At 64.2% G+C, this 115,343-nt stretch carries 94 protein-coding genes and 7 pseudogenes (2 of these 101 cut by a window edge); 57 read left to right on the forward strand and 44 right to left on the reverse strand.

The features are described from left to right. Window positions 1-466: the end of an endo-1,4-beta-xylanase gene (locus GV027_RS06445; RefSeq protein WP_236559069.1), read on the forward strand. It extends 677 nt beyond the left edge of the window; the window shows 466 of its 1,143 coding nt (coding positions 678-1,143); the start codon falls outside the window, past its left edge; the stop codon is at window positions 464-466. 102 nt (window positions 467-568) lie between these two features. Here GV027_RS06445 and GV027_RS06450 read toward each other — a convergent pair whose 3' ends face one another. Then, the gene (locus GV027_RS06450; protein ID WP_159511326.1) at window positions 569-3,958 is read right to left on the reverse strand and encodes a TonB-dependent receptor; all 3,390 of its coding nucleotides are present in this window, start codon (window positions 3,956-3,958) and stop codon (window positions 569-571) included. Window positions 3,959-4,116: 158 nt separating this feature from the next. Here GV027_RS06450 and GV027_RS06455 point away from each other — a divergent pair, with 158 nt between their 5' ends. The 5 genes from GV027_RS06455 to GV027_RS06475 are packed head-to-tail and all read left to right on the forward strand — an operon-like array spanning window position 4,117 to window position 11,798. After that, window positions 4,117-5,643 (forward strand): tryptophan halogenase family protein, encoded by a 1,527-nt coding sequence (locus GV027_RS06455; RefSeq protein ID WP_443029521.1) that lies wholly within the window; start codon window positions 4,117-4,119, stop codon window positions 5,641-5,643. Further along, the gene (locus tag GV027_RS06460) at window positions 5,640-7,043 is read left to right on the forward strand and encodes a tryptophan 7-halogenase (protein ID WP_159511328.1); all 1,404 of its coding nucleotides are present in this window, start codon (window positions 5,640-5,642) and stop codon (window positions 7,041-7,043) included. The genes GV027_RS06455 and GV027_RS06460 overlap by 4 nt, the downstream gene beginning before the upstream one ends. Next, on the forward strand, window positions 7,040-8,557 hold the full coding sequence (locus tag GV027_RS06465; protein ID WP_159511329.1) for a tryptophan halogenase family protein: 1,518 nt from the start codon (window positions 7,040-7,042) through the stop codon (window positions 8,555-8,557). Before GV027_RS06460 ends, GV027_RS06465 begins: the two co-directional genes overlap by 4 nt. Next, complete coding sequence (locus GV027_RS06470; RefSeq protein ID WP_159511330.1) at window positions 8,554-10,056, forward strand: tryptophan halogenase family protein; 1,503 nt, start codon at window positions 8,554-8,556, stop codon at window positions 10,054-10,056. The genes GV027_RS06465 and GV027_RS06470 overlap by 4 nt, the downstream gene beginning before the upstream one ends. After that, window positions 10,056-11,798, forward strand: coding sequence for a glycoside hydrolase family 9 protein (locus tag GV027_RS06475; protein WP_159511331.1), 1,743 nt, complete (start codon window positions 10,056-10,058; stop codon window positions 11,796-11,798). The genes GV027_RS06470 and GV027_RS06475 overlap by 1 nt, the downstream gene beginning before the upstream one ends. A 3-nt stretch (window positions 11,799-11,801) precedes the next feature. On the opposite strand, the gene GV027_RS06480 is transcribed toward GV027_RS06475, so the two are convergent. Then, the gene (locus tag GV027_RS06480; protein ID WP_159511332.1) at window positions 11,802-12,842 is read right to left on the reverse strand and encodes a cupin-like domain-containing protein; all 1,041 of its coding nucleotides are present in this window, start codon (window positions 12,840-12,842) and stop codon (window positions 11,802-11,804) included. Window positions 12,843-12,914: 72 nt separating this feature from the next. Then, the gene (locus tag GV027_RS06485; protein ID WP_236559070.1) at window positions 12,915-14,033 is read right to left on the reverse strand and encodes an SGNH/GDSL hydrolase family protein; all 1,119 of its coding nucleotides are present in this window, start codon (window positions 14,031-14,033) and stop codon (window positions 12,915-12,917) included. Between the two features lie 227 nt (window positions 14,034-14,260). On the opposite strand from GV027_RS06485, the gene GV027_RS06495 reads away from it, so the two are divergent. Next, the gene (locus tag GV027_RS06495; protein ID WP_159511334.1) at window positions 14,261-15,235 is read left to right on the forward strand and encodes a glutathione S-transferase family protein; all 975 of its coding nucleotides are present in this window, start codon (window positions 14,261-14,263) and stop codon (window positions 15,233-15,235) included. Between the two features lie 12 nt (window positions 15,236-15,247). Here the strand turns inward: GV027_RS06495 and GV027_RS06500 are convergent. Next, window positions 15,248-15,466, reverse strand: a pseudogene (locus tag GV027_RS06500) (formate/nitrite transporter family protein); the annotation flags it as partial. A 648-nt stretch (window positions 15,467-16,114) separates the two neighbouring features. Here GV027_RS06500 and GV027_RS06505 point away from each other — a divergent pair. Next, the gene (locus GV027_RS06505; RefSeq protein WP_159511335.1) at window positions 16,115-19,003 is read left to right on the forward strand and encodes a PAS domain S-box protein; all 2,889 of its coding nucleotides are present in this window, start codon (window positions 16,115-16,117) and stop codon (window positions 19,001-19,003) included. A gap of 105 nt (window positions 19,004-19,108) precedes the next feature. On the opposite strand, the gene GV027_RS06510 is transcribed toward GV027_RS06505, so the two are convergent. Next, window positions 19,109-19,254: transposase (locus GV027_RS06510; protein ID WP_159512771.1), on the reverse strand; the 146-nt coding region annotated here is incomplete at its 5' end. 369 nt (window positions 19,255-19,623) lie between these two features. Then, window positions 19,624-20,745: a site-specific integrase gene (locus tag GV027_RS06515; protein WP_236559071.1), complete on the reverse strand. Its 1,122-nt coding sequence runs from the start codon at window positions 20,743-20,745 to the stop codon at window positions 19,624-19,626. A 243-nt stretch (window positions 20,746-20,988) separates the two neighbouring features. Here GV027_RS06515 and GV027_RS06520 point away from each other — a divergent pair, with 243 nt between their 5' ends. The 10 genes and pseudogenes from GV027_RS06520 (at window position 20,989) to GV027_RS06565 (ending at window position 29,818) form a co-directional block, all read left to right on the forward strand. Then, complete coding sequence (locus GV027_RS06520) at window positions 20,989-21,231, forward strand: AbrB/MazE/SpoVT family DNA-binding domain-containing protein (protein WP_159511336.1); 243 nt, start codon at window positions 20,989-20,991, stop codon at window positions 21,229-21,231. Beyond that, window positions 21,228-21,617 carry a type II toxin-antitoxin system VapC family toxin gene (locus GV027_RS06525; protein ID WP_159511337.1) on the forward strand — a complete coding sequence of 130 codons (390 nt, stop codon included), beginning with the start codon at window positions 21,228-21,230 and terminating at the stop codon, window positions 21,615-21,617. The genes GV027_RS06520 and GV027_RS06525 overlap by 4 nt, the downstream gene beginning before the upstream one ends. Before the next feature lie 6 nt (window positions 21,618-21,623). Next, window positions 21,624-22,730 carry a major royal jelly family protein gene (locus GV027_RS06530; protein ID WP_236559072.1) on the forward strand — a complete coding sequence of 369 codons (1,107 nt, stop codon included), beginning with the start codon at window positions 21,624-21,626 and terminating at the stop codon, window positions 22,728-22,730. A gap of 6 nt (window positions 22,731-22,736) precedes the next feature. Beyond that, window positions 22,737-23,750: pseudogene (locus GV027_RS21870) on the forward strand (NAD(P)-dependent alcohol dehydrogenase). A 58-nt stretch (window positions 23,751-23,808) separates the two neighbouring features. Then, window positions 23,809-24,815: pseudogene (locus GV027_RS06540) on the forward strand (zinc-dependent alcohol dehydrogenase family protein). Window positions 24,816-24,889: 74 nt separating this feature from the next. After that, window positions 24,890-26,068, forward strand: a complete 1,179-nt coding sequence (locus GV027_RS06545) for a zinc-dependent alcohol dehydrogenase (protein WP_159511338.1) — start codon at window positions 24,890-24,892, stop codon at window positions 26,066-26,068. A 161-nt stretch (window positions 26,069-26,229) separates the two neighbouring features. Continuing rightward, window positions 26,230-26,841 (forward strand): annotated as a pseudogene (locus GV027_RS21875) (aldehyde dehydrogenase family protein); the annotation flags it as partial. A gap of 67 nt (window positions 26,842-26,908) precedes the next feature. After that, window positions 26,909-28,333: an aldo/keto reductase gene (locus tag GV027_RS06555; RefSeq protein ID WP_201302584.1), complete on the forward strand. Its 1,425-nt coding sequence runs from the start codon at window positions 26,909-26,911 to the stop codon at window positions 28,331-28,333. A gap of 195 nt (window positions 28,334-28,528) precedes the next feature. Further along, window positions 28,529-29,443 carry a sensor histidine kinase gene (locus GV027_RS06560; RefSeq protein WP_236559073.1) on the forward strand — a complete coding sequence of 305 codons (915 nt, stop codon included), beginning with the start codon at window positions 28,529-28,531 and terminating at the stop codon, window positions 29,441-29,443. A gap of 3 nt (window positions 29,444-29,446) precedes the next feature. Further along, window positions 29,447-29,818, forward strand: a complete 372-nt coding sequence (locus tag GV027_RS06565) for a response regulator (protein ID WP_159511339.1) — start codon at window positions 29,447-29,449, stop codon at window positions 29,816-29,818. 98 nt (window positions 29,819-29,916) lie between these two features. Here GV027_RS06565 and GV027_RS06570 read toward each other — a convergent pair whose 3' ends face one another. After that, window positions 29,917-31,695 (reverse strand): sensor domain-containing phosphodiesterase, encoded by a 1,779-nt coding sequence (locus GV027_RS06570; protein WP_159511340.1) that lies wholly within the window; start codon window positions 31,693-31,695, stop codon window positions 29,917-29,919. Window positions 31,696-31,762: 67 nt separating this feature from the next. Here GV027_RS06570 and GV027_RS06575 point away from each other — a divergent pair, with 67 nt between their 5' ends. The 3 genes and pseudogenes from GV027_RS06575 (at window position 31,763) to GV027_RS21880 (ending at window position 33,737) form a co-directional block, all read left to right on the forward strand. Beyond that, the gene (locus GV027_RS06575) at window positions 31,763-32,014 is read left to right on the forward strand and encodes a hypothetical protein (RefSeq protein WP_159511341.1); all 252 of its coding nucleotides are present in this window, start codon (window positions 31,763-31,765) and stop codon (window positions 32,012-32,014) included. Between the two features lie 131 nt (window positions 32,015-32,145). Continuing rightward, the gene (locus GV027_RS06580; RefSeq protein ID WP_236559074.1) at window positions 32,146-32,589 is read left to right on the forward strand and encodes a transposase; all 444 of its coding nucleotides are present in this window, start codon (window positions 32,146-32,148) and stop codon (window positions 32,587-32,589) included. 172 nt (window positions 32,590-32,761) lie between these two features. Beyond that, window positions 32,762-33,737 (forward strand): annotated as a pseudogene (locus tag GV027_RS21880) (IS110 family transposase). Between the two features lie 402 nt (window positions 33,738-34,139). On the opposite strand, the gene mgrA reads toward GV027_RS21880, so the two are convergent. The 3 genes from mgrA to GV027_RS06600 all read right to left on the reverse strand — a co-directional run bounded on the left by mgrA (window position 34,140) and on the right by GV027_RS06600 (window position 37,451). After that, window positions 34,140-35,198, reverse strand: a complete 1,059-nt coding sequence (mgrA, locus tag GV027_RS06590; RefSeq protein WP_443029522.1) for an L-glyceraldehyde 3-phosphate reductase — start codon at window positions 35,196-35,198, stop codon at window positions 34,140-34,142. A 115-nt stretch (window positions 35,199-35,313) separates the two neighbouring features. Beyond that, window positions 35,314-36,234: a VOC family protein gene (locus GV027_RS06595; RefSeq protein ID WP_159511343.1), complete on the reverse strand. Its 921-nt coding sequence runs from the start codon at window positions 36,232-36,234 to the stop codon at window positions 35,314-35,316. 11 nt (window positions 36,235-36,245) lie between these two features. After that, a complete protein-coding gene (locus GV027_RS06600) occupies window positions 36,246-37,451 on the reverse strand; it encodes a sugar phosphate isomerase/epimerase family protein (protein ID WP_236559317.1) in 1,206 nt (401 codons plus the stop codon). 155 nt (window positions 37,452-37,606) lie between these two features. On the opposite strand from GV027_RS06600, the gene GV027_RS06605 reads away from it, so the two are divergent. The 3 genes from GV027_RS06605 to GV027_RS06615 are packed head-to-tail and all read left to right on the forward strand — an operon-like array spanning window position 37,607 to window position 41,565. Continuing rightward, window positions 37,607-38,620 carry a glycoside hydrolase family 5 protein gene (locus GV027_RS06605; RefSeq protein ID WP_159511345.1) on the forward strand — a complete coding sequence of 338 codons (1,014 nt, stop codon included), beginning with the start codon at window positions 37,607-37,609 and terminating at the stop codon, window positions 38,618-38,620. A gap of 10 nt (window positions 38,621-38,630) precedes the next feature. Beyond that, window positions 38,631-41,132 carry a glycoside hydrolase family 3 protein gene (locus GV027_RS06610; protein WP_159511346.1) on the forward strand — a complete coding sequence of 834 codons (2,502 nt, stop codon included), beginning with the start codon at window positions 38,631-38,633 and terminating at the stop codon, window positions 41,130-41,132. Window positions 41,133-41,142: 10 nt separating this feature from the next. Beyond that, window positions 41,143-41,565, forward strand: coding sequence for a GlcG/HbpS family heme-binding protein (locus GV027_RS06615; RefSeq protein ID WP_159511347.1), 423 nt, complete (start codon window positions 41,143-41,145; stop codon window positions 41,563-41,565). A 222-nt stretch (window positions 41,566-41,787) separates the two neighbouring features. Here GV027_RS06615 and GV027_RS06620 read toward each other — a convergent pair whose 3' ends face one another. The 6 genes from GV027_RS06620 to GV027_RS21205 all read right to left on the reverse strand — a co-directional run bounded on the left by GV027_RS06620 (window position 41,788) and on the right by GV027_RS21205 (window position 46,774). Further along, a complete protein-coding gene (locus GV027_RS06620) occupies window positions 41,788-42,300 on the reverse strand; it encodes an ATP-binding protein (protein ID WP_236559075.1) in 513 nt (170 codons plus the stop codon). 231 nt (window positions 42,301-42,531) lie between these two features. Beyond that, on the reverse strand, window positions 42,532-43,224 hold the full coding sequence (locus tag GV027_RS06625) for an EAL domain-containing protein (protein WP_201302664.1): 693 nt from the start codon (window positions 43,222-43,224) through the stop codon (window positions 42,532-42,534). A gap of 107 nt (window positions 43,225-43,331) precedes the next feature. After that, window positions 43,332-44,498, reverse strand: a complete 1,167-nt coding sequence (locus GV027_RS06630; RefSeq protein WP_159511350.1) for an AMP-binding protein — start codon at window positions 44,496-44,498, stop codon at window positions 43,332-43,334. Beyond that, window positions 44,495-45,784: a sensor domain-containing diguanylate cyclase gene (locus GV027_RS06635; RefSeq protein ID WP_159511351.1), complete on the reverse strand. Its 1,290-nt coding sequence runs from the start codon at window positions 45,782-45,784 to the stop codon at window positions 44,495-44,497. The genes GV027_RS06630 and GV027_RS06635 overlap by 4 nt, the downstream gene beginning before the upstream one ends. A 10-nt stretch (window positions 45,785-45,794) precedes the next feature. Further along, complete coding sequence (locus GV027_RS06640; RefSeq protein ID WP_159511352.1) at window positions 45,795-46,175, reverse strand: phosphonate transporter; 381 nt, start codon at window positions 46,173-46,175, stop codon at window positions 45,795-45,797. A gap of 221 nt (window positions 46,176-46,396) precedes the next feature. Further along, complete coding sequence (locus tag GV027_RS21205; RefSeq protein WP_201302586.1) at window positions 46,397-46,774, reverse strand: hypothetical protein; 378 nt, start codon at window positions 46,772-46,774, stop codon at window positions 46,397-46,399. On the opposite strand from GV027_RS21205, the gene GV027_RS21210 reads away from it, so the two are divergent. Further along, window positions 46,773-47,072 (forward strand): hypothetical protein, encoded by a 300-nt coding sequence (locus GV027_RS21210; protein WP_236559076.1) that lies wholly within the window; start codon window positions 46,773-46,775, stop codon window positions 47,070-47,072. The two genes, GV027_RS21205 and GV027_RS21210, sit on opposite strands and share 2 nt — an antisense overlap. Before the next feature lie 74 nt (window positions 47,073-47,146). After that, window positions 47,147-47,485: a transposase gene (locus tag GV027_RS21215; protein WP_236559077.1), complete on the forward strand. Its 339-nt coding sequence runs from the start codon at window positions 47,147-47,149 to the stop codon at window positions 47,483-47,485. A 213-nt stretch (window positions 47,486-47,698) separates the two neighbouring features. Here the strand turns inward: GV027_RS21215 and GV027_RS06650 are convergent, their stop codons facing one another. Continuing rightward, on the reverse strand, window positions 47,699-48,361 hold the full coding sequence (locus GV027_RS06650) for a Crp/Fnr family transcriptional regulator (RefSeq protein WP_159511353.1): 663 nt from the start codon (window positions 48,359-48,361) through the stop codon (window positions 47,699-47,701). Window positions 48,362-48,709: 348 nt separating this feature from the next. On the opposite strand from GV027_RS06650, the pseudogene GV027_RS06655 reads away from it, so the two are divergent. Next, a pseudogene (locus GV027_RS06655) lies at window positions 48,710-49,624 on the forward strand (IS110 family transposase). Between the two features lie 262 nt (window positions 49,625-49,886). On the opposite strand, the pseudogene GV027_RS06660 reads toward GV027_RS06655, so the two are convergent. The 5 genes and pseudogenes from GV027_RS06660 to GV027_RS06680 form a co-directional block, all read right to left on the reverse strand. Continuing rightward, window positions 49,887-50,042: pseudogene (locus GV027_RS06660) on the reverse strand (bifunctional D-altronate/D-mannonate dehydratase); the annotation flags it as partial. Next, complete coding sequence (locus GV027_RS06665; protein WP_268893553.1) at window positions 50,033-50,233, reverse strand: hypothetical protein; 201 nt, start codon at window positions 50,231-50,233, stop codon at window positions 50,033-50,035. The gene GV027_RS06665 and the pseudogene GV027_RS06660, both read right to left, overlap by 10 nt. Window positions 50,234-50,359: 126 nt before the next feature. Beyond that, on the reverse strand, window positions 50,360-51,670 hold the full coding sequence (locus tag GV027_RS06670) for a sugar MFS transporter (protein WP_159511354.1): 1,311 nt from the start codon (window positions 51,668-51,670) through the stop codon (window positions 50,360-50,362). A gap of 739 nt (window positions 51,671-52,409) precedes the next feature. Continuing rightward, window positions 52,410-53,411, reverse strand: a complete 1,002-nt coding sequence (locus GV027_RS06675) for a glycosyl hydrolase (RefSeq protein ID WP_236559079.1) — start codon at window positions 53,409-53,411, stop codon at window positions 52,410-52,412. Window positions 53,412-53,437: 26 nt separating this feature from the next. Next, window positions 53,438-55,912, reverse strand: coding sequence for a glycoside hydrolase family 3 protein (locus GV027_RS06680; RefSeq protein ID WP_201302589.1), 2,475 nt, complete (start codon window positions 55,910-55,912; stop codon window positions 53,438-53,440). A 147-nt stretch (window positions 55,913-56,059) separates the two neighbouring features. On the opposite strand from GV027_RS06680, the gene GV027_RS06685 reads away from it, so the two are divergent. The 3 genes from GV027_RS06685 to GV027_RS06695 are packed head-to-tail and all read left to right on the forward strand — an operon-like array spanning window position 56,060 to window position 60,347. Continuing rightward, entirely contained in the window at window positions 56,060-58,069 is a 2,010-nt protein-coding gene (locus GV027_RS06685) for a glycoside hydrolase family 97 protein (RefSeq protein ID WP_159511355.1), read from the forward strand. Window positions 58,070-58,110: 41 nt separating this feature from the next. Continuing rightward, entirely contained in the window at window positions 58,111-58,824 is a 714-nt protein-coding gene (locus tag GV027_RS06690; protein WP_236559319.1) for an SGNH/GDSL hydrolase family protein, read from the forward strand. Beyond that, complete coding sequence (locus GV027_RS06695) at window positions 58,821-60,347, forward strand: carboxylesterase/lipase family protein (RefSeq protein WP_236559080.1); 1,527 nt, start codon at window positions 58,821-58,823, stop codon at window positions 60,345-60,347. Before GV027_RS06690 ends, GV027_RS06695 begins: the two co-directional genes overlap by 4 nt. Window positions 60,348-60,375: 28 nt before the next feature. Here GV027_RS06695 and GV027_RS06700 read toward each other — a convergent pair whose 3' ends face one another. After that, window positions 60,376-60,909 (reverse strand): hypothetical protein, encoded by a 534-nt coding sequence (locus GV027_RS06700; RefSeq protein WP_159511356.1) that lies wholly within the window; start codon window positions 60,907-60,909, stop codon window positions 60,376-60,378. A 328-nt stretch (window positions 60,910-61,237) separates the two neighbouring features. Here GV027_RS06700 and GV027_RS06705 point away from each other — a divergent pair, with 328 nt between their 5' ends. Further along, window positions 61,238-62,473, forward strand: a complete 1,236-nt coding sequence (locus tag GV027_RS06705) for an ROK family transcriptional regulator (RefSeq protein WP_159511357.1) — start codon at window positions 61,238-61,240, stop codon at window positions 62,471-62,473. Window positions 62,474-62,712: 239 nt separating this feature from the next. Then, the gene (locus GV027_RS06710; protein WP_159511358.1) at window positions 62,713-63,087 is read left to right on the forward strand and encodes a hypothetical protein; all 375 of its coding nucleotides are present in this window, start codon (window positions 62,713-62,715) and stop codon (window positions 63,085-63,087) included. Here the strand turns inward: GV027_RS06710 and GV027_RS06715 are convergent. After that, window positions 63,084-64,244: a cupin-like domain-containing protein gene (locus GV027_RS06715; RefSeq protein ID WP_236559081.1), complete on the reverse strand. Its 1,161-nt coding sequence runs from the start codon at window positions 64,242-64,244 to the stop codon at window positions 63,084-63,086. The genes GV027_RS06710 and GV027_RS06715 overlap by 4 nt on opposite strands. Before the next feature lie 36 nt (window positions 64,245-64,280). Continuing rightward, window positions 64,281-67,787: a TonB-dependent receptor gene (locus GV027_RS06720; RefSeq protein WP_159511360.1), complete on the reverse strand. Its 3,507-nt coding sequence runs from the start codon at window positions 67,785-67,787 to the stop codon at window positions 64,281-64,283. A gap of 217 nt (window positions 67,788-68,004) precedes the next feature. On the opposite strand from GV027_RS06720, the gene GV027_RS06725 reads away from it, so the two are divergent. From GV027_RS06725 to GV027_RS06735, 3 genes are read left to right on the forward strand one after another with little or no spacing between them, the layout of a single operon-like run. Beyond that, window positions 68,005-69,495 (forward strand): tryptophan halogenase family protein, encoded by a 1,491-nt coding sequence (locus tag GV027_RS06725; protein ID WP_268893575.1) that lies wholly within the window; start codon window positions 68,005-68,007, stop codon window positions 69,493-69,495. Further along, entirely contained in the window at window positions 69,492-70,958 is a 1,467-nt protein-coding gene (locus GV027_RS06730) for a tryptophan 7-halogenase (RefSeq protein ID WP_159511362.1), read from the forward strand. Before GV027_RS06725 ends, GV027_RS06730 begins: the two co-directional genes overlap by 4 nt. Then, window positions 70,955-72,466 carry a tryptophan halogenase family protein gene (locus GV027_RS06735; RefSeq protein WP_159511363.1) on the forward strand — a complete coding sequence of 504 codons (1,512 nt, stop codon included), beginning with the start codon at window positions 70,955-70,957 and terminating at the stop codon, window positions 72,464-72,466. Before GV027_RS06730 ends, GV027_RS06735 begins: the two co-directional genes overlap by 4 nt. 12 nt (window positions 72,467-72,478) lie before the next feature. Here GV027_RS06735 and GV027_RS06740 read toward each other — a convergent pair whose 3' ends face one another. From GV027_RS06740 to GV027_RS06755, 4 genes are all read right to left on the reverse strand, one after another. Then, entirely contained in the window at window positions 72,479-73,822 is a 1,344-nt protein-coding gene (locus tag GV027_RS06740) for a glycoside hydrolase 5 family protein (RefSeq protein ID WP_159511364.1), read from the reverse strand. Between the two features lie 424 nt (window positions 73,823-74,246). Then, window positions 74,247-75,554: an ROK family transcriptional regulator gene (locus tag GV027_RS06745; protein ID WP_159511365.1), complete on the reverse strand. Its 1,308-nt coding sequence runs from the start codon at window positions 75,552-75,554 to the stop codon at window positions 74,247-74,249. After that, a complete protein-coding gene (locus tag GV027_RS06750) occupies window positions 75,547-77,118 on the reverse strand; it encodes a tryptophan halogenase family protein (RefSeq protein WP_268893555.1) in 1,572 nt (523 codons plus the stop codon). Before GV027_RS06750 ends, GV027_RS06745 begins: the two co-directional genes overlap by 8 nt. 87 nt (window positions 77,119-77,205) lie before the next feature. Continuing rightward, window positions 77,206-80,385 (reverse strand): TonB-dependent receptor, encoded by a 3,180-nt coding sequence (locus GV027_RS06755; RefSeq protein WP_236559082.1) that lies wholly within the window; start codon window positions 80,383-80,385, stop codon window positions 77,206-77,208. 259 nt (window positions 80,386-80,644) lie between these two features. On the opposite strand from GV027_RS06755, the gene GV027_RS06760 reads away from it, so the two are divergent. Then, window positions 80,645-81,580, forward strand: a complete 936-nt coding sequence (locus GV027_RS06760; RefSeq protein ID WP_236559083.1) for an ROK family protein — start codon at window positions 80,645-80,647, stop codon at window positions 81,578-81,580. 97 nt (window positions 81,581-81,677) lie between these two features. Continuing rightward, the gene (locus GV027_RS06765) at window positions 81,678-85,160 is read left to right on the forward strand and encodes a glycosyl hydrolase 2 galactose-binding domain-containing protein (protein ID WP_159511367.1); all 3,483 of its coding nucleotides are present in this window, start codon (window positions 81,678-81,680) and stop codon (window positions 85,158-85,160) included. A gap of 78 nt (window positions 85,161-85,238) precedes the next feature. Here GV027_RS06765 and GV027_RS06770 read toward each other — a convergent pair whose 3' ends face one another. Further along, window positions 85,239-86,276, reverse strand: coding sequence for a cupin-like domain-containing protein (locus tag GV027_RS06770; RefSeq protein ID WP_159511368.1), 1,038 nt, complete (start codon window positions 86,274-86,276; stop codon window positions 85,239-85,241). Window positions 86,277-86,500: 224 nt separating this feature from the next. Here GV027_RS06770 and GV027_RS06775 point away from each other — a divergent pair, with 224 nt between their 5' ends. Beyond that, window positions 86,501-86,662 carry a hypothetical protein gene (locus tag GV027_RS06775; protein ID WP_201302590.1) on the forward strand — a complete coding sequence of 54 codons (162 nt, stop codon included), beginning with the start codon at window positions 86,501-86,503 and terminating at the stop codon, window positions 86,660-86,662. Between the two features lie 158 nt (window positions 86,663-86,820). Here the strand turns inward: GV027_RS06775 and GV027_RS06780 are convergent, their stop codons facing one another. After that, entirely contained in the window at window positions 86,821-87,087 is a 267-nt protein-coding gene (locus GV027_RS06780; RefSeq protein WP_159511370.1) for a hypothetical protein, read from the reverse strand. A 317-nt stretch (window positions 87,088-87,404) separates the two neighbouring features. Here GV027_RS06780 and GV027_RS06785 point away from each other — a divergent pair, with 317 nt between their 5' ends. Continuing rightward, window positions 87,405-87,593, forward strand: coding sequence for a hypothetical protein (locus GV027_RS06785; protein WP_159511371.1), 189 nt, complete (start codon window positions 87,405-87,407; stop codon window positions 87,591-87,593). Between the two features lie 206 nt (window positions 87,594-87,799). Here the strand turns inward: GV027_RS06785 and GV027_RS06790 are convergent, their stop codons facing one another. Continuing rightward, complete coding sequence (locus GV027_RS06790) at window positions 87,800-88,645, reverse strand: LysR family transcriptional regulator (protein WP_159511372.1); 846 nt, start codon at window positions 88,643-88,645, stop codon at window positions 87,800-87,802. A 93-nt stretch (window positions 88,646-88,738) separates the two neighbouring features. Between GV027_RS06790 and GV027_RS06795 the strand changes: the two genes are divergently transcribed. From GV027_RS06795 to GV027_RS06805, 3 genes are read left to right on the forward strand one after another with little or no spacing between them, the layout of a single operon-like run. Then, window positions 88,739-89,977, forward strand: coding sequence for an amidohydrolase family protein (locus GV027_RS06795; protein WP_236559084.1), 1,239 nt, complete (start codon window positions 88,739-88,741; stop codon window positions 89,975-89,977). Further along, window positions 89,974-90,366, forward strand: coding sequence for a hydroxyisourate hydrolase (uraH, locus tag GV027_RS06800; protein WP_159511373.1), 393 nt, complete (start codon window positions 89,974-89,976; stop codon window positions 90,364-90,366). Before GV027_RS06795 ends, uraH begins: the two co-directional genes overlap by 4 nt. Window positions 90,367-90,368: 2 nt before the next feature. After that, a complete protein-coding gene (locus tag GV027_RS06805) occupies window positions 90,369-90,866 on the forward strand; it encodes a GlcG/HbpS family heme-binding protein (RefSeq protein WP_159512782.1) in 498 nt (165 codons plus the stop codon). Between the two features lie 119 nt (window positions 90,867-90,985). Here the strand turns inward: GV027_RS06805 and GV027_RS21690 are convergent, their stop codons facing one another. The 4 genes from GV027_RS21690 to GV027_RS06820 all read right to left on the reverse strand — a co-directional run bounded on the left by GV027_RS21690 (window position 90,986) and on the right by GV027_RS06820 (window position 93,479). Next, window positions 90,986-91,120, reverse strand: a complete 135-nt coding sequence (locus GV027_RS21690) for a hypothetical protein (protein WP_268893556.1) — start codon at window positions 91,118-91,120, stop codon at window positions 90,986-90,988. Between the two features lie 115 nt (window positions 91,121-91,235). Next, window positions 91,236-91,934: a DUF2306 domain-containing protein gene (locus GV027_RS06810; RefSeq protein ID WP_236559085.1), complete on the reverse strand. Its 699-nt coding sequence runs from the start codon at window positions 91,932-91,934 to the stop codon at window positions 91,236-91,238. Between the two features lies 1 nt (window position 91,935). After that, entirely contained in the window at window positions 91,936-92,364 is a 429-nt protein-coding gene (locus tag GV027_RS06815; protein WP_236559086.1) for a DUF3291 domain-containing protein, read from the reverse strand. Continuing rightward, on the reverse strand, window positions 92,361-93,479 hold the full coding sequence (locus GV027_RS06820) for a zinc-binding alcohol dehydrogenase family protein (protein ID WP_159511374.1): 1,119 nt from the start codon (window positions 93,477-93,479) through the stop codon (window positions 92,361-92,363). The genes GV027_RS06815 and GV027_RS06820 overlap by 4 nt, the downstream gene beginning before the upstream one ends. A 117-nt stretch (window positions 93,480-93,596) precedes the next feature. Between GV027_RS06820 and GV027_RS06825 the strand changes: the two genes are divergently transcribed. After that, window positions 93,597-94,508: an AraC family transcriptional regulator gene (locus GV027_RS06825; protein ID WP_159511375.1), complete on the forward strand. Its 912-nt coding sequence runs from the start codon at window positions 93,597-93,599 to the stop codon at window positions 94,506-94,508. Between the two features lie 99 nt (window positions 94,509-94,607). After that, window positions 94,608-95,156, forward strand: a complete 549-nt coding sequence (locus GV027_RS06830; protein WP_159511376.1) for a hypothetical protein — start codon at window positions 94,608-94,610, stop codon at window positions 95,154-95,156. Between the two features lie 87 nt (window positions 95,157-95,243). Here GV027_RS06830 and GV027_RS06835 read toward each other — a convergent pair whose 3' ends face one another. Further along, window positions 95,244-96,146 (reverse strand): LysR family transcriptional regulator, encoded by a 903-nt coding sequence (locus GV027_RS06835; RefSeq protein WP_159511377.1) that lies wholly within the window; start codon window positions 96,144-96,146, stop codon window positions 95,244-95,246. A gap of 97 nt (window positions 96,147-96,243) precedes the next feature. Between GV027_RS06835 and GV027_RS06840 the strand changes: the two genes are divergently transcribed. After that, window positions 96,244-97,353: an aldo/keto reductase gene (locus GV027_RS06840; RefSeq protein WP_159511378.1), complete on the forward strand. Its 1,110-nt coding sequence runs from the start codon at window positions 96,244-96,246 to the stop codon at window positions 97,351-97,353. 23 nt (window positions 97,354-97,376) lie between these two features. On the opposite strand, the gene GV027_RS06845 is transcribed toward GV027_RS06840, so the two are convergent. Next, window positions 97,377-98,318: a LysR family transcriptional regulator gene (locus GV027_RS06845; protein ID WP_236559087.1), complete on the reverse strand. Its 942-nt coding sequence runs from the start codon at window positions 98,316-98,318 to the stop codon at window positions 97,377-97,379. 117 nt (window positions 98,319-98,435) lie between these two features. Here GV027_RS06845 and GV027_RS06850 point away from each other — a divergent pair, with 117 nt between their 5' ends. Continuing rightward, entirely contained in the window at window positions 98,436-99,158 is a 723-nt protein-coding gene (locus GV027_RS06850; protein ID WP_159511380.1) for an SDR family oxidoreductase, read from the forward strand. Between the two features lie 134 nt (window positions 99,159-99,292). Next, on the forward strand, window positions 99,293-99,937 hold the full coding sequence (locus GV027_RS06855) for a dienelactone hydrolase family protein (protein WP_236559088.1): 645 nt from the start codon (window positions 99,293-99,295) through the stop codon (window positions 99,935-99,937). Here the strand turns inward: GV027_RS06855 and GV027_RS06860 are convergent. Genes GV027_RS06860 through GV027_RS06870 form a run of 3 tightly spaced genes read right to left on the reverse strand, consistent with a single transcriptional unit; the run spans window position 99,934 to window position 102,256 of the window. Beyond that, a complete protein-coding gene (locus GV027_RS06860; protein WP_159511381.1) occupies window positions 99,934-100,851 on the reverse strand; it encodes an NmrA family NAD(P)-binding protein in 918 nt (305 codons plus the stop codon). The two genes, GV027_RS06855 and GV027_RS06860, sit on opposite strands and share 4 nt — an antisense overlap. Window positions 100,852-100,898: 47 nt before the next feature. Further along, entirely contained in the window at window positions 100,899-101,429 is a 531-nt protein-coding gene (locus tag GV027_RS06865) for a cupin domain-containing protein (protein ID WP_159511382.1), read from the reverse strand. Continuing rightward, window positions 101,402-102,256, reverse strand: a complete 855-nt coding sequence (locus tag GV027_RS06870) for an NmrA/HSCARG family protein (protein ID WP_159511383.1) — start codon at window positions 102,254-102,256, stop codon at window positions 101,402-101,404. The genes GV027_RS06865 and GV027_RS06870 overlap by 28 nt, the downstream gene beginning before the upstream one ends. Before the next feature lie 102 nt (window positions 102,257-102,358). Between GV027_RS06870 and GV027_RS06875 the strand changes: the two genes are divergently transcribed. Further along, the gene (locus GV027_RS06875; RefSeq protein ID WP_159511384.1) at window positions 102,359-103,291 is read left to right on the forward strand and encodes a LysR family transcriptional regulator; all 933 of its coding nucleotides are present in this window, start codon (window positions 102,359-102,361) and stop codon (window positions 103,289-103,291) included. On the opposite strand, the gene GV027_RS06880 is transcribed toward GV027_RS06875, so the two are convergent. Next, window positions 103,277-104,143 carry an SDR family oxidoreductase gene (locus GV027_RS06880; protein ID WP_159511385.1) on the reverse strand — a complete coding sequence of 289 codons (867 nt, stop codon included), beginning with the start codon at window positions 104,141-104,143 and terminating at the stop codon, window positions 103,277-103,279. The genes GV027_RS06875 and GV027_RS06880 overlap by 15 nt on opposite strands. A gap of 104 nt (window positions 104,144-104,247) precedes the next feature. Between GV027_RS06880 and GV027_RS06885 the strand changes: the two genes are divergently transcribed. From GV027_RS06885 to GV027_RS06900, 4 genes are all read left to right on the forward strand, one after another. Then, entirely contained in the window at window positions 104,248-104,952 is a 705-nt protein-coding gene (locus GV027_RS06885; protein WP_159511386.1) for a TetR/AcrR family transcriptional regulator, read from the forward strand. A 238-nt stretch (window positions 104,953-105,190) separates the two neighbouring features. Continuing rightward, entirely contained in the window at window positions 105,191-105,691 is a 501-nt protein-coding gene (locus tag GV027_RS06890) for an RNA polymerase sigma factor (RefSeq protein ID WP_159511387.1), read from the forward strand. Then, complete coding sequence (locus GV027_RS06895) at window positions 105,688-106,359, forward strand: hypothetical protein (protein WP_159511388.1); 672 nt, start codon at window positions 105,688-105,690, stop codon at window positions 106,357-106,359. The genes GV027_RS06890 and GV027_RS06895 overlap by 4 nt, the downstream gene beginning before the upstream one ends. Before the next feature lie 43 nt (window positions 106,360-106,402). Continuing rightward, window positions 106,403-106,969, forward strand: a complete 567-nt coding sequence (locus GV027_RS06900; RefSeq protein WP_159511389.1) for a recombinase family protein — start codon at window positions 106,403-106,405, stop codon at window positions 106,967-106,969. A 47-nt stretch (window positions 106,970-107,016) separates the two neighbouring features. Here GV027_RS06900 and GV027_RS06905 read toward each other — a convergent pair whose 3' ends face one another. Together GV027_RS06905 and GV027_RS06910 are read right to left on the reverse strand one after the other, a co-directional pair. Then, the gene (locus GV027_RS06905; RefSeq protein WP_159511390.1) at window positions 107,017-108,180 is read right to left on the reverse strand and encodes a sensor histidine kinase; all 1,164 of its coding nucleotides are present in this window, start codon (window positions 108,178-108,180) and stop codon (window positions 107,017-107,019) included. Continuing rightward, the gene (locus tag GV027_RS06910) at window positions 108,170-109,417 is read right to left on the reverse strand and encodes a sigma-54-dependent transcriptional regulator (RefSeq protein WP_159512786.1); all 1,248 of its coding nucleotides are present in this window, start codon (window positions 109,415-109,417) and stop codon (window positions 108,170-108,172) included. Before GV027_RS06910 ends, GV027_RS06905 begins: the two co-directional genes overlap by 11 nt. A gap of 147 nt (window positions 109,418-109,564) precedes the next feature. Between GV027_RS06910 and GV027_RS06915 the strand changes: the two genes are divergently transcribed. The 5 genes in view from GV027_RS06915 to GV027_RS06935 are tightly spaced (at most 25 nt apart) and all read left to right on the forward strand, a layout consistent with a single transcriptional unit that may run on beyond the window. After that, a complete protein-coding gene (locus tag GV027_RS06915; protein WP_159512787.1) occupies window positions 109,565-110,794 on the forward strand; it encodes an efflux RND transporter periplasmic adaptor subunit in 1,230 nt (409 codons plus the stop codon). Between the two features lie 11 nt (window positions 110,795-110,805). Continuing rightward, window positions 110,806-111,483: an ABC transporter ATP-binding protein gene (locus GV027_RS06920; protein WP_159511391.1), complete on the forward strand. Its 678-nt coding sequence runs from the start codon at window positions 110,806-110,808 to the stop codon at window positions 111,481-111,483. A gap of 21 nt (window positions 111,484-111,504) precedes the next feature. Further along, entirely contained in the window at window positions 111,505-111,690 is a 186-nt protein-coding gene (locus GV027_RS06925) for a hypothetical protein (protein WP_159511392.1), read from the forward strand. Between the two features lie 25 nt (window positions 111,691-111,715). Then, window positions 111,716-114,139 carry an ABC transporter permease gene (locus GV027_RS06930; RefSeq protein WP_159511393.1) on the forward strand — a complete coding sequence of 808 codons (2,424 nt, stop codon included), beginning with the start codon at window positions 111,716-111,718 and terminating at the stop codon, window positions 114,137-114,139. Beyond that, on the forward strand, window positions 114,132-115,343 hold the 5' portion of the coding sequence (locus tag GV027_RS06935) for a TolC family outer membrane protein (RefSeq protein ID WP_159511394.1). The gene runs 39 nt beyond the window's last position; 1,212 of the gene's 1,251 nt are visible here — the first part of the coding sequence; it begins with the start codon at window positions 114,132-114,134; its stop codon lies beyond the right edge, outside the window. The genes GV027_RS06930 and GV027_RS06935 overlap by 8 nt, the downstream gene beginning before the upstream one ends.

Here is a 115,343-nt window from a genome sequence, read left to right on the forward strand (position 1 = left end):
CGCCGGCGTGCTCAAGCTGCTCGAAGGGTTTAAGGCGCGCGGCGTGCCGGTGGATGCGCTGGGGGTGCAATCTCACCTCGTCACCCAGGGAATCGACGCGCGTGCGACGATCGCAGGGCTCGAGGGCGAGTGGCGCCGCTTCCTCGATGCGGTCACCGCGATGGGCTATGGGCTGGTGATCACCGAGCTCGACGTCCGCGACAACGCACTCCCCGCCGACTTTACGGTCCGCGACCAGGCGGTGGCCGATTTCACGCGCGGCTATCTCGACGTCATGCTCGCCTATCCGCAGCTTCGCGACGTGCTGCTGTGGGGAATGACCGACCGCTATAGTTGGATCGAGGGGTTCGAGCCGCGCAAGGACAAGGCCCGCCGCCGCCCCTGCCCCTATGACGCCGCGTTCAAGCCCAAACCGATGTACACGGCGATCGCCGCCGCGCTTGCTGCCGCCCCGCCCCGCGCCTGACGCCCGGACAAAAAAAGGGCGCCGCGGTAGTCGCGCGGCGCCCAGGGGGGAGAACGGGAAAAGGATCGGGAGGGTCGGCCGGACCGGCCGACCCTCACGCGCTTATCTGAACGACGCGCGGATCGAGAAGGTGAAGCGGCGATCCGCGATGAACCAGTTGCGCGGCCGCGTCAGCAGATCATCGTTGATCACATATGACGTGCGCGTGATCGAGTTGGTCAGGTTGACGCCCTGGAACCCCATCTTGATCGCTGGCGTCACCGCGTAGAAGATCGAGGCGTCGAGCTGCCCGTATTTTTCCGCGTAGACTGGCGAGTTCGGCACGATCACGTCGCGGATCGTGAGCAGGTTCTTGGACCGCCAGTTATACGCAGCGCGTACCTCCAGCCCGTTACGCTGATAGAAGGGCGCGAAGTTGAACTGGTATTTCGACAGCCCCTGCAACGGCAGCCCGCTGGTGTCGACGTTGGAGATGATCCCGGCGGTGACGTTCGGATCGTCGGAATCGAGATTCTGCTGCGACACGCCCGACGACTTCACGTAGGTGAAGTTGGCCGCGAGACCGAACCCGCTCAGGAACCCCGGCAGGAAATCATAGGTCTGCTGATAGCCGACCTCGAACCCCTTTACGCGACCCGTCTCGGTCGAGTTCAGCGGGGTCGTGATGATCCCGTCGAATGTCGCGCCGTTGTTGGTGAAGCTCTGACGCTGCAGGCTGTTGGTCTGCACGCCGTACAGGTCCTTCTTGAACAGCGACAGCGTGAGCTGGCCGACATTCGAGAAATACCATTCCGCGGTCACATCGTAATTGTCCGCACGGACCGGCTTCAGAAACGGGTTGCCGACCTGGAAGGTCGCGACCGGCGCACCGTTGAACAGGATCGTCTGGTCGCTCGTGTTCAGATTGATGTTGTAATAGGACCGGGTCAGCCCGAAATCCGGCGGAGCGACGCTCTTGGTGAACGCCGCGCGGAACTGAAGACCACCGCCCATCGCCAGCTTCACGTTGAAGCTCGGCAGGAAATAGTCGTAACTCAGCTTGGCGTCGTTGGGTGTCGTGCTGCCGTTCTGGAACGCCGCGGCGGCATCACGTACGGCTTGCGGCAGCGCGCAGAACCGCGAGACCGGCTGCCCGTCGGTCGGCGCGACGCAGCTGAACGACTGTTGCGGGAAGGCGAAGAAGCCCGACGAGACGCGATCCGTCTTGGTGTACCGCACACCGATATTGCCGCTCAGGTTCCAGCCGTTCGACAGGTCGTTGCCAAATCGCGCCATCGCATAGACCGCGTTGTTGCGCTCGCTGACCGGGTTGATCTCACCGGGCAGGAACGGCGTCCCGGCGACGACACCGGCACGGCTTGCCAGCGGCACCCAGCCATTGGCACCCGACAGGTTGCTCGTGAAATTGCGCCATTCCTGCGCGATCTGGCTGATCGCCTGCGTCGCCGCGCCATAATCCTGGAGGAACGACCCCGGCACGAACACGCGCCCGCCGTTCGACGAGTCGTTCGCCTTGCCGCGGAAGAAGTTGTCGTAGAGGAATGCCTGCTGCGGGCCGAGATTACCCGTATCACGCGTGACGGGATTGCCGTCGATCGGGCGATCGAACCAGACCGGGCCACCCGGGCCGGTCGGCGCCGCTGCATTGTCCTGATTGTTGCCGCCGCCCCAGATCTCGCTGAGCACGCCCCAGTTATAGCCGGTTGAACGCGCTTCATTCTGGCGATCGGCGAAGCGATAGCCGACACGGACCGAGGTTAGCCAGCTATCCTCCGGGAAGGAATAATCGAGGTCGATACGCGCAGCATCCTCGTTGCCCTCGCTGTCCTCGATATGGTCCATCGCCGAGCGGTAGAAGTTGTTATATGCGTCGAGATAGCTCGGGTGCGCGGCGTTCTGGTAATTGTTCGGCGTGTTCGTCACCGGGATGAAGTTCACATAGGCCGGGTTGGTCCCGTCCAGCCGGATGTCGGCATTCTGAAAGGTCGTGCCCCAGACGGTCAGGTCGGTGACCTTCACCTGCGACCAGACATGCTGGTAGTCGAGGTTGATGCCGAGCCGGTTCGTCGCCTGCCACTTCAGGTTAAAGCTGGCGTCGTTGGTGCGGAAGCGCGACTGGTTGCCGCGCGAGATGTTGTTGCTCTGCAGGCCGTTGCTCGGCGTACGCTGATCGCCGCCGTTCGCCGGATCCTGGTCGGCGCGATAGCCGTTTGGGCCGGTGATGATCCCGCTGGTGAAGACGTTATCGTCGTCATAGGCAAAGCTGGTGCCCGGGAAGGGCTGCGTGTCGCCTGCCGCCAGCACGTTGTCGGTCGCGACCTCGATCGAATTCTCGGTCCACGCCTCGCGCGAGTCGGTCCGCAGGAACTGCGCGGTCGCGGTCATCGACTTGTCGGGACTGCGCCACTGGCCGGCGGCCGAATAGCCGTAGCGCGTGCGGTTGAACTCCTGGCTGCGGATCGCCGCGCCACGGGGCACGTAGACGGTGCGGCCGGTGTTGACCACGCCGGTGGTCGCGTCGACCGGCTGCAACAGCGACCCGTCGGCGCCGATCACGCGCTCGCCCCAGTTCGAGATCTGCACGCTGTCGGCGCGGCTGCGGACCTGCGAGCGCACGAAGCTGGCGAGGATGCCGAAGTCGCCGATGCCGGTTTCCCAGCGATTGCTGCCGAGAACCGAGACCGTGGGCGCCGACTTCTTGACGAAATCGCCGTAATTGTTCTCGAGCGTCCCGCCCAGCACCAGTCCGGTGGAATCGAACGGCAGGCGCGTGCGCAGATTGACCGAGCCGCCGATGCCGCCTTCGATCATGTCGGCGGACGGGCTCTTGAACACGTCGACGCCGCCAAGCAGCTCCGCGGGCACGTCGGCGAAGGACAGGCCGCGGCCGTTGTTCGCGCTGAACGAATCGCGGCCGTTGATCTCGGAGCGCGTGTAGCTGAGGCCGCGGACGGTGACGCCCGACCCTTCGGTGGCGAAGTGATCGGGATCGGCACCGGCCGAGAAGCGGCTGATCGACACGCCAGGCACGCGCTGCAGCGCTTCGGTGACCGACCGGTCGGGCAGCGCGCCGATGTCTTCGGACGAGATCGAATCGCCCACGACTTCGGAATTGCGCTTGATCGCCTGCGCACTCTTCAGGCTCTGGCGGATGCCGGTGACGACGATGTCCTGATCGGCGGCCTCGTCCTGCGGCGTCGCGGTCGACTGCTCGGCCTGCGTCACTTCGGCGCCGCCCGAGGGCACCTGCCCGTTGGCGGAGGGCTGTGCCGCGCCCGCCTGGGGCGCCCCGGCCTCAGTTACCGCAGCGCGATCAGAAGATGCGGTACGCGCTGCTGCGTTCGGCGTCTGCGTAGTTTGGCCGGCGGCGGCATCGGCTTGCTGAGCCAGAGCGCCGTTTGGCGCGGCTGCCAGGCACAGCGCAAGCAGGGAGGCACCACCTTTGAGGAGGTTCCCGCGACGCGCGGCGCGTGTGATCTCGAACTTGGCCATGACTCCCGGCATCCCCTCATTGTGTTAGCGCTATCATTTGTAAGCGCTTTTTTCTTACAATGTTTGGTAGCGAGAGGGATGAGTTCGGCCTAGACTGAATCGGACGGTTTTTTAGTGAATTGCTAGGCTTGTTGCATGATTGCAACATAGCCGGGGGGGTGGAATTGGACGAACGTGCTCGGCTACGCATCGTTATCGTTGGTGGCGGTACCGCAGGCTGGATGACCGCGGCGACGCTCGGTCTCACGACCGGTACGCCGTCCGCGGCACGGCTGGCCGACATCACGCTGGTCGAGTCCGAGGAGATCGGCACCGTCGGTGTCGGTGAGGCCACGGTGCCACACATCCGTTTCTTCAATCAAAGACTGGGTATCGACGAAGCCGATTTCGTCCGGCGTACCAAGGCGACGTTCAAGCTGGGCATCGAGTTCTGCGATTGGGGTCGGATCGGCGACAGCTACATCCATCCGTTCGGCGATTTCGGCCATGACATCGACGGACTGCCATTCCATCAGCATTGGCTCCACGCGACCCGGGGCAAGCCGGATGAGACGCCCGCGCTCGCCGCGTGCTCGCTCCCGATCGTCGCCGCGCGTGCCGGGCGGTTCACGCCGCCGCTCGACGATCCGCGATCGGTCGGGTCGACCTATTCCTATGCGTATCAGTTCGATGCCGGGCTCTATGCCGCGTATCTGCGCGACTATGCCGAAGCCCGCGGCGTCACGCGGATCGAAGGCCGCGTCGAGGACGTCGAACGGGGCCCGAGCGGTATCGCGGCGCTTCGCCTGGCGGACGGGCAGCGGATCGAGGGCGATCTGTTCGTCGACTGTTCGGGGTTCCGCGCCTTGCTGATCGAAGGCGCCCTGAAGGCGGGACACGAGGATTGGGCGCACTGGCTGCCCTGCGACGCGGCCTGGGCGGTCCCGACGGCGAACACCGGTCCTCTCGTCCCCTATACCCGCGCCACCGCGCGCGACGCCGGCTGGCAATGGCGGATCCCGCTGCAGCATCGCACCGGGAACGGTCATGTCTTCTCGACCCGCTTCACCGATCCGGACCGCGCGCGCGCGGTGCTGCTCGACACTCTCGAAGGCGAGGTGCTGGCCGAGCCGCGGATGCTGCGATTCCGCACCGGGCGTCGGCACCGCCAGTGGATCGACAATTGCGTGGCGATCGGCCTTTCCGCCGGGTTCCTCGAGCCGCTTGAATCGACCAGCATCCACCTGATCCAGCTGGCCATCGGCAAGCTGATCGAGCTGTTTCCGAACGACGCGGTGCTCGACCCTGCGGATGCCGCGGAATTCAACCGCGCGATGGCGCTGGAATATGACCGCGTCCGCGACTTTCTGGTTCTGCATTATTGCGCGACCGAGCGTGACGACACGCCGTTCTGGCGCCACATGCGGACGATGGACCTGCCCCCCTCGCTGGCCGGGAAGATCGCTGGCTTTCGCGATCGCGGCGTCGTCGAACAATATCGCGAGGGCATGTTCCTGCCCGCGAGCTGGCTCGCGGTCTATTATGGCCAGCGAATCATGCCCGAACGCATCCACCCCCTCGTCGCCGCACTGCCCGTCGCGGACGCGCGCGCGCGTGTCGCGGCGGTCGCCGACGCCTGCCGCCGCACCGCCGCGGGGATGCCATCGCATGCGGACTATCTTGCGCGGATCGGGGCTGCCGCGTGACAGCCACGGTCGCTGTGCTGGGCGCGAACCTGTGTGGCTGGATCGCCGCGGCAGCGCTGGCGCGGCGCTTGCCACGCGAGTCCTACCGCGTAGTGGTGATCGACGACGGCACCGGCGGCGATGGCCTGGGCGATTTTGCACCGGTGATCGCGGTGCCGCCAGCGCTCGCGGGCTTCCATGCCGATCTCGGTCTCGATGCGGCGACACTCGTTCGGATGACGGGCGGCGGCCATGCGCTGGGCGTCGCGTTCGGTGGCTGGCGGGCCGACGGCGCAGCGGCGTTCCTGTCTTATGGCGAGACCGGTGCTTCGCTCGAGGGCATCGCGTTTCACCAACTCGCCGGACGGCTGCGCGCGGCGGGGCACCCGGTCCGGCTGGCCGATCATGCGCTGTCCGCGGTCGCCGCACAGGCGGGCCGGTTCGCACCCGGGGCGCCGATCGCGCATGCGCTGCATCTGCCCGTCGCGCCCTATGAAGCGCTGTTGCGCGGGGCGGCGCTGCGGGCGGGGGCCGAACGCGCGTCCGCGGACTTCGTCGATGCCGAGATCGCAGCGAACGGCATCGTCGAGAGGCTGACTCTTGGGGACGGTACCGGGATCGAACCCTGGCTCGTCCTCGACTGTTCGGGAACCGACGCGCGCATCGCCAGCCGTACCAGCCCCGCGTCCGAGGACTGGTCCAGCTGGTTGCCCTGCGACCGGACGCATGCCGAGACGGTGCCCGCGCAGGGCGCCCCCCCGCCCTATACGCAGGTCGATGCGCAGGACGCGGGCTGGACGGCGACCTGGCCGCTCGACGGCGCGGATGTACGACTGACGTGCAGCGTCGGCGGCACCGGCAAGCCGTTCCACGCGGCGCGGCGCGTCGAGGCATGGCGGGGCAATTGCGTCGCGCTGGGCGCCGCTGCGGGCCTGCTCGAACCGCTGCACCCCACCGCACTGACGCTGCTGCTGCGGTCGCTCTCGCAGTTGATCCAGCTCTGGCCCGCCGGACCGCAGGCACCCGTCGAAGCCGCCGCCTTCAACCGCACCGCGGCCGGGGCGTTACAGGGCGCGCGCGACTTCCTGATCGCGCATTATGCCGTGGCCGGTTGCGCCGGCGCGCTGTGGGACGACCGCCGCGCGGCATCGCTACCGGGACCACTGGCCGCCAAACACGATCTGTTTGCGGCGCGCGGGCGGTTGCCGATGTATGACAACGAACCGTTCGAGGAAGAGGATTGGGCGGTGATGTTCGACGCGATGGGCCTCATGCCGCGCCGTTACGATGCGCGTGCGGACATAGTGCCGCTGGAGACGATCGAGCGGCATCTGGCCGAGCAGCGCGCGCGGGTCATCGCGCAGGTCCGCGCGCTTCCCCCTTATGCCCAGGCGATGGCCGCGTTGCGGACGCGCGCATGACGATCGGCGCCCCCGTCCGCCGCATCGTCATCGTCGGCGGCGGCACGGCCGGCTGGATGGCGGCGGCCGCGCTCGCACGGCTGATCCCGACCGGGGCGAGCATCACCCTGATCGAATCCGACGCGATCGGCACCGTCGGCGTCGGTGAAGCGACAATCCCGCCGATCCGCGGCTTCAACGCGATGCTGGGAATCGACGAAGCCGAATTCCTCGCCGCGACCGCGGGGAGCTTCAAGCTCGGGATCGAGTTCGTCGACTGGGGTGCGCCTGGCGAACGCTATCTGCATCCCTTTGGCGGCTTCGGTTTCGATATCGAGGGTGTGCGCTTCCACCAATATTGGCGTCGCCGCCGCGCCGCCGGGATCGTCGAGGATATCGAGGCCTATTCGCTGTGCGCGGTCGCCGCGCGCGCGGGACGGTTCATGCCCCCCTCACCCGACCCGGCGTCGGTGCTGTCGCAGATGGCGCACGCCTATCATTTCGATGCGGGGCTCTATGCACGCTTCCTGCGCGGGCGCGCCGAGCGCGACGGTGTCGTGCGCGTCGAAGGCGATGTCGTCGACGTCGCGCTCGACGGCGAGACCGGCCATGTCCGCCACGTCACGCTGGCCGGCGACCGCGTCATCGAAGGGGACCTGTTCCTCGACTGTTCGGGGTTCCGCGGCCTGCTGATCGAGCAGACGCTGGGCGCGGGCTATGAGGACTGGACGCACTGGCTTCCCTGCGATCGGGCCGTCGCGATGCCGACCGCGAACGCCGGCCCGGCGATCACCCCCTATACCCGCTCGACCGCGCGCGCGGCCGGCTGGCAATGGCGCATCCCGCTGCAGCACCGCACCGGCAACGGCTATGTCTACAGCAGCGCGCATTGTTCGGACGATGAGGCCGCGGCAACGCTGCGCGCCGGGGTCGACGGCACCCCGCTCGCCGAACCACGCCTGCTGCGCTTTACCGCGGGACGGCGGCGCAAGCAGTGGATCGGCAACGTCGTCGCGTTGGGCCTTGCCTCCGGTTTTACCGAACCGCTCGAATCGACCAGCATCCACATGGTCCAGACCGGCATCTCGAAACTGCTCGCCCTGTTTCCCGACCAGGGCTTCTCGCCGGTCGAGATCGACACCTATAATCGGCTGGCAGCGACTCAGTTCGACCAGGTCCGCGACTTCCTCATCCTCCATTACCATGCGACGAGCCGCGAGGATTCGCCGTTCTGGCGCGAGACGCGTGCGCGGGCGATCCCCGACAGCCTGAGCGAGAAACTCGCCTTGTGGCGTCGCCGCGGACGGCTGTTCCGCTGGGAGGACGATCTGTTCGCGGAGGCGAGCTGGGTCGCGGTGCTGCTGGGCCAGGGCATCGTTCCCGACGGGTGGGACCGGCTGGCCGATGCGGTCGACGCGCGCGAGGTCGATGCACGGTTCGACCGGCTGCGCGCGATGTTTGCCGATGCCGCATCGCGAATGCCCCGGCACGAGGACTATCTCGCCCGCACCTGCCCGACGCGGGTTCGCGCATGACCGCCGCGCTCCGATCGGTCGTGATCGTTGGCGGTGGTACCGCGGGCTGGATGGCTGCGGTCGCGTTCGGCCGCCTGCTGGGCCCGGCCGGGACGCGCGTGACGCTCGTGGAATCGGACGACATCGCCACGATCGGCGTCGGCGAGGCAACGATCCCGCCGATCCGCACCTTTCACGCGATGCTCGGGATCGACGAGGACGCCTTCCTCCGCGCGACCGGCGGCAGTTACAAGCTCGGGATCCGCTTCGAAGGCTGGACGCGCCCGGGCGAATCCTACGTCCATCCGTTCGGCCAGATCGGGACCGACATCGCCGGGGTGCCGTTCGCCGCACAGTGGCTGCGCGCGCGCCAGGCGGGGGCCGCCGACGCGCTCGGCGCCTATTCGCTCGAAGCCCGCGCCGCCGAAGCCGGCCGCTTCTCGCGCCCGATCGCGAACGGTGATTCACCGCTGTCGCGGATCGGCTACGCCTATCATTTCGACGCAGGCCGCTACGCCGCGTTCCTGCGCGCGCAGGCCGAAGCGCACGGCGTCGTCCGCCGCGAGGGCCGGGTCGACCGCGTCGAGCGTGGCCCCGCCGGAATTGCCGCGGTCCATCTCGCTGATGGCAGCCGTATCGAGGGCGACCTGTTCCTCGACTGCACCGGGTTTCGCGCGCTGCTGATCGAGGGCGCGCTGCAGGCCGGCTGGACCGACTGGGCACAGTGGCTGCCGTGCGATCGTGCGGTCGCGGTCCCATCGGCCGCCGACGCCGCGCCGCTCGCGCTTACGCGCGCGATCGCGGAACCCGCCGGCTGGCGCTGGCGTATCCCGCTGCAGCATCGCACCGGCAACGGGCATGTTTTTTCCAGCCGCCACTGCAGCGAGGACGAAGCGACCGCGACGCTGCTCGCAGGGCTGCACGGTGAGGCACTGGCCGACCCGCGCGTGATCCGCTTCGCCACCGGGCACCGCACCCGGTTCTGGAGCGGGAACTGCATCGCGCTCGGCCTCGCGGCGGGGTTCATGGAGCCACTGGAATCGACCAGCATTCATCTGATGCAGAGCGGGCTTCAGCATCTGTTGCGAATGCTTCCGGCGGGCGGTCCCCCTGCCCCGGCGATCGTCGACCGGTACAACCGCACGATGACCGGCGAGTTCGTCCGGATCCGCGATTTCCTCGTCGCGCATTACCACCTCAATGCCCGTACCGAACCCTTCTGGCGCGAGCGTGCGGCGGCGCCGATCCCGGATGGCCTCGCCGAAAAGCTCGCGCTGTTCCGCGCCGGCGGACGCATTTTCCGTGAAGCGGACGAGCTGTTCAACGAGGTCAGCTGGCTTGCTCTGCTGACCGGGCAGGACGCATCGGTGATCGGCCATGACCCGATCTGCGACGCGCTGCCGCTCATGGCCGCGGCGAACCGGCTCGCAGTAATCGAGCGCGTCGTCGCCACCTCGCTGACGCACATGCCCCCCCATGCCGACGCGCTGGCACGGTTGGGCCAGGACAGGACAATCTGATGCCCATCGCCCTCTTCCTTGCCGCGGCCGTCATCAACCTCAACCAGCTCGGCTTCCGCCCCGAAGACCCCAAGCTTGCGATCGTCGCCGATCACGCGACGCGGCCGCTCGACTGGGTCGTGGTCGACGACGCCGGCAAGACTGTGCTGGCGGGACGCACCAGCGTCGGCGGTGACGACGCTGCGTCGGGCGATCATGTCCATGTCGCGCGCTTCACCGCGCTCACCCGCCCGGGCAACTACCAGCTGCGCGTTGACGGGACCGAAAGCGGCCGTTTCCGCGTCGGCCGCGACGTCTACGCCCCACTCGCGCTGAACGCGCTCAACTTCTTCTACCAGCAGCGCGCCGGCACGCCGATCGACGCGCGCTGGGCAGGCAAGCGCTGGGCGCGCGCGGCCGGACACCCGCGCGAGGTCGCCGCGTGTTTTTCGGGAGCGGACGAGAAGGGCAATGTCTGGTCCGGCTGTCCCTATACGCTCGACGTCACCGGCGGCTGGTACGACGCGGGCGACCACGGCAAATATGTCGTCAACGGCGGCATCGCGGTGTGGACGCTGCAGAATCTCTACGAGACCGGGCTTGCGCGTCGCGTGTTCGCCGACGGTCAGGCGCGACTGCCGGAAGCCGGCAACCGCCGCGACGACCTGCTCGACGAAGCGCGGTGGGAGGTCGAGTGGATGCTGCGGATGCAGGTCCCCGCGGGCACCCGCGTCGCACTCCCCGTCGGCCCGCATGATCGCTCGGGCAGGCTCGCACTTACGCCGGTCGACGCGGGCGGCATGGCACATCACAAGGTTGCCGACGCGCGCTGGACGACATTGCCGACCGCACCGGCCGACGACAAGGAACCGCGGCTCCTCTACCCGCCCTCGACCGCGGCAACGCTGAATCTTGCCGCGGTTGCAGCGCAGGCCGCGCGGCTGTGGCGGCCGATCGATCCCGCCTTCGCGGCACGGTGCCTTGCCGCCGCGCGCGCCGCCTGGACCGCGGCGCAGCGCAACCCCGCGATCTTCGCGGCGCAGGGCTTCACCGGCAGCGGCGGCTATGGCGACGAGACGCTCGACGACGAACGCGCCTGGGCTGCGGTCGAGCTGTTCGCGACGACCGGCGATGCCGCTTACCGCGCGGCGCTGCCGACCGGCGCGACCGGTGAACCCGGCTGGGCCAGCGTTGCACCACTCGGCATGATCACGCTTGCGACCGCAAGCGGCGTTCCCGTGACGATCCGCGATGGCGCACGTGCGGCGATCGTCGCGGCCGCCGACGGCTTCCTCGCCGAAACCGCGCGCACCGGTTACCGCATCCCCTACGCGTCGCAGACCTATAACTGGGGGTCGAATTCCAGCATTCTCAACCGCGCGATGCTGCTTGGCCTCGCACAGCGTTTCACCGGCGAAGCGCGCTACCGCGGCGGCGTCGTCGATGCCGCCGATTATATCCTCGGCCGCAATCCGCTGGGCCAATCCTATGTCTCGGGAACCGGGTGGAAGCCGCTGACCAACCCGCATCACCGCTTCTGGGCGCATCAGCTGTCGGCATCCGCGCCACCGCCGCCGCCGGGGGTGGTATCGGGCGGCCCCAACAGCAGCGCGATGGTCGATCCGGTCGCCATGACACTGAAGGGCCGGTGCGCGCCGCAACGCTGCTGGGCGGACGACATCAACGCCTATGCGCTGAACGAGGTGGCGATCAACTGGAACGCGCCGCTCGTCTGGGTCGCCGCCTATCTCGACAGCGACTGACGCTCAGCGGCGCTGGAGCGATTTCAGCAGATAGCCGCGGATCCGCTCGGTCCGGTCCTGGCTGGCCGGCCCCAGCACGCCGCGCGCGGGCGCGGGCAGATGATCGCCCGCCGCACTCGCCTCGTCCGCGAAGACATAATGCTCGAACCACGCGCGCCAGCCGGCCTTCTCCGCCGCGGGCAGGTCGCGTACCGCCATCATCGCGTGCACCACCGCATGGAACGCCGACACGCTCGAATCATAGGCGCGCCAATAGTTGCACAGCACGTTGAGCGTCCCGAACGCCTGGACGTGGTGCCACCAGATCGCCGGGATGAAGATCGCGTCGCCCGGCCCAAGATCGGCCACCACCGCGTGGCCGAGCGCCTCGGCATAGCGCGGATACCGCTCCAGATCGGGCGCAAGCGGATCGACCATGCTCGAAGGCGGCCCCGCCAGCGTCCGGTCGAGCGGCCCCAGATAGAGATTGCCGACCTGATCGGGGGGAAACAGCGTGAACCGCCGCTCGCCAGCGACCACGCAGGCGAGATTGGTCGACCCGTCATAATGCGTCGCGGTCTGCGATCCGTTGCCGATCCACAGCCGCGGCGTCGCCCCGCCCATCGGCAGTTCGAGCGGGTTCGCCGCCGCCCATCCCGGCAGATGCTCGGGCGCGGTCGCCGCGTTCGCATAGAGGATATGCCGCTCGGCTTCGGGGACGTCCGACAGGCGCAGCAATTCGCTCAGCAACACGCCGAGCGGCGCCTTTTCGCGGTGGAAGTTGAACCCTTCCAGATTATCGCCGCGATAGAAGAATTTGCCACCGAACGCCGGGCCGCCGATCAGCACCTCCATCGGCTTGCCGCCATCGCCGAGCCCGGTCAGATACGCCGCCGTCGCGCGATCGCCACCCGCCGCAGCCCGGACGCTGGCCCAGTGCGCGACCTGACCGCGTAGCACGATCGGCACGTCGCGCACCGCGATCTCGGCGGCAAAGGTGGCGGCGTCGACCGCGGCACGTTCCTCGACACGGGCATCGGTGGGGGCAGGATGCGATATCGTCATCCCGCTGCGATAGCAGGATAATGCGCCGCGCCCTATTGCGTTTGCCGGCCCGACGAACCGGCCGTCCGTCGATCAGGAGCGTCGGGCCCATCCCGCGACGCGCGCGTCGATCACCGCCGCGATCCGGTCGGCAATCACGGTCTGATCCGCGAGCGAGGGGTGCGAGTGGCACCCGCTGAAGGAAAGGCCGTTGATCGGAACATAGGTGAGCCACGGCGCACCGGATCTGCGCAAGGTCGCGGCAACCTTGGCCACCTCCGCCTGGATCTCGCCATTGGCCATGTCCGTGGCCCACAGCACGATCTGCGCGCGTGGATCGCGCGCGTGGAGCGCTTGCACGAAGCGCACATAGCGTCGTTCGTAATCGCCGTGGAGGGCGTCGCGGCTCACCCATGTTTCGCCGGCGTGAAGCGGTGTGGTGAAATCGTTGGTGCCTAGCGAGACAACGATCACCTGCGGATGCCAGCCGGGCACGTTGGCACGGGATCGATGATCGAACAGGGTGAAGGGATAGGCTTCGGGCAGCGTGTCGGCCGCGAACCCGCCATAGTTGCGCACCACCCCGCGCCCGGAAATCGCATTCACTTCGTAATCCGCGCCGTAGCGGCGGGCGAGCAGCGCGCCAAAGCCGCGCGACGTATCTGTCGTCGCCCAGACCTCGTCCTGGGTACATTCGCGTTTGGGCGACGTCACACCATAGCCGACGCTATGCGAGTCGCCGACGAACTCGATCTGCCGCGTGCGCTGCGGCAACCTCGTTCCGACCGTCCCCCGCTCGGCAAAGAACGGCCCGATGCCGGTCGGACCGGACTGGCTTTCCGAAGCGACCTCGATGCGCAACGCGTGCCGGCCGGCGGGCATCCCGGCGACGCGGTACAGGCCCGGAACCGGCTTGACGAGCGTCGTGATCCTGCGCCCATCGACGACCACGTGAAGTGCCACCTCGCCCGGCCCCACGTCGAACGATACCGCCGAGCCCCGAAACGCCGTCTCGGCATAACTGCCCGGCCATTGGCGGACAAAGCCGGCGCCTTTCCGCTCGAAACGGCCGTGCATTGTGGCCGGCAACGGCGTCAGCGCGACAGGCCTCTGTGTCATTCGCTCGACGCGAGGCTGTGCGGCAGCCTCGACCGCCGCCGCGAGGATCATCAACCCGGCCGCCATCCCTGCCATCCGACCATGCTTCGCCATTCAAGAACCTCCTACCGCTCTTGCACCTCCTATCCCTTTCGCGACGACCCGGCGACCGGCGTGGTGGACGCGACCGTCGACCTGCGGCCGCTGTTTGCCTGGATCGGGGCGACCGGTCCCGAACCCGCCACCAAGGGCATCGCATGAGACGAAAAGAGCTGTTGGTCGTTCGTGAGGGGAAACTGTGGCGGATCTTGCTTGAGGTCCGATTTCGACGGAGGGATGACATGGGTAGAATGATCGACGGTGCGTGGCACGCGGGCAAGGTGACGGAGGACAGCAAGGGCGGCGCGTTCGAACGGCAGGATGCGGGCTTTCGCGACTGGCTGACCCCGGTGGGGCGCCCCGGCCAGGACGGACAGCCCGGCCATCCGGCGACGCCCGGTCGGTATCACCTCTATGTCAGCTATGCCTGCCCCTGGGCACACCGGACGCTGATCGTGCGCGCGCTGCACGGACTGGAGGATGCGATCGGCGTCTCGGTGGTCGATCCTGTCATGTTGGACAATGGCTGGACCTTCGGCACGAGCCGCGGCGGCAGTGGCGATCCGCTGCACGACGCCGAGTTCCTGTGGCAGTTGTACGCCCGCGCCAGGCCGGACTATTCCGGCAAGGTCACCGTACCCGTCCTGTGGGATCGCGAGACCGACTCGATCGTGTCGAACGAATCGGCGGACATCATCCGGATGCTCGCGGCGTTCGCCGGATCCGGACCGGACCTCTATCCTCAAGCCCAGCGCCAGCAGATCGATGAGGTCAACGACCGTGTCTACGACACGGTGAACAACGGCGTATACAAGGCCGGCTTCGCCACGACGCAGGACGCGTACGAGGCGGCGGTGCGCCCGCTGTTCGAATCGCTCGACTGGCTGGAAGAGAGGCTGTCCGGCAGCGACTGGCTGGTGGGCGAGGCGATGACGGAGGCCGATATCCGGCTCTTCACCACGCTGGTCCGCTTCGATGCGGTCTATCACTTCCATTTCAAGTGCAACGTGCGCCGCATCTCCGACTATCCGGCGTTGGACGCTTACGTCGCACGGATGCTGGCAGATTCGCGCATCGCCGCGACGGTGCATCTCGATCACATCAAGACGCATTACTACGCCAGCCACCGCGACCTCAACCCTTGCGGAATCGTGCCCGTCGGTCCTGCCCTCCCTTGGGCTCACCTCACCGCGGGAGGCGATCAGGCACTCACCTGACCAGCCGATTGGCAGCAGGGATATGTTGGCGATTAAATGCTCGAAGCCCGCGGCGACGAAGATGGCGACCGGGCCGATGATCACGGCGACCTTGCCCGTCAGCGTTCTGGCGAACATCGCCATACACACGGCCAGGCAGACCAGCATGTTCGCCAGGACACCCGATGTCAGCGTCGCGAGCGCAGGCTCGTCGAGCTTCGAATCCATCGTCGCGGCTGCAGCGTCGCCGATCGTTCATGCCGCGTCGGATCGACACCTATTCCGATGCGATGGGCTGGACAGCATTCGCTGCCTGATCTCGTGTTACGATTGCGTGTCCTCGGCGGGGGAACCTGGGCAGACACCGGCATCCCGTTCGGGCGGGCTCTCAGTCGCCGCATGATCAGCGCTCTTTGCGCGAGCGTCCGAGAGTTATACCGTCAAGCCTCTTCGGCTCGCATCACCGGTCGTGCGCTGCGCGAAGACGATGCCCGCCAAGAACGACCGCTTTTCCATGGGCCAGGGCCAGTTCGATATGAACATTCTTGCTGCGGTCATCGATTGCCTGGCTCGCACGCCTTCGTTCTTGCTCAGCCCGGTCGCGATGATAGGCAACTCTTCCAGTCTCAGTCATCGACCCCTCGTCTCAATCCCACGATATATTCGTTAACCAACATACGTGAGAGGCATGCCGAGGTTCCCTGTCATCGGATCTTTCAGTGATCGCAGCGGTCGCGATGCAGGAATTTCAGATCACGGAGTTATCGCCGAGGAACGGGAAAGAGCATGAGTCGCTGCGGGTGCCACAACCGGTCGGTTTTGACAGTTTAAGAACGACCGACGTTGAGCTTGGCGGTGACGATGCTACAGCACAGTGATCCGCTAAACCTTTGGAGTCCGATGACCGATCTGCCCGCGCACGAGAAGCAGAGACTGGCTGCCCTCGCAGAATATGACCTGCTGGACACTCCGCGCGAGGCGGCGTTTGACGAGATCGCCGAAATGGTGGCGGCGATCTGCGAGGCGCCAATCGCGATCGTGAATCTGATCGGGGACGGCCGCCAGTTCTTCAAGGCGGAAGTCGGGCTTGGCGTTCGTGAGACGCCGTTGGAGACGTCTTTCTGCGGGCGTGCAATCCTCGAGGATGAATTCCTGCTCGTCCCCGATGCGACAGACGACCCACGCTTCGACTGCAATCCCCTGGTCACGGGTGAGCCGCATCTGCGCTTCTATGCTGGCGCCCTGTTGAAGTCCCCTGATGGCTTTCCGATCGGCACGCTCTGCGTTCTGGACTATCGCCCCCGCGAGCTGAGCGAGGTTCAGAAGCAGACGATCCGCGTCATGGCGCGACAGGTCATGGTGCAGTTTGAGCAGCGTGTTGCAACGGGACGCCTGATTGCAGCCGAAGCGCGCCAGCGGGCGATCGTCGATAGCGCACAGGACTTCGCCATCGTAGCCTGCGATCTCGAAGGCCGTATCATCGAATGGAGCTATGGCGCGGAACGGGTGCTGGGCTGGTCGGAAGACGAGGTGATCGGTCAAAGCGTCTTCCTGTTTTTCACGGATGAAGACCGCGCGGCCGGGGTGCCGGTGCAGGAGATGGCCTGCGCCCGTGAGACAGGGCGGGCCACTGATGAGCGTTGGCACGTGCGCAAGGGGGACAAGCCTTTTTGGGCCAGCGGTGAGTTATCCCTGCTCCGGGATTCGGCCGGCCGCCATACCGGTTACGTCAAGGTTCTGCGTGATCGTACCGAAGAGCATCTTGCCGGCGAAGCGCTCCGGAAAGCGCAGCAGCGCTTCCAGACAATCTTCGACACGGTCGATGCGGCTTTCGCCATCGTCGAGGTCAAGTTCGACGAGGATGACAAAGCCGTCGATTACCGGTTTGTCGAAGCCAACCCCGCCTTTGAACGCCAGTCCGGAGTCAACTTGCGCGGCAAGTGGGTCACGGAATTCGCGCCTGACCTGGAGCAGTTCTGGTTCGAGACATACGGGCATGTTGCCAAGACCGGTGAAGCAACCAATTTCGAGAATTATGCCGAGGCATTTCAACGCTGGTTCGACGTACGGGCAGTAAGGGTTGGCGATCCCGCAGATCGACAGATCGCAATTATTTTCAACGACGTGACCGCCCGCCGAGAAGCGGAGGAACGCCTGCGTGTCAGTGAATCCGTCGCACGTCAGACCGTCGAGCGGGTGAAACTCGCGCTGGAAGCCGGCGCCATCATCGGCACCTGGCACTGGGACCTGCCGAGCGATCAGTTCACCGTAGACGAGGCATTCGCGCGTGCCTTCGGCCTTGATCCGGCGCTCGGTCGATCCGGCATCCCGCTCGCGCAGATTACAGCAACGGTGCATCCCGACGATCAGGCAGGGCTGACGGAGGCCATCAACGCGGTAATCGCCCGCAGTGGATCCTATGCGCATCAATACCGGGTCCGCCGGGCTGACGGTCGATATTACTGGATCGAGGCGAACGGTCGGGTTGACCATGCACCCGACGGAACGCCGCTGAGCTTTCCCGGCGTCCTGATCGACGTCGAGGAGCGGCGGAGCATCGCAGCGGAGCGCGACCGTGCTGTCGCCGATCTGCGCGCGCTCGCCGAAACGCTCGAGCAGCGCGTTGCCGAGCGAACCGCCGACCTCGGCCAGGCCGAGGACGCGTTGCGCCAATCGCAGAAGGTGGAGGCGATCGGGCAACTCACCGGTGGGGTGGCGCACGACTTCAACAATCTGCTGACGGTCATCCGGGGTTCTATCGACCTATTGCGCCGCCCCGGTCTCTCCGACGAACGCCGGCAGCGCTATATCGACGCGATCTCCGACACCGCCGAACGCGCGACCAAACTGACCAACCAGCTGCTCGCATTCGCGCGCCGCCAGTCGCTCAAGCCCGAAGTCTTCGATGTCTCGGAAAGCGTGCGGACGGTCAGCGACATGGTGCGGACGCTGACGGGCGCACGCATCAAGGTATCGCATCGGCTGCCGACGGAGCCTTGCTACATCGACGCGGACCGCAGCCAGTTCGACACCGCGATCGTCAACATGGCGGTCAATGCTCGCGATGCCATGAACGGCGCGGGCGAGTTGTCCATCGTGGTTGCGGCAGCCTCCGGCATGCCCGCCATACGGTCCCATCCGGCCACGCCGGGCGAGTTCGTGACGGTCTCCTTGACCGACAGCGGTCCCGGCATTCCAGCCGACAACATTGAACGGATCTTCGAACCGTTCTTCACCACCAAGGGGGTAGGCGAAGGGACAGGCCTTGGCCTCAGCCAGGTCTTCGGTTTCACAAAGCAGTCCGGCGGGGGCGTCGTCGTCACAAGCGACGAAGGCGAAGGCGCAACATTCACCATGTTCCTGCCCCGGGTCGACGGGCTGGACGGCGGAGCGGCCGAAGAAGGCGACAACTCCCTGCCGCTCGGCGAAGGCGCCTGTGTGCTGGTCGTCGAGGACAATGCCGAGGTTGGCATGTTCGCGACCGAGGCGTTGGGAGAGTTGGGCTATCATACGGTCTTGGCGATGGACGCCTCCAAGGCACTCGCCGAACTGGCGACAGATGCGGACAGGTTCGACATCGTCTTCTCCGACGTGATGATGCCGGGCATGTCCGGTATCGAGCTGGGTCAGGAGATCGGCCGCCTTTATCCTAAGCTTCCGGTCGTGTTGACCAGCGGGTACAGCGAGGTTCTGGCGCAAAGCGGTACGCACGGGTTCGAACTGGTGCATAAGCCCTATTCGATCGACACATTGTCGCGAGCTCTTAAAAAGGTGTCACGCCGTCGATGAAGCGTAAGCGGTGTCACAACCGGTCGAGACCGTTGAAAAAGGCCTGCGCGAAATCGGCGTGGCGGATGGCTGGTGACGCCGGACACCGGAGGATGCGCCGCGTTATCAGGCTGGCGCGGCCTGCCGGGCGAGCAGCTGAAGGTTGTATGCCGCGGCGGCCATGGTGAACTCCTCTGCGGCTCCTGACAGGCCCCGCAGCTTGAGCGTTCGTAGCCCCAGGTTGCGTTTCAGGTGGCCGAACACGCGCTCGANCGCGGGGGTATCGCATCAGCGGGGGCACCGCTGCGCTGTTGGGATGGCTACACGCTGCCCCCGCTGCTACCAACGGGTGTCATTTCTAATTGGCGAAGAGTGTGTCTTCTCTAACTAGCGGCAACAGTTCTTGATGCCCATCATATGAGCTGGCCGGCTCCTAGCCGGAAGAGTTTACTGATAACGCACTTTTTGAGCTTGGAATGAACTAAAGTGCGACTGCGCAAACAGATCGTTTCCCCCTGGGAGGACTGTCGAGATACCGAAAACCCGTGATTAAGTCTTGAATGCGAGATTGCCGCATAATAAAAAAATCCGTGAGCGATAAAAGAGAGCTCTATAGAGTGAATGGCGCCGTGTGGGCCGGCTTATAAGAAACCCTCGCCCGCATGCTCTCGAAACCGCTCATGGTCCCGCACATATTCCGCAACCATTTCCAATGACGAGTGCCGACTATGCTCCTTCATCTTGAAGAGGTTAGCATTTTGCCGACCGGCCTCGGTCAGGAAGCCAGCGCGCAGCGAGTGACCCGAGAACAACTCCGGCGGATAGCCCGCCGCCACCGCGGCCGCCTTCACGACCAACGCCACTCCTTGCGCGCTCATCGGCTTGTCGGTCAGCCGGCCTTGCGGCGTGAGCTTTCGAAACACTGGCCCGCTGCTTATACCAGCACTCTCGAGCCAGGCGCGATAGTGACGCACGGGCTCCAAGCGGCGTCCGTCGGGGATCGCAACGGTGTGGCCTTTGCCCTCTTGGTCGGTCTTCGATGCAGCGATCCGCACCAGGAGCCCGCGTCTGTCATGGCTCACATGGCCGACTGTGATGGCCACCAGCTCTGAGCGCCGGAACGCGCCCGCCATCCCGATCGCGAGTAGCGCGCGGTCGCGGTAGCTGCGCAAATCCTCACCAACGATTGCGCGCACCATGTCACGCAGGACGTCGCCGTCGGCAGGACGCTTCTTCCCGGGCAGTTCGCCGCGCTTGTCCTTGCGGATTCCGCGCATCGCCCGTTCGAGGCGCGCGGCGTCTGGCTGCGACGTCGGCGGCTCGACGTCCGCAGCACGGTGCGCGAAGACGATCGCAGCAAGCCGCCGACCGATCGTTGCGCGGCCGAGCGGCACAGGCTCCTTTCGCGGCAGCACCGTCCCGCGCTTCGTCCGGCGGGGTTCCTGCGGACTGAACCCGCTCTCGGCGAGCAGCGTCAGGAACGCGGCGACCGTCGCCGGCGTCGCGGGGAGCGGCCGATAACCGCTTTCTTGGCACCAGGCGCAGAACAGCCGCCAATCCGATTTGTAGGCGCGCAACGTCGCATCGGCCGATGCCCGGCGGACATAGTCGTCGACCCGTTCGCGATCGTCGGGCGCGAGCTGCGGGAGATACGGCTCGAGCGACTGAACTTGGTCGACCACCACCAGCGCGTCAGTCACGATACCAGCCAGATTCAAAGGATCGACGTGCGCCGCGTCGTCGATGCCATTATCGTCGGCCATGCCGACCTCCCGCGTTGCGTTCGTCCAATCCGAAACAGGCGCGTGAGCGGTCGTTCCGGAACCTTCGGAATCGATACGCGACTGACCAATTTGAGGCCAGCATGTAATTAGCGGGAATCAGCGTTATCGCTAATTATAAGCTGTGGCAGGTGACGTGCGGCGAGCATCATTGGCTACCGGTGTATCGGTTAAAAAAGTATGGTACAGAAGTGACACTGTGCCACAAACGAGACTACCTGCTCCATGACGCTGCAAGTGAACATTACCGCCAACGGACGCATGAGTCTGCCGGCAGCCATTCGCAAGCGCTTGGGACTAGAAAGCGGCGGCGCGGTGATGCTCGAGGAGACAGACGAAGGCGTCGTGCTGCGTACTGTCACCCAAGCCGTGGCGCGTGCGCAGGCGATCGCGAAGAAATATGCTAGTCATCCCGACGCGTCGGTCGACGCCTTTCTCGCCAACCGCCACGCGGATAGCGGCGAATGACGAGTGCGGTCCTCGACGCCTCCGCCGTCATCGCCCTGCTCAAGGGGGAGCGCGGAGGAAGTAAGGTGGCCGGGGTCGTGGCGAACGCGGCGGTCGGCGTGTTCAACCAAGCGGAGGTGGTGAGCCATTTCGTTCACTTGGGCGCGCCGATCGAGGATGTCCGGGCCATGCTTGGGGCGCTGCCCTACACCGTCGTCGCTGCGGACGAATCGCTCGGCTGGGACGCCGGCGTACTTCGGGCGGTCACGAGTTCGGCAGGGCTCTCTCTTGGCGACCGGTTCTGCCTAGCGCTTGCAAAGCGCCTGGGCGTGCCGGCTTATACCGCGGACCGCGCGTGGAAGGACGTTGCCGTCGCTTCCGGCGTGAAGGTGGTGGCGATCCGCTGAAGAGCGGTGAGTGCGCAACGTAGCTACTCGCCGAGCGGCGAGCGCGTCGCCACTTCGACCGGGGCGATGCCGACCGGGGTGACGGTCGCGCCCAATGGCCGCATCTTCGTCAATTACCCGCATTGGGGCGACAACCGGGCGTTCACCGTCGGTGAGCTCAAGGACGGGAAGGTCACCGCTTATCCCAACGCAGCGATCAACCACGCCGATCTTGCCCGCCCCGGCGACTCTCTGATCAGCGTGCAGAGTGTCGTCGCGGATGCGGCGAACCGGCTGTGGATCCTCGATACCGCTTCGCCCAAATTCCAGACGCCGATCGCAGGCGGCGCGAAGCTCGTCGCGGTCGATCTCGCGACCGACAAGGTCGTCCGTACGATCGTGTTCGGTCCCGACGTCGTCCTGCCGACGACGTATCTCAACGACGTGCGGTTCGACCTGCGGCAGGGCACCGCGGGCGTCGCCTATATCACCGACAGTTCGTTGACGGGCCCGGGCGGGATCATCCTTGTCGATCTGGCGAGTGGCCGCGTCACGCGGCGCTTGTCCAGCGATCCGACAACGATGCCAGCCAAGGGGTTCGTGCCGGTCGTCGAGGGGAAGTCGCTGATGACGCGGCCGGCAGGAGGTTCGCCTTCGCCATGGTTGGTCGCCAGCGACGGCATCGCACTCTCGCCCGATGGCGCGACCCTGTACTACTCACCGCTTTCGAGCCGCCACCTCTACGCGGTCTCGACCGCCCTGCTGCGCGATCCGGCCTCGGATAACGGAACGCTCGCGAAGGCGGTCCGTGATCTCGGCCTCAAGGGGGCCACGGCCTCGAGGCCGACGCATTGGGTCGCGTCTACGGTGGCGATTACGAGCACAATGCGATCCGCCGCCTGGCCAACGGCAAGTGGCGGACGATCGCGCAGGATCCTCGCATTCTGTGGCCCGATACTCTGTCGATCGGCACCGACGGCTACCTCTACTTCACCGCCAACCAGCTGCAGCGCCAAGCCACTTTCCATGAAGGCAGGAATCTGCGGCGCGAGCCCTACGAGCTGCTACGGATCAAGATCGGCTCCGGGCCGGTGCTGCTGCGCCGCTGCCCCCCCCTATTTGATGATCGAATGAACCACCATGTCTCACGCCCACGGCTACGCCGCCCGCTCCGCCGCCGCGCCGCTGGCCCCATTCAGCTTCGAGCGCCGCGATCTGCGGCCGAACGATGTACGCGTCGATATTCAGTTCTGCGGCGTTTACCATTCCGATCTCCATACCGCGCGCAGCGAATGGCCCAGTACCGTCTACCCGACCGTGCCCGGCCATGAGATCGTCGGTCGCGTGACCGCCGTCGGCAGCGACGTGAGCAAATTCAAGGAAGGCGAGATCGTTGGGGTCGGTTGCATGGTCGACAGCTGCTAGCATTGCCACGGCTGTAACGACGGCCTGGAGCAATATTGCGGAAACGTCTTCACCATGACCTATAACAGCCCGATCGCGTGACCGGGGACAACATGCTGGGCGGCTATGCCGATCACAGAATATTGCAGCCGTGGCGCCGCTCCTGTGCGCTGGGATCACCACCTGGTCGCCGCTGCGTCACTGGAATGTAGGGCCAAGGCATAAGTTCGGAATCGTCGGCATTGGCGGCCTGGGTCACATGGGGTGAAGCTGGCGCACGCCTTAGGCGCCCAAGTCGTCGCTTTCACAACCTCGCCGTCCAAGCGCGAGGAAGCGCTCAGGCTTGGTGCCGATGAAGTCATCGTATCACGCGATGCCGATGAGATGGCGGCGCACGCTGACAGCTTCGGCTTTATCCTGGACACCGTCGCCGCCCCGCACGACCTCGATCCCTTCATCGCGCTGTTGAAGCGCGACCGGACGATGACGCTGGTGGGCGTACCCGCCGAACCGCACCCCTCGCCCGCCGTCGCCAATCTGGTCTTCGGGCGGCGCAGCATCGCCGGCTCGCTGATCGGCGGGGTCGCCGAGACGCAGGAGATGCTCGATTTCTGTGCGGAGCACGGGATCGTCGCCGATATCGAGATAATCGCCATGCCCAAGATCGAGCGCGCCTACAGCCGCATGCTCTCCAGTGACGTCAAGTATCGGTTCGTGATCGACATGGCGCCGCTCGACACGGCAGCCTGAACGCAGGCCGACGGGAATCGCCTGGCGCGCCACGAATACACAGCGATGGGAGACGACGATGCGAGCCATGTCCCTTCAAGCCCCGGTGGGGCTGGATACGGTAAAGCTGATAGACCGACCAGATCCGGGACAGCCCGGACCGTGCCAGATCCGCGTCGCTCTGCACGGGAGCACGCTCAACTATCACGATCTGGGCGTGGCGAGCGGCCGCATGCCGACCCAGGCGGGCAGGATCCCGTTGGCGGACGGCGCCGGCATCGTCGAGGCGCTCAGCGAGGGTGTCACCGAGTTCCAGGTGGGCGATGCGGTCGTTTCCTGCTTCTTCCCGGATTGGCAGGACGGCGCGCCAACGGTCGGCGACTTCCACCGAACGCCGGGAGACGGCATTGATGGCTTACGCAGGACGTAGGCGTCCTGCCGGCCACCGCCTTCACCCATGTGCCCAAGGGATTCGACGCGGTCGAGGCCGCGGCGATTACGACGGCGGGCCTGACGGCGTGGCGCTCGCTGGTCGCCGATGGCGGCCTCAAGGCAGGCGACACCGTGCTAGCGCTCGGTACCGGCGGCGTTTCGATCTGGGCGCTCCAGATTGCCAAACTGATGGGCGCGACGGTCGCGATCACGTCGTCCTTTGACGAGAAACTGGAGCGCGCCAGTGCGCTCGGCGCAGACTTTACGATCAACTATCGCGAGCACAAGGATTGGGGATCGGCGGTTCGTCAATGGACCGGCGGCCGCGGTGTCGATCATGTCGTCGAGGTCGGCGGTCCTGGCACGCTGGCCCAATCGATCGATGCAGTGCGCGTGGGCGGCCACATCTCGCTGGTCGGCGTCCTGACCGGGATCGGCGGCGGGTTACCCACGGCCGCGCTGATGGCGAAGCAGGCCAGGCTCCAGGGCCTAATCGTCGGCAGCCGGCGCCAGCAGCAGGATTTCGTCCGCGCGCTGGATGGCGGCGCTATTCGGCCGGTGATCGACCGCCGTTTCCCGCTCGAGCAGCTTGCCGAGGCGTTCCGTTTCGACGCAAGCGGCAGCCACTTCGGCAAAGTTGGCGTTGAATGGTGATCCCGGTCCGCTGAGTTCCGGGAACGATAATCGGTCTCACCCGCTTTCCCTCAAAACTACGCAGGAGAAAACTAATGCGCGCACTATGCTGGCACGGAAAGGGCGATGTTCGCGTAGACACCGTCGCAGACCCCGAAATCAAGCATCCTCGCGATGCGATCATCAAGATCACCGCCTGCGCGATCTGTGGTTCGGATCTCCATCTGCTCGATGGCTACCAGCCGACGATGGAATCGGGCGACATCCTCGGCCACGAGAACATGGGCGAGGTCGTCGCGCTTGGTTCGGAAGTGACCAACCTCAAGATCGGCGACCGCGTCGTGGTGCCGTTCACGATCAGCTGCGGCGAATGCTGGTTCTGCAAGAAGGGCCTGTTTTCGGCATGTTGCACGACCAATCCCAATGCCGAATTGGCGATCAAAGCTATGGGCCATTCGCCCGCTGGCCTGTTCGGCTTCAGTCACATGCTGGGCGGCTATTGCGGCGGCCAGGCCGAATATTTACGGGTGCCGATGGCCGATTTCGGCCCAATCAAGGTGCCTGACAGCGTCACCGACGAGCAGGCGCTGTTCCTCTCGGACATCTTCCCGACCGGCTACATGGCTGCCGAGAATGCGCAGATCGAACCCGGCGACACGGTAGCCATCTGGGGCTGCGGTCCGGTCGGCCAATTCGCTATCCGTTCGGCGCTGATGCTCGGCGCCGGCCGAGTTATCGCGATCGACGAAGTGCCCGAGCGGCTCGCCATGGCTGAAGGCGGCGGCGCCGAGACGATCAACTTCGCCGAGATCGAGAACGTCTATGACGAGCTGCAATTCCGCACCAAGGGCCGCGGCCCCGACAGCTGCATCGACGCGGTCGGCGCAGAAGCCTCGGGGCACGGCAGCTTTGACGCGGTGCTCGACAAGACTAAGGCAGCGGTCGGCCTCGCCACCGATCGCATCCATGTGCTGCGCGAGGCGATCATGAGCTGCCGGATGGGCGGTACGGTGTCGATCCCGGGCGTCTATGTCGGGATGGGCGACAAGGTGCCGCTTGGCGCGATGATGAACAAGGGGCTGACGATCAAGACCGGTCAGACCCACGTCCAGGCCTATACCGCGCCTCTGCTGGCGCGGATCGAGGCGGGCGACATCGACCCGAGCTTCGTCGTAACCCACCCGGCGAGCCTCGAGGATGCGCCGGAAATGTACCAAAAGTTCCGCGACAAGGAAGACGGCGTCATCAAGGTCGTGATGCGCCCGCACGGCTAACGCCGCCCCCGAACGATCCCGGACCCATAGGCTGCGACGCCTGCGGGTCCGGCTATGTTGAAGCGACGGGTCATAAGGCGGACCACCGCCACGGCCGAAAAATGGGCAAATCGTCAGACCGGCCGCTTAGGGAGTGCCGGTCCAATCACCATGGAATCCCTATGTCCTCGCCCACGGCCTATACGAGTTTCGATCAGTTGTTCATCGCCGGTACTTGGCAATCCGGCAGTGCGAAGCCCAAAGCCAATATCAATCCCTGGACCGAACAATCGATTGGCGACGTGCCCCAGGCCGATGCAAACGGTCTGAACGCCGCCTACGAGGCCGCCAAGGGCGCGCGGCCCGCGTGGGCCGCCAAGCTCCCCTCCGAGCGCGCGCTCGTCTTCGCGACGGTAGCGCGGATCATGGAGGCGCGGCGCGGCGAGATCATCGGCTGGCTGGTTAAGGACGGCGGCTCGACGCAACTCAATGCCGCGCTAAAATGGAAAGCCGTCAATGGCGTCATGCTCGAAGCCGGCAGTCTGCCCTATATGGTCGAGGGGCGCATCCTGCCCAACGATACACCGGGCAGGGAAAGCCGCGTCTATCGCAAGCCGGTCGGCGTCGTCGGCGTGATCTCGCCGTGGAACTTCCCCTTCCAGCTCTCCGCCCGCTCGATCGCCCCCGCAATTGCGGTCGGCAAGGCGGTCGTGCTCAAACCCGTCTCGGATACGCCTATCGTAGGCGGGCTGCTCTTCGCTAAGATGTTCGAGGAAGCAGGTCTCCCTGCGGGCGTCCTCAACGTCATCCCCGGCCCGGGCCGCGAGGTCGGCGACGCGTTCGTCAAGCATCCGATCCCGCGTGATCTCGTTCACCGGATCGACCCCGGCCGGCCGCGGGATCGTCCGTCTCGCCTACGAATCGGACATCGTCAAGCGGCTGGAGCTGGAGCTGGAGCTTGGCGGGGACAGCCCGATCGTCGTGCTCGCCGACGCCGATCTCGATCTGGCCGTCGAGGCGGCGGTGTTCGGCAAGTTCCTCCACCAAGGGCAGATCTGCATGATCGCCAACCGGATCATCGTCGAGGCGCCGCTCTACGACGCGTTCGTCGAGAAGTTCGCCGCACGCGTGAAGGGCCTGAAGCGCAACGGGCCCGACGATCCCGAGACGTTCATCGGCCCGATCATCAAAGCGTCGGAGGCTGATCGCGAACCTCAATCTTTCGGAGATATTGCAATGCGTTATAATAAATTCGGCAAAACCGGCCTGTTCGTGTCCGAACTGTGCCTCGGCACCATGACCTTCGGCGGCGAAGGCGCGGTCTGGGACAAGATCGGCGACGTCACGCAGGAGGCGGCAGACGAACTCGTCCGCGCTGCCCTCGATGCAGGGATCAACTTCATCGATACCGCCAACGTCTATTCAGGCGGACGGTCGGAAGAAATCCTCGGCCGGTCGCTCAAGAACCTCGGCATCGCGCGCGACGAAGTCGTCATTGCGACCAAGGGGTCGGGCCAGATGGGCGAGGGGCAGAACGGGCGCGGCAATACCCGCTACCACCTGATCGATGCGTGCAAGGCCAGCCTCGATCGGCTCCAGCTCGACCATATCGATCTCTATCAGATCCATGGATTCGATCCTGCGACACCGATCGAGGAAACGCTGCGCGCGCTCGACACGCTCGTTCAGCACGGGCAGGTCCGGTATGTCGGCGTTTCGAACTGGGCGGCATGGCAGATCGCGACCGCGCTGGGGATGGCCGACCGGCTGAACTTGCACCGCTTCGCCAGCCTTCAGGCGTATTACACCGTGGCCGGGCGGGATCTCGAGCGCGAACTCGTACCCATGCTCAACGCCACCGGTCTCGGCCTGATGGTGTGGAGCCCGCTCGCGGGCGGCCTGCTGTCAGGCAAATATGATCGCGAGGGGCAATCGGGCGAAGGACGCCGCGCCAATTTCGACTTCCCCCCGGTCAACCGCGACCGCGCGTTCGACGTCATCGACGTGATGAAGCCGATTGCGGACGTAAAGGGCGTTTCGGTCGCACAGATCGCGCTCGCTTGGCTGCTTCACCAGTCAGCAGTGACGAGCGTCATCATCGGTGCCAAACGCCCCGAGCAGCTTGCCGACAACCTGGCTGCAGTCGATGTCGTGCTGTCCGCCGATGAGCTGGAAGAGCTCGATAAGGTCAGTCAGCTGCCCGCCGAATATCCCGGCTGGATGTTCGGGTTCCAGGGCAAGGGTCGTCAGGACCAGCTCGATTCAGCCGGCAGTCACCGCCGGTAACCCCGCACTCTTGGCGCCAGCCGGCAATGCCTCGGGGGCAGATGTTTAGGCAATGGCAGGAATGAAAAATACGAGCCGTCTTTCGTCGTGGATCGGGCCATTACCTGGTCGCTGAACCATCCGATCGCGCCACTGCCTAGTTATGCGATTGCGACGGTTACAATCGTCGCCGTCGCAATGGCGAGGGCGCAGCTGGTGACCAGTTTGCTGCCGTGGCTCCTGTTCGTGCCCGTCGTCCTCATTCTGGGGTTGTTGCTGGGAAAGGGGCCTGGTGTCTACGCCGCGCTGCTGTCGGCGTTTCTTGCAGCGGTAACGATCGCGGGGGCTGGCACTCCATTCTGGCTGACCACGCAGCAATGGGCCGCCACCGCAGTCTTTGCCGCCGTCTCGATAAGCGTGGTGATGATCGCAGCGGAGCTACGCGCTGCGTTCCGCCGGTTGGCAACGCAAGCGGATGAACAGGCGCGGACGAATGCGCTGCTGATCGAACAAGACGAACGGCTTCGGCTCCTCAACGGCGAACTCGGCCACCGCATTAAAAACCTGCTGACCATCGTCGGCGCTGTGGCGGCCCAGACACTCCGGAAAGCGGGCAATCTCAAGACCGCCAATGATGCACTCGCGTCACGACTGGCGGCGCTCGGCAAGGCAACCGAATTTCTGACCGCGTCGGAGTCGGATTCGGCCGATCTACACGCCCTAGCCAGTGCGGCGTTTGATGCGCATGGCTGTCACGGATCGCGCTGCCACTACGAAGGTCCGGTAATCCGCTTCAATGCGCAGGTTACGGTTGCCCTAGCCTTGGCCCTCCCCGAGCCGGTGACGAACGCCACCAAATATGGCGCACTTTCGAACGATGTCGGTCGCGTCGATCTGTCTTGGGCGATTTTGCCTGGACCCAATGGAGACGAGCCTCGTTTCTCGCTCACCTGGCAAGAACGGGGCGGTCCCGAAGTGCGTGTACCAACGCGGCGCGGCTTCGGGTCACTGATGATCGAACGGTCGCTGCGATCCTACTTCCGCGCCGATACGGCGATTACATTCGATCCTGCTGACGTGGTGTTTAAAATTGAGGCTCCGCTCGCGGGCGCGGGGATGGAAGGCAGATGAATTATGGTGCAGGAAACTAGCGGGGAGAGATCGATCCTGGTCGTCGAAGACGAGGCGATGATCCGCCACAACCTTGTCGACTTTTTTGCTGACGAGGGCTTTCAGGTATACGAGGCTGACAGCGCCGATGCCGCGATCGTGATCATGGCCGCAAATCCCTCGATCCGCGTGGTCCTCACCGATGTGCAGATGCCCGGGTCGATCGATGGCATTAAGCTCGCCCATTATGTCCGTGATCGCTACCCGCCGACACTGCTGGTGGTTGCCTCGGGGGCTACCAAGCCTTTCGCCTTCGATCTGCCCGAACACACTCTGTTCATCGCCAAGCCATTCGACCCGCACGCCGTGCTTAGAGAGATTGAACGGCTGAGCTGAGTTGCGATCAGAGGGATATCGGAACGGATGTTGCTACGACAAGGCTCCACCAAGTACGTCCGCCACAAACGGCAAGAGACCCGTGCGAGAAATAGCGCTCAGGCTCGGTTACTGGTTTGTCGCGGGGGGCTGTGCTGAGCGACAATCCACTGCCTGAAATCCGCTTGCTCCATCGGGCGGGCAAAATAGTACCCCTGCGCTTCTTCGCATCCCATGTCGGTCAGGATCGCTGCGGCCGCTGAAGTTTCGACGCCCTCGGCAACGACGCGGTATCCAAGGTCATGCGACAGCGTAATCATCGATCGAACGAGCGCCTGTTCGCGCTCATTCTGGGCGAGATTGCGGATGAACGACTGGTCGATCTTGACCACGTGCACAGGGAGACGCTGGAGATAGGCGAGGCTGCTATACCCGGTGCCGAAGTCGTCGATCGCGAGCGCCACTCCAGCGGCATGCAGCGCGCGAAGCTGACCCATGGCACGGCCACCATTCTCCATGACGGCACTCTCTGTCACCTCCAGCTCGATCGCTTCCGGGCGCAGACAATGCTTCAGGAGGCAGAACTGCACCTGCTCGGCAAAATCGCTTTCTTCCAGATTGGCAGCCGATACGTTGATCGAAAGCTGGAGGTCGAAACCGTCCTTCTTCCAGTTCGCCCGCTCCCTCATGGCTGCGTCGAGCACCCAGGCGGTGGTCGGTTTTGCAAGCGATGTCTGCTCGATGATGGGAATGAATTCACCAGGTGACACCTCGCCCAGAACCGGATGTCTCCAGCGCAGCAGGGCCTCGGCACCGATGCAATCGCCCGACGCCAGATCGATGCGTGGCTGGAAGACTAGCCTGAGCTGATCCGGCTCGTTCAGGGCTGCTCCGAAATCGTTGAGAAGCCCGAACCTGCGGGAGTGAACACGGTCCTGAACTGGTGCGTAGAGGCTGACGGCATGTTCCGACGCACGCGCATCCTGCGCGGCACTATAGCACGTACGAAGTACGTGGCGAGGATCCGTCTTGCCCAAAATGACCGGCGCGACCCCGATCGCCGCCGTCATGGCGTACCGGATGCGGGAGGCATTCCGGGAGTCCGAAAGCATGGACTCCAGCAGTGACAGATACGCCTCCTGTTCGGGCTCCGGGGGGGATAGGAACGCGAACTGCGTGGCGGCGACATGATAGGCGGTCCGTCCCACGCCCAGCACTGCGCGAAGCGTTCTGGCAGCTTCTTGCACCATGTCGTCGATGAACGCTGGCCCGATGACGCGTAACCCGTTGCTGAGCTGGTCGTTGCGGGCGAGGTCGATCAGTACCGCGAAATGGCGCTGGCCCGGTGTATCGCGGCCAAGGTCCACCAGATCATCGAGGAACTGGGTTCGGTTAGGTAAGCCGCTGAGCGGATCCACGCGGCCGAACGCATGCTGCATCTCGATCTGCGACATCACCATATCAGCAAGATCGCTGAGGCCAGCCATTTCCGATGCGGAAACCATACGCGGTTCCGTACCGAGCACGCAGAGCGAACCAAGACCGAACCCTTCGCGGGTCACGAGCGGAACACCCGCGTAGAAGCGCACCCCCGTTTTCGCCAGCGCGCTGTCGGCATAGCGATCATCCTCGAGGAGATCCGGAAGAATCAGGATTTCCCTGGTCTCGGCCACCTGTGCACAGGGTGCCTTTTCCCGGGGAAGCGACCAATGCTCGACGCCGACGCGTGACTTGAACCACTGCCTGTCACGGTCGGTCAGCGACACCGCCGAGATCGGCAGATCAAAAATCTGGCTCGCCATGCGCGTGATGCGGTCGAAGCTTGCGCTTGGCGGAGTGTCGAGCAAGTTCAACTGATGCAGCGCATCAAGCCGTGCTTCTTCGTCGTGTCGTACCATCCGGGAACCTCTTCCTCGGAAGGTGATAGACAAAGAATCCATATTAAATTGCTAACACGCCGCAGCGATGCCGACGTGGGCGATCTTCTACACCGCCGGGGTCAGCAACACTCCCAAGCTCATTGACGCGGGATTGTGCGTCAACGTGACGAAATCGGGTTATAAGCGCCTGACGGTTGCGGCCGGCTCCGCCGAAAACGTAGATCTCCACGAGGCACAGGTCGCTTGTCCTCTCATCATTGTGGACGAGACAGACCGACTTACCATTAATCGCTGGAGGAGTTGCGAGATCTGTCTGATCGGCATCGGTTTGGCCTGATGCTGATAATGATGGGGATGCCGGGGCTGCAAAGCGCCCCGCCCGCTACGCGCAGTTCTACTCGCGCATCGGCTTCGTCCGCGATTTGAAGCCGCTCACCGAAACTGAGATGCGCCTGCTTCTCGCGACGCATGCTGCCGACTTTGGGATCAGCTTCGACCCGCCCAGCTCGATGCGATCGAGCCGCAGGCGGCGGTGATCCGCATAACGCGTGGCAACTTCCTGTTGATGGAGCGCCTGTTCGCACAAATGCGGCGCATCACGCCCCTCAATCGGGTCGAGACAGTCACTGCGCTGGGTTCGAGGATCCGGCTCCGCGCAGCACGGTCACAGCCGAACTGAACAAGGGCGAGGCTCGTAACAGTTTGGTCCGGGCAGTCGCGTTCCATCGGCTTGGCCGTTTTCGCAATCGTGGCCCGGAAAATATTCAAACCCGGGCTGCTGCTCTCAATCTCGTCACCGCTGCGATCATCCTGTCCAACTGCCCGTATCTCGGTCGTGCTGTTGACGAAATGCGCCGTCGCGGGACGCCGGTCGATCCGGCTATGCTGTCCCGGCTCTCGCCGCTTGGCTAGGACCGCATCAATCTCACCGGTGATTAAGCCTGGTCTGATTGCCTCGATCTCGACACCAACGGCCTCATGCCGCTGCTCATCAAACGGCCACCGTGTTGGGGTGGACGGCTCCCAACGGCATCGCAATGTGCCACGATGAGGTCGTTGCCAGCCTCATATGAAGGAGCCGCCCATGGAACAGATTACCAGAATCGGGATGGACACGTCAAAGAACGTTTTCTAGGTACACGGGGTCGACGCGGCGTAAACGCCGGTGCTGCGTCGTAAGCTGACGCGCAAAAAGATGACCCGTTTTTTCGAGAAGCTGCCCCCGACGCTGGTGGCGATCGAGGTCTGCGCCAGCTCGCACCAATGAGCGCGCCTTCTCACCTCGCTGGGACATGATGTCCTTCTGATTGCGCCGCAATTGGTGAAGTCGTACGTTTAAGCGCGGCAAGAACGATGCAGCCGATGCCGAAGCACTATGCGAAGCGGCAGGCCGTCCTACGATGCGCTTTGTCCCTGCAAAAACCGTCGACGAGCAGGCGGCACTGATGCTGGTAGGCATGCGCACGCTATTGATCCGTAAGCGCACCAACTCGCCAACGTTATCCGCGGGTATGCGGCGGAGTTCGGCATAACTGCAGGGACCGGTATGTGCCGAATTGAGCCGCTGCTCGACAGCATCGCCGATAATGAAGCGGTCTCCAACCTCGCCCGTGAACTTTTCGCGCTGCATGCCCGTGAGTATGTACAGCTGAAAAGCGAGATCGAACTGGTCGAGGAGAAGCTGATGGAGTGGCACCGCGAAAACAAGTATAGTCAGCGCCTTGCTCAGATACCTGGCGTAGGCCCAATCGGCGCGTCCCTGCTCATGATGAAAACTCCGGATCCGCGGCTGTTCAAATCAGGCCGAGACTTTGCAGCCTGGATGGGTCTGACACCCAGAGATCATTCGACCGCCGGCCGGGTTCGCAGTGAGCCAGCAAGTTCAGCGAGGCCGGTCACGCAAGGCTTCACCATGGCTGCTTGGCATGCTTGCCCGCAAAAAGACTAAGGTCGCGGCCGTGGCGCTGGCGAACAAGATCGCGCGCACCGCTTGGAAACTGATGGTCAGCGGCGAGAGGTATCGGAAGGCTGCCGTTTTATCACCGATGGCAACCGTTTAGATTTCGGCTGTACGAAGTGGGTATGTCTCTAATGCCTCCGTACTGTCCCGGTAAAAGGATCTTGCAAGAAGAGCAGATGGTGTGATCGATCAATCCACGACATGACAAATCCGGCAGGTTCACTGGCTACCAAAGGCCGATACCGTGTGAGGAACTCATGCTGCGGAAACCATCTTGGCCAGCGATCATATGCGGTCGCATCCGAAGGCCGTACATATGAACGCAAGCGATCGAAAATCCGCCGCTCACCCCTTGCAAGAGGGAGCCGTCCACATATGAATCTGTGTCCGAATAACGTACCAGAGCCGATCCGCCGGGAACGACGGACTGCCGAAGGTAGACGTGGCGTTCCGCAGGTCGCGGCCTGATGCCGCGACCCGTGCGCCACGCCCGCCGTCGTCTTCATCGCGCCGTATTCGTGACCTGCGACGACACCGCCCACAGATTGATCCCGCCCTCGCTCGCGTGGCGGTCGATCGCGGCGAGCTCGTCGGCGGTGAAGTCGAGCCGGTTCACCGCATCGAGGGATTCGTCGAGTTGGGCGACGGTGCGTGCGCCGATCAGCGCCGATGTGACACGCGGATCGCGCAGGACCCAGGCGATCGCCATCTGCGCGAGCGACTGTCCGCGCGCGTCGGCGATAGCGTTGAGCGCGCGGATCCGGTCGACATTCTCGTGCGTGAGCAGGTCAGGCGAAAAGGAGCCGTCGCGCGCCGCGCGCGCCTCGGCGGGCACGCCCTTCAGATATTTGCGCGTCAGCATCCCCTGCGCTAGCGGCGAGAAGGCGATGCAGCCCGTGCCCAGCGCCTCGAGCGTGTCGAGCAGGCCATCCTCTACCCAGCGATTGAGCATCGAATAGCTCGGCTGGTGAATGAGCAGCGGCACGCGCTCGTCGCGCAGGATCGCCGCCGCCTGCTGGGTGAGTTCGGGCGAATAGGACGAGATGCCGACATAGAGCGCCTTGCCCTGACGGTGGAGCTGGACGAGCGCGCCCATCGTCTCCTCGAGCGGCGTATCGGGATCGACGCGATGCGAATAGAAGATGTCGACATAGTCGAGCCCTATGCGCTTGAGGCTCTGGTCGCAGCTTGCGATTAGATATTTGCGGCTCCCGCCGACATCGCGGTACGGCCCCGGCCACATGTCCCAGCCCGCCTTGGTCGAGATCACCAGTTGGTCGCGCAGCCCGGCGAAGTCGGTCGCGAGCACGCGGCCGAAATTCTCCTCGGCCGAGCCGTAGGGCGGGCCGTAATTGTTGGCAAGATCGAAATGGGTGACGCCCCGGTCGAACGCGCGGCGCAACATCGCGCGCGCATTTTCGAACACGTCATCGCCCCCGAAATTTTGCCACAGGCCGAGGCTGATCGCGGGCAGGTCGAGTCCGCTGCGCCCGCAGCGGCGATAGGGCATCCGCCCATCGTAACGGTCGGCATCGGGGGTGTAGGGCATTGGAAACGGCACGGCAGGAAATCTCCGAAGGCTTAAAATGCGGGTATTCAGGGTCCGAACGTACAACACCCGCATGGGGGCCGCGCGGCCCGAGAAATTCGTCCGCGCGGCGTTCTTTGCGGGGCGGTCAGTGCGTCGGGCTGTCGGCGGTGAAGGTGGAGCAGCACGGCTTCATCACCGGTTGGAACTCCATCAGTTCGATGCGCGTGCCGTCGGGATCATAGAAATTGGCCTGCCACTTGCCGTCGAGCCCCATCTGCGGCCCGTCGTGGCGCTTGCTCAGCCGGTTCTCGCGGTAGAGCGTCGTCACCGCCGCCTGCATGTTAGGCACGCCGAGCGAAAGGTGGTTGAGCACGCCAAGTTCGTTGGCGTCGACCTTGTCGAGCGCCACGTCGGAGCCGGGGCCGACCATCATATATTCGAGCCAGTCCGTGCCGTCGGGAGTCTGCTGCGACACCCAGTCGACCTTGCCCTCGTTGAAGGCGCCGTACCAATAGGGTCGGAAGCCGAGCAGCGTCTTGTAGAAGCCGTCCTGCTTCGCCCGGTCATGCACCGCATAGCCGACATGGATAATGCGGCCGCTGATCGTGCCCGGCTCGGCGGTCGTGGACTGAACGCCGGGCTGGACGAACTGGACCGCATTGCCTTCGGGATCATGGCCCGCAAACCATTGATCGCCGCCTGTGCCGCGCTGCACCGCGGTCAGGTCGCGCACGCCGTGCGCCGTGAGCCAGCCACGCAATCCGGCCGCATCGTCCGTCGTATAGGCGACGTGCGCGAGCATGCTCGGGCCATGGCCGGCGGGCGCGGGAAGCACCTCCACGAACTGGCGCGGGCTGAAATAATAGCGCGTGCCGGCCGCATCCTCGGGATCGGCGCCCTTTCGGGCGCCGAGCACGACGGTGTAGAAATGCTCGGTCGCCGCTGCGTCGGTCGAATAGACCGCCAGGTGCGAGACGCCGGTGATCGCGGGGCGTGCGGTTGGCGCGGGTGCCGCGCCGCCCAGGGCGAGCGTCGCCAGCGTCAGCGCTGCGATTTTGCCGATCATGTCAGTCTTCCTCACAAACTTTCCAGATAGTCGCGGCACTCCACCAGCGACTGCATGATTGGCCGCTCGTATGGCGGCTCCTGTTCGACGAAGGCGTGGATCACGCCCGCCTTCTTCGCCGCCGCGAACACCGCGGGCCAGGCGATGACATTGCCCTGGCCGACGATCCCTGTTGCGAAATCGGTCCCGTAGGTGCCGACCGTAGGCTTGGTCTTCAGTCCCTTGACGTGGATCATCCGGATGCGATCGCCGTGCTGGCGCAGCAGCGCGACCGGGTCGACGCCCCCCGCCACCGCCCAGGCGACATCGAGTTCGAGCTTGACCAGCGCCGCGTCGGTGCCCGCGAGCAGCACTTCGAAGCCGCGCTGGCCATCGTAGTGATCGAACTCGATCGGATGGTTGTGATAGGCGAACTGCAGCCCCGCCTTGTGCGCCATCCGCCCGACCTCGTTGAGCCGGGCGGCATTGGCTTTCCACGCGTCGAGCGTCATCGCGTCGTGGATCGCGGGGATCCAGTCGCCCGATTTGAGCGGCCTGTCCGCGCGTGGCGACGAAGCGACGAGCCACTGCACGCCCATCGCCTTCGCCTCGGCGATATGGCCCGCAGCGTCAGTGAACAGATCGGGCATGGAATAATGCGCGCTCACCGCGCGTAGCCCCGCTGACGTGATGGCGCGCGCGAAGGCGGCGGGTTCGTGACCGTGGAGCCCCGCGGTCTCGACCTCCCGATACCCGAGCCGTGCCAGATCGCGCAACGTCGCGTCCATGTCGCGGTCGAGTTCGGCATTGACCGACCACAGCTGGACGCCGAGCGGCCAGGGATAGCCGGTCCTCGCCGATGCCGCCCGAGACCACGCGGTCGCCGCCGCCCCCATCGCCAGCCCGCGGATCACCCCGCGTCGCGAGATCGTCATGCCATGTCCCCTTCGTTGATGCTGATCTTTCGCCGCTCTCGAAAGGTGGCTGTGAAGATGATTGCGACAACCAGTGCCAAGCCCGGCCGGGACCATCCAGATTGCGCGCCAGTCGTGCGTCCGGCCGTGTGTGCTCGCGACATAGACTGCATTGGCGACCAGGCTACCCATCACCGAACCCACGCCCCAGGTGCCCGCCACCAGCCGGCAATTCCCGGCCGGCGCCGCCGCCCAGCGGTGAACCTCGCCTATGAAGGCGCCCTCGCCGCCGCCGATCACCGCGAACGGCACGGGTGTCGGCATGCTCACGCGCGCAGGATTCCGCACGGCTGGCGCTCGGGCTGGTCGGTGTCGGTCATCCAATCCTGCTCGTTTTAAGGAAGGCTTTTCACCATCATGTGCCCACTATAGATGCAAGACGCCCGCTGGCTCGACAAGCGAAAATACAAGGAGATGCGATGCCGAAATTTCCTGTGCCGTGGCTGATCGCCGCGATCATCATCGGTTCCGCTCAGGCACCGGCCACCGCCGCTCCCCCGGTGCCCGCCGCCGCCTTCTCCAGCATCGTCGCGCGCCACGGGCGGCTGCAGGTGTCCGGCAATCGCGTCGTCGATGCGCATGGTAAGCCCGTGACGCTGCGTGGCATGTCCTTGTTCTGGAGCCAGTGGAAGCCCGCCTTCTACAACGCCAGGGCGATTCGCTGGATAGCGACCGACTGGCACGCGACTGCGGTGCGCGCGGCGGTCGCCGCCGCGAGTGGCGGCTATAAGAACGAGCCCGCAGTGGAAACGAAACGGGCCGAGCAAGCGATCGACGGCGCGATTCGGGCGGGCATCTATGTCGTCGTCGACTGGCACGCGCATGACCCCATGCCCGACGAGGCGGTGCGCTTCTTCACTGCGATCGCCAAACGCTATCGCGGCGTGCCGAACCTCATCTACGAGACGTGGAACGAGCCGCTGCCCAAATATGGTTGGGCCGACGTCATCAAGCCGTACCACCAGCGCGTTATCGCCGCGATCCGTGCGCAGGATCCCGGCGCGTTCGTGGTCGCGGGCACGCGTGCCTGGGACCAAGAGGTGGCCGAGGCCGCCGCCGATCCACTGAGGTTGCCCAACGTCGCCTATGCGCTCCACTTCTATGCCGCCACGCACAAGCAGGACCTCCGCGACAAGGCGAATGCAGCGCTGGCGCGCGGCGGCGCGCTCTTCGTCACCGAATATGGCACCACCGCCGCCAATGGCGACGCGCCGATCGATGCCGCCGAGACGCAGACATGGTGGGACTGGTGCGACGCACACGGCATCAGCTATCTGGCCTGGTCGCTCAGCGACAAGGCGGAAGCCTCCGCCGCGCTCAAGCCTGGCGCGTCGCCCGATGGCAGCTGGCCCGCCGCCCAGCTTACCACCTCGGGCACGCTGATGCGCAACCACCTGCTGGCCGAAACCGCCGCTCCCCCCACTGACCGTTAAGGCGACCCTGATGTACCGATCCGCGCTTGCGCTTCTCCTCACCGCCACCTCGGGGGCGGCGCTCGCCCAGTCGGCGCCGGTCGTCCACCCAAATCGCTGGCCGGTCGCGCACAGCCCCGTAGCCCGCGATGCAGCAATGGAGCGCCGGATCGACGCGCTGCTCAGGCAGATGACGATCGAGCAGAAGGTCGGCCAGACGCTCCAGCCAGAAATGAAGTCGATCACCCCGGCCGACGTCGTCACCTACCACATCGGCTCGATCGAGAATGGCGGCGGCTCGGTACCGAACGGCGACAAGCACGCGTCGGCTGCGGCATGGCTCGCCAAGATCGACGGCTATTGGAAGGCATCGGTCGACCCCGCGAACAAGGGTCCGCGTATTCCGCTGATGTGGGCGTCCGATGCCGTCCACGGCCATAACAACGTTTATCGCGCCACGCTCTTTCCTCACAACATCGGGCTGGGCGCCGCGCGCGACCCCGATCTGATCCGTCGCATCGGCGCCGCCACTGCCCAAGAGGTGCGCGTGCTCGGCATGGACTGGAGCTTCGCGCCGACGCTGGCCGTGGTGCAGGACGATCGCTGGGGCCGCACCTATGAGAGCTATTCGGAGCAGCCCGCAATCGTCACGGATTACGCCAAGGCGATGGTCGAGGGGCTGCAGGGCACCGGCAGCGATTTCCTGAACGCTGATCACGTGATTTCGACCGCGAAGCACTTCCTCGGCGACGGCGGCACCGATGGCGGGCGCGACCAAGGCGACAACCTCGCCAGCGAAGCGGTGCTGCGCGACGTGCATGGCGCCGGCTATCCGGGCGCCATCGACGGCGGGGTACAATCGGTCATGGCGAGCTTCTCGAGCTGGCACGGCGTCAAGATGCACGCCAACAAGGCGTTGCTCACCGATGTGCTCAAGCGTCGGATGGGGTTTGATGGCCTGGTGATCGGCGACTGGAACGCGCACGGCCAGGTACCCGGCTGCACCAAGAGCGACTGCGCCTTCGCGTTCAACGCGGGCGTCGACATCTTCAACGTGCCCGAGGACTGGCGCGCCCTCTATGGCAACACGGTGCGCGAGGTGAAGGACGGTACGATCCCGATGGCGCGGCTCGACGATGCGGTGCGCCGTGTGCTGCGGGTGAAGATGCGCGCGCACGTGTTCGACGAGGGCCTGCCCTCGACGCGCCCGCATGCCGGCGACGAGTCGTTGCTGGGCGCGCCCGCTCACCGCGCGATCGCGCGCGAGGCGGTCGCCAAATCGCTCGTGCTGCTCAAGAACGTTTCCAACCTCCTCCCGATCGATCCGCGCGGCCATCGGATTCTGGTCGCGGGGGCGGGCGCGGACAACATCGGCAAGCAGACCGGCGGCTGGACGCTGAGTTGGCAGGGCAACGACAACACCAACGTCGATTTCCCCGGCGCGACCTCGATCTGGGGCGGGATCAAGGCGGCGGTCGAGGCACGTGGCGGCACCGCGATGCTCAGCCCCGACGGCAGCTTCACTGGCACCAAGCCCGATGCCGCGATCGTCGTGTTCGGTGAGAACCCCTATGCCGAGTTCCAGGGCGACCAAGCCGATGTCGCGCTCCACACTGAAAATGCCGAGAGCCTCTGGCTACTGAAAAAGTTGCGCGCGGCTGGCGTGCCGACCGCTGCGGTGCTGATTTCGGGGAGGCCGCTATACCTCAACCCGCAAATCAACGCCGCCGATGCGTTCGTCTCCGCCTGGCTGCCTGGATCGGAGGGCGCGGGGCTGGCGGACGTGCTGATCGCGCGCGCCGGCGGACAGCCCGACCATGACTTTCAGGGCAAGCTGTCCTTTTCCTGGCCTAAGCGTCCCGGCCAGACGGCCCTCAATGTCGGTCAGCCCAACTACGACCCACAATTCCCTTTTGGTTACGGGCTGAGCTACGGGCATCCCGGCCACGTCGGCACGCTGCCCGAACCGCAAGTGACGGTGGAAACGGCGGCACGTGGCGTGTTTCTGCAGAACGGCACCGGCACCAACGGCTTCGCGCTAGCGATCGGCGACGCGCAGGCGCCGCATATCGCCGCGGTCGGCACACGGATCGCGACCTATGGCGGCGAGACGCTGACGCTGCGGCGCATCGACCGGCGCCGGCAGGAAGACGCGTGGGCGGCGCGCTGGTCGGGCGCCGAGCCCGCCTGGATCGAGCTCACCCGTGCCGCGCCGCTCGACATCGCACGCGAGGCGAACGGGGCGATGGTGCTGCAGATCGAGCTGCGCGTGACCAAGCCGGCAACAGCCGCGGTTACACTAGCGCTCGGTGGCGCGCAGCCGGCGGCGCTGCCGGTGCCAAGCCTACTTGGCGCGCCGGGCAGTAACTGGCACACGCTGCGCGTGCCGCTGCTCTGCTTCGGCGCTGCAGGTGCGGACCTTGCAGGAGTGACGACGATCCGCCTGCAGACCGCGGCCGCGCTCGGAATGGAGCTATCGGAAATATCGCTCCAGGAAGCGGCTGCGGGCGATCGTTGCCCGGCCAAGCAATAAGGATAGACATATGCAGCACAGCCAAGACGTCGGCGAGGCGGAGGCGCGAATCGCGATCGATACCTGCGTCACGGAACTCCGCCGGCGCGACAAGCCTGGGGCGGTTGCAGTCGCCGCCAGCCATGGCGAGCTGATCGCTTTTTGGCGCACCGATGGTTGTCCACTGCCCTCGATCGTCATCGCGCACAACAAGGCCTATACCGCTGCACGGGTCGGCAAGCCTTCGGGCGACTTGGGCCGCTCGGCGCAGCAAGATGGGTCGGACGTGCACTATCATGGCGATGCACGCTATGTCGGCTGGGACGGCGGGAGTGCCATCATACATGGAGGCCAGTGCCTGGGCGCGGTCGCGATAAGCGGCCTTTCGGGCGAGGATGACCTCGCAATTGCCAGTCTCGGCGTCTCAGCCGTTCTTGCGAGCCTCTCGGACTAGATGATAGGAAAACTGGTTCAAGGGGGTGCACCCCTAATAAACTTGGGGAAGCTTGAGCCTCCACAATCTTGGTGGATGACTTTAACAATCGAAGTGCCTCTCCGCCTTCCGGAGAAAATACCTCACCCAAAACGCCCATGATGACCTTTACAGAGTAGGGCTTACGCAGCCCCTCGAAGGGGTGATCACTTTCTTCGGCAAGCCCCTGACTATAGCCACTTGTCAGAACGACACGAAGGCCAAGCCAGCGTTCATTGATCTGACGAGCGAGCTCCAGGCCATTAGTGCGGGGCATGACAACGACGCTGAAGACCAGATCGAACTTTCCGCTAGCCGTTCCAGCAATTCCAGAGCAGCCTCTCCGCTTAAGACCCAGGTCACGATCTGACCCAATTCCTCGAACAGACCGTTCGCGAACTGCCCGACACTCTCATTATCTTCGACAAGCAGGACACGCCGCGTTGCCAACCGCTGTTCGCCTGCCAGGCGCGTCACTGAAAGCTGGTCGGGATCGCGCTGCACGATCGGCAGGTAAAGCGTGAAGACGGTGCCAACCCCGATCCGGCTGCTGACATCGATCTCTCCGCCTGATTGTTTTGCAAAGCCATGAACCTGGCTCAATCCAAGTCCGGTGCCCTTGTTACGGCCTTTGGTGGCGAAGAAGGGATCGAAGATTTGCCGATATCGTGTTATTGTGTAATGTAGCACTTGCAAATCGTGTTCGCCACTCGCCACTCGCCACTCGCCACTCGCCACTCTTGCCGACCTTCCCGGAAACGAACCTCAGCCGGCACTGCAGAGGCAAGGGGAGGGCAGATTGTCTTGCCAGCGGTACAAATTCCCGAAACCTGTTCCCCATTGCGCTTTCCCGAAATGGGCAAACGATGACGGAGTTATGGGAAAAACGTCTTGTCGCGGATGTCTTGTGTTTCGGACGTCGCGTATGCGGCATTCCGACTTATCATTCTACATAGGCGATATTGAGGCGGGAAGCGTTTCTACTCCAGGCCGTCCAAGGAGATACCCCTGGCACAAGCTAATCCCGACCTCTCGCAGCGTTCGCAGCTCCTCGATCGTCTCAATCCCTTCAGCGATACACTGGATTCCTAAAGCTTCAGCGATCTTCACGACGCCGGCGACGATAGTGCGTTGGGCAGCCGACTCGTCGATCTTACGGATAAGCGCCATATCGATCTTTAGAATGTCCGGTTGTAGGCCGGCGAGCAGCCCAAGGCCTGCATAGCCAGCCCCGAAGTCGTCGATCGCTGTGGTGAACCCACGAGCGCGGTAGGCCTCAATGATGCGCCGAACATGCGCAATGTCGAGCATCCGTTCGTCCTCGGTAAACTCGAACATCAGCCGATTTGGATTAAAACCGACCCGGCGCGCTGCTGCGAGCGATGCGCGGATGCATGCATCCGGCTCGTAAACCGCGTTGGGCATAAAATTGATCGACAGCTTAGCGTCGCCATCGGGCGCAAAAAGCCGGCCGGCTAATTTGATCGCCTTGACGCGGCATGCCTGATCGAACTTGTAGATCATGTCGTGGCCAACGCTTGAAAGCACGTCACCAGCCGACTGGCCATCGACCCCACGGACCAGTGCCTCGTAGGCGAAAACCGCTCCAGTCTCGATATTGACGATCGGTTGAAATGCCATCGTGATCGCCATTCGTAACGGTGAGCTTGTCCGACAGCCTCGACAGGCATCGCCGAGCGGCAATGGTATGGATCGTTCAACATCTGCCGCGGAAATAGGAGAGTGCATCATGCCCAGTCTTCCAGCTTGCCCATCGCATTGCGCGGCAATGTGGCTCCAAACTTCAAGCTTTTGGGGCGTTCCGGCCCAGCTAGCCTATCAACGGCAGCTTGTTCTATACGGTCGGATAGCTCAACAGGATCGTAACGACCGTCCGGCACGATGAATGCCTTGAGGCGGCCATTGGCATGCAGCCGTACTGCGGCATCAGCTACCCCGTCGATCGTCCGCAACATCTCGGCCACTCGTGTAGGCCAAACATTGTGACCACCCACCTGAACGGCACCGTCGCGCCTTCCGATTGGGCGCATGCTACGGTCGCCAACCCGCTCAACATGATCAGGGAGGCTGTGCAATCCGCGATAGTCAGCGAGCTGCGAGTCGTTATTACCGAGAGGCAGTAGCTGCCATTTCGGCAGCAGATCGTACATCGTTGCGGGCAGCTCGCGCATGGCAATGCCACCGGTCTCCGTCGATCCGTAGATATCTACAAGACGGGTTAGGCCGGCCGCCAGCAGGTCTGCTGCGATCTCGTCGTTCAGCGGTCCGGCCGAGCTGACGCCCACGACATGATCGGGGAAGCGCGCGCTTAGGCGCTGTATTGACTGCCATTGGTCGGGCACCGCAACGATGAGATCGCCCGGGGCGAGGTCCAGCGCTGCGCCGATCGTCCGGGTAATCACAGGTAGACCCATCAATGCCGGCATCAGCGCAGTCCAGATGATGCCATAAAGATGATGAGCTGGTACCAGCGCCACGAAGCGACGACGCTTACTGAAGCGCGTAACAAGGTAAGCGGCCTCGGCGAGCAGATCGGTCATGGCATGAGCACAAGCGATCGGGCTGCCCGTTGAACCAGACGTTTTCACGATCAGGCAAGATTCGCCTGAAGCATGCCGACGCATTATCCAGTCGATCCACTCACCGACCGTCTTTGGTGGTTCTTGGCCAAGCATGGCGTCGTCGAGGTCGAACGTGTTTGCGAGCGCGCCGAGCGCGCCTAGCTGCTCCATCGAGTCCAGCCCTAGTCCCTTGTCCCCGATCGCCAGAGACTCTGACCAACCATCCGGGTGCAGGAGCGGCAGGTCCTTTCCACGAAGCCGACGGATCTCGGCAGCCACGACAGCACACGCGATCCGGTGGGCGGCAGCTCGAGGAAGCGAGCCCGAGGTCATGCGGCGCAGGCTTTAGGATGATAGACCCGGTTACGCCCGGCGCGCTTGGCGGCGTAGAGGCGTTCGTCCGCAAGAGCGGTTAGCGCGTCGATCGATCCGCCAGCCTCGTCGAGCGTGGCACAGCCCAGGCTTGCGGTCACCTTGAGTAAACCAGACGGTGTCTCGACCTCCAGGCCAGCGATCGCCCTGCGCATCTCCTCAGCTAGGAAAAGCGCTTGATCGCGATCATAGCGGGGTAACAGAACGCCGAACTCCTCGCCTCCGAGACGGGCGAAGATCCCACGTGGAGGAAGGAGCGTTGCACAGACGTCGGCAACACGGCAGAGCACGGTGTCGCCAACAGGATGGCCATGCGTGTCATTGACGGCTTTGAAGTGGTCCAGGTCGAGGACGATCAGCGAAATGGACTGCCGCAGCTCCCGCCAGTGCGCCTGCTCGCGCTCCATATTCTGAGCAAAATGGCGGCGGTTCGACGCGCCGGTCAGGTGATCGCAGGTCAGCATGCGACGCAGATCCTCACTTGCTGCCTCGCGTCGTGGCACATCCCGGAGGACAACCGAGAAACCGGATGGACGCATAAACTCCCCATCGGGCCGCGCCACGACGAGGCGCTGGCACCAGTAGCGTTCGCCATCCGCACGAAGCTGCCATCCCTCCTGAAGGTGCCAGCCGTCCCGCCCCGCAATCTCGACCTGCTCATCCAAGCGCAGATCGCCCCCCGCGGCATCGGTCTCAAGAACGTCCGCTAAAACACAGCCGGTGACGGCACCATGTTCGTGCCCCGTCTGCTTGGTGAAACACGCGTCGACGGAAGCGATGCGGCCAGCGGGGGTGATCGTAAGTGCGGCGTACTCGTTCACGCCGTCGAGAAGCGTCGCGAACCAGGTATCGGCCTGGCGTAGCCGATCCTCTTGAACAACCTGCTGGCTAATGTCGGCAACGGTAACCATCAGGCGATCGGCGCCGAGTTTCACAAGGGTGCAGGCGAGGACCTTGGGCACGTCCGTACGCCGATTGCCGCCTAGATCGACAAAGACGCGGTGCCCATCGCAGATCCTGCCTGTAGCGAGCGCATAGCTCGACACGATACTGCGCAATTCAGGAGCATGCTGCTCCAGTGCCGCAAACAGATTGCCGGCATCCCGAGCCCCTGCGAGCGGCAGCAGGTGCTGCATCGCATACGGGTTCATTAGCGCAATCTCGCCGGCCAGGTCGCATTCAATCAGGCCGACGGGACAGGCGTAGAGGAATTCTAGGAGCTGTTCCTCGCTCGACTTGTCGCTCATGATCGCGATCTTAACGTTCGATAAGGACGTAGCGGCGCGGCATCCCTGGTTGTGCCAGCAACCGTAGGCGAACCCTGGTTGGGCGCATCCGCAACGTCAGCACATAGGGTACGATGGCGTCGATGTTCGGCTCGTCGATAAAACGCTGTGCGACCATGAAGTTGTTCATGCACTGCGCCACCGCATCAAAGAAGGGCACGCCGACCACGGTCGACGGATCAAGCCCGGACATCCGCGCCTCGGTGGCGTTGTAGGTCTGGACGATGGTGTCCGGCCCAAAGCCGACGACACCGAACGGCAACGCGTCGCGCTCCTCGAAGCTCATTGCGTCGAGAGCGCTGAGGGTCACAGCTTCAAAATTCTCTTCTGTTACCGACACGATGAGCTCCATTCCCTCGCCTCCCATACCTGAGCACCATTAAGCATAAGCTAACACCACCAATTGCTTGAGAATGCAGCACTGCCTCAGCATGTCGCAAATTTGCTATAGACTGTGTGAAAACCCGGTCTGAGGATTCCTGCGGATCGCTGCGCATGGTATGTTTCTGGCATGGCGCATCTGTCTGGAACGGGCCGCTCGCAGCTCCTGCTGCTGCCCGAAGCGGTGGATGATTATGTCGGACCGGACAATCCGGTGCGGTTCATCGAGGCCTTTGTCGACGGGCTCGATCTTGGTGCAGCCGGGTGGCGGTCCACGGCACGCGCATCAAGGCGGTCAGCAATAGGACCCGGAACTTCACCCGGGCATCGCTGGCCAAGTTCATCCAGGACGCCGACGAGAAGCTTGCTGGCTACATGAAACGGCTTGATGAGGGGGATGCCGATGAAGAGCGCACGTCGGGCGGCGGTTCGGGCGGCGCTGACGGCAAACTGGCTGAGAAGATTGCCGCCATCCAGGGCAATCGCGATCGTCACAAGGAGATGCTTGCCGAATTGAATCGCCGACCAGATCTCGCTGACCGATCCGGACGCCCGCGCGATGGCGCGCATGACCAAGGTGGGGGTCGGCTACAACATCCAGCTTGCCGTCGACGTGAAGCACAAGCTGATCGCCGAGCAGGCGGTGAGCAATGAGGTTCTCGACCTGGGCCTGCTCGCCCAGACCGCGACAGCGGCAATGGAAGCGCTCGGCGTCGAGCGGATCGAAGCGGTGGCCGACCGCGGCTACTTCAAGATCGAGGACATCGAGGCCTGCGAGGCGGCCGGGGTTACCGCCTATGTGCGCAAACCAATTCGCGGCCCCGCCGTGCGCGAAGGCTTCTTCGGCAAGCACGTATTCCGCTACTAGCTGACCGGGACGTCTTCGTTTGCCCAGCCGGGGCAGCGCTCTCGCCGCGCTACCGGAGCAAGTCGCGCGACAATGTGAAGATTGATTATGCCAACCGCGATGCGTGCAAGGCATGCTCGTTGAGATCGCGCTGCACTCAGTCATTCCGCCGCGTCTCTGGCCTGGAGAACGAGGCCGTTGTCGACCGCATGGCGGCGCGGTTGGCGGCCAGGCCTGACATGATGGACCACCGGCAAAACAGCGTCGAGCATCCCTTCGGCACTATCAAACAGTGGATGGGTCAGAACGCGTTCCTGATGGGCAGGCTCGAGAATGTTTGCGGCGAGTTCAGCCTGATCGCGCTCGCCTACAACATCCGATGGGCCATTACCCTGGTCAGTGTCACGGGCCTAATCGCTGCAGCGAGGGCGTAAACCGGTCTTCTCGCGCCCCAGAGAACCGCTTGGCCTCGGATAAACGGCTTCTGGAGGCCCCAAGGCGGTCCAAGGGCAGCATCATGCCTTGTTCGGCTTGGGCGCCCGCTCGGATGGATACCCGTCACCGTTCAGGCCGCTGCTCACGACTCTCCACTCGCTCTGCACAAGTTTTGCGTCAGACGAGGGCAGGAAGATTGTTTTTTGAAAGACCTAGTCAGGCAGGGTGGGCTGGGACTGGTGAAGGTATCGTTGAGTGAAATCAGCCACCGCTGTAAGTTTAGGCCAATCATGAATTGTCACCGTCCGCTTCATCCCGCTAATGAGGCCATCATCGCGAAGTATTTTTAGCATTCTATTAATATGAACAGCAGTTAACCCGGTCGCGTCGCCAAATTGTTCCTGGGTCATTGGCCATTCATAGGTCTGGTCTTTGCTAATTCCTGCGGAATCTTGCCGCACTGCTATCTCGCATATCAAGTGTGCTACACGTTCAAGAGCTTTACGCCGACCGACGTTCAGCAGCCACTCTCTGGATATGGAGGCATCCATTAGTATATACAACCAAACAGCATGCCTGATTCTGGGCCGTTTTTCGACCAAATCAACAATTTCTTGCTTAGGTATTAAAGCTACTGTGACGTGAGTTAATGCCTGGACATCGTGATCGGCCTCGTCGAGAAAGCTATTTTGAACGTCGACTAACTCACCTTTCAGGTGAATCGACAAGATTTGTCGGGAACCATTACCACTGGTTTTCATACGACATACAAATCCTGACAAAATCAGGCAACAATTTGTGGCAATATCACCCTGACGCACCAAATACGTGCCCGGCTCAAATTTTGCGACCCGGCGTGGCAAGGCTAACAGCATACCCGTATCGACGGGATCGAGAGGTGAGCGCTCGGCTAGCTTTTTGATAAGCGGTGCAAGCAGCCTCGTATCAGGTGCGGACAGAATTTTGCGCCTTGCCAGAGCAAGAAGGTATCTCGCTATTTAACCATTCTTATCATATATAAGGAATAGAAAAGCAACCTGTATTGTTAGAAGCCGACGGCATATTGGCCTTAAACCGACCTTAATGGCGAAACTCACACGTTGTGCATCAATCTAAGGACGGCACAAAAACACCGGCTCTGACGTGATGGCGTGGACGGCCCCTGCACTAGCGTAGCTGTGCAATACTGCGGTCGTTGTAGGTCCACGTCTAGGAGTCGGCAGATGAAGCAGAAGGTTGTCACCGTTGGGTTGGATTTGGCGAAGAGCGTTTTTCAGGTGCACGCGATCGGCAGCGACGGTGCCGTTCTGGTGCGGCGCAAGCTACGGCGCGCAGAGGTAATCGGCTTCTTCGAGGATCTTCCAGTGGGCCTGGTCGGCATAAAGGCAAGTGCCTCGGCCCATCACTGGGCTCGGGAGCTAATAGCGTTGGGGCATGAGATACGGCTAATGCCGCCCGCCTGTGTGAAGCCCGATGTGAAGCGCGGGAAGACCGATGCAGCCGACGCCGAGGCAATTTGCGAGGCGGTGACGCGTCCGACGATGCGGTTCGTTGCGGTGAAGGCCGTCGATCAGCAGGCGGTGTTGATGCTTCACAAAAGCCTTGGCCTGATGGTGCGCCAGCGGACGATGCTGATCGACGCGCTTCGAGGGCACCTGGCTGAGTACGGTGTCGTGACAGGTGTCGACACTCCAGCGAGGTCGACTGCCTCGAAGCGCAGATACTCTTGTGGCACCGAGCCGACGAGACGAGCCGACGGCTCGTCACAATATCAGGCATCGGTCCGATCACCGCGTCCGCAAATATCAACGGCAGTGCCAGATGCCTCGCTGTTCCGATCCGGACGGCAATTCGCATCATGGCTTGGACTTACCCCGCGAGCGAAAAGCTCCGGCGGCAAGGAGAGGATGGGCGGGATCACCAAACAGGGTGACCGCTATATGCGACGCCTGCTCGTGGTCGGCGCTACGGCGGTCATGCGCATGGCGCGCAAAGATGCCGCTCGCCAACCTTGGTTGGCCCAGCTTGTCGAGCGCAAACCGGCGAAGATCGCGATGGTCGCGCTCGCCAACGAGACAGCGCGCATCGCTTGGGCGGTGATGTCGCGTAACGAAGTCTACGCGGCGTCCGCCGCGTGACCGCTGTCCGTGCCGCTGGGTAACGCCTGGGGTAGGATGGTGTAGGAGTAGCTGAGTAGTGATGACAAACCGGTCAGACCGGGGGCCGGCAAAATCTAGGGGGGCACAGCGCTTCAAGCGCGATGACGTGATTAGGCAGGCGGCCTTCGGACTTCATCAGCGCCAGCAGCCATGCGGTGCTGCGCGAACAGGCCGAACACATGGATGCACCCGACCGATGCTCATCGTTGCACAAAAGCTCTTGCGCCGAAGGGGGCGTCCACACATGGTCCTTTAGATAGCTGACGACCGCCAGCTCGCGTCCGTTAAGCGTGGCGTCGCCAAGGCCGTACACGCCTTCGTCCGTCTCGATCTTCAGCGTGACGAGGTTGCGTCCCGGACAGGTGAAGATGACGCGGGCGGCCGTGATTATGGGCACTCTACATCCTCGTCTGACGGTCGATCAGGCTGGTAAGGCGTAGCGCTTGAGGCGGGATCGTCGGAATATTCGAAGTAGTGGAAATGGTCGAAGGCGGCGGATATGGCTGCCCTAGCGAGATCCTGACACGCCATGCCGACGAACGCGCCGGTAAAGTTGGGAAGGCCCGGCATGGTCGCTTCATCCGACAAGGATCAGAAAGCCAGTGAGCGGCACTCGACTGCGGGACGGACGGTTCTTATGGAAGACCACCGTCGATCCTGACCGATGCGGTCGGAAACACCCCATATCGCGGCGACATAGGGAAGTCTTGTTGTCTATGCTGTCGCAGTCGCGGGCTTTCGAGAATACAGTCCGTAAAGCAGGATCAGCGCGTAGCATATCGCAGGCAGAAGCAACGCGAAGTGCAGGCTGCCCGACTTGTCCGCCAGCATCCCCGTCAGATACGGTACGATCGCACCACCGACGATCGCGGTGGCGATGACGCCCGAGCCTTCCGCCGCGCGCTTGCCGAGACCTTCCGAGGCAAGGCTGAAGATCGTCGGGAACATTACCGCGTTCATCAGACCGATCGCCAGCAGCGCCCAGCCCGACACTGCACCCTCGGTGTTCGCCGAGAGCAGGATCAGCGCCAGCGTGCCCGTCGCAACGCCCGCCAGGACCTTGCCCGGCGACACCTTGTTCAGCACGTACGCGCCGACGAACCGGCCGACCAGCGCGCCGCCCCAGTAGAACGGCACGTGCTTGCCCGCCGCGACGTCGCTCAGGCCCATCACGCTCGGCTGCATCAGATAGTTCACAATCAGCGAGCCGACCGCGACTTCGGCGCCGACGTACAGGAAGATGCACGCCGTCCCCATCGCGAATCGTGGACGCTTGAGCAGCGTGAACGCGTGGAAAATGCTGCCGGTCTGGTCCTGCTCCTCGTTGAGCCGGTTGCGACGGGTCCAGACGACAGCGGCGACGATCAGCAGCGCGATCGCAAGGCCGATATAGGTGTGCACGACGGTCCGCGACGACTCCGTCCGGTACGCGTCGAGCGCGGCACCGGTGAGCTTCGACGAATCGACCGTGGCGAGACCACCGAGGATCAGCGCCGAGCCGACATACGGGAAGATGGTGGTGCCGAGTGAGTTGAACGCCTGCGCGAAGGTCAGCCGGCTCGAGGCGGACTTGGGATGGCCGAGCGCCGAGATCAGCGGGTTGGCGACGACCTGCACCACGGTGATGCCCGCACCGAGCACGAACAGCGCGAACAGGAACATGCCGAAGCTCGCCTGTCCCGCGGCCGGGATGAACAACAGGCAGCCCGCGGTCATCGTCACGAGACCGATCGACGCGGTCCGCATATAGCCGGCCTTGCGAACGATCGCGGCGGCAGGGATCGAGAACAGTGCATAGGCGAGGAAGAACGCCGACTGGACCAGCATCGCTGTCGCATGGTCGAGCGTGAACAGCTCCTTCATCTTGGGGATGATGATGTCGTTCAACGAGGTGATGCCGCCGAAGATGAAGAACAGCGCGAACACGAACACGCGCAGGTCGGGCGCGTCGTAGCCGTGACTGGCGTCTCCCCCGGCTGTTGCGGTGGATCTGGTATCGACGTGCACTTGAATTCCGCCCCTCATTATACTGTCGGGGCGGCATAAGCCGGGGCGGCCACGCGTGACAATGCCGACCGCGCGCTTGGCCTCTCGTGTGAGCGATAACACCGGGGAATGCGAAGCTGAATGCCTTCAGATAGGATAGACAGGACTGGCTGGATCGGTGAACGGAACCAAGTCGAGTACGGTCTATCGGCGTAAAGACAGGGAGACGACCAGCAGACCAGCCGTACTGATTGTTGGATGTGCCAGAGCCCCAAATCAACTGACAATCGTAAGCCGGTTTCAGTGGCGCCAGTGCCATCTCAAACCGCCTGTGTTGCGAGGCTGCCGGAGATAGGCCTCCCGCCGATCGCGATTGTCAGTCGAAGCCGCCGGTCCACGCACGACGACCGTTCAGTCACATCGCACTGCTGCGGCGACACCTACCGTAGTCCACTTCCGCCGGATCCGAACAGCGGGAAACGGTCTTGACGGGCGGGTTTGACACTGCGTCCCGCCCCTAGCCATTCGGCCGCCTTGTGATTGACTCCGAACATGCAAATCGCACTATTAATTAAGAAAATTGCATTTGCCATTTGAAGATGGTTGCGGTACCAAGAGCTCGCCTTTCAGGCATCCTCTCCTAAATCACTCTACGGGTCGCTTCTGCGACCCTTTTTTTTGGGTTCACGAGATAGGGCTAATGCGCCGCTTTTCGTTTTCCCGGGTCCAAACCGATACGGTCGACTTCCTGTGCGCACCGTTCAAGCCGGAGCGTCGGTCACCACTTCGGCAGCTCGTCCTTGGTGACGTAGCGCTCCGACCGGTAGTATTCACGTAACAAGGCGGGCGCGTTCTGCTCGGGGTCCTGCAGCCAACGCGTGTGCCACGTCATGAACCACGCCCAGTCCGCCTCGGGGCCCAACGCGGCGGGATCTGGGATCGGTCCGTTCTCGTGCAGGCAGATCGGGACGGTATCCCCGACGATGCGCTTCACCTGCGCGAACAGCCCGGCCTGATTGCCGTGATCGGCGACGTAGATGTCGGCTCCCGCAACATCGACGCGGTCACGGCCGGGATAGTATGCGGGGTCGATGTTCTGCCCTGCCCAGCCGAGCACCCAGATCAGATTGTGCAGTCTGCGGTCGACGACGAAGAAATCGTACATGGTCCGCCACAGCGCCTTGAACGCATGCGGTCCGTGCTTTCCCCACCAGAACCAGTCGCCGCCGAACTCGTGGAACGGGCGCCACAACACGGGTATCCTACGATCACGTAGGACCGTGAGCAGATCCGCGACATGCGCCATCTGCGCCATCATGGCGACGTTCTGCGGGGTGCCGGCGACCAGCGCACGTGCGACGTCGAAGTCCCTTTTGGAATTCTCGTACCCGCTGCCGATGTCCGGCGCACCCCAGTGCCAGCAAAGACTGACGATCCCGCCCGAACGATGCCACGCCGTTGCGCGCTCGTTCACCGCGATTTGATCCTTCGGTTCGATGTAGTCGAGACCGAGCAACGCCGGCTGACGTCCGGTGACACGCTGGATGTAGTCCAGTTCGACGCGTGCCCCGGCAGGGGTGAAGTTCTGTTCCTGTTGCCCGGTGAGCGTCTTCGTGCCGTAGATCGACCAGATGTACCTATACAACGCCCGCGCTTCCAGCGACGCGCGCGGGTCGCTGAGCGCGCGCGCCGGGACAGAAGCACTGACCGTCTTGGCGATGGCCGCGTGCGGCACCAGTGCGAATGCCGTCGCCGCTGCCACCATCTCGCGCCTGTTCACGTGCATCGATTTTCCCTTCTTGACGGTCAGCGGACGCCACAGCTGACCGGGCCTGGCGGTGCGCTGGCGATGCGGATGCTCGAGACGTCGATGCCGAGCGCGCCCGTCGTCGTCAGCGTCACGGGCTTGCTGACCTGTGCCATCTCCACCCCGCCCTCTGCGAAGCAGCGGAGCGGCACCGCGATCTGCCGCCAGTCGCTGCCAGCCGGCTTCATCGCGCCGGTGATCGGGACCGTGGCGGTCTTGCCCCCCGTCATTCCCAGCATCACCTCGCCGGTCGGTGCGGTCGTCACGCGGTAGTCCACGAGCAGACTCAGCTGACCGTTCGATTCGCGGGTGACGTCGATCGACTTGGCTTCTTCGATCGATGCGCTTCCAGCACTGGCGAAGGTGAACCGCAACGAATCCTCCTGCGCCACCCGATCGACCCGGGTCTGCCGGACCTCACCCGCCACGTCGAGCCGGCCGCCAGCGACGACGCGGCCACGTACGAACAGAGCGTTCTGATCGGACGCCACGCCCTTCGGCCGTGTCTCGTCCAGTCTGGCGATCGTCCTGGGCGCGGCATAGGTAAGGCCGTACCCGATCGGAAACAGCGGATCGTAGCCGGCGTCGCGTCGGTTCAGAACATACTGATCGAGGCGCTTGGGCCAGGAGAAGCTGAGCGTGCCGTGGAAATCATGCGCCGGCTTGCGGTCCTTGCCCGCGATCAGCACGTCGGCCACGCCGCCGCCCTCGGTACCCGGCAGGAACGCCGCGACGAAAGCATCGGCTGCGTTCAGTTCCGGGTTCACCCATAGCGGTCGCCCCGACAGGAAGACCGCGACGGTCGGTACCCCGGCCGCCTTGAACTTGCGGAGCAGCGCCAGATCGGACTTGTCGTCGGGGCTGTATTCAAGCGTCGGTCGATCGCCCGTGAACTCGGCATAGGGGGCCTCGCCGAAGACCACGACTGCGACGTCGGGCTTCACCTGATATCGGCCATCGATGGACAACGTTGCCTTGCCGCCGCCAGCGTTCACGGCCTGTTCAATGCCGGTGAAGATCGATTCGCCGTTGGGAAAGTTGGCGTTGGTCACGCCCGTTCCCTGCCAGGTGATCGACCAGCCGCCCGACTGCCGACCGATATCGTCCGCGCCGCGCCCGGCGACCAGGATGTTCGCCGACGAACTAAGCGGTAGAACGGCATTGTTGTTCTTGAGAAGAACCAGCGATTCACGGACCGCCTGGCGCGCCACCGCGCGATGCCCGGGTGCGCCGAGCAAGTCGAACTTGCCCGCGAGCGGTCGCGTCGAGGGCCGTCCGGCCTCGAACGTACCGGCTAGCACCTTCACCCGCAGGATGCGGCGCACCGCGTCGTCCAGTCGCGCGGCGGGAATCGTGCCGTCCTTCGCCTCGCGCAGCGTATTGGCATACAACTGCTTCCAGCCCGGTCCCGAATACATGAACATGTCGAGACCGGCGTTGATCGCCGGCGCACAGTCCTCGTTGGTGCACCCCGGTACCTGGCCGTGCGCATTCCAGTCGCCGATCGTGAATCCGTCAAAGCCCCAGCGATCCTTCAGCACCCCTGTCAGCAGACTCCTGTTGCCGGTCATCTTGGTACCGTTCCAGCTCGAAAAGCTGGGCATCACGGTTAGAGCTCCTTCGACCAGCCCACTGCGATAGCCCGCAGCATGGACGTCCCGCAGCACGGCTTCGCTGGCGCGCGTGTCCCCCTGGTCACGACCGCCAGTGCCGCCGTCGCCGAGGAAATGCTTGATTGACGCGATGACGTGGCCGGTCTTCATGAAGTCACCGCCGACGCTGCCCTGGATGCCCTGGACCATCTGCCCTGCATAGGATTCGACGATCGCCGGATCCTCCGAATAGCTTTCGTAGGTGCGCCCCCAGCGATCGTCCTGCACGACTGCGACCGTCGGCGCGAAGCTCCAGTCGATCCCGGTCGCAGCGGTTTCGGCGGCAGTCGCCGCGCCGATCCGGCGGATCAGCGCAGGGTCGCGCATGGCGCCCAGTCCGATGTTGTGCGGGAACAGCGTCGCACCGACGATGTTGTTGGCCCCGTGCACGGCATCGGTTCCCCAGATCACCGGCACGACCGGCCGGCCGTCGGAGCGTTTGACCGACGCGTCGTAGAAGGCGTCGAACAGTTTCAGCCACTCGCCCGCGGGTGCGAACTCGTCGTTGTTCGGCGCGGAGTTCCCGCCGTTCAGGATCGATCCGAGCTTGTAGGTGTCCAGATCCTTCGGCGTGATCGAGGCGATGTCGACCTGCAGCAGCTGACCGACCTTGTCGTCGATCGACATGCGCTTCAGCATCGCATCCACTCGCGCCTCGACACGCGGATCCCGGTGACGCTTCAATGGCAGCACGGGCCAGCTTTCCGGGTGCGCCACGGCCGATAGCGGGGCGGCTTCGGTGGACGGCTCCTGCGCTTGCCCTGCGGTACCGAGCGCGATCGTCACCAAGGCTGCTGCCGACATAATCTGCTTGACGCGCATATCTCTCTCCCGTTCGCCTACCGCGCTTTGCAGTCGGTCTGACCGCCAGGAGGCTCAGCTGTCAACATTCATCTTTCAAATTGCTTTTCTTCGTGGGGGCGGCTTAATTCCCTCGGCGACGCCTTACCGGCGCGGGGGGGGAATTGCATGAGCAGGCGCCGAACGATTGAGACCGTGGCATCGCGGTTGCTGCGCACGATGTTCCTCGCGGCGGGCGTTGTCGTCGCGGGCCAAGGTGCGTTGGCGCAATCGCCGCCGCCGCCGACCGTCACGTCTCCCGATGGTCGTGTCGCAGTGACCCTCGGGAAGAATCCGCAGGACCAGCCGAGCTATGCCGTCGCCGTCGACGGCCGGTCGGTGATCGCACCCTCCACGCTCGGTTTCGAGTTCGAACGGTATGCAAAGCTAGCCGGCGGCCTGCGAGTCGAACGGATCGAGTCCAGCCTGGGGGAGGACCGCTACACGCTTCCGGCCGGCAAGGTTGCGAGGGTCGCACAGGGCTATCGTCAGATCGTAGTGCATTACGTCGAGCGAACAGGTGCGCACCGCCGGCTTGATCTCATCGTCCGTGCCTATGACAGCGGGATCGCGCTTCGATATGCCGTGCCGAAGCAACCGGGACTCTCCACCTTGCGGATCGTCAACGAACTGACGCAGTTCGCCTTCCCGTCCGACTATGCCTGCACCGGGCTGAACCTCGGCGGAGCGGGGACGAGCCACGAGGGCGAGTATGATCCGGTCCGCGCGTCCGGAATTCGCCCCCACAACTCATACGAACTGCCGGTGGTCTGCGACACTGGTGGCGACGGCCCTGCCGTCGCGATCGCCGAGGCGGCTGTCGAGAACTGGCCAGCGATGGCCCTCACGGGCACCGAAACGGGCGATCTCGGCGTAGCCGCGAGGCTTACCCGGCGGATCGACGATCCCTTGGTGGCCGTCGTGGCCGAGGTCGGCGCCGGTATCATGTCGCCCTGGCGCGTCGTGATGATCGCGGCGAACCCAGGCGCACTGATCGAGAACACGCTGCTGACCAGCCTCAACCCCGCACCGGTCGGGGACTTCAGCTGGGTCAAGCCCGGCAAGACCGCGTGGGACTGGTGGTCGGGCCCTGTGCTGCGTGGCGTTCCCGTGGCCGGGTCGAACGACGCGACCGAGCGCGCCTTCATCGATTTCGCCGCCTCGCAAAAGCTCGCCTACACGATGGTGGATGAGGGCTGGTACGTGAACAGCGGTGGTGGTCCCATCCTGTTCCCCGGCGCCGATCCTACGCGAACCGTTCCTGAGATCGATCTCCCAGGCCTCGTCCGCTACGGCAGGATCCGAGGTGTAGGCCTTATCGTCTGGATGCACTGGGCGCTTCTCGATCGGGACATGGAGCGCATCCTCGGCTTCCTCGAGCGGACCGGCGTGAAGGGAATCAAGATCGATTTCATGAACCGCGACGATCAGGAGATGATCGCCTTCTATCACCGCGTCGCGGCGGCAACTGCCCGGCATCACCTTCTGCTCGACCTGCATGGCGCGACGCATCCGTGGGGCATGACGCGAACCTGGCCCAACTTCCTGACGCAGGAAGGCGTTCTCGGCGCGGAATACGGCAAGTGGACGAAGCGGATCACCGCCCGCCACAACATCACGCTCGCCTATACGCGGATGCTGGCCGGACCGATGGACTACACGCCGGGCGGCTATCGCAACGCCACGCCAGCGACGTTCGCCATCGCCGCTACCGGCCCGCAGACGCAGACGACGCGCGCCGCCGAACTCGCCAAATACGTCGTGTTCGAAAGCCCGCTCCAGTCTGTTGCGGACAGCCCCGACGCCTATCGCGGCCAGAAGGGCCTCGATTTCCTGAGCGCGGTGCCGGCCAGCTGGGACGAAACGCGATTCCTGCAAGGCACGCTCGGTCGGGACATCGCGGTCGCACGCCGTCATGGCACCCGCTGGTATGTCGGGGCGATGACCGACGCACCGCGCACGTTCGCTCTTCCGCTCTCATTCCTGGGTGCCGGCCGATATACGGTGCGGACGTGGCAGGACGGCGTCGCGCCCACCGATCTCGTCACCGAGGCGCATACCGTCGTCCCGAGCGACACGTTGTCGCTCGTCCTGTCCTCATCCGGCGGTGCCGCCGTCATACTGGAGCCCAAACCGTGATCCGCTCGACGACCCGCCCGTCAATTATCGCCATGCTGCTCATGGCGTGCGCCACCCCCGCTTCCGCTCAGGCCGACGATGCCGCCAAACAGCGTGCTGCGGCGGAGGCGGAGGAGCGGCTGCATCAGGACTGGCCGTGGCTCGGTCGCTATCAAGCGGCAAACGCAGCCCTCGAGCCGGTGACGGCCCCGCGTATCGTCTTCATGGGCGACTCGATCACTCAGGGCTGGATCGACAAGGTGCCCGGCTTCTTCAGTGCCGGTCGGCTGGATCGGGGGATCGGCGGACAGACCACGCCCCAGATGCTGCTCCGTTTCCGGCAGGACGTGATCGCGCTCAAGCCAGCGATCGTGCAGATCATGGGCGGCACGAACGACATCGCTGGCAACACGGGACCGATGGCCCCCGAACAGACGCAGGCGAACATCATGTCGATGACCGAGCTCGCCCAGTCGCATGGGATCCGCGTAATTCTCGCGTCGATCCCGCCGGCCGCGAATTTTCCGTGGCGCCCGGGGCTTGCCACCATACCGCGGATCGCAGCGATGAACGTCTGGCTGAGGACTTACGCGGCGAGCGTCGGCGCGACCTATGCCGACTACTGGAGCGCGCTGCACGACGGCGACGCACTGCGTCGTGAATGGACCTATGACGGCGTACATCCCAACGAGGCGGGCTATGCGGTGATGGCGCCCGTCGCCGAGAAGGCCATTCGCGCCGCGATGGCCGCGTCCCCGAGAGGCCGTCGGTCGTGATCGCTGCGTTGCTGATTTCTCTGGCCGCTGCCGGGAACGTGCCGGTCGTGGGGAATCCGGTCGCACGGCACCCGGTTGCCGGGGGACCGGTCGTCGTGACCGATGCGGGGCCAATCCGCGGCGAGGCGCTTCCCATTGGGGGCGGCGTCTTTCGCGGCATCCGTTTCGCGGAGCCGCCGATCGGGCCTCTTCGCTGGCGACCACCGACTCCGCCGCGGTCGCATACCGCTATCGTTGACACCGTCCTCGACCACGCCGCCTGCCCGCAGCCGGTCTACGGAGACTGGAACCGTGCAGCGTCCGCGACGGGAAGCGAAGACTGCCTGTTTCTTGACGTCCGGACGCCGCGGATCGCGACGACCGCGCTGCTGCCGGTACTGGTATGGATACACGGCGGTGGTAATCGTGGTGGAGCCGGCAGCGGCACGGCTGAATCGCACATCACCGATGGCGGCGTCGTGGTGGTGTCGATCCAGTATCGCCTGGGCGCTCTGGGTTTCCTGTCGCACGTTGCGTTATCAAACGAACAGGCCGGCATCTCCGGCAACTACGGGCTGATGGACCAGCAGGCGGCGTTGCGATGGGTACGTGGCAACATCGCCCGGTTCGGTGGTGACCCGGCACGCGTCACCATAGCCGGGGAGTCCGCCGGCGCGCAGGACGTGGGGCTGCATATGCTCGCACCGGCATCACGCGGACTGTTCGCGCAGGTGATCGCCGAGAGCGGCACTGCGGGCTTCGGCGTTGCACCGCGATCGCTTGCTCAGAACGAGGCCTTGGGCGCGGTCATCGCGACGCGCGCGGGGCTGGCATCCAAAGCTACCACGGTACAATTACGGGCACTCTCCGTGCCTGCCATACTCGCGGCGCAGGAGGTGAACGCCAAGGACCTGGCGCAGGGGATCGACCCGAGCTTCATTTGGTTGCAGGCCGTCGCCGATGGCCGCGTGCTACGCGAAACGCCCGCGGTCGCGCTCGCAGCCGGGCACGTTGCGCGTGTCCCGACGATCATCGGGGTGAACGCGAAAGAGTTCACGGGCTATTCCGGCACGGACCCCCGCCCCGTCATAACCCGCGAGTTTCCTAACTCCATGTCCCGCGTCCTTTCCGCCTATGGACTGACGGGCCCCGGTACGCCAGCAACTGACCCGCGGCTGGGCGACATCGCGATGCAGCTCGGCACGGACGTCGTCTTCCGGTGCCCGACGATCGCGGTGTCGAAGGTGCTGGCCGCTCGCGGTGCCCCGGTCTGGCAATATCAGTTCGACTATGCGCCACCCGGTGGCGAAGTCAGCCATGCCAGCGAGGTCCGCTTTGTGTTCGACCGTCCCACGGCAGGGCAACCTCCTCTTCAGGCCTATTGGCTCGATTTCGTCAGAAGCGGCGATCCGAACGGTGGCAGCCGACCGAACTGGCCACGCTACGATCTCGCGCAGCGAGCATACCTGCACTTCGCGCAGTCCGGCCCGACGGCCAAGACCGATCTCAGGAGTGCCGTCTGCGAGGGACGCGACACCCCCTGACGGCACTTCCCGAAGGTAAGGGTCCCGCTCAGGTCGCGTCGAGATCGATGACGAACACGGGACCCAGATCGATGACCGCCTTGGCTCCGGCGAGATGGACGACGACGGTGGCTGCGTCCGCGGCGAAATCGGACGGTGCGACGCCCTTGACGTCGTACAGCTTCCACACCGCCCCCACTTGCGCCGGTCCACTGGCGACGGTCGCATAGCCCGGCGCTGGACCGATGACGCCGAAGAACGGGATCGGCGTCGTCGCGTAGCCGGTCAGTTTGGGTGCACGGGCCCATACCGCCACGACGATGCGGTGTCCCTTAACGATCGGCTTGCTCAGTGGGGAGACCGCCTGCACCGAGTAGTTTTCGGGGCCCTTCTCGCTAACCTGCACACGCAGCGCCTGCCCGCCCACCACCCCGGAGTCCTTGATGCGCTTGGTGGTCTGCGCCGCTCCGCTGACGTTGTAGTTCAATCCCGGCTGGTTGATTGCTCTCTTCAGTATGTCGTCCTGCGCCGGCGCAGCGCTGGCTGCGAAAATACCCAAGGTTATCGAAATCGTACGTATCATTCTTCCCCTCCTCATCTTGCGCGTCGGCTTGCCCGACTACGCCGAAACGTTCTCATGCGCCCCGCACCCCCGGACCATGCCGGACGCGGTGGTTAAAGACCCAAGGCGACGCTTGGCGCCCGCCAATCAGCAGATCCGCCATTCCGACTAAGACGGGAGGTTCTGCTAAGCGCCCGCGTTGGCTTGACAAAGGCGATCATGATTTCGCGAAATCTGCCTGGCGGGGTGCAAATGTCAAATTGAATTATGTAGTCGCCGGGTTGCCGCGAAGGTGGAAATGCCGGTAGCGTGATGACATGATCATTTACGCATCAAGGGGCGTACCGGCGTGACGCAGTCACGGACCGAGCGCGATCCCCTGAACGCCGCCCCTACGGAGACCAAGGTCGCACGCCTCTCCCGCAGCCTTTCAGGAACGAATCTGGCGCGTGCTGGAGACTACAACCTTCGGACCGTCCTGCAGGCGGTACGCCTCGCGCCTGGTACGACCCGGATCGCGATATCGCGTCAGACCGGACTGACCGCACCGACTATCGCCAACATCACGGGGCGCCTCGTCGACATGGGGCTCGTGCGTGTGACCGGGCGTAGACAGGGAAAACGTGGGCAGCCAGCGATGCAGCTCGAGGTCGAGCCAGATGGGGCGTTCGCGATCGGATTGAACATCGATCGCGATCATCTTACCCTCGTCACGCTCGATCTTGCAGGAACTATCCGCAGCCGCGTCACTTGCGAAGAATCGTTCGCCTTGCCCGAGGACGTCCTGAGTTTCGTCCGGTCCAATCTCGAGGAGGCGATACTGCAAGGCGATATCGACCGGTCACGTATCCTGGGGATCGGCGTCGCCATTCCCGACGATCTCGGTCGCATACCATTGCCGCATCGGCCCGCTGCCTACGATCGCTGGAACGATGTCGACCTGACGAAGATGCTCGCGGCCGAATGGCCTTGGCCCATCCACTGCGACAACGACGCTGCCGCCGCTGCCCTGGGCGAAGCCGAATATGGTACGGCGTACGACAACCCCAGCTTCTTCTACATCCTGATCAGTGCAGGACTCGGCGGCAGCGTCGTGATCGATCGAAGCTATCACCGCGGCGCCACCGCACGATCCGGAGAACTGGGGCTCATGCCCGATCCGGAAGCCGGGGTCGGTGCGATCGTCCAGGATACCGTATCGCTGTCCGCTCTAACCGACCGGCTCGAGGCGGCGGGACACCCGATCGCGGGCGTCGACGAGCTGGAGCACCTGAATGCGGATGCGATGGGTGTCGTCGACGATTGGCTTGCTGACGCAGTGCGATCGCTGACCCAACCGTTGACAGCGGTGAACTGCCTGCTCAATCCTGATGCCGTCCTGATCGGCGGACGCCTGCCGATGGCGCTCATCGAACGGCTGGCGGACGAACTGACGCGGTCGATGAGCGCGTTGCCGTTACCGTCGCAGGCGAAGATCATGCCCGCGGTACTGGCCCAGGACGGACCCGCTGTCGGAGCGGCAATCCTTCCGTTCCTCGACGCATTGCTGCCTTCGGACGCGATCCTGATCCAGGCGGGTCGGTGAACCCGCTCCGTCCCGGATAGCATACGCGCTCATTTGCACATCAAAGGGAGATATCATGCGATGACGACAATGTTGGCGAACGTCTTGGACAGGGGGATCAGCACGACCGGGCCGCTCCTCGATAAGAACGTCTTGGTGATCACTCGGCATTCGGGGGTCATACGGATCACCCCGCTTCCCGACGGGAAAGGGCAGAGCGATCGGCGGGTCGCTGCAACGACTTATCCAAGCGTAAATTCATGAACCGAAAGACCATGTTCGGCGCCATCGTTCTGGCGATTGCCGCTCCGGGTTCTGCGCGACGCATTCCGCCGCCTGCCACTACGTGCATCGATGGCGAGAGGATCGTTTCGCGACGCGCGCAGGTCCCTGACGCGATCGACTTCACGCTGACGGGGGGGAAGACCTATCGCAGTCGGATCGGTCCGTCGTGTGCGCATCTGGCCGAACTCGACCGGACGTACCTGCTCGTCCTGGAGGAACAGCAGGGCCGCAGAATATGCGGTGGCGACCGGTTCCGACTGATCGATGCCGTCGCAGCGCGATCGGGCGGCGGCGGCGGCTTCCCCTATTGCCGGTTTGGGCCATTCGAACGCGTGACGCCGTCGCGCTAGCCGTCGTCCAGCATGCGCTTCAGGAAGCCGCGTATCGAACGTGTACGTTGCGGCGACGGTGGACCCAGCACGCCGCGCGCCGACGCGGGCAGATGGTCGGCGACGTGGGACGCAGCTTCGTCGAACACGTAATGATCGAACCAGCTGCGAACCGCAGCGCGTTCAGCCGGCGGCAGGTCCCGAACAGCCAGGACGGCGTGCATCAGTGCGCCGAACGGAGAGACCTCCGGTTGCCCCCACCAGTAGTTGACCAGCACGTTAAGCGGACCGCTGGCCTTCACGTCGTGCCACCAGAACGCGGGGATGAACAGCGCGTCTCCCGGTTCCAGTTCGGCGACGACCATCGACTCCATCGCCTGCGCGAAGCGGGGATAGCGATCGAGATCGGGCGCTTCCAGATCGACCATGCTGGTGGGTTGACCCGCGATCGTGTTCTCCAACGGCCCGATGTACAGGTTCGCCGTCTGGTCCGCGGGGAACAGTGCGAAACGCCTGGTGCCCGCGACGACGGCGGCGATGTTGTGGGAACCGTCATAGTGCGTCGAGGCGCGGCTCGCATTGCCGATCCACAGGCGGGGCGTCGCATCGGGCAATTCGAACGGCAGCGGGTTGGCTTCCGCCCAGCCGGGATAATTGTCGGGTGCGGAGGCAGATCCGGCGTACAACGCGGGCGCGTTCGGATTGCCGGCTTCGGCCACGAGGGCATCCAGCAGCAACGGCAGCATGACCTGCGCGTTCTTGAAATTGTAGCCGGTGTGGTCGTTGCTGTAGAAGAAGCGACGTTGACGTGCGGCGAAGCTGCGAAGACCTTGGCAGGGCGCCCGCCGTCGAAACGAAGGATGTAGTCCGCAGTCGCGCGCGGCCCTCGCGACGATGCAGTCACTGCAGGCCACTCCGCAACGAGACCGCGGAGCACCACCGGGCGGTAGGTGGGTACGATCTCGCTCTCGAAACGCTCGGGGGTCACGTGCCGGACCTCCTCGACACGGTTGGCGCCCGCTAGAACGTCCATCGCCATCAGCACCATCGCAATCGTCCTCGGTCCGTCGCTGCAATACCGTGCAGATCGCTGAGTGTCGGCAATCGCGCGTTCCTCTTAGGATGTCTGCCGTTCGGCGATGCAGCGTCGACCACGCTGCCAAGCAATGTACCGGCATGAGCGATCCACCGACGGATCGCCCATGCCGCGCGCATCAGTAGGTCAGGCGCACACTGAACTGGAACTGCCGGTCGCTCTTGAACGCAGTCCGTGGTGCGGTCAGTCCATCTGCGTTCAACAGGAACCGGGTCTTCGTGGTTGCGTCCAGAATATTGTTGCCCTGGATACCGATCTTGAAGTTCTTGTTCACGGTGTAGAACAGCGACGCGTCGACCTGTCCGGTAGGTTCGCTGTATACAGGAAGGAACGGGAACAGTTCGTCTCGGTTGTTCAGCAGGAACTTCGACCGCCAGCTATACGCAACGCGCGCGTAGATGCCGTACTTGTCATAGAAACCGGCGACGTTGAAGTTGTGCTTCGACAGCAGTGCCAGCGGCAGGTTGTTGTACAGACCCGTGATGTCGGTTGGCGGCTGGTTGCCATCGCCCTCGAACGGAGTGGGATCGCTGGAGGCCCTGAACGCCGGTGGCGAGGTCTGGACGGTACCGGCGTCGATGTACGTGTAGGTCGCCTGCATACCCAGTCCGCTCAAGGCACCCGGCAGGAACTCGTAGGTCTGCTGATACGAGACTTCCGCACCCTTGACGTCGGTCGATCCCTCGGCGTTTGCCGGCCCCGTCAGCGCCAGATCGTAGCTCGACCCGTTGTTGGCAAACGTCCGAACGAAGCCGCTGTTGTTGACGATGACGTCGGTCAGCTTCTTGTAGAACAACGTACCGGTCAGCTGCCCGACCTTTGCGAAATACCATTCCGCGGTGAAGTCGAACTGGTCGGCCTTGATGGGTTTCAGGTACGGGTTCGCCGCCCGAGCCTCGAACACGCCGTTCGAGCCGTTGAAGTTCAACGACACGAAGTTCCGGAGGTCACCGAAATTGGGCCGGGTGATCGCCTTCGAACCCGCAAAGCGGACCAGGAACTTCGGTGTGATGTCCAGACGGAGGTTCAGACTCGGCAACCAGTTGTCGAACTTGTTCACCGCATTCTGCGGGACCGACTGCCCGTTCGCGAATGCGACCGCCGCACCTTGTTGCCCGGCAGTGACCCCTGGCCGACATAGTGCCGGAACCTGCGACGCATTCGGAAGCGTGCCGTCGTCGCGTGGACCGGTCTGTTCCGCGCAATACGCGGCGAAGCTGCCGAAACCCGACGGTAGTACCTGTGAAGTCTGCGGGAAGTTCACCGCGCCGGCGGCGACGTCCTTGGTATTGATGTACCGAAGACCGATGTTGCCGACGAGGCGCATTCCCGAGCTTCCGAAATCGTGTCCGAAATCGGCGCGGACGTAGGCCGCACGCGTCTCTTCGGAATTGTCGTAGATCTCGTTCGAGAAGAAATAGCCGTTGATCAGGTTCGGGTTCTGCGTCGTCCGACCGTTGACGACTGCACCGCCCCGATCCTCGATCGGCGTGTAGCTGAAACCGTTGAGCGGGTCGCGGACGCTGCGCAGAAGCGCGGTCAGCGCATCATGGTTGGTGATGACGGCATCGGACAGGAATAAGGCCGGCGGAACCGAAGAGCCGCCACGGAAGAAGTTGGGGAAGCTGGCCGCTTCCGTACTGTTCGGCGAGGCGCCCAATGGGACCGGTCCCTCGTCCGTCCAGGTCGCCGACAAGGAGCCCCAATTGTTGTAGTCGTTGGTCCGCACCGTCTGCGACCGCTTCGACCAGCGGCCACCGGCACGTACGCCGCGCAGGAAGCTGTCGTCCGACATGTCGTACTGAATGTCACCACGAAACGCATATTCATGGCCGTCGTTGATCGCGCGATTGTTGTAGGCATCGTTAAAGAAGATGTTGTTCGGCGCGGTGAAATATGTCGACGAGTCGAAGCCCGGCGTCACGAACGCGATCTGCGGTGTCTTGCCCGTCAGGTCCAGCGACAGGTTCGAGAAGGTATAACCATCGACGATGTCGTCGATGCTGCGTGACTTGGCCTCGGTATACTGACCGTCCAAGTTGATATGAAGGCGGTCGGCGGGCGACCACTTCAGATTGAGCGCAAAATCCTGTGTCTTAGTCCGAGTATCATTGAAGCGGTTTGTCACATACGTATTGTTGCCGTTCGGGTTTACGAACTGGCTATAGTCGCAATAGGTGCTCGTGTACGGAGAACCGTCGTTTGGGATGACGCAGGCCTGGCTCGCCGGTACGTTATGCGCCTGGCGGTTGTTGAGCCGAGAGATGGTTCCACTGGTGAACACGCCGTCATCGTCGAAGGTGTAGTTGGTGCCGGCCAGGGGGAATGTCTGTCCGATATCGTTGTAGTAGACAGACGATTCAATCGAGCGATCGATCCAAGACGTACGTGACTCCGCACGTAGATACTGCGCTGTCGCGAGGAAGCTCCGGTCGGCGCTCTCGAACTGGCCGGACGCCGTGATGCTGTTGCGGCGGGTGTTGAAACGCTGGGACCGTATGCCGCCGCCGCTCGGGGTATAGACGGTGTCAACACCAGGAGGCGTCTGGAAACTGTCGCAGATGCGGATCGCGTAGGGCTGGCCCGCATTGATGATGCGGCCTTCGTTGGGATTGTTGCCGTCGCAGGTTACGCCGTCGTACTGCGATCCCTGGAAATCGCCGTTTACTGCATAGCCGTCGACCCCGTCGGACGGCGCGTTGAAGCGCGGCAGGAAGCCCGAGGTGAAGATCGAATCAGCGCGGCTGTACTGTTGGAAATAGCTGCCCCCGACGAGAAGGCCGAAGCGACTACCCCCGCTCGTGTCCCACTGCTTGCTGAACAGACCGACGAGCGACGGCGCGGATCGCTCAGCGAGATCGCCATAGCTCGTTCCACCCGCTAGGTAGATCAGCGTATCCTTGCTATCGAACGGCTTGCGCGTGTTGATGCTGACGGTGCCCGAGATGCCCCCTTCGATCATGTCGGCGGTCAGGTTCTTGAACACCTCGATCGATCCGGCGAGCTCGGCGGGAACGTCGTTGTAGCCGATCTCGCGCCCCGCGCTCACCGCGAACGCGTCGCGGCCGTTGAACTCGCCACGCGAATAGGTGAGACCACGGATTTGGACGCTTGATCCCTCCACGGAGAAATGCTGGGCGTCTGCGGCGGATGCAAACCGCGTGATCGCCACGCCCGGCACGCGCTGCAGTGCTTCATTGATCGAACGATCAGGCAGCGCGCCAATGTCCTCTGCGGTGATCGCGTCGACGACGGTATCGGCGTTGCGCTTGAGCGCCTGCGCATTGGCCAGCGATTGTCGGATGCCGGTCACGACGATGTCGTTGCCCTCGCCTTCCGCGGTCGCGGCCGGGGTACTGATATCGGCTGGCGTCACCGACGACTGGTCGGCCCGGCCCTGGACTGCGATATTGGTCGAGCCCGAGACGGGCTTCTTGATGCCGCTGCCAGCGGCGGACTGGCCGACGGTCGCCTGCTGCGCAACCGCAGCATCGCTTTCGCTCGCGCCGGCGGTCGACTGCGCCCATGCCGCTTGCGAAGCGCAGGTGAGCGCGATGACTGACGCGGTCAGCGCCAGACGATGGATATGACGGCCCTCGACCGCACGTGCTGCAAAGCTCGACATCACCCCTTCAGTCCCCTCTTCCCGTCCGCCCTCCTACTTGGAGGGTCTGGATCTTGACTATTTAACAACGTCTAGGATCTTCGCTACTTAAGCGCTAAGTCAGCCTCAAGCGAAATATCGCAAGTTGAAATAATTAATCGGTGTGGTGGCAATATTGCAACATGATGACAGCAGCGCGACGGATTCAGGCATCAATGTCGAGCCGATCCGCGTCGTCGTGCTCGGTGGTGGCACGGCGGGCTGGATGACCGCGGCCGCGCTGGTCGGGCTAATTGGATCAGCGTGCACAGTCGAACTCGTCGAGTCGGCGGAGATCGGTGTCGTCGGCGTGGGCGAGGCGACGTTGCCGCACCTGCGCGGGTTCCTGAAGACGCTTGGCATCATCGAGGCGGAGTTCATGGCAGCGACGCACGCGACCTACAAATTGGGCATCGAGTTCCGCGACTTCGCCAATGTCGGTGATCGCTACGTTCATCCCTTCGGCACATTCGGACGACCGTTCGAAGGTGTCGACTTCCATCATTACTGGTTGCGCCGACATCATAGCTTACCTGCGTCGCCAGTTGGCCAGAAGCCATCATTCCCTATCGGGGAGTATTGCTTGGGCGTCATGGCAGCAGAACATCGCCGATTTGCCCATCCGCAGGGCGATGCGGACGATCCAACCACCAGCTACGGCTACGCCTATCAGTTCGATGCCACCCGCTTCGCACCGTTCATGAGAGCGTGGGCGCAGATGCGCGGCGCCAGGCGAACCGAAGGGATCGTCACGACCGTCGAGCGCAACGACGTCGGCGGTGTCGCGGCGTTGGTGCTCGCCGACGGACGCCGCACGGAAGGCGATCTGTTCATCGATTGCTCGGGCTTCCGATCGCTGCTGCTCGGGGAGACAATGACCGAGCCGTGGGAGGACTGGTCGCAATGGCTCCCTTGCGATCGCGCGGTCGCCGTGGCCAGCGCAAGCCCGGATGGCCCGATCGAACCGTTCACGCAGGCGACCGCGATGCCCGCGGGGTGGCGATGGCGGATTCCGCTGCGCCACCGCGTCGGCAACGGCTATGTCTATGCGAGCGGTTTTCTGGACGATGAGGGTGCACGGGACGCGTTGCTGGCGGCACTGGATACGCCACCGCTGGCCGAACCGCGCCTGCTGCGCTTCAGCGCCGGCCGCCGTCGGCGCAGTTGGGTTGGCAACGTCGTTGCGATCGGGCTGGCCTCGGGCTTTCTCGAACCCCTCGAGTCCACCAGCATTCATCTGGTGCAGATGGCGATCACGCACTTGATCGAGCGTTTCCCCGAGCGTGTCGTCGAGGCTATAGATCGCGACGGATTCAATGCCGCGGTCGATGCCGACTACGACCGGATCCGCGACTTCCTGATCCTGCACTATCACGCGACGGCCCGGAACGACTCGCCCTTCTGGAACCACATGCGGACGATGACGATACCGGACTCGTTGGCCGATCGGATCGCCCTATGGCGGCGCTCGGCGCACGTGCCGCGATATGGTTTCGGTCTTTTCCTCGAACCGAGCTGGGTGGCCGTTCTACTGGGCCAGAACATCGTTCCCGAAGGCTGGGACCAGCGTGCCGATCTGCCCGACGGCGCCGCGCTCGATCGCGCGTTGGACACGCTGCGCCGTTCGATCCACGATCGGGTCGCAGTGATGCCCGATCATGCGGCTTACCTGCAGAGGGCAACGGCATGAGCGATGGAATCGGGCTGCGTTCCATCGCCGTCTTCGGTGGTGGCGTGACCGCGCTGGCGGCGGCGATCGCCTTCGCCCGCGCGCTGCCGCGCTCTACAGTGACGCTGGTGGCGATGCCGATCGAAGCCGCGGCATTCGCCGATACCCTGCCCACGGCGTGGCACGCCGTGCTGCCGATCCTTGATCGCCTCGGGATCGACGACCGGACGATGATTGCCAACGGCCGCGCGATTCCCTCGCTCGCGTGGCGGTTTGACGACTGGAGCCTTGACGGCCGTTCCTGGTCGACCGTCAACGGCTCGCCGATACCCGTACCCGGTCCCGGCGCCTTGCATCAGCGCTGGCTGGACGCGGCTCGTGCCGGCACGTCGCTTCCGTTCCATGCGTTATTCCCATCCGCGGTGCTCGCCGACAGCCGAGCGACGACGATCCCTTCCGAGGTCGAACATGGTCTGGTCTTCGATCCGGTCTCGTTCGGCGACACCCTCGCCGTCGCTGCGCGCGATGTCGGCGTCCGCATGACGAGGGCAGCGATCGCGGAAGTGGACCGGGGCGACGACAGCAGCATCCGTTCGATCGATCTCACCGATGGCAGGCAGATAACGGCGGACCTGTTCATCGACGCCACCGGACCAGATGCGCGGCTGGCGATCGAGGATGGAGCGGCCGAAAAAGGGCGCGTCGACTGGATCGGCGCGCTGCCGTGCGACAAACTTATTCTCAATCGCAGGCCCGGCACGACCACGTCGCTGATCGATGCCTATAGCAAAACGGTTGCAGGCTGGTCTGCACGCTGGTCCGATCCGCGAGGCTTGGTCCATGCAGTCGGCTATCGTGCGGCGACCACCGACGAGGCTCATGTCCTCCGCCGATCAGCGGCCAAAGACCCCGAGAACCCTCCGATCGTCTTCGAACCGGGACGACGCAGGCGGGGATGGACGAGCAACGTCCTCGCGCTGGGCGATGCGAGTGTGCAACCGGGACCACTGGGTCGTGGTGGTTTCACGCTGGCACTGGCACAGCTCGACCTTGCCCTTGATCTTTTGCCGGATCGCATGATGGAGCCGGTGTTGATCGCCGAATACAACCGCCGCGCTGCTGCCCGCGCGGATCGCATGCGTGATTTTCTCGCCGCGTTCTACTGGACCATGACGAGCCGCGACAGCGTTCGGACAGATCTGGACAGTGACGGTCCTCCGCCAGAGCTCATCGCCACGCTCGCGCAGTTCGCGCAGCGCGGTACGCTGCCGCACCGTGACGACGAAAGCGTCAGCGCCGATGTCTGGCGCGCCGTACTGCTTGGGCAGGGCATCCGGCCCAGGCGTCGCGATCCGGTCGCCGCGGCGGTCGATCCGGTGGAAACGCGGGCATTGCTGGAAGCCGCAGCCGGTGCGCTGCGGACGGCGGTCGATCGTCTTCCCGCTGCGGCGGCGTCGAATGCGCGTCTGGCGGTGCGCCGATGACGGCCGGTCCCGTCAGGCGCGTGGTGATCGTCGGTGGTGGTACCGCGGGATGGATGATGGCCGCCGCCGCCGCACGGTTTCTCGACGACGGTCAGCGGACGATCACGCTCGTCGAATCCGATGCGATCCAGACGGTCGGCGTCGGCGAGGCGACCATACCGCCGATTCTTGCCTTCAACCGGCTGCTGGGCATCAGCGAGGCCGACTTCCTGCGTGCCACCGGTGGTACCTTCAAACTGGGGATCGAGTTCGTCGGGTGGGATACCGGTGACGACCGATATTTCCATCCCTTCGGCACGCATGGTCGCACGTTCGAAGGTCTGAACTTCCACCAGATATGGCTGAAGCTACGCGGTCGTCGGGGGATCGGCGGGATCGAGGACTATGCCATGTCCAGCGTCGCCGCCGCGCACGATCGCTACGCCCCGCCCGCTACCGATCCGCGATCGCCGCAGTCCGGTCTCGCTCATGCCTATCATTTCGATGCCGGTCGCTACGCCGCCTTCCTGCGCGAACGTGCCGAGGCGCAGGGCGTCGTGCGGATCGAGGGGCGTATCGCGACCGTGGACCGCGACGAGACGACCGGTCACGTCGCCGCCGTCCGCCTCGACGACGGTCGTGCATTGCAGGGCGACCTGTTCATCGACTGCTCGGGTTTCCGCAGCCTGTTGCTGGGCGGGATGATGGACGTACCGTTCGAGGACTGGTCGCGTTGGCTACCCTGCGACAGCGCCCTCGCCGTCCCGACGACCCGTACCGAGCCGATCCATCCCTTCACGCGGTCGACCGCGCGGCCGGCTGGCTGGCAATGGCGTATTCCACTCCAGCACCGAACCGGCAACGGCTACGTCTATGCGAGCCAGTTCACGAGCGACGCGGATGCCGAGACACTGCTGCTGGCCAACCTCGACGCGCCGCCCGTCGCGACACCGCGGCGGCTGCGCTTCACCGCCGGACGACGCATACGGCTGTGGGAGGGCAACGTCGTAGCGCTGGGACTGGCGGGCGGCTTTCTCGAGCCACTGGAATCGACCAGCATCCACCTGATCCAGGAGGGGATCTCGAAGCTCTTCGGCTTGTTTCCCGATCGTCGCTTCACCCAGGTGGAACGCGACGAATACAATCGCCACATGGACAATGCCTATTGCGGGATCCGCGACTTCATCATCCTGCACTATCACGCTACGCGACGCCGCGACTCCGCCTTCTGGCGGCATGTCGGCACGATGACGGTGCCGGACAGCCTTGCTGCGAAGATCGCCCTCTTCCGCGAGAAGGGTCGCGTCTTCCGCTATGACGACGAGCTGTTCGCGATCCCCAGCTGGGTGGCGGTGATGCTTGGCCAGAACATCATGCCGACAGGCTACGACCCTATCGTTGATGCCCTTGACGAAGACCGGTTGGCGGCGACTCTGCGTCAGATGCGCGCGGCCAACCTGGTGACCGCGGGCGCGATGCCCACCCATGCCGCCGCGCTGGCGGCGCTGGGGGACGCGCCGGGTCGGTGACGTCGTGACTGCCTAGACGTTCAGTCGACCGGCGTGCGTCTGAATCGCCGCCTGCGTACCGGCATCGCTGTCGAACACGCCGTACCAGCCCTGTGGCTCGTGCGGTGGATCACCCATGTAGGCCAAGTCGCCCCGCTGGAACCGGTGGTCTGCATGCTGCGACCGGGCCTCGCCGTTCCAGGCCCAGAAGTTCGACCCGGCAAGTGGACCGCTGGCGACAACGTCCGCCTCGATCGCGGCATAGATCTGGCCGTAGAAGCGATCCTTGTACGTCGTTGCGATCGACGGATCGAATGCATCGGCGCCGTCGCGCGGATACCCGAACTCCTCGATGACGAGTGGCTTGTCGAGGCGTCGAGCAAGGCGCACGTGGCTCGCGATGTAGTCGGCGACCTTGGCTGCCCCGCCGTCATAGGTCCCGGCCAGATCGCCCGCCTCCATCCAGCTCCAGTTGTTCGGCCAGATGTGCGTCGTGACATAGTCGATCGCCGAGGAGCGATGTGCATCCAGCACGACGTCCTCTCGCTCAATCGATCCCTTCAGTCCCTCCGATCCGGTGCAGATCAGATGATTGGTGTCGAGCATCTTGATGTAGCGCGCGGTGCCGTCGATCCAGTGATAGAATGCGGGCAGGTTCGGTATCGCGACCGCATCGGACCCGCCGGGGCGCGGTTCGTTGGCCAGCTGCCAGGCCATGATCGTCGGGTCGGTAGCGTAGGGCTGCCCGGTTACCGTGTTCGTCCGGGAAACGACGGCGCGGATGTAGTTGCGATACAGCGTCTGTGCGGCCGCGTCGGTGTAGAACGCGGCATTCCGATCGGGAAACTCCGGCCAGGGATGCGCGGGATCGTTCATGTTGATGTAGCGCCCCCCATTCACCCAGTAGAGGTAGGTCATCATCCCACCCGACCATTCCCAGAAGTTGGTCAGGTAGATGACCGCGGTCATGCCCCGCTTCGCCATTTCAGCAAGCGTCCAGTCGAGGCCCGTCAGAAGCGCTTCGTTGTAGACGGCCCCCTTATCGCGGAACGCGGGCGTTATCGAATTCTTGAGTGGGGACAGTTCGGCCGAACCGAGGATACGCAGATTGCGGACGCCCAGTGCTTGCAGACGGTCGAATTCGCGCGTCAGCCGCGCCCTTCCGCCGGGCGCCGCCGCACCGCCCAGCCACGCGGCATACCACATGTTCGCCCCGACGAAGCGATACGGCTTGCCGTGGCGACGCAGTTGCATGCCATCGACGCCGACGATCGCGGGATCTACCGGACGCCCTGGCCGCGGCACGCGCGGGCTCGCCACGCTCTGGGTTGCGGTCAGTGCCATGCCGGCGGCGATTACAGTGCGGCGGTCGAGCATTGCTCTGTCCTTGCTTTGATAATGATGGGGGCCGCCAGGGCCGTCATGGTGCACCGGATGGGCTTTCGCCCAATCCACGGCTTCTCCAAAGTCCGCACCTGGCGGCGGAGACGCACGGGCCGCTCATGCCGCCGAATCTCACGGCATCTCGTACGCGAGACGGGTCGCCCCGGTATGCCGCGACGATCCGGCACTTCCATCCATCGGCGAAGCCCGAGCGATCCATGATAGCAGGCAAGCGGTCGTGAATCGCGACTGCGCTTTTCGCATCGGCATCCATGTTCGATGTTCGTGAGCCGCCTGGAAAGTCGCTGATCACTGACCACGATCGCTTGGATAGGTTTGCACACGCGTAAGCAGCCGACTGTCGGCATCGAGCTTCGCAGCAGCGATCTCGTCGTCGCCGAATTAGTTTCGGTCTGGATCATGGGTCTGCCTTCCTCATGCGGGCCGGGACGGCATCGAGTAGAGGCGTCCGGACCGACCTACGACGCTTCAGGAGAATAGCATCGGACGGCAGGATGCGATCGAGCAACGGCACGGTCGCTGCGCCGATAGCCGGCGCATCGCGCGACAGGCCGGCACGTACGATGGGTGCAGTTCCTGTCCTGCCGGGAACAGCCGCGACGAGCTTACGATGCGCCGCGGCGGCAAGACGGTCCAGAACGTCAACCGGCAGCCGCCCGGCGATAATCACCGCGGCCGGATCCAGGAGACGGTCTACGGCGGTCAACGCAGGCACGAGTGCGTCCGAAGCGTCCTCCAGCCACGCAGCGATATGTGGCTCGTACTGCGGGGGGAATGCTCGCGTTGGATCCGAGAGTGCTACGCCGAATCCTGCAGTCTCCAGTCGGTTCGACAACGCCGACGACGACACGACGTCCCGCAACACCTCGGTCGGATCGGGGCCGAGCGGCAGGCAGCCGAGTCCTCCGCTGCGTGCGTTTGCGCCGCGATGAAAGGTACCATCGATAACCATCCCGCCGTCGAGCTCTCCGCCGACCAGAATATAGAAGAAGCTCGTGTGATTATGTCCGTCACCGAACTGCGCCTCGCCGATGGTACCGGCGGCGACATGGTCTTCGATATGGATCGACCAAGGAACGACGGAGGCTAGCAATCTCCGAATTTCGACGTCGCTCCAATTCTTGTACCAGTGCGAGCGGTGCGGCGGATCGCCACGTCTTAGATCGTCGGGCATCGCGACGCCCATCCCCAGGATCCGGTCGAAGCGGATCCCATCGGCTCGCTTGATTCTAGCAATGCCTTCCTGAACGACACGTACGACGTCATTAGGTGATGCTGATGCGAACCGTCGGGTAAATCGAGAGCGGACCGTACCGGCCAGATCGATCGATACGATGGTGACATGGTCGCGATCGACGTCGAGGCCGATGGCGTACCCTCCTTCCGGGTTGATTCGGAGACGCATCGCCGGCTGTCCCAAGCGGCCCAGGCGCTGCCCGGACTCGATCACCAGGTCCCTCGCCAACAATCGTGCCACCATGTTGGAGATCGTCGCCGACGCCAGGTTGGTCATCACCGCGATCTCTTTTCGCGTGATGTCGGGATTGCGGCGAATGATCTGCGTCACGACGCGTTGGTTGTAGTCCGCTGCCCGTTCCAGGTTGGTCCCCGACAGACTTGCCCCGAGCCGGACAGCGCGATCGTCCGAAGTGATGTTGCTCTTGGTCGAACGGGAGGAAACGGTGAGATTGAACGGCCTATGCATCGATGGCGCGACTCATCGACTGGAATGCGGGAAGGGCCGAGGCGCTGGCAAAGGACTTGAGAAACGTCTCGTGCGGTTCGGCAAGTGCAACGGCGTCACGGATCGATCCCTTCATCCGTGCGAACGCCGCTTCGAGATCGGATACGGAGAAGTGATCCGCCAGTGGGTCGTGAGCCGCAGCATCGATGCCGAAACCGGCGTACATCGACAACCAACTCGGATCCTGGAACGATTCCCATTCATAGCGCACGAGGTGCCCGCGTGCCTGGAACAACCTCAACTTCCGCGCCACCTGCTCGGGCAGTGCGGTGCCCCTACAGCGATCCCACATAGGCTGACCTCGCCTGTCGTTGGCGAAATAGTGCAGTATGAGGAAGTCACGGATCCGCTCATATTCGAGGCCCGTGGTCCGGTTGTATTCCTCCGCCAGCGCGGGATCGAAAGCCCGATCAGGCAGCAACGCGAGCAACTTCTCCAACCCGGTCTGGATTAGCGTAATGCTTGTTGATTCCAGCGGTTCCATAAATCCAGCAGCCAGCCCGAGTGCGACGCAGTTCCCCTGCCAGAATGCAGTCCGACGACCGGTACGGAAACGAATCATGTTTGGCTCGGCCAGCGCTTCGCCTTCGAGCCTGCCTTTCAAAGTCGCAACGGCCTCGTCATCCGAAATGTGGCGGCTCGCATAGACATAGCCGTTGCCGACTCGGTGCTGCAGCGGAATGCGCCATTGCCAGCCGGCAGTCAGCGCCGTGCTGCGCGTATATGGGGTAAGCGGTCCCGCTCGTTCGCACGGCACCGCGACCGCGCGATCACACGGGAGGAGGTTCGTCCAATCCTCGTACGGTACGCCGAGCGCATCGCCGAGCAATATCGATCGAAAGCCCGAACAATCGATGAAGAGGTCGCCAGCGATCGTCTTGCCGCACTGTGTATCGACACTGGAAACCAAACCTGTGCCCTTATCGACGAGAACATTGGTGATGGTGGCATCGATATGTTCCACGCCCCATTCGCCTGCCTTTTTTGCCAGGAACTTGGCAAACAGGCCTGCGTCGAAATGTACCGCCCAATCGAAGAATAGCAGGTCATGCACCGGACTGTCGGTTGGCCGCATGAAGAGGTTACGCTCGGCAAGCGCAGTTGCAAGACAGAAGTCGGACAGCGGAGTAGGTTGCCCAGCTGCGTTCAGCTTGCGCCAGTAATGGTGGAACGCCACCCCGCGCGATCTCATCCCGTACAAGCCAAAGGGGTGGAAAAACCGTTCGCCCTCGCGCTTCCAGTCGACGAACTCGATCCCGAGCTTCACCGTGCCCTGCGCGGCCGCCATAACCTCCTGCTCGGTGACGCCGATTTCCCGAAAGAAATCTCGGATACCGGGGACGGTCGCCTCGCCGACCCCCACCGCGCGGATATCGCTGGATTCGACTACCGTGATGGTCACGGACTGACGATCGAGCCTGCGCGCGAGGAGCGTCGCTGCCATCCACCCTGCGGTCCCTCCGCCGACGATCACGATCGAGCGCAGCGGTCCTGACTTACGCGTTGCTCCTGCTCCGTCCGTCACGCCTAGTCCCCCATCAAATGCGTTGCCACGCAAACACCCGCCACCCCCTTATACAGGATGGCGGGCGCTTACAGTTTCATTCGCAGATCAGAACTTGAAACGCGCGCCCGCCATGAACCGGCGCTCATAGATGTTGTTGTACGCTTTCTCATCCGGGAAGGTCAGATAGTATTTTTCATACTCGCCGGTCAGGTTCGACCCTTGCGCGTACAGCGTCAGATTTGGCGTGAAGTCGTAGCTGATCGATGCATCGACGTAGTTCGTCGGCTGCTGATACAGTTCGAGACCTCGGATGCCGCCGAAGTCCTGCTGGACCGCGCGCTTCGAACGGTAATTCCAAGCGACGCGAGCCTGGAAGTGATTGTCCTGGTAGAAGCCGGCAAGGTTGGTCTGGATCTTCGAATTGTCCTGGAACGGGATCGAGTCGCCCTTCAAATCGACCGCGCCCGAATCCGACGGTGAATAGGTGATGTTGGCATCAATGCCGAAGTTGGAGAGAACCGTCGGGATAAAACCGAAGTCGTTGAACGACAGCTTGGCACCCGCTTCGACCCCCTTGAGCGTGCCACCGTCACCCTGAACCGGGGTGCTGATCGACACGGTCCGGTTACGGACCACACCGTCATTGTCCGGTAGATCGGTTCGGACGATGTTGCCGGACTGGATGAAGCTGGCGACGTCGATGTAGAATGCGCCAACGCTCAGCAGGCTGCTGCGGCCGATGTAATACTCCAGCGAGCCTTCGACGTTCGTGGCGCGCCAGGGGTCGAGTTGCGGATTTCCGTTCGAGCTACCACCCGTGACGCGGAACACAGGCGATCCCGGATTGCTCGTGTCGATCGCGTAGTTCGGATTAAGTCCACCACCCCATTGATTGAGATCCAGTAGCGTCATCGTCTTGGAATAGGCGAGGCGCAGCTTCAGGTTGTCGGCGAAGTTGAACGCCAAGTTGAACGCCGGCAGGAAGTCGGTGAAGCTCCGCTTGGTCTCGACCGTACCGTTAATCGTGTTTGCGACGCCGTAGGGGCGCGGCGAACCGGTCACGAACTGGGTGATGTCGAGTTTGGTGTTGATGACCTTGAGTCCGGCGTTGCCGGATACAGGAATACCGAACACGTCACCCTTGACGTTGAGCTGTGCGTAGCCCGAAATTTGCTTCACGCCGACGTTGAACGACGCACCCGGGTTCTGGATCTCGACGTTGCCCGGGTAGAAGCTGTTCTGGAACGCGAGCGCGTTGTCCATGGCCTTGGGATCAAGCACGTAGATCGGTGGTAGGCCAGCACCCGGCAGGTTAAACTGCTTGACCTGTCCGTTGAAAATCGGGTCGCTGGCCTTGCGAACAACTCCCGAGGTGTAAGGCCTGAAGCTCGCGGTTCCGATCGTGCCCGTACCTGCATAGCAGGAGGCATCATTGAGCGGTACGTCGAATGCCTTCCACTTGACCAAGCAACCGCCCGGCTGCGACGCCTGCCCCGCATAAAGCGGCGCGGCGCGATCGAACTCGAAGTCATCGACCGAGCGCTCGCTGTACCGGCCACCGGCGCTCAGGCTTACACTGTCATTGGCCTCGTACGAAACGTCACCGCGGATGATTTTAAGATCGCCTTTGCGGCGATAGTTACCCTCCGAAGATGTCGTCTTTAGCGCGTAGTTGTCGATGTTGCCGAGTGCTGATGTCAACTGCGATGGCAAGGTAAACACCGGCTGGTTCCCGGTGAAATCGACCGTCGCTGGCAACGACGCCGGACCCGCGATCGTGTTGACCGCATAGCCACCAGGATTGAACGCCACGTCGCCGGTCGGATAATGGCCGATCCCGCCCGGCTGCCACTGCGCGCCATTCGACGGGCTGAACTGCAGATAGCTCTGATCGTAGTTCGAATAAGCCTTGCCGTAGACGCCGCGCAGGCTTGCCTTGAACCGACCGCCATTGTCGTACTTTAGCTCGGCATTGTAGTTCTGCGACTGAGACTTGAACTTGTCATTCTGTGCGTAGGAATCAAAATTACCCAGGTCATAATTATAGACCTGCGTGGTGTTCAGATCATAATCGCGTGTGACGCCACCGTTGCTAAGCGACACGGTCGAGCCGGTGTTACGCGACTGACCTGGCACAAATTCACCGGCCTGCCAGTTGACGTTCTGCATCTGGATGCCAGCGGTGCGATCATTCTCGTTCTGGCGCGTGAAGAATGCATCAGCATTCAGCGTCAGGGCGTCGCTGATCTCCCACTGCGCCGAGGCATTGACGCCTATCCGCTCGCGCTGGTTGACCTTGTCCCAGGCGGTGAAGCCCTGCGGGACGATGAAGGCATCGTTGGCATCGCCGTCGCCGTTCACGTCGCGGCCGGTGCCGACGATCGTACCCTTGGGACGGTTTGCTGGCGAAAAGCCGTTGCTGGAGTTGACGTCGCCAGTCGGGTTGGCCGCAGTATTGAACTGCTCGTTGTGCAGCGCGGCCCCGTAGCCTTCCTGGATCCCGTTGTGGGAGTTCGAAAGATGCAGGTTCGAATAAGCGCCCGATACCAGGAACCCGAACTTCTCGCCCCGGAAGCCGAAGAGCCCGTTCAGGTTCGGATCGAACTCCTTGGTCTTGTCGCCGTAGGCGCCCTCGACAGCGGCAGCGACGGTGAAGCCCTTCTTGAGATCGAACGGACGACGCGTGCGCAAATTTACGGTGCCGGTGATACCCGCGTTGAGCAGGTCTGCCGTGCTCGACTTGATGACGTCCGCGCCCGCAAACAGCTGCGACGGGATATCGTTGAAGTTCGGCTGGATCGTCGTGATCGACTGAGCGCCAAGATAGGCCTCGCCGTTGAGCAACGTCGTAACCTGCGGCAGGCCGCGAATATTGATCGCCGCGCCCTCACCGGCATCACGGCGGATCTGCACGCCGGGGATACGCTGGAGCGAGTCCGAGATCGTCACATCGGGCAGCTTGCCGATGTCTTCGGCCGAGATGGAGTCGGTGACCGACGCGGCATCGCGCTTGAGGTTGACCGCGCGCTGCTGCGATCCACGAATACCCGTAACCACGATGTCCTGCGTTTCAGCAGCCGCGTCGCTAGCGGGCGGGGTCGGGTTCTGAGCTTCGCTCGTCTGATCGGCAGCAACAGCAGACGGCGATGCGGCTTGGTCGGTAGGCGCGTTCTGCAACACCCCTTGGGTCGTAGACGTTTGCTGCGCGAGTGCGGTGCCGCTGCTCACCAGCGCCGTCACGGAGGCCGCGACCATCAACATATTCTTGGAACGTGCACGCAACATTTCGACCGTCTCCCTCAGCACCCGAAATCGCCAGGAACTGGCGAACGTTTTAGCATGCTAAGATCGAGCCGATCGGCGACTCATCGCCCCACCCTCTCCTGCCTGCCAGCCGCAACTTTCCGTTGTCTCGACGTCCCGTGTTTAATCGTCCGGTGGATCCGGTCAATAACAAAATCAATTTGCGTTTTTAACAATCGCTGGCATGTTTGGTTGACGATGGCCGGGCAGCGGTCACGCGAGTAATGAGAGGAAGATTGCCTTGCAAAACAGTATCGCTGCTCGGGCTATCGAGCCGCAGTCAGCATCTGTACCGGCTTTAGGGATCGACTTTGGTGGCACCAAGATCGAAGCCGTCTTGCTAGGTGCAGACGGTGAGACGCTGTGGCAGCAGCGGGTTCCCAATCCCGGCACGTATGATAGCGCGGTAGCTGCGATCGCCGAGTTCGTCGTAGCGGCCGACATCGCGGGGGGCACGGCATGTACCGTCGGCATCGGCGCACCTGGATCGCCGTCGCCACGTACCGGCGTGATGCGCAACAGCAACTCTCTTTACCTGAACGGTCGATCGTTCTCCGAAGACCTCACATCTGTTCTCGGCCGACCGGTCCGGCTGGTCAACGACGCGAACTGCCTCGCGCTGTCCGAGGCCACCGATGGCGCCGCGACCGGTGCGCGCAGCGTCTTCGCGCTGGTGATCGGTACGGGCGTCGGTGGCGGCATCGTACTCTCGGGTGCGTGTCTCGACGGCGCCCACGGCATTGCCGGCGAGATTGGGCACTTACCTCTACCCTGGCCGCGCAGCGACGAACTGTCTCCGCCGCCATGCTGGTGCGGCCTGACGGGGTGTATCGAAAGCTGGGTTTCCGGCACGGGTTTCGCGCGTGCCGCCAGGACAGAACATGGTTTGTCGCTCAGCGCCCCCGAGATCGTTGCAGCCGCCCGCGCCGGGAATCCCACTGCCCGAGCTGCACTGGATGCGTATATCGACCGGCTGGGACGCGTACTGGCCATGGTTGCAAACCTGCTGGACCCCGAGGTCGTTGTATTGGGCGGAGGCATGTCGAACGTCGCCGAGATCTATGAAGAACTTCCGTCCATCGTCCGCCGCTATGCCTTCTCGGACCTATGGGAGGGTCGTATCGTGCCCGCGCGCTGGGGCGACGCGTCAGGCGTGCGCGGCGCTGCACGACTGTGAACTGGGGACGCCTGACCGACCCAAGGTCTGGCACGACGAACATAAGAACCAACCGGCCGGTAGAATATCGAGCCAGGAACTCAGGAGAGATCTATCCATGCGATCGTCGCCACTAGCCGCACTGCTGCTCGGTGCAGCATTTCCTTCCTCGCTGGCCGCCCAAGCCGTGGTGCCGACCATGCCGCCGGCGATCGCGAATGCCGGGCCCTACAACGTTGCCATCCTAGAAGGCGGGACCGGGGTGGAGCGTGATCTGACCGGCGCCGACGTAGCGGTCCGTGCCAACGCTCCCTGGACGCTCTCCGCTTGGGTTCGCCCAAGCGAGGCCGGCGCGGACGGTTTGCTGCTGGCCGTCGGTAATCCGCTGGAGGCCTGTCGCTGCCTCGACCTTACCAATGGGCGTGCGACTGCCATGGACGGAGCGACACGGGTAACCGGCGGACCGGCGTTGGCCGCCGGCAAGTGGACGCATGTCGCCGCTGTGGCGAACGGACGGACACTGACCCTCTATGTCGATGGTCGCGTCGTCGCGTCCGTCGCGAACCACCCGAGCGAAGTCGTCGCCCGCCTCGCCGTGGCACCGGTGACGAACGGCGCTAAAGCGCCTCGTCATTTTGGCGGATCGCTGGTTGCGGCGCAGCTCAACGGCGCGGCGCTGAGCGCCAGCGAGATCACGGCCGCCATCCAAGCGCGGCCGGATTTCGATCTCGTGCAATTCTGGCAGGTCGGCGTCGGCTGGCCGTTCCAGAAGCAGGCCAATATCGGCCTTACCCAGCAGCAGGATGCCTGGACCTTGCCGAAGGCGCGCGTGAGCGCGACCACGGCGCCGATCGCGCACTTGCCCCTGCCCCCGACGGGACTGGCGCGCGAAAGCGACGGTCGCTGGCTGGTCAATGGCTGGCAGCTCGCCGCAGCCCCCGAGGTCCGCGAAAATGCCACCACCCTGTCCCGTCCGGGCCCTGCCACGGGCACGTGGCGTGCGGCGACCGTGCCGGGCACCGTCCTAACCACACTGGTCGACCGCGGCGTCTATCCCGATCCCTATTACGGGCTCAACAACCTCAAGATTCCAGAGAGTCTGGCACGTCAGGACTATTGGTACCGCACCAGCTTTACGGTGCCGGCCGCCGCCGCGGGCAAGCGCCTGACGTTGGTCTTCGGTGGCATCAACTATGCCGCTGACGTCTGGGCAAATGGCCGCAAGCTCGGCGACACCCACGGCGCGTTCATCCGCGGCCAGTTCGATCTCGTGCCGGTCGCCGGCGAGAATGTCGTCGCGGTCCGAGTCTCGCCACCACCGCATCCCGGCATCCCACACGAGCAGTCGATCAGCGCCGGTGTCGGCGAGAACGGGGGCCAGCTTGCTATCGACGGGCCAACCTTCGTCGCAACCGAGGGCTGGGACTGGATACCGGGCATTCGCGACCGTAACACCGGGCTCTGGCGGCCGGTCGAATTGCTCGCGCATGGGACCGTCCGACTGCTCGACCCGCATGTCGTCACCGACCTGCCCCTGCCGCGTACCGACAGCGCCGACGTCTATATCACCGTACCAGTCGAGAACGCTGGTGCGACCGCCGCCAGCGTCACCGTGCGTGCAGCGTTTGGCGGCGTCCGAGTGGAGAAGACGGTCATCGCGCCGCCCGGTGAGACGAAGGTCGTCTTCAACCCTAAGGAGTTCGCGCAGCTTCACGTCGCCAATCCCAAATTATGGTGGCCGAACGGCTATGGCGAGCAAGCTCTCTATCAGCTTTCGCTGGAAGCATTGGCCGACGGCCAGCTCTCGGATACGCGCACCGAAAAGTTCGGAATTCGCGAAGTCAGCTACGACCTGTCGCTATTCGATGCGGCGGGGGCCCTGCGCCGGGTCAATCTCCAGTTCACCGACGGCAGCCTGCGCGGGGAGCGCCTGATCGATGTTCGCCATCAGGCCATCAAACAGTCCTCCAACGGCTGGGCGGAATCGCTGACGCCGCAAGGCGAGCGTTCCCCGGCGGTGACACCGGTCAAGGCGACGATGCCCGAACCGCATCTGACGATCCGCGTGAACGGCGTGCAGATTGCCGCGCGCGGCGGCAATTGGGGCATGGACGATGCGATGAAGCGCGTCGGACGCGCGCGCCTCGCACCCTATTTCCGTCTCCAGAAGGAGGCGCACATGAACGTTATCCGCAACTGGATGGGCAACAATACGGAAGAGGAATTCTACGACCTGGCCGATGAAAACGGCATGATGATCCTCAACGATTTCTGGCAATCGACCCAGAATTTCCAGGTCGAGCCGGAAGATCCGGCACTGTTCTTGAAGAACGCCGACGACGTGGTTCGCCGCTACCGCAACCACCCGTCGATCATCCTGTGGTTCGGCCGCAACGAGGGGGTGCCCTACCCGGCGTTGAACGAAGGCCTCGACGACCTGATCGCGCGCGAGGATGGCACGCGGTGGTTCACGGGCAGCTCCAACGTCGTCAACCTGCAGGGGTCGGGACCGTACAATTATCGTCCACCGGTCGGCTATTTCACCGGCCTCGCCACTGGTTTCTCGGTAGAGACGGGTACGCCGTCGCTCTCCACGTTCGAATCTGTACGCGCCAACATGCCCGACAGCGAGACCTGGCCGCTCAGCGACACGCTGGCCTATCATGATTGGCATTTTGCGGGGAACGGCGACACCAAGACGTTCATGACCACGCTCGACACCATGTTCGGGCCCGGGACCAGCTTCGCCGACTTCGAGCGCAAGTCGCAGATGATGAACCTCGAGACGCACAAAGCGATGTACGAAGGGTTTCTCGGTCATTTGTGGACCAAGAACTCGGGTCGACTGCTGTGGATGACGCATCCTGCATGGCCTTCGAATACGTGGCAGATCTACAGCTGGGACTACGACACCCAAGCCTCTTATTACGGTGCGAAGAAGGCTGCGGAACCGCTTCACGTTCAGCTCAACCTGCCGGGCAATGAACTGGTCGTGCTCAATACGACTCGCGAGGCGCAACCTGGACTAAAAGTCCGCACGCGTGTCGTCGGGCTCGACAACGCCGAGCTCTTCACGCGTGAGGATCGCGTCGATGCGGGTGCCAACATGGCGACGCCGCTCGCAGCGGTGCCGCTCGACCGGTTGTTCGCGTTGAACCCAATGCTCCTGGTCAAGCTCGAACTGATCGATCGGGCGGGCAAGACGGTTGCCGACAATTTCTACTGGCGCGGCAAAGACGAAGCCGCCTACCGGATGCTGAACACGCTACAGAGCGTTGCGCTGACCGGCTCCGTCGTAGCCCAGGCGGTCGACGGCGCGGACAACGTCGTGACGGTAACGCTGGCCAATCGAACCGCGGTTCCGGCGCTGAACGCCAAGCTGACGCTGATCGATGCACAGGGCAAACGCGTCCTGCCCGCATTCTACAGCGACAATTACGTTGCGCTGCTGCCCGGCGAGGAAAAGCGCATCGACATCCGCTACCCCAAAGCCACGGGCCAGACGGCGGCCGCGCTGACGCTGCGTGGATGGAACGTTGCGCAGTCAGATCGCTTCATCACGCTCGCACCCCAGACCGTCAGCACTGGGCGCGCGCAATAGCGACCGGCCGGCGCAACTTCGGTTGCGCCGACTTCGCAGGCTGGGTCATCCTAACGACGCCCTAGCTGACAAAGCGCTTTAGCTTGGTTTGCGCGCCGCGGGCATTTGCGGCGGACTTAGAGCCTCGGCAATCTGCGCCGTAAACCGGGCATTGCGCATTTCGGATGGCGGCGCGAGCACGCCCAGCGCATGCGCCGGCAGATGATTGCCGGCGTCCGGCGCCGCGTCGTCGAACACATAATGGTCGAACCAGCGCCGCCATGCCAAGCGCTGGGCCGGGGCGAGATCGCGGATCGCGAGGACGGCGTGGCTCAGCGCGCCCATCGGCGAAAGCGCGTGCGGCTCGGCCCACCAATAATTCACCATTACGTTGAACGCGGCCGTCGCCTTCACACTATGCCACCAGATCGGCGGAATGAAGAGCGCATCGCCGGGGTCGAGATCGGCCACGAGTCCGTGGCCCATGGCGTCTGCGAATTTAGGATAGCGTTCGAGGTCCGGGTCCTCGAGATCGACCATACTTACCGGCGGCCCTGCGATCGTGAAGTGGAACGGGCCGACATAGAGGTTGCCGACCTGTTCAGGCGGGAACAGCGTGAAACGTCGCCGACCCGCCACGACCACCGCGACATTGCTTGCCTCGTCGAAATGCGTGGCGACGTGCGTACGATTGCCGACCCAGATCCGCGGCTTGGCACCCGGCAAATCGAACGACAGGGGATTGTCTGCGATCCAGGCGGACAGGTGATCGTCCGCCGCGGCAGCGCCGGCATAGAGCGCGACCGGCTCCGCCTCCCGTCGAATCGACAGCAGCTTGTCGAGCAGTCCGCTGAGCGAGCCGAACCGCTTTTGGAAATTACAGGCCTGCATCGACGCATCGTAGAAGAAGCGCCCATCGATCTCCGGCGGACCGATCAACACTTCGGCCGGACGTCCGCGGTCCATCGCCTTCATGTAATCGACCAGTGCCTCGTCGGAGCGGAGCCCTGCCGCAACGGCGGGCCACCGTCTCGCCTGACCGCGCAACACGATGGGCCGGTCCCGCGTCGCAATTTCTTCTGCGAACTGGGCCGCATCGACGGGGCCGGTTTCATCGACCTGGGCGTGAATCGTCATAACCGGCTCTCCTCGCCGCCTTCTAGCGTCGGTTACCTCGAAGCTGAAGACCGTTCGCTGCGCCAATGCGCATGCCACGATTGCCGAAACGCGGCGCCTTTGCCATCGCATCAAGGCAGGGGCGGTTTCTGGCTGCATACCAACTGGTCATGCGCTTCTTTGATGATATTCTGTCGGCAAGACATCGCGGAGGTCAGCGCCGCACGTCAGGCATAATGTCGATCATGAAGCTCCTGCTCTACGCCGCACTCCTCGTTGCCAACGCGACATCACCGGCGGCGGCACAGCTTAAGCTGCCGCGGCTGTTCAGCGACCATACCGTACTGCAGCGTGACCGGCCGCTGCACGTCTGGGGCTGGGCGCGGGCGGACGCGAACGCAGGTTGATCCCAACCTTAATGACCTGAACTGTTTATTGTCACCAACATGCGCCGCCAATCGGCCAGCACCGCTCTCTTTCTGCTTAGGTGTAACTTGACCAGAACTACGAGTTCGGTAGCGTCTTGAAAATATGCAACCTTGTTGCCGGCAATCACGTTCGGGGATCAGCGGCCCACGTGTTCGGAATAGCGAATCCGCAAGTTTGCAGCCTCCGAGCTCAACTCGGTGAATAGCCGCGGCCGATCGGCTAGGGCGAGACGTCGGAGCGGTCCGATGAGTTGCGCTTCTTCTGTTACCAGATTGGCATGCAGCAACGCCGCCAGCCGCATTCTGATCTGGCCCACATCACCGGTCGGGATGGCACGCAAAGCAGCAAGCAGATCGTCGCAACAGGACAGGATGGCAGCGTGCTGCTCCTCGACCGTGAGCATGTCGGGGCGCTGACCGATAGACATATGCGACGTAAATCTAATTTGCTCGTATGGACGCTGCAAGCCAACTATCTGCAAAATCTCCCGAGCGGCTATCCCGACAGCGATGCCCTACACGGCGCAGGTTTCATCCTCAGCGCAGCCGCCACAATTTGTCACCGCCCACGGCTCCAACTCCTTTCGCGCCGAAGGTGACCGAAAGGCCGCCACCGAGCAGCAGCAAGGCCTTAATCGTGTTCAAGTCGGAGTTGTGCGATAAGCACTGGCTTTCCGACAGCGAACGTGTGTGATATATGGAAACGGAGTATAGTTGCGCTATGAATAAGCCCTCACCAGACGACCCGCCGATCGTTGCTGCCGTTCATGCACTGCGCCTAATGCGCGAAGCGCTGACGCTCCTCGACCTCGCCGGTGCCTCGCTTGCCGCTTGTCGGCTTCAAGACGCGATCGACACTCTTGATCCACCCGACGCGCTGATGTCTGAAGGGGCAAATATCCTTCAGTGAGCCAACTTAAGGAACCCTTGTTTCGCACGATAGCGCACGGGATCAGCCGGCTACGTGGCCCCCCATTTGCCAAAATGAATGCGTTCCAGATGTTGAGCCGCCGTGCTGTCGCGGCCAGCCTTCAGTAGCCTATCACCGGAGTCAGCAACGATCGAAGCGGAAAGCGTACGCACGTACATCACGTTCGTTGAGAAACTTCCCTTGATCTAAGCGATTGGTCGATTCGACAGCACTTTGCTCATTGCAGCGAGGAGTTCTCCCGTGGCGCCATCGCTTTCCCAGGCGTAGATCGACACCACCAACGGGGCATCTGCGGTAAAAATTGAACTGGCACGAACCGCATGTGCGGCGACGGTGCTGATGGGCAGCACAGACACGCCAAGCCCAGCCTCTACGGCTGAAAGCACGCTGCCGAGACTGTTTCCGGTAAAGGCGATGTACCATAGTCGCTGCTCGCGTTCAATCCGATCGATCATAAGATCACGGTAAAGTCCGCCCGATGGGAACGTCACAAGGGGAATCGGATCAGGCCAGGCCTCGGACATTTCGCAGCTCTCGAACCATGCGAGCGGTTCGGGAAAGCTAGCGCGAGCGTCGTCACCGGCAACCGGCTCCTTGGCGATGACGATGTCAAACTCACCAGCGCGAAACCGTCGTGACAAATCCCTGCTCAATCCGGTTGTCACATCAAGCCGGATGTTGCGATGGCATTCTGCAAACTCAGCGAACCTCCGGCTCATTGGTGCCGTCACGATGTCGTCGGGCACACCTATGCGTATGGTCGCGGTACCGGCGGGATCGGCGAGCAACGCTTCCGCCTCGGCCTGGAGCGTCAGTAACCGTCGTGCATAGCCGAGCAGGCGTTCGCCCGCCGGGGTAGGTCCGATCGGGCGTGCCGCCCGGTCGATCAGTTGCCGACCGGTTGCGGTCTCCAGACGCCCCAGATGTTGGCTGACGGTCGATTGGGTGGAATTGAGACGATCCGCGGCGATCGTGAAGCTCGCTGCATCAGCGACGGCGACGAAAGTGCGCAGCAACCTGGGGTCCAGCATCGCCTCATTCTATTATAGAATGAATCTCATTCAACCATTTAATTGGTAAATGCCGCCATGCTTTTCTAATTCAGATGCTCACGATTGCCGAGAATGTTGATGACACTCCCACCCCTGCCGGAACGTCTGTTTCGCAATGCGAAGCTCCAGGATGGCCGCACTGTCGATCTGGCAGTGCGCGACGGCCTGTTTGTTGAGCGCGTTTCCCTTCGTAACGGCGCCGACGAGGTGGACCTGCAAGGGTTGCCTGTGCTTCCTGCATTCGTCGATGGCCACATCCATCTCGACAAAAGCTTCGTGGGCGATCGGTGGCATCCGCACTGTCCGGCTGATGCCCTTCAGGAGCGGTTAAACATTGAAAAGCGGATGCTGGCCAACGCCTTGCCGATTACGGATCGTGCTGACGCGTTGCTGGCGCAGGCGCACGCGTTCGGCACGGTCGCAATGCGCAGCCACATAGATATCGACGCCACCACAGGCCTTGGCAATCTGCATGCGGTCATCGCCGCGTGTGAACCCTGGCGTGGGCGTCTGGACGTAGAGTTTGTCGCCTTCCCGCAGGCAGGCATACTTGCGTCACCGGGCACAGCCGATCTGCTTGATGCCGCGATGAGGGAAGGCGCTGGTGTCGTTGGCGGGCTCGATCCGACGACGTTCGATGGCGATGCCAACGCTCACCTCGATGTGGTCTTCGGCGTTGCCGAGCGACACGGCGTGAAAATCGACATCCATCTCCATGAACCCGGACATCAGGGGATCGAGCAACTTCGTCGGATTGCAGTGCGGACGATGGCGAGCGGATTGAACGGATTGGTCGTGGTCAGCCATGCTTATGCGCTGGGTGATGTTGATCTGGACGAAGCTGCGCGCACCGCTGACATATTGGCGAAGGCCGGCGTCGCGATCATGACCAATGCACCAGGCAACCGTGCGTTTCCGCCCATCACCCTGCTACGCGCTGCCGGCGTGCGTGTGTTCGCTGGCAACGACAATATCCGCGATGCTTGGTGGCCCTATGGTGATGCCGACATGCTCGGCTGCGCGAGGATGATCGGGTATCGATCGGGCTTTTTTACAGACGCTGATCTCTCGATCGCGCTGGATATGGCGACAATCGAGGCCGCAGCGATCCTCGGTCTTGAACGCTACGGCATGGGCGTAGGTGACGAGGCGACGTTCGTCATCGTCGATGCCGACAACGCCGCAGCAGCAGTCGCCGCACCGCCGCGGGACCGTCGCCTCGTTCAGCGTGGCATGATGGTGCCTGCAACGACTTCAAGGTTCGATACTCAGTTTCCCCGTTCCAACGACCAGCAAGGCCATTTTTCATGAAGACCATCGCACTCGCACTCCTGCTCGGCACAATCGCCACCCCTGCGGCGGCAGCTGATATTTCGACACATGTGCTCGATCTTGCACGCGGCGTAGGCGGCAAAGCCGTGCCTGTGACACTTTCCAAACGCACGAATGATGGCCGCTGGCAAAAGGTCGGCAGCGCCAGCACGGACGCTGACGGTCGCGTCCGCAGCTTTGGCGACTCCGGCATGTTCGACACAGGGATCTACAGGCTCCAGTTCGATATGTCGGCATATCCGAATGCCTCGACCATGCCGTTCTTTCCGGAAATCACGCTGACGTTCCGCGTCACCGATAAGTCGGGTCATTATCATGTGCCGGTGGTTGTCAGCCCTTACGGCTATTCAACCTATCGGGGGAATTGATCGTGTTTGGCATCACGCTCCCCATCACATTGGTTCTCGCTGCCGCGCTTGGGGCGACGTCTGCCGTACCGCTGGAGCACAAGACGGTATCTCTTGCGCTCGCCAACAGCCTAACAGGGGCTGCGATCACGTCGTGTCGCGCGATCGGCAAAGAGGCGGTGGTAGCCGTGGTCGATCGGGGAGGAAATCTCGTCGCACTTCAGCGCGGCGACGACATCGGCCCACACAATACGCTGGCTGCGCAGCGCAAGGCATTCACCGCCTTGTCGACCAAGACGAGTACTGCTGTGCTCGTAGAACGTGCGGCGTCCGACCCTGCCTCTCGCAACCTGGTCACTGTACCCGAGCTGTTGTTGCTGGGTGGTGGCGTTCCGCTGGTCGTCGGTGGCGACGTGGTCGGCGGGATCGGCGTGGCAGGTTCAGGCGGATCAGCAAATGACGAGCGCTGTGCGACAGAGGCGATTGCGCAGGTTCTAGGGGCCGCGACGCACCGTCCATGACAGGTGATACAAACGGTCACGGACGCTAACGCCGATCTTGCCTTCAAAGCGATTAGCTGATCACGCTACAAACAAGTATCGGAACGCCAATGGCGAGAATTAGCAAAGCAAGGTCCAGGTCAATAAATCTGCTGATGAAGCGCGTTCAGCGTACGCTTGCGCGCGGGCACCATCATATGCAGCGCTAACGTCCTGACCAGCCATGCGCCAAAGCTGATCTTCTGGCGCCGTGCCGCGAGCATCGCAGCCGCCATCGCGGTAGCTGCCGTGACAGCTCCACCCCCCAGCATCACGCTCGTCCTGCCGGTGTCTCGATCAGTCGTCGTTTCACTCTCGTGCTATCGGCTCTGGACGTGCGGTCTCCGCTGCTCAAACCAGCCTTGGCACTGCATTCAAGATTGAGCCCCCTACCGGAGCGGCCTGCAGCCCTGGTAAGCGCCAGCCCCGCAGGTACGCCTCCGCGACGATCAGGTTGGGGACCCAGGCCAGGAAAGAGATCGCGCGGTAGGATTCAAGGAACGGAAGTCCGAGTAGCGGGACGAGGGGCAGGTACACCCGTAGTGTGACGGCCGAGAGCGTCAGCGCCCAAGAGCGAATCATCCATCCGCGGTGTTCGGGAAAGCGGCGCAGCAGCGCATAGCGCCACCCCTGCACGTTGACGGTGATCCAGGCCACGCCGAGAAGGCCGAACCCGGCGGTCGCGATCGGGCCGGCGGTCGATCCAAAGGCGAGGACCAGGCCGGAGAGCCCGCCCACTAAGCACCCCAACACGTAAACTCTGCCGAGAATGCGGTGTACTTGCGGCCAGCGCGAGCGCAGCGCACCACTGAATTGGACGGACCCGATCAGCAACGCAGTCGACGCACCGGCGACGTGGACCAGCAGCCACGGGCGCGCGAACAGGTTCGCGACGATCGTGGACGGCATTGGTCCGACGTCGGCCAGGTAGCGGTACGAGACCAGCGCGATGGCGGTGGCGAGAAGCATCGTGGCGATCCGCAGCGGCTTGCGGATGGGTCTCATCTGATGCGCGACGGACATGATCGGCCTTTCGAGCGGGAGCAGCATTTCAGATCCGCGCCATCTGAGCAGGCTCACTATCCGCGAATGCGAGCGCGGCGTGCGCCGATCCCGGATGGCGAAGCGGCATGGCGCGTCCGTCGCGGCGCATCCGCTCGATCGCCTCGGGCCAAGAGGGCAGCGCAGCGCTGTCCTGATCCCATCGAACGGTGCTCGCCTCGTCGCCCCACTCGGTCATCTTGGGCATCGCTGACCGATGCGCGCCGCTGGTGACATAGGCCAGCAGCGCGGCCTCGTTCCTCCAGACACTCGCGGTCCAGTAGGCGTGGTCGCGATCGTGGCGTAGCGCCCCGCCCAGATAGCCTTCCGCCCTCCTGATCTGCACGAGGGAGCGCTGGGCGTGGATCATGAAGAACGGGAGGAATCGCAGGCTGCGGACGCGAAAGCGGGTGACGCTGAGCACGAAGCTCGCTGTCACAGCGTCACCACCAGCTTGGTTGCCGAAACCCCGCGGCGCTGCTGCTCGAGCGCGGCGGGGATGGCGTCCAGCCCGTGCCCGACGACCTCTGCCTTGGGAGCGGTGACGTAGCGGCCTTCGGCGAGCGCCGCAGGCAGGAACGCGTCGAAGATCATCGGACCGACCTCGTTGGCGATCAGCGTGCTGCCCCAGATCATCTTGGTGGTGACCTTGTTGCGCCGGGCGCGCAGCGCCAGCGATGTGGTCCCCACCATCATCCCAGCGATCGTCGGCACGAGCTTGCGCCAGTGACCACGCCCCGCCGGCACCTCGTCGAATGATACAGGCGGCGTCGCCATCGCGACGAAGCGATTGCCCTCGCACTGTCCGAGAATGTCGATGCACGGCCGCGCCGAGCCGGCCCCGATCGCGATCGCGCCTGCCATCTGGCGGCCGCGCAGCGCCGCAATCATGTCGGCGACGATGCTCAAGCTGCGATAGTCGAAGATCTCGGTCGCGCCGAGCCGCTTCAGCAGGTCGAAATTGCGCGGGGATGCCGTCGCAACGACGTCGTAGCCCGCCGCAACCGCAAGCTGGATCGCGTTCATGCCGACGCTGGTCGAGCCACCCCAAACCAGCAATGTCTTCCCGGTGGGTGCCGCTTCGAGCGACGGCGCGTTCAGTGCCAGATAGTCGCGCTGGAAGAGCGCGCTCGCGGCGGTGGAGAGGCCGAGCGGCAGAACGGCTGCGTCCTCGAACGAGAGCGCTTCCGGCATCGGGGACGTCATGTGGTCGAGTAGGACGACGTAAGCCTGGAAGGCGCCCTCGGACGCGCGGTTTCGGGTCTTGTCGGTGCCTGCGGCGAAGCCAAGCACGCGATCACCGATCTTGAAGCGCGTCACATCCGCGCCAACTGCGATCACCTCGCCGGCGACGTCAGTGCCGACGATCGCGGGGTAGGTCAGGAATGGGGTCATGATGTCGCCGGCGGTTTGGATCAGCCGGTCGAAAGGGTTCACCGCGATAGAACGAGTGCGGATGACGACTTCATGCGCCTGAGCCTCGGGCATCGGCGCAGGGCCGATGGCGAACGGCGAACGCTTGGACAAGATCCAGAGGGCGGTGTTGTCGGTCATGGTCGGTCTCCTGACGGTGCTGCGGAGTTGCATCGCTGGAGTCACAGATACGTTGATGGTCTCGGACGTGCCATGCTGCTACGTCCGCGAGATCGTCGTCAGCGTCCAGGAGTGACCATGGACCCGTTATCGGATGTGCTCGGGCTCATGAAGCCGAGCAGCTATGGCTTTCGAGGGCTGAATGCGGGCGGCGATTGGGCGCTCGGGTTTCAGGCGACCGAGGGCGTGAAGTGCTATGCGATCCATTCGGGATCATGCTGGATCAAATTGGACGTCGAGCCCGAGCCGATGGAGCTACACGCCGGCGACTTCATTCTCATGCCCGGGCGGAGCGCCTTCCGCCTCTACAGCACGGCAGACGCGCCGGAGACGGATGCCTTCCAGTTCTTTCCGTCGCTGCCGATCGGCGGGACCGGAGTGCTCAATGGTGGCGGCGACTGCTCGGGCGTGGGTGGCTTCTTCGACTTCGGCGGGCTGCACACCGAATTGCTGCTCGGGATCCTGCCCCCGATCGTCCACATCCGGGCCGAGGCGACCAAGGCGGCGCTGGGCTGGCTTATCGAGCGCCTGATGCGCGAGTTGCGCGACCCGCAGCCGGGCGGGACGCTTATGGCGGGGCACTTGGCGCAGACGCTGCTAATCGAGGCGTTACGCCTCCATCTGGCTGAACGCTCGCCGCACAGCGCGGGTTGGCTATTTGCGCTCGCCGACAAGCAGATGCGGGCCGTGATCGCGGCGATGCACGCCGAACCCGCTCGACGCTGGACGCTCGCCGACCTGGCGCGCGTCGGCGGCATGTCGCGCTCGAGCTTCGCCGTACGGTTCAAGGAAACGGTCGGCGAGCCGGCGATGGATTACCTCACGCGCTGGCGCATGATGCTGGCGGCCGACCGGCTGGCCAGCGGCCGTGTTTCGATCGCGACCGTCGCGCCTGCAGTCGGGTACGAGAGCGAAAGTGCTTTCAGCGCCGCTTTCAAACGGTCGTTCGGGCATTCGCCGAGAGAATTTGCGAAGGCGTTGGCAGCATAGCCATTTGCTGGACGCTGGCGACGATCTCACGGACCGGCCAGCATGGGAGGTCCGCCGCTATCGGCATATCTAAAGTCATCACCAGAGCGGAGATGACCGATGGCCTACATGCAACACGACTGCTTCGGTATCACCGGAAGTTCGACAACCTCCCTCGGCCGGCACGCGGCCGTCCCCACCCTAACCTACCTTGAGCGGCAAGTGATCGCGCTCGCAAGCCGCGAGCCGCTGTCAAGCCTGTCGACGAGAAAACGCCCGATCGCCCGCGCACTGTTCGGCGTCGAGCCCGCGCGCGCGCTCGCGGATCCGCGCCTCGAGGCGCTACGTCGCTTCGTCGTGTTACACCGACATGAACGTCGCGAAGCTACCTCGACCGGCGAGCGGCTGGTCGGTCTAGGGTTCCCCCCTCGGCTGCTGGACGATGTTCGTGCACGCGTCGCGGTCCGCAAGCCGACTTGGGTGCCCGATTTCATTGGACTGGTTGCGATCGCAGCGCTGCTGGCCACCGTGGTAGGGGTACTATCGAGCTACCTTGGCGAGCTGCTGCCGGCCACAGCCATCGGGCTGGCGCTCTGCCTGCCCCTCGTCGCCGGGCTACATGGTCTCCTAGTCCCGACACACTCCGGGCAACGCAGCGTCTGCGCATAACCGGGTCGTCGACGGCTGAAAGCTGGCGCGACAACCGCCTGCCTCGCGCTCGGCATTGCTCGCTCAGGAGCCCTACTCCACTGGCAATCAGACGGACCCTGAATCCGTCCAGCGGAGCGCATCAATCAGGGCACGCATTGCGGGCGTCACCTGCCGGCTGGGGTAATAGAGGTGGCAGCCAGGAAACGGGGGGCACCAGTCGTCCAGGACCTGGATAAGCCGACCGTCGGCGATCTCGGCAGCGACGTCGTGCTCCAACATATAACCCAGCCCAGCGCCATCGCGGATGGCAGCGGCGGACAGCACTTCGTCGTTGACAATGAGCTGACCGCCAGGCCGGAACCGCACCTCGCGGCCATCGCGCGCGAACTCCCAGGGAAGCAGGCCACCGCCTCCTACCAGTCGGTAGTTGACGCAATTGTGTGTCTCTAGATCGGCCGGTGCCTGGGGACGGGACCGATGCGCGAAGTAATCAGGAGTCCCGACCACGATCGTACGCAGATCGGGGCCGACCCGAATTGCCACCATGTCGAGATCGACCGTCTCGCCGAACCGGATGCCCGCATCGAAGCCCTGTTCCACCATGTCGGCGAGCCGATCGTCGACGATCACTTCTATCGCGATGTCCGGATGATCGCGCAGGAATCCGGGCAGCCTGGGCGCCAGCACTGTGCGCGCGGCATAGGCGAAGGTGGTGAGGCGCAGCTGCCCCGAGGGGGCGCCGCGCCAGTCGTCCAGCGCTGACAGTCCACGAGCGACCTCTTCCAGAGCGGGACCGAGCGATCGTAACAGCCGGTCGCCAGCCGGGGTCGGCGCAACGCTGCGCGTAGTGCGGGCGAGCAGACGTACGCCGAGCCGCTGTTCGAGGCTGCGCAAGGCATGGCTGAGAGCGGACGGGGACAGCCCGAGTTCGGCCGCCGCACGGGTGAAGCTGCGCGCGCGCGCGACCGCAGCAAAAGCCGCCAAGTCGTCAAGTTCGCCACGCTTCATTGCTGCATATTCCTCACAGGCCCTTGCCGTCCAGCCCTGCTAATCGCCCCAGCGAAGAAGCGCTATCTCGTATTCGACTATTTTAGAGGACGCAGCAATGAACCTGACTAGCTATCGCACGCTCGGTCGCTCGGGCTTGGCAGTAAGCCCGCTGGCGCTCGGCACAATGACCTTCGGCGCCGTTCGCTGGGGTTCCGACGAAGCCAGCTCGCGCGGCATGTTCGAAGCGTATGTGGAGGCGGGCGGCAACTTCATGGACACCGCCGACGTCTATTCGGGCGGCGAGAGCGAGGCGATGCTGGGCCGCTTCATCGCCGAACGTGGAGTCCGCGACCGCGTGGTGATCGCCACCAAGTCGGGCTTCTCGCGCGTGCAGGGCACGCCGCTCGCGGGCGGCAACAGTGCGCGCAACATCCGCGACGGCATCGAGGGCTCGCTCCGCCGGCTCGGCGCCGATCGGATCGACATGTACTGGACCCATGTCTGGGACCGCACCACGCCGCCCGAGGAGGTGCTGCGCGCGCTGACCGACGCGGTCCGGCGCGGCGACGTCCTCTATTACGGCTTCTCCAATGCACCCGCCTGGTATGCCGCGCAGATCGCCACCTTGGCGCGTGCGCACGCGCTGCCCGAGCCGATCGGGCTGCAATACTCCTACTCGCTGATCGACCGCGGCATCGAACTGGACGTGCTGTCTGCTGGACAGGCGCTCGGCATGGGGCTGGTCCCCTGGAGCCCACTCGCCGCGGGGATGCTGACCGGTAAATACGGCCGCGAGAAGCTGGAGGAAGCCGGTCCTGCCGGCAGCCTGCCTGACCGCGCGGGCGCAACGCCCGACGGCGGCAGCGACGGGCGCCTGAACGGCGACAACCCGTTCGGGGGCATGCTGTTCACGCCGCGCAACTTCGACGTCGTCGAGACGCTGCGGACGGTCGCGGAAGAAATCGGTCGTCCAATGGCGCAGGTTGCGCTCGCCTGGGTGGCGCAGCGACCCGGCGTCTCGTCGGTGCTGATCGGCGCCAGCCGGCTTGAGCAGTTGATGGAGAACATCGCGGCGCTCGATATCGCGTTCACGCCCGACCAGCAGGCGCGGCTCGACGCGGCCGCTCCACCGCCAATGCTCAACCCGTATTTCATCTTCGACCTGCCGCGACCGAGCATCTTCGGCGGCCAATCGGTCCAGCCATGGGCACCGACGATCGGCTAGACGGCCGTGGCACTCTTGCCCGTTCAATTTGCGGACGAGAGCGCCGTGGCGGCGATCGATCGATCCTCGGCGACGAGATCGACGAACGCGCGCAACGGCGCTGGCATGAGCCTGCTGGAGAAATAAAGTCTGGGTCCGTCGAAGCGCGGCCACCATTCCGGGAGGACCGGCACCAGCTCGCCCGACGCGAGGTGCGGGGCCAGCCAGTTCTCGAACGTGGCGATGATGCCGCGGCCTGCGCGCGCGGCGTCGATCGCAGCGTCGGCGGCGTCGACCCCGACGATCAGGCGGCCGGGCGGGTCTATGGTCACCGCATCGTCACCGCGCTCCAGCTCCCACTCGACAAGTGCACCGCTCGAGAACCGGAGGCGAATGCAGTCATGGTCCAGCAGGTCGCGCGGCTCGGCGTGGGTGCCGCGCTTGCGCAGGTAGGACGGGGCCGCGGCATAGGCCAGCCGCTGGAACGCGGGTCCGATCGGTACGGCGATCGTGTCCAGCGCCAGATGCTCGCCATAGCGGATGCCGGCATCACATCCGGCCGCGATGATGTCGACCAGCCGATCCTCGACCACGATCTCCAGGCGGACGTGCGGATGAGCCGACAGAAAACGATCGATCAGCGGCGGCAGAATGTCGATCATCACCGCGCCGGTGACGTTGAGCTTCAGGAGACCGCGCACCTGACCCTGCGAGTTGGCGGCTTCCTGCACCGCGGCGCGCGCCTCGCCCAAGACGGGCGACAGGCGCGCGGCGAGCGCTCGGCCAGCCTCGGTCGGCATGACGCTGCGCGTGGTGCGGATCAGCAGCGGGACGCCGAGCTGTGCCTCCAGCTGCGCGATCTTCTCGCTGACGCTGGAGGGTGACAGGCCAAGGCGCTTTGAGGCTGCGCGGAAGCCGCCGGCGTCCAGCACCTCCATCAGGATCGACAAATCGTCCAGGCGCAAGGGGTCGAGATTGTTCGCCATGCCGATCAGCCTATTCGGTTTAGACCCAATTATCATCAGCAGGCGAACGACGATATAGCCTGTTCAGGGCCGCTCTCCGGCAGAGCCGCGGCGATTTCAGCTGATTAGGAGCAATACATGACTAGCAAAACCGTCCTCATCACCGGCGCCAACAAGAGTATCGGTTACGAAACCGCCCGCCAGCTAGGCTCGCAGGGCTATCGTGTCTGGCTGGGCAGCCGCGACGAGACGCGCGGCCGCGGCGCGGTTGAGCGACTGGTCGCGGAGGGGCATGACGTCCGCCTGCTTGTGATCGACGTCACGAGCGATCAGAGCGTGCAGGCGGCTGCGGCGCGGGTGCGCGAGGAGAACGAAAGCCTCGATGTGCTGATCAACAACGCGGGCATCGCGGGCGGCAGGGATGCGCCGAGCTTGCAGTCGGTCGAGGAGATCAAGACGGTGTACGAGACCAACGTCTTCAGCCCGATACGCGTCACCCAGGCCTTCCTGCCGCTGCTCAAGGCGGCGGGGCAAGCAAGCATCGTCATGGTCAGCAGCGGGCTCGGCTCTCTCGGCTGGCTTTCGGACCCGGCCAACCCGTTCTACCCAGTAAACATTCTCGGCTATAACAGCTCGAAGACGGCGCTGAACGGGGTGACGGTGTCGTTCGCCAAGGAGCTTGCCTCAGAGGGTATAAAGGTCAACGCGGCCGATCCGGGCTACACCGCGACCGACTTCAACGGCCATTCCGGCTACCGCACGGTCGAGCAGGCAGCGGCCGGGATCGTCTGGCTGGCGACCCAGGGCGCGGACGGTCCGACCGGCGGCTTCTTTTTCGAGCAGACGCAGGTGCCTTGGTAAGGCCGCAGCCTCTGCTACGATCATCCGTCCTCAGGAGCATTACATTACCGCACGCACAGACAATCGTCACGACCCGCGACGGCGAGTGTCCCACGCACGTCTTCTTACCCGGCACCGATCGCGCCGGCTCGGCCGTGATCTTCTACATGGACGCGGGCGGCATCCGGCCCGCGGTGTTCGCCATGGCCAAGCGTCTGTCCGACGCCGGCTATGTCGTGCTCCTGCCGGACCTGTTCTACCGCTACGGCGCCTATGGCCCATTCGATCCCGTCGAGGTGTTCAGGGGCGACTTCCGCGCCATCCTGGGCCCGCTGATGGCGACGACCGGCAACGCCAACGCTGCCGAGGACACGGATGCGTTCCTTGCTTACCTGGACACGCGCTCAGAGGTGGATGGCGAGAAGGTAGGTGCGGTTGGCTTCTGCATGGGCGGGGGCATGGCGATCGCGACCGCAGGCACCCGGCCGGACCGCTTCGCCGCGGTCGCCAGCTTCCACGGCGGCAACCTTGCGACCGACAAGGACGACAGCCCGCATCGCTACGCGCATAAGCTCAAGGTCGAGCTCTACGTCGCCGCGGCCGAAAACGATGGCAGCTATTTGCCAGCGATGGCCGAGCGGTTCGAGCAGGCGCTGGACGAAGGGCATGTGCGGAATCGCAGCGAGATCTATCCTGCAGCGCATGGCTGGATGATGCCGGACTTCCCCGTTTACGACGAGGCCGAGGCCGAGTGTGGTTGGCGCGAGATGATCGCCTTCTTCGATCGCACGCTCCGCTAGGGGCGTTGGCCGGCGTCGGCCAGCACCTGCTGGGCTTTGGTCCAGCTCATGTCCTGGTAACGGTCGTTGTCGAGTGGCGCGAGCTTGCCCGATCCGTCCATCATGTCGCGCAGATACTGCATGCCCTGCCAGGCCGGGAATACCGCACTCGGCTGCGGCGCGAGCACGCGCGCCACCTTGATTATGGCGCTGAGCGCGGGCGTGCCGCCCGGTCGGACCAGCCGGAACCGATGGCCGGTCAGCATCTGCATGGTGGCGGCGAGATCGCGAGGCGTCACGCTGTCGCCGGCGATCCGCAGGATGCGCGGCGTGTCGGGATCCAGTGCGGCCGCTGCCGTGTAGGCAGCGACATCGTCCTTGGTCGTGAAGTCTAGCAGCTGGTCAGCCCCTCCCCAGTGCAGGACGATCCGCGGTCCGCGCAGCACGATCGGCGCCTGGCCTGCGAGCAGGTCCGCGAACGCGCCGTTCAGGATCGAAGTTGCGCGGATCGGAGCCGCGTCGACCCTGGCCATGAAGCGGCGCCGCAGGTCGAGGTTGCGATTGCGCCCGGGCTTGGTCTTGGTGAAGTCGAGGGAATAGTCGGACGGGATGAAGCGCTGGACGCCCGCCGCTACCGCTGCGTCCAGCACGCGGCCCTGCAGGCCGATGATCGTGTCCTCGAGGCCGTTCAGTGCCGAAACGACGCACGAAGTACCATGCAGCGTGTCGCGCAACGCCATCGCGTCGTTGAAGTCGATCGTTTGGATGGCAGCGCCGGAGCTGGCGATCGCAGCCGTTTTCGCGCCCTCCCGGACAAGCGCCAGCACTTCGGCTCCACGCGCGGAGAGCGCACGGGCGATCCGCAGCCCGAGGTCGCCTGTGGCTCCGACGAGGACGATCCGCGCTTGCCCTGCTTCATTCCCGGTCTTGTCCATCGTCGTCTCCTTGTCGGACCGCTGGCCCCTGTTGTTGGTCGTGATGGTCAGCAGATGCTCATGCCGACCTCAGCCATGATCCTTTGAACCTGCTCGGCGTCAGGCTTTGGCAGACCAGCTGGCGGCAGTGTCAGCGCCGTTGCCGGCGTGCCGGTCTCGACGATCAGGCGCTCGAAGCCTGCCGGCATGTACCAGTTGAGCACTCGCAGCTCTTCGGTCAGCGCTTCGAAGCCATGGGGCGTTTCGCGCAGGATGCTAACCAGCTCGCCTGGGCCGCCCTCGTGAAGTCCATCCGCAAGGTGGAAACGCGCTGTGCCCTCGAGAACATAGAACATTTCGTCCTGGTGATGATGGACGTGCATAGGCGCGAGCGGTCCCTTGGGGCAAAGTTGTTCGAGTACCGTATAGCGACCGCCGGTCGCTTGCGCGTCGAGCAGGACAAGCCACAGGATGCCTGAGCTCCAGAAAGCCGGGGCTTCCCCGCGCTGCTTCAGAAGGCCGATCGGATCGAACGCGGACAGGCCCTCCGGTTCCAGGCTTGGGCCGCCCTTCATGCCGGCACCGGCATGGCGGTCCACGACGGCAGTGTCAGGAGGCCCGGATGGGTCCGGCGCAGCGCCGGCAGGTCACCTCGGAAGCCCTCGCGCGCGATCCATTCGAACATGAGCCGGAAATCCTCGGGCAGCTTGGCGCGCAGGACCTTGGGGATCGTGAACGAGACCACCGGGCCGCGTCCGGCACGGCGCAGAGCGTCCATCGCCTGCTTGCGGGTGATGAAGTCGCCGGCGATCTCGATCGCGCGCCCGATCTGCTCGGTCGGGTGGGCGAACGCTTCGGCCGCGAACCAACCGATGTCGCGCGCCGAGACCATCTGCATCGCCTGGTCATCGGCGAGATAGGTCTTCATCATCGACAGCATGGTCGTGCGGAACACGAATCCGTCGAACATATCCATGAACGCGGCCGGGCGCAGGATCGTCGCCGGGAGACCGAGCGCCGCGATATGCTCCTCGATCGCGCGCTTGCTCTCGAAATGCGGCACGCCGCTGTGGCGGTCGACGCCGCCCGCCGAGCAGTAGACGAAGTGCTTCACCCCTGCCTCGGCAGCGAGCGTGGCGAGCAGCTTACCCTGCCGCTCCTCGCCCTCGGGCCCCTGACCCATTGGTGTCTGAACCGACAGCACGCCGTGAACGCCCCTGAGCGCACCCCGCAGCGAGTTGGCGTCGTTGAGATCGCCGTGCACCAGCGTGACGCCGCGCGCCGCCAGCGCGGCTGCCTTAGGCGCCTCGGGGTTGCGGACCAGCGCGCGCACGTCCCAGCGGCTAGGGCGGCGTAGCAGCTCGTCGATGGTCGCGCCGCCCTGGTTGCCAGTGGCGCCAGTGATGAGGAGGATGGGCTTGGTCATGTCGGGAACTCCGCTTGTGTGACCCTGATCTGAGCCGTTCCGCTCGCCCACACTAGCTAGCGAAACCTGGACACCGCGTTCCCGTTCTGGAACGGTGCGACGATGGAGCTGGTCGATGTCCGCGCGTTCGTTCGCATCGCCGATGAAGGCGGTGTCTCGGCCGCGGCGCGTGCGCTCGGCGCGCCCAAATCGTCGGTCAGCCGCTCTCTTGCACGGTTGGAGGAGAACATCGGGGCCGTGCTGGTCGAGCGCCACACCCGACAGCTGCGGCTGAGCGATGCGGGCCGGCTTTTCCTGCCTCACGCCCGCCGGATCATGTCCGACGTCGACGAAGCAGGCGCGGCAGTCGAGGGACTGACAGGAGAGCCGCGCGGCACGCTTCGGATCAACGCGGCGGTGACCTTCGCGCTCGGCCTAGTCGCGCCGATGCTTCCGGCCTTCATGCGCCGTTACCCCGAACTGCGGATCGTGCTCGAGACGGAGAACCGGATCGTCGACCTCGCGCGCGAGGAGGTCGATGTCGCGATCCGCGTTGGCCAAATGGCTGACTCCGATCTCCTCGCACGCAAGCTAGGCACCGTCGAACTCTGGCCGTGCGCCAGTCCCGCTTACCTTGCCGAGCACGGCACGCCCGCCACACCCGGTGACCTGACCGCGCACGCGTTGCTCGGCTGGATGGATCGGCCAAGCGAGTGGATCTTTATCAGTCCGGATGGCCAGGATCAGCGCGTGCCCGTGCCGGTCGGCTCGGTGGCGCCCGAGCCTGCCGTGCTGCAGTTGCTGATCCTGGGCGGCGCCGGCATCGGGCGTCTGCCGGACTTCCTCGCGCGGCCCCTCGTCGCCCGAGGCGAGCTTACCCGCCTGCTGCCCGACTTCCGGACGGAGGCGGTCGAGGTCCATGCGGTCTACCCCGCACATCGCAGCCTGTCCGCGAAAGTGCCGCTGTTCGTGGACGCGCTTCGGGCGCATGTCGCCGGCAGCGCCGACCCGGCCGGGCATGCCGGATCGGTGCCGGGAGTATCAGCCGTCGCTTGAGCGAGCGAGAACGTCCCGCAGGCTCACCGGCACGCGGCCGATCAGCCGTGCAAGCGTCGGATCGGTCGCGGCGAACTCCCCGGCGCGTGCCGCGCGATAGATGGCCAGGGTTATGTCAACAACCGCGGGAGGCAGACCGTATTGGGCGAGACGCCGGCCCTGCTCCTCGTCCGCGATGGTGCGGCGTTCGATCGTGCGGCCGGTCTGCTCGCTGAGGATAGCTGCGACGGCGTCAAGGTCAGAGGCTTCACCGCCCGTCAGGGGTGGCGTTGGGCCGTTGAAGCTGCCTCCGTCAATCAGGATGCGAGCTGCCGTGGCAGCAAGATCGGCATGGGTCGTCCAAGCGACCGGGCCGTCCTGCGGCGCCTCGATCGCGCCGCTCGACGCGGCATCCCCGATCAGCATTGGCACCGTCGAAGCGTAGAAGCCGTTGCGGAGCGCCGTCCAAGCGATGCCGCTCTCGGCTAGCAATGCCTCTGTGGTTGCGTGATCGTGCATCAGCGGGAACACCGAACTGGCACTCGCCCCCATGTGGCTGGTGTAAACGATCCGCTGTACGCCCGCCGTCCGGGCCGCCTCGATCGCGTTGCGGTGCTGGGCAATGGGGTCCTGGCCCGAGGCGCTTGCATTCGACGATATGAGCAGGAGCTGGGTTGCACCTTCGAAAGCGTTGGCTAGGCTCGCCGAGTCCTCGAAGTCGCCGCGCCGCAAGCGGACGCCGCGCGCCGCGAGGTCAGCTGCCTTGGACGGATTACGAACGCTGGCCGCGATCTGCTGCGGTCCGGTCAGCTTCAATAGCTCCAAGACGATTTGACGGCCCAACTTGCCGGTAGCTCCCGTGACAACAATCATGATGACACCCCGTGTTAGCGGTGAAAACGCCAATCTAGTATCGGTGATATTACACGTCTGATCATCGCTATCAAGACACACGTAACGCTGCTAAGTCGTTTGTTATGTCGGACCTCATCAATGAGCACGATGGAGCGGATGCACGCTCCCGCATCCTGGAGGCAGCTTCCGCACTGGTAGCCAAGGGTGGGATCGCGGCGTTGACCACACGCGCTGTTGCTGCTGCGGCGTCGGTTCAGGCACCAACTCTGTACCGCCTATTTGGCGACAAGAGCGGCTTGCTTGATGCCGTCGCGGAGCACGGGCTTGCTACATACGTCGCCCGCAAGCTACAGACCGAGCCGCAGCCCGATCCGGTCCAGAACCTGTGCGAGGCGTGGCACGACTACGTCGCCTTCGGCTTGGCCAACCCGGCGGTGTTCGCGATCATGAACGATATCGGACGGGCCGGACCTCCCTCCCCCGCCGCCCTTGCGGGTATCGCGGTTCTTCGCGAGCGGGTCGGCAGGATCGCGCGCGTCGGCTGCCTTCGTGTTGCGGAGGATCGAGCCGTGGCGCTTATCCATGCTGTCGGCACTGGCACCGTCTCGACCCTGCTGTCGACTCCCAAGAAGGAACGTGACGCCCAACTGTCGCTACTGGCGCTCAAGGGGATTTTGGCGGTGATCCTCAACGAGCGTGCGGCGGCGTCTCACGACTCCGCCGCATCGCTCGCAATCGGGCTTCGAGCCCATTTGGACGAAGCCACGGCGCTCTCGCCCGGCGAGCGGCTTCTCATGGGAGAGTTGCTCGAGCGCTTGACGCACTGAAAAGACGCTCAGGCCGAGCGCTAGACCGCCACGGCGTCCGCACTGATCCGTGAACCTTCCCGATTGAGAAGGGCGGGCGATAAGCCAGCGCCCTCCGAAAACGATCGAATTTTGGGAAAGCGCTAGCCCTCCGAAGTTTCGCATCTGATCAGCGAGCAAATAACTCAGTCGCCTCTGTGATGAACCGCTCCCGCCTGCGAACAACCTCATGAAACGATGACAGGGTTGCGAAACGGTGATGGACGAGGGGATCAGGGATAGCGAGCGGTTCGCAGCGCTGATTCGGGATCATGCCGGCATTGCCCGCAAGGTTGCAGCCACCTACGCCCGCGATCCCGACGACCGCGCCGACCTGATGCAGGACATACTGGCCAATCTATGGGCTTCATGGCCACGCTACGACGACGCGCGGCCTTTCCCGACATGGATGTACCGCGTGGCGCTCAACGTCGCGCTTTCGCATGTCCGCTCGGTCTACCGGGAGCGACGGGTCATGATCCCGCTTAGCGGTGATCATGACGCAGTGGCCGCAGCCGAGCTCGATCACGAAACCAATCAGGCGCTCGACGCACTGCACCTGACGATGGCCCGCTTCGACCCGCTCAATCGGGCGGTGCTGCTGCTCTATCTCGACGAGCGCAGCCATCGGGAGATCGGCGAGATCGTCGGCATTGGCGAGAGTGCTGTCGGCACCCGTATCGACCGCATGAAACAGAAGCTTCGAAGGGATCTGGCATGACAAAAGGACAGATGATGGACATCGATGCGCTGAAGGCTGCGCTTGTGTCGCTTGACGATCGAGACGGCGAAATCCGCCTTCCAAGCACGGCCGCGGCGCGCAAGGCGCGGCGCAGCGTTGCCGCGGTCGCCAAATGGCAGATCATCCAGGCGGGCACCGGCGTCATCATCGCCCTGGCAGGAGGACTGGTGTGGAGCGATCTTCCGGCGCGAACGGGACTGCTGTTCGCCAGCGGGCTGCTCATCAACCTTCTCGGGGTAGCCATGATTGCGCTCGGTGTAGCCGGCTTCACCCATGCCGTACGGATCGACGTGGCCGCCCCCATTGTCGAGACCGAAGCACATATGGCCCGGCTGCACCGGATCAAGCTGGTATCGGGCTGGGTGCTGGGCGCGAGTTGGTGGGTGCTGTGGCTCCCGTTCATGGCGGTGGCGGTCCGGCTGCTGTGGGGCGCGGACATGCTGGCTCCGATCGGCATCAGCGCGTGGCTCATCACCACTCTGGCAGGCGGGATAGCCGGATGGGCAGGCATGTGGGGGCTGCGCCGCTGGGCGTTCCGGAACGGACGGATGCACCTCGCTACGTGGATGGATGACATGATGACGGGTCGCAGCTTTCGCGAGGCGCATCGGCGCCTTGATGAAGTCGCCCGCTTCGCGGCCGGTTGAGCAGCGGTGATCTTCCCGAATGGTTTCGACGTGGGGATCGACCATGTTGATCGGCTATGCCCGTGTTTCTACCACCGATCAGGATTTGACGCTGCAACTTGATGCACTGGCGAAGGCCGGCTGCGAGAGATTGTTCACCGACAAGGCGAGCGGGGCGAAGGCGGATCGACCGGGCTTGGCCGAAGCGCTGCACTTCGCACGAGCGGGGGATACGCTCGTGATCTGGAAGCTCGACCGACTTGGCCGCTCAATTCGAGGTCTTATCGAGCTGGCGGCGGGCTTGTCCGCCCGCAACGTGGACTTCCGGTCCCTTACCGATGGGTTCGACACCGCTACTCCCTCCGGACGACTGCTGTTCCACATTCTCGCTTCAGTCGCAGAAATGGAGCGGAAGCTGGTGAAGGAGCGCACGATCGCGGGGTTGGCGGCAGCTCGCGCCAGGGGCGGCACTGGCGGTGGGCGAAAGGCAGCGATGACGCCCGACAAGATTGACACGGCACGCAAGCTGCTCGCTGCAGGGGATAAGCCTGCCAAGATAGCCAAGCTCCTCCAAGTTGGCCTGTCGACCTTCTATCGTCATTGCCCGGCCGACGCTCGTCTTCCCAATTGAGGATGGAATTTCGAGAAGGCAGGAAAGCTTCTCATAATTCATCAATGTCAAAACACGAGAACATCATCCTTCGATGCCCAAGCGCCAGGCACCTGCGCGCGGAACGTCGCCGGCAACGGGTGAACTAGAGTCAGCATGCCGCCATGTGCCTGCACGACTTGGCGCGCCAAGCTGAGCCCGATCCCGCTTCCGCTGGGTTTGGAGGTGTAGAAGGGGCGGAAGATGCCATGTGCGCGATCCGGCGGGATGCCAGGTCCATTGTCCCCCACCTTGATGGTGAGAACGTCATCGTCCACGGTCGCTTGGATATTGACTTGACCGGATGAGACGCCGCCCTGCTCAATCGCCTCGACGGCATTTTGTAGCAATGCCCACATCGCTTGGTTCATCTGGTCGCGATCGATCCTACTACACAGGCCGGGTTCGACGTCGATCGAAAGACCGACGTCCGGCCAGCGGCTCGCAAACAGCCGCGCAAGGTCGTCGATCATCTCTCCGATCGACACTGTCAGTCGCAAGGGTGGCGGCAGGCGTGCCAGTTTGCGATAGGCTTCAGTGAATCGCCGCAGCCCCTCGGCGCGGCGCGCGAGCGTCGTCAGGATTTCGGGGAGCAGGGCCGGATCCTCGTCACGAGCCTCGGCCGCGGCGATGCCGCACTCGGCCAGCGACACGATGGGTACCAACCCGTTGAGCATCTCGTGGCCGAGCACCTGAATCATTTCGGCGCTGGCACGCGCTTCGGCGGTCCGCTCTTCACTCTCGATGTCGATCAGCGCTACGATCCACCGGTCGCCAACCTCAACTTTGTCAGCCCGCCAGTTCCGGCCGGCGTGATGCAGGTGCGTTGCATCCCGGTCGAACAGAGCCGCGGGGGGCGGCAATATACGATCGTCGGTCGCGAAGAGACGGCGCGCTGCCCGGTTCATCGTTCGGACAGTCGTTCCGGTCACTAGCACTAGAGGGGTTGGTGACGCATCGAGCAGCAAGTGATGGGCGATCTGCGCCTCGTCGGGCGAGCTGGATATCGTGATCGGGACGACTTGGCGGTGCTTGACCAGAAGCAGATTGGCGACGAGCAGCCACACCAGCAGTAGCAGGGCGCCGGTCAATGCCAACCATAGACCATGCGTGCCGGCCGCTCCGGCCGCCGCGCCGCACAGGCCTAGCCCCAACCCTATCTGCAGGGCATGGCCTTCCTGTCTAGAGACCATGCTGCGCCATTCGACGATAAAGGGTGCCGCGGCTGAGGCCCAATGCCGCGGCAGCCCGTGACACATTGTGGCGATGCTCCTTCAACGCAGCCTCAATCATCAGCTTTTCGGCATCCTGCATTCCGAATGCCGGTGCGGTCACGCCCCCCGGACCGGCGACCGGGCTGGCCGGCCTGATCGCTGCGACGTCGATCAGGGCATCGTCCGACAGCAGCACCGCGCGCTCGATGGCCAGCGCCAGCCCGCGCACCTCGTCCGGCCAGTCAGTGATGGCGACGAACGCCTCTGCCGCCGGCGTGAGCCGTGGCGCGGCGTGACCGTAGGTTTCACCGGCAACGCTTGCGAAATGCCGGGCGAGCAACACCGCGTCTTCACGACGCTCCGCAAGAGAGGGCACCACGATCTCGATCGTGCAGAGCCGCCGGCGCAGCGCGGGCGAAAGCGGCGCGACATCGTCAACGATTGTGATGCAGCGCAAGCCTGGCATCAGCCGGTCGAGCAACCGTGCCTGCGCATGCGGGGCCAGTCGATCGGCGTGGCGTAGCACGATCGTACCGGCGGCATGGTCCAGGGCGAGCCATTGATCGGGGTCAGTCATGTCGATCCGTGACGGCTTGGTCCCGGCATCGAGCGACGCCGCGTGAAGCGCGTCGGCGACCAGCGAGCGTCCGGTGCCGGATGCCCCAGTGATACACACGGCGGCGACCGTCGGTCCCACACGCCGGACGAGCGCACGGACGCGCTCGATCGCCGCCGATGTACCGAGCAGCGCGCTGCCAACTGATGGGCCGACGGCTGCGGATCGGTGTGCCGCGCCACCGCCGACGCTTCGCCTGATCGCGCCATCGACCTTGCCGAGAATGTCGTCCTTACGCCACGGCTTGATGATGAAGTCGCGCGCGCCCGCCTGCATGGCCGTTACAGCGATGCGGATGCCACTATGCGCCGTGATGACCACGACGCAGGCAAGGGTATCGTCCGCAACGATCCGGGCGAGACAGGCCAGCCCCTCTTCGCCGTCCGAGCGCCCCGCCGTGAAGTTCATGTCGAGCAGTATCGCGTCGTAGCGGCGACGCGCAAGCATCGAATAGGCGGTGACAGGGTCGGCGGCGATCTCCAGCCGATATCCGGCTAACCGGAACAGGATCTCCGTCGTCCGAGCAACGACCGGATCGTCCTCAATCAGCAGGATTTCGCGAGGACTTGACTCACGATCAGGGTGTCCGCCGGCGGACATAGTGTTCAACGGCGACAGATCGCCTGTTCGCGAAGCCGTGGAAAGTCGTTGATTCATAAGCAGTTGGCTTTTCGGATCGTGGGCAGTGACAGCATGGCCATGATGACCGACCAGCCCGCATACACAATACCCATGCTTGGGGCCGCAATGGACAGCCGGATCGAACGACCCAAGCAGCCGTGGTGGCGCGGGCGACCCACGCTGATCGGGCTGGTCGTGCTGATCGCCGCGCTGGCGATCTGGCGCCTCCTCCCCGAAAGCGGATCGACGGACATCGCCGACGTCGAAACGGGTGAAGTCGTGCGCGCGCCGTTTGACGATTACCTGCCGGTACGGGCCACGGTCGCCCCCGAGATCACCACGCTGGTCGGCGTGCTGTCGGGCGGACAGGTCGAGCAGCTGTTGGTACAAGACGGCGCGATGGTGACGGAGGGGCAGCCCCTCGCGACGCTCGCCAATCCGGAACTGAAGCTCGACGTGCTGACCCGGGAGGCCCAGATCGCCAGTCAGCTGGGTCAGGTAGCGGGTGAGGGACTGGGGATCGAGCGCAATCATCTCGATCGGGCGGGTCAGGTGGCTCAGGCCGAATACGATCTTATCAAGGCGCGCCGCGACCTTGCCATCCGCCAGCAGCTTCACGATCAAGGCTTCCTGTCCGATGCCGGGGTCAGGAGTTTCCAAGAAGAGGCCGCCTATCAGGAAAAGCGACTAGCTCAGCTGCAGTCGGGTCGTGCCACAGAGACCCGGATCACCGCCACTCAGGAACGGCGTCTCGCCGATACGCAAGAGCGACTGTCGGGCAACCTCGCGGCGGTGCGCGCCGGCCTCGACGCGCTGACGATCCGCGCGCCGGCAACCGGCCGCGTGACCAACTTTACGCTGCAGCCGGGTCAGACGCTAAAGGCGGAAGAACCCGCAGGTCAGGTCGACAGCGAGGGCGCGTGGAAGCTGATCGCTGACGTCGACGAATATTATCTCGGCCGTGTCGCGGTCGGGCAAAAGGCGCAGGCGGGCGATGCGCGTGCGACGGTCAGCAAGGTGTTGCCCGCGGTCAAGGACGGGCGTTTCCGCGTCGAACTGACCTTCGACGGTCGCGCTCCGGCCGGGCTGAACCGGGGGCAGACACTCGACATCCGCATCACGCTGGGGGCCGCGTCTCGGGCAGTCGTGGCCCCGGTCGGCGGCTGGCTGGAGGCGGGTAGCGGCACTTCCGCCTTCGTCCTGGATGCCGATGGCGCCCACGCCCGACGTCGCGCGATCAAGACCGGCCGCCGCAGTCCCGAACAGGTCGAGGTGCTATCCGGCCTTACCCCCAGCGAGCGCATTGTCATCTCCAACACCGCGTCCGTGAAGGGCGACATTCTCAACATCCGCTGAAAGGCCCGTCCATGATCCGTCTCGAGAACATTCAGCGCCGCTACGTCTCCGATGAGGTGCAGACTACCGCACTCCACGATATCGACCTGCACGTCGAAGCCGGCGAGTTCCTCGCCATCATGGGGCCATCGGGCTGCGGCAAGTCGACGTTGCTCAACACGCTCGGCACCGTCGATCGCCCGACCGGCGGTCGCTATCTCTTCGGCGAACGAGACCTCGCCGCCCTGGGGGAGAAGGAGTTGGCGAAGTTCCGCGGCAGCATGCTCGGCTTCGTGTTCCAGAGCTTCAACCTAATCGACGAGCTGACGATCGAGGAGAACGTCGCGCTCGGCCTCGCCTATCGCAAGGACGCGGCAGACCGTCGGGGGCGGGTCGCGGCGGCAATGGACAAGGTCGGCATCGCGCACCGCGCACGCCACTTCCCCCACCAACTGTCGGGCGGCCAGCAGCAGCGCGCTGCAATCGCCCGTGCCATCGTCGGCAACCCGAAGCTGATCCTGGCCGACGAGCCGACCGGAAACCTCGACACCGCCAATGGCGAGCAGGTGTTGAACATCCTCGCCGGTCTCAACGCCGAAGGCGCGACGATCGTCATGGTCACTCACTCGCCCAGCCACGCGGACATGGCGAAGCGCCGCATCGACATGCTCGACGGACGCATCGTCGCCAGCGCCATGCGCGCGATCTGACTCATGGAAAGGGCCATCGACGTGAAGCCTTCTGCCCTCGCGATACTGCCTGCCCTCCGGTCCGATGCCGCGCTGATCTCCCGCGGCATTGGCGACGTCGCGCCGACGGCGCGCGTCTCAGCGAGCGGCACCGGTCGCATCACCGTCCCCGGCGGTACGCGCTGCACCGTCGAGGGCGACGCAACCTCTTGTGTCGGCTGCGGCTGACCTTCCTCCTGTCCGGATATTCGCGATGAACCGCTTCGCACTGAACTCGCTCTACCGATCGCTGACCCGCCACAAGCTTTATGCCGCGTTGAACATCGGCGGACTGGCAGTCGGCATTGCGGTGTTCCTGGTCCTGGGCCTCTATGTCCGGTTCGAGACGGGCTTCGAGCAGTGGCTGCCGCATCATGACGAACTCTATGTCGTGCAGACCGAGCTTCAAATCCCCGGCAGCCCCTTCAACGGGGCCTATCCGGTGACGATGCCTGGCCTGTTGGAAGAGATGCGACAGGATTTTCCCGGATTGGTCGGCACACGCATCCGTGGCGGCAAGCAGGGGGGCAGTGTCGTCCGTGAAAACGACGCGATCGGCGCCGACGTGGCGCAGGTCGATCCGTCCTTTTTCGATGTGTTCGATATTCCCATGGTGCGCGGCGACGGGCGGCGGGGGCTCGCCAATCCGTCGGGTGCGCTGCTCAGCAGGACGGAGGCGCAGCGGCTGTTTGGCGATGCTGACCCCATCGGCCAGAACATCACCATCGCGGTCGACGCGCCGCAGCTCTATCGCGTCGCCGGTATCTTCGAAGACCTGCCCAAGACCACCGATCAGCAGGCGACGATCCTGATCCCGATGCCGCGCACGCCACCTCCACCCGTGCAATGGTCTTGGTACAAATGGGGCATGGTTGATGGCGCGACTTATCTGCGCCTTCCCGATGCGGCAGCCGCGCGCGCGTTCGAGGCGAAGATGCCCGCCTTTGTCCGGCGTCGTGCCGGGCAGGATCTGGGGCCCGATCCGGCGAAGATCATCGCACTCTCGCTGCTGCCGCTCACGCGCCTGCATCTGCAACCGCCCGGCGGGGTGCAGAGCAGCGGTCGTACGCTGACGATAGTGACGTTGGGGCTGGTCGGCGTGCTGACCCTGCTGATCGCGATCATCAATTATGTGAATCTGGCGACCGCCCAATCGGGCCTGCGCGCCCGCGAAGTGGCGATGCGCAAGGTGCTGGGCGCGGACCAGGGAATGCTGATCCGCCAGTTCCTGGGCGAGGCGGCGGCGATGGTGGCGATCGCCAGCCTACTCGGCATGATCCTGGCAGAGATCAGCCTGCCCATCGTCAACGCGGCGGGGGGGCTGTCGCTTCACTTTCCCTATGCCCTGGCGCTGCCGTTGCTGGTGGCGCTGGTCTTGGTCATCGCGCTGGCGGCAGGCTTCTATCCGGCGGTTCTCTTGTCCCGCTTTCCGGCCGCCGCCGTGCTGGCCTCGGCGCGGGCACCGGGGGGCGGGCGCAGCGGCACGCGGTCGCGCGAAATGCTGGTGATGATCCAGTTCGGTCTGTCCATCGCCTTCATGATCGGCACGGTCGTCCTAGTGGCGCAGACCGCGCATGTCCGGCGATCCGATCTGGGGTTTCAGCGCGAGGGGCTGTTAATCATACCCTCGCTGGCCGACAAGCGCATCTTCCCGACCCAGGCGCGGCCGATCCTCGATGCTTTGCGCCGCCTGCCGGGCGTGGTGTCGGTGGGATCGAGCAGTTCGGGACCCGGCATGGTCAATTCCAGCCTCGACGTAATAGAGCGGCCCAGCGGTCCGGGCGTGACCGTCGGCAACATCCCGGTCGGGCCCGACTTCTTCCGCACCTACGCGCCCCGACTGCTTGCCGGGCGGGTGTTCGACGATGCGCACGGTGCGGATGACTCCAGTGACTGGACCAAGTGGAAATATGGCCGCAACGTCGTCATCAATCGGAGGGCGGGCGAACAGCTCGGCTTCCGCACGCCCGAAGAGGCAATTGGCAAGACCATAGGCCGGGGGGCGCCGCGTACAATCATTGGCGTGGTTGACCAGCTCCGTTTCGCTTCGCCACGGACGGCCGAGACCGCTACCCTGTATCAATATGCCCGCGACGTGCCGACGTCTGCCGTCGCCGCCATCCGCTATACCGGCGACACCGCCGCGATGCTCGCCCGCATCCGGTCGACCTGGCGGCGCCTATCGCCGCAGGTGCCATTGGTCATCGGTACGGCGGACCAGCGCTTGGCGGACTTCTACAAGGCCGATGAACAGGCCGCGCGTTTGTTCGGGATCGGCGCAGGACTGGCGGTGCTGATTGGTTGTGTCGGCCTTTGGGGCCTGGCCTCGTTCAACACGGCGCGGCGGGTGAAGGAGATCGGCATTCGTAAAACGCTGGGCGCGTCGTCTGCCGATATTGTTAAACTATTGGTCGGTCAGTTCCTGCGGCCCGTACTTATCGCCAACCTTATCGCCTGGCCGCTGGCCTATGTCGCCATGCGAACCTGGCTGGCCGGGTTCGATGACCGGATCGCGCTGTCGCCGCTATTCTTCGCCGGTGCTAGCCTGCTGGCGCTCGTGATCGCCGTGCTGACCGTGCTGGGCCAAGCGCTGCGCGCCAGCCGCGCGGCCCCCGCCTGGGCGCTGCGCCATGACTAAGGTCGCTTTGCTCATTGGCACCGTCCTGCTGGGTGCGGCCCCCATCTCCGCCCAGACGCTGCGGGACGCTGTGACGCAGGCCTATGCGAGCAATCCCCAACTCCTCGCCGCCCGTGCCCGGCAGGAAGCGCTGGAAGAAGAGCCTGAGCAGGCTCGTGCGGCGGGCCGGCTCACCGCGGCCGCGACCGGAAACGGAGGTTATGACCGGCTGAATTATGGCCGGGTCGCATCCGCGACGGCGAGTGCCACCCTGCCGATCTGGACCGGCGGCAGGGTGCAGTCGGCGGTGCGCGCAGCGAAGCGGGATGTGGCGGCGGGAGCGCAGGGGCTACGCGATGCCGAAGCCGTGATTCTTCAAGCCGTTGTCTCCGCTTATGCCGATCTACTGTACAGCCAACAGGCGGTCGAGGTGGCGCGCATCGGCATTGAGCGTCTCGACCGACAGGTCGCGGAAGCCCGCTCACGCTTTGGCTTGGGTCAGGCTACGCAAACCGACGTCGCCCAATTGGAGGCACAACGCGCGAGCGTTGCCGCCAACCTCGCCGATGCCGACGGTGCGCTGGCGACGGCCTCGGCTGCCTATCGCGCAGCGGTCGGAAGCGACGCCCCCATGCTATCGGCGGAGGTGCCCGCGCCCGCCCTTTTGCCGCCGACCCTCAGCGAAGCGCGTGTGCAGGCGGAGACGAACAACCCGCTTCTTCTGCAACAACGGCAGGTCGTGAAATCCGCGCTGGCCCGAATTAACCAGGCACGGGCCGATCGAGCGCCATCGCTGGACCTCACCGGTGGCTACGGCCGGGGCGGCCGGCTGATCGATGGCCGCGTACGCGGCCTTACTGCGGCGGCATCGGTAGGCCTGAGCCTGCGCCTTCCGCTTTTGACAGGCGGGTTGGTACCGTCGCGCGTTCGTCAGGCCGAAGCGGTCGCCCGCGCCGAACGCTTCCAAACCGATGCCGCAGAGCGTGAGGCACGGCGCAGTGTCGATGCCGCCTGGGCTTCACTGGCGGCCACGCAAGGGCGCCAGCGCGCCGCGACCGACGGCCTCGCTGCTGCCGACCTCGCGCTTAAGGGCGTGCGGGCGGAGTACGGCTTCGGCCTGCGCTCGACGATCGACATCCTCGTCGCCGACCAGAGCTTTCGATCGGCTCAGCTATCCGTCGCCTCCGCTCGATCGGACGTACTGGTGGCGCAGGCTGCCCTCCTT

The organism is Sphingomonas sp. T1 (assembly GCF_902506585.1).
Lineage (GTDB): Bacteria > Pseudomonadota > Alphaproteobacteria > Sphingomonadales > Sphingomonadaceae > Sphingomonas > Sphingomonas aerolata.

What these genes read in the sequence shown, in the direction of transcription:
- GV027_RS06450 (WP_159511326.1), bottom strand. Translation starts at nt 3,958, where the DNA reads ATGGCCAAGTTCGAGATCACACGCGCCGCGCGTCGCGGGAACCTCCTC.
- GV027_RS06465 (WP_159511329.1), top strand. Translation starts at nt 7,040, where the DNA reads ATGACGATCGGCGCCCCCGTCCGCCGCATCGTCATCGTCGGCGGCGGC.
- GV027_RS06470 (WP_159511330.1), top strand. Translation starts at nt 8,554, where the DNA reads ATGACCGCCGCGCTCCGATCGGTCGTGATCGTTGGCGGTGGTACCGCG.
- GV027_RS06475 (WP_159511331.1), top strand. Translation starts at nt 10,056, where the DNA reads ATGCCCATCGCCCTCTTCCTTGCCGCGGCCGTCATCAACCTCAACCAG.
- GV027_RS06480 (WP_159511332.1), bottom strand. Translation starts at nt 12,842, where the DNA reads ATGACGATATCGCATCCTGCCCCCACCGATGCCCGTGTCGAGGAACGT.
- GV027_RS06485 (WP_236559070.1), bottom strand. Translation starts at nt 14,033, where the DNA reads ATGGCGAAGCATGGTCGGATGGCAGGGATGGCGGCCGGGTTGATGATC.
- GV027_RS06495 (WP_159511334.1), top strand. Translation starts at nt 14,261, where the DNA reads ATGGGTAGAATGATCGACGGTGCGTGGCACGCGGGCAAGGTGACGGAG.
- GV027_RS06505 (WP_159511335.1), top strand. Translation starts at nt 16,115, where the DNA reads ATGACCGATCTGCCCGCGCACGAGAAGCAGAGACTGGCTGCCCTCGCA.
- GV027_RS06515 (WP_236559071.1), bottom strand. Translation starts at nt 20,745, where the DNA reads ATGGCCGACGATAATGGCATCGACGACGCGGCGCACGTCGATCCTTTG.
- GV027_RS06520 (WP_159511336.1), top strand. Translation starts at nt 20,989, where the DNA reads ATGACGCTGCAAGTGAACATTACCGCCAACGGACGCATGAGTCTGCCG.
- GV027_RS06525 (WP_159511337.1), top strand. Translation starts at nt 21,228, where the DNA reads ATGACGAGTGCGGTCCTCGACGCCTCCGCCGTCATCGCCCTGCTCAAG.
- GV027_RS06545 (WP_159511338.1), top strand. Translation starts at nt 24,890, where the DNA reads ATGCGCGCACTATGCTGGCACGGAAAGGGCGATGTTCGCGTAGACACC.
- GV027_RS06565 (WP_159511339.1), top strand. Translation starts at nt 29,447, where the DNA reads ATGGTGCAGGAAACTAGCGGGGAGAGATCGATCCTGGTCGTCGAAGAC.
- GV027_RS06570 (WP_159511340.1), bottom strand. Translation starts at nt 31,695, where the DNA reads ATGGTACGACACGACGAAGAAGCACGGCTTGATGCGCTGCATCAGTTG.
- GV027_RS06575 (WP_159511341.1), top strand. Translation starts at nt 31,763, where the DNA reads ATGCCGACGTGGGCGATCTTCTACACCGCCGGGGTCAGCAACACTCCC.
- GV027_RS06580 (WP_236559074.1), top strand. Translation starts at nt 32,146, where the DNA reads ATGCTGCCGACTTTGGGATCAGCTTCGACCCGCCCAGCTCGATGCGAT.
- GV027_RS06595 (WP_159511343.1), bottom strand. Translation starts at nt 36,234, where the DNA reads ATGATCGGCAAAATCGCAGCGCTGACGCTGGCGACGCTCGCCCTGGGC.
- GV027_RS06600 (WP_236559317.1), bottom strand. Translation starts at nt 37,451, where the DNA reads ATGCCGACACCCGTGCCGTTCGCGGTGATCGGCGGCGGCGAGGGCGCC.
- GV027_RS06605 (WP_159511345.1), top strand. Translation starts at nt 37,607, where the DNA reads ATGCCGAAATTTCCTGTGCCGTGGCTGATCGCCGCGATCATCATCGGT.
- GV027_RS06610 (WP_159511346.1), top strand. Translation starts at nt 38,631, where the DNA reads ATGTACCGATCCGCGCTTGCGCTTCTCCTCACCGCCACCTCGGGGGCG.
- GV027_RS06615 (WP_159511347.1), top strand. Translation starts at nt 41,143, where the DNA reads ATGCAGCACAGCCAAGACGTCGGCGAGGCGGAGGCGCGAATCGCGATC.
- GV027_RS06625 (WP_201302664.1), bottom strand. Translation starts at nt 43,224, where the DNA reads ATGGCATTTCAACCGATCGTCAATATCGAGACTGGAGCGGTTTTCGCC.
- GV027_RS06630 (WP_159511350.1), bottom strand. Translation starts at nt 44,498, where the DNA reads ATGACCTCGGGCTCGCTTCCTCGAGCTGCCGCCCACCGGATCGCGTGT.
- GV027_RS06635 (WP_159511351.1), bottom strand. Translation starts at nt 45,784, where the DNA reads ATGAGCGACAAGTCGAGCGAGGAACAGCTCCTAGAATTCCTCTACGCC.
- GV027_RS06640 (WP_159511352.1), bottom strand. Translation starts at nt 46,175, where the DNA reads ATGGAGCTCATCGTGTCGGTAACAGAAGAGAATTTTGAAGCTGTGACC.
- GV027_RS21210 (WP_236559076.1), top strand. Translation starts at nt 46,773, where the DNA reads ATGACCAAGGTGGGGGTCGGCTACAACATCCAGCTTGCCGTCGACGTG.
- GV027_RS21205 (WP_201302586.1), bottom strand. Translation starts at nt 46,774, where the DNA reads ATGCGCGCCATCGCGCGGGCGTCCGGATCGGTCAGCGAGATCTGGTCG.
- GV027_RS06650 (WP_159511353.1), bottom strand. Translation starts at nt 48,361, where the DNA reads ATGCTGTTAGCCTTGCCACGCCGGGTCGCAAAATTTGAGCCGGGCACG.
- GV027_RS06670 (WP_159511354.1), bottom strand. Translation starts at nt 51,670, where the DNA reads ATGAGGGGCGGAATTCAAGTGCACGTCGATACCAGATCCACCGCAACA.
- GV027_RS06680 (WP_201302589.1), bottom strand. Translation starts at nt 55,912, where the DNA reads ATGCGCGTCAAGCAGATTATGTCGGCAGCAGCCTTGGTGACGATCGCG.
- GV027_RS06685 (WP_159511355.1), top strand. Translation starts at nt 56,060, where the DNA reads ATGAGCAGGCGCCGAACGATTGAGACCGTGGCATCGCGGTTGCTGCGC.
- GV027_RS06690 (WP_236559319.1), top strand. Translation starts at nt 58,111, where the DNA reads ATGGCGTGCGCCACCCCCGCTTCCGCTCAGGCCGACGATGCCGCCAAA.
- GV027_RS06700 (WP_159511356.1), bottom strand. Translation starts at nt 60,909, where the DNA reads ATGATACGTACGATTTCGATAACCTTGGGTATTTTCGCAGCCAGCGCT.
- GV027_RS06710 (WP_159511358.1), top strand. Translation starts at nt 62,713, where the DNA reads ATGAACCGAAAGACCATGTTCGGCGCCATCGTTCTGGCGATTGCCGCT.
- GV027_RS06715 (WP_236559081.1), bottom strand. Translation starts at nt 64,244, where the DNA reads ATGCCGGTACATTGCTTGGCAGCGTGGTCGACGCTGCATCGCCGAACG.
- GV027_RS06720 (WP_159511360.1), bottom strand. Translation starts at nt 67,787, where the DNA reads ATGTCGAGCTTTGCAGCACGTGCGGTCGAGGGCCGTCATATCCATCGT.
- GV027_RS06730 (WP_159511362.1), top strand. Translation starts at nt 69,492, where the DNA reads ATGAGCGATGGAATCGGGCTGCGTTCCATCGCCGTCTTCGGTGGTGGC.
- GV027_RS06735 (WP_159511363.1), top strand. Translation starts at nt 70,955, where the DNA reads ATGACGGCCGGTCCCGTCAGGCGCGTGGTGATCGTCGGTGGTGGTACC.
- GV027_RS06740 (WP_159511364.1), bottom strand. Translation starts at nt 73,822, where the DNA reads ATGCTCGACCGCCGCACTGTAATCGCCGCCGGCATGGCACTGACCGCA.
- GV027_RS06745 (WP_159511365.1), bottom strand. Translation starts at nt 75,554, where the DNA reads ATGCATAGGCCGTTCAATCTCACCGTTTCCTCCCGTTCGACCAAGAGC.
- GV027_RS06755 (WP_236559082.1), bottom strand. Translation starts at nt 80,385, where the DNA reads ATGTTGCGTGCACGTTCCAAGAATATGTTGATGGTCGCGGCCTCCGTG.
- GV027_RS06765 (WP_159511367.1), top strand. Translation starts at nt 81,678, where the DNA reads ATGCGATCGTCGCCACTAGCCGCACTGCTGCTCGGTGCAGCATTTCCT.
- GV027_RS06770 (WP_159511368.1), bottom strand. Translation starts at nt 86,276, where the DNA reads ATGACGATTCACGCCCAGGTCGATGAAACCGGCCCCGTCGATGCGGCC.
- GV027_RS06775 (WP_201302590.1), top strand. Translation starts at nt 86,501, where the DNA reads ATGAAGCTCCTGCTCTACGCCGCACTCCTCGTTGCCAACGCGACATCA.
- GV027_RS06780 (WP_159511370.1), bottom strand. Translation starts at nt 87,087, where the DNA reads ATGCTCACGGTCGAGGAGCAGCACGCTGCCATCCTGTCCTGTTGCGAC.
- GV027_RS06785 (WP_159511371.1), top strand. Translation starts at nt 87,405, where the DNA reads ATGAATAAGCCCTCACCAGACGACCCGCCGATCGTTGCTGCCGTTCAT.
- GV027_RS06790 (WP_159511372.1), bottom strand. Translation starts at nt 88,645, where the DNA reads ATGCTGGACCCCAGGTTGCTGCGCACTTTCGTCGCCGTCGCTGATGCA.
- GV027_RS06795 (WP_236559084.1), top strand. Translation starts at nt 88,739, where the DNA reads ATGTTGATGACACTCCCACCCCTGCCGGAACGTCTGTTTCGCAATGCG.
- uraH (WP_159511373.1), top strand. Translation starts at nt 89,974, where the DNA reads ATGAAGACCATCGCACTCGCACTCCTGCTCGGCACAATCGCCACCCCT.
- GV027_RS21690 (WP_268893556.1), bottom strand. Translation starts at nt 91,120, where the DNA reads ATGGCGGCTGCGATGCTCGCGGCACGGCGCCAGAAGATCAGCTTTGGC.
- GV027_RS06810 (WP_236559085.1), bottom strand. Translation starts at nt 91,934, where the DNA reads ATGCTGCTCCCGCTCGAAAGGCCGATCATGTCCGTCGCGCATCAGATG.
- GV027_RS06820 (WP_159511374.1), bottom strand. Translation starts at nt 93,479, where the DNA reads ATGACCGACAACACCGCCCTCTGGATCTTGTCCAAGCGTTCGCCGTTC.
- GV027_RS06825 (WP_159511375.1), top strand. Translation starts at nt 93,597, where the DNA reads ATGGACCCGTTATCGGATGTGCTCGGGCTCATGAAGCCGAGCAGCTAT.
- GV027_RS06830 (WP_159511376.1), top strand. Translation starts at nt 94,608, where the DNA reads ATGGCCTACATGCAACACGACTGCTTCGGTATCACCGGAAGTTCGACA.
- GV027_RS06835 (WP_159511377.1), bottom strand. Translation starts at nt 96,146, where the DNA reads ATGAAGCGTGGCGAACTTGACGACTTGGCGGCTTTTGCTGCGGTCGCG.
- GV027_RS06840 (WP_159511378.1), top strand. Translation starts at nt 96,244, where the DNA reads ATGAACCTGACTAGCTATCGCACGCTCGGTCGCTCGGGCTTGGCAGTA.
- GV027_RS06845 (WP_236559087.1), bottom strand. Translation starts at nt 98,318, where the DNA reads ATGGCGAACAATCTCGACCCCTTGCGCCTGGACGATTTGTCGATCCTG.
- GV027_RS06850 (WP_159511380.1), top strand. Translation starts at nt 98,436, where the DNA reads ATGACTAGCAAAACCGTCCTCATCACCGGCGCCAACAAGAGTATCGGT.
- GV027_RS06860 (WP_159511381.1), bottom strand. Translation starts at nt 100,851, where the DNA reads ATGGACAAGACCGGGAATGAAGCAGGGCAAGCGCGGATCGTCCTCGTC.
- GV027_RS06870 (WP_159511383.1), bottom strand. Translation starts at nt 102,256, where the DNA reads ATGACCAAGCCCATCCTCCTCATCACTGGCGCCACTGGCAACCAGGGC.
- GV027_RS06875 (WP_159511384.1), top strand. Translation starts at nt 102,359, where the DNA reads ATGGAGCTGGTCGATGTCCGCGCGTTCGTTCGCATCGCCGATGAAGGC.
- GV027_RS06880 (WP_159511385.1), bottom strand. Translation starts at nt 104,143, where the DNA reads ATGATTGTTGTCACGGGAGCTACCGGCAAGTTGGGCCGTCAAATCGTC.
- GV027_RS06885 (WP_159511386.1), top strand. Translation starts at nt 104,248, where the DNA reads ATGTCGGACCTCATCAATGAGCACGATGGAGCGGATGCACGCTCCCGC.
- GV027_RS06890 (WP_159511387.1), top strand. Translation starts at nt 105,191, where the DNA reads ATGGACGAGGGGATCAGGGATAGCGAGCGGTTCGCAGCGCTGATTCGG.
- GV027_RS06895 (WP_159511388.1), top strand. Translation starts at nt 105,688, where the DNA reads ATGACAAAAGGACAGATGATGGACATCGATGCGCTGAAGGCTGCGCTT.
- GV027_RS06900 (WP_159511389.1), top strand. Translation starts at nt 106,403, where the DNA reads ATGTTGATCGGCTATGCCCGTGTTTCTACCACCGATCAGGATTTGACG.
- GV027_RS06905 (WP_159511390.1), bottom strand. Translation starts at nt 108,180, where the DNA reads ATGGTCTCTAGACAGGAAGGCCATGCCCTGCAGATAGGGTTGGGGCTA.
- GV027_RS06910 (WP_159512786.1), bottom strand. Translation starts at nt 109,417, where the DNA reads ATGTCCGCCGGCGGACACCCTGATCGTGAGTCAAGTCCTCGCGAAATC.
- GV027_RS06915 (WP_159512787.1), top strand. Translation starts at nt 109,565, where the DNA reads ATGGACAGCCGGATCGAACGACCCAAGCAGCCGTGGTGGCGCGGGCGA.
- GV027_RS06920 (WP_159511391.1), top strand. Translation starts at nt 110,806, where the DNA reads ATGATCCGTCTCGAGAACATTCAGCGCCGCTACGTCTCCGATGAGGTG.
- GV027_RS06930 (WP_159511393.1), top strand. Translation starts at nt 111,716, where the DNA reads ATGAACCGCTTCGCACTGAACTCGCTCTACCGATCGCTGACCCGCCAC.